Genomic DNA, 115,343 nt, shown 5'->3' with positions numbered 1-115,343 from the left:
TCACAACTTCAAAGCTGCCAGCGGCAACATAAGCAATCTGATCGTGAATCTCATGGAAGTGCGGCGTACCAATTGCACCTTTATCAAAGTGCACGTAAACCATCATCAGCTCATCGCTCCAGGTCATGATTTTACGCTTAATGCCACCGCCCAGTTCTTCCCATGGCGTTTCATCATCAATAAAATATCTTCTCATCATCATCTCTCCTCTAACGCTTTTATTGCCCATACCTTCTATTGCGTCAACAAACCGTGCACGACAATGAATGTATGGCTATGGATTGCGACATTTTAGCCACATCAGTACCAGAAGAAACATAAAATAAGCAAAACCATGACGGCCCTCAAGAAATAAATAAAACATTATTTCATTTTTATTGAATTCACATCCCATCCAAACTATCATCCCGCATAACAAGAAAGAACCGGGCATGTTGAGGAACAGGTGACGTTGTCACTGCCACGCGGCATCATCTGTTTCGCCCGGCGCTTTCGCCAGGAATGATGGATGATGGGACAAATGCAGGAAACCCGTCACATAGTGATAAAAAATGAGCAGGCGGTGATGTCACCGAGCTGGTCGATTCATTCCGGTGTTGGCACCAGACGCTACACCTTTATCTGGGGCATGGTTGGCGAGAATCAAGTTTTCGGTGACATGGATCACGTCAAGGTTAGCGAGTTACGTTAATCGCTTTCAACCGGAATTACCGGTGTTCCCTACAGTAACAGCTAACGACTAAGTATTGTCGCTTACAGAGAGATTACAGCTATGATTTTAAATTCTTTTGATTTGCAAGGTAAAGTTGCTCTTATCACAGGTTGTGATACGGGTCTGGGTCAGGGTATGGCTATCGGTCTGGCGCAAGCTGGTTGTGATATCGTCGGCGTCAACATCGTTGAACCGAAAGATACTATCGAAAAAGTCACTGCACTGGGACGCCGTTTCCTCAGCCTGACCGCTGACATGAGCAACGTGTCTGGTCATGCCGAGCTGGTAGAAAAAGCCGTTGCTGAATTTGGCCACGTTGACATTCTGGTCAACAACGCCGGTATCATCCGTCGTGAAGACGCGATCGATTTCAGCGAGAAAAACTGGGACGACGTCATGAACCTGAACATTAAGAGTGTTTTCTTTATGTCTCAGACCGTTGCGCGCCAGTTCATCAAACAAGGTAAAGGCGGCAAGATTATCAACATCGCGTCTATGCTGTCCTTCCAGGGCGGTATCCGCGTGCCTTCTTATACCGCATCAAAAAGCGCAGTAATGGGTGTAACCCGTCTGCTGGCTAACGAGTGGGCAAAACACGGCATCAACGTTAACGCCATCGCTCCAGGATACATGGCAACCAACAATACTCAGCAACTGCGCGCCGATGAAGACCGCAGCAAAGAGATTCTGGATCGTATCCCGGCTGGCCGTTGGGGTTTACCGCAGGACCTGATGGGCCCATCCGTCTTCCTGGCATCCAGCGCATCTGATTACATTAATGGCTACACAATTGCCGTTGATGGTGGTTGGCTGGCTCGCTAAGTGTAATTTTTCTTAGCGGCGTTTCGCCAATTTTCGATAAAAAGCACAATTTAGGTTGTGCTTTTTATTTATTTTTCAATTTCTTATTTCATTTTTCATCATTCTTTCTCCTGCCAAAATCCTTTCTTAAAAAAAATCAAAACAACGTTCCGACTTTGATCACACTTTCGAGATTGCGTGCATGACGACAAGGTTAATAGCGCAATATAATCAATCAAAACAGTGTTTCTATTTATAAGGAACTGTTCACACGGTTCCATAAGAAGGTACTCCATGAGTATTTTTGAAAACTTATACACCAGCAGGAAATCGCAGCTCGACGAATGGGTTGCAGCACTAGATAGCCATATAGCCTGCGTTCAGGAAAAAGGCCGCAGCCAAAGTAAACCAACGCAATTATTGGCTGATGGTTTTGATGTGGAAAATTATGCGCCAGCCGTATGGCAATTCCCAGATGGGCACAGCGCACCTATTTCTAATTTTGCCAGCCAGCAGAATTGGCTAAGAACACTGTGCGCCATGAGCGTCGTTACGGGTGATGATAGTTACCAACAGCACGCTATCGCACAAAGCGAATATTTCCTGGATCACTTCGTTGATGATAATAGCGGCCTGTTCTACTGGGGCGGTCACCGCTTTATTAATCTGGATACGCTGGAAGGCGAAGGGCCAGAATCCAAAGCTCAGGTGCATGAATTAAAACATCACCTACCCTATTACGCGCTGTTGCATCGTGTTAATGCGGAAAAGACGCTGAACTTCTTTCAGGGTTTCTGGAACGCGCACGTTGAAGACTGGGATTCTCTGGATCTGGGTCGTCATGGCGATTACAGCAAAAAACGCGATCCTAATGTTTTCCTGCATGCTCGCCATGATGTCGTCGATCCAGCACAGTGGCCCGTTCTGCCGTTAACAAAAGGACTGACGTTTGTTAATGCTGGCACAGACCTGATTTACGCCGCGTTCAAATATGCAGAGTACACGGGCGATAGCCATGCTGCAGCATGGGGTAAACACCTTTACCGCCAATACGTTCTGGCGCGCAACCCAGAAACCGGTATGCCGGTATATCAATTCAGTTCACCACAGCAGCGTCAACCGGTACCGGAAGACGATAACCAGACGCAGTCCTGGTTTGGCGATCGTGCTCAACGCCAGTTTGGTCCAGAGTTCGGTGAAATCGCGCGTGAAGCCAATGTGCTGTTCCGCGATATGCGTCCACTGCTGATTGATAACCCGCTGGCGATGCTGGATATCCTCCGCACGCAGCCTGATGCAGAAATGCTGAACTGGGTTATTTCAGGGTTAAAAAATTACTATCAGTACGCCTACGATGTCACCAGCAATACGTTGCGCCCGATGTGGAACAACGGCCAAGACATGACAGGCTACCGCTTTAAACGCGATGGCTATTACGGCAAAGCGGGAATGGAACTAAAACCGTTCGCATTAGAAGGTGATTATTTATTACCGCTGGTTCGCGCTTATCGTTTGAGTGGTGATGAAGATCTGTACGCACTGGTTAACACCATGCTGACACGGCTGAATAAAGAAGACATTCAGCACATCGCCAGTCCGCTGCTTTTGTTGACCGTTATCGAACTGGCCGATCACAAGCAATCAGAATCCTGGGCACATTACGCCGCGCAGCTGGCTGGCGTTCTGTTTGAACAACATTTCCATCGTGGCTTGTTTGTTCGCTCTGCACAGCATCGTTATGTTCGTCTGGATGATACTTATCCGCTGGCTTTACTGACTTTCGTTGCCGCTTGTCGCAACAAATTAAACGCTATTCCACCGTTCTTGACGCAAGGTGGATATGTTCACGGTGATTTTTGCGTTAACGGGGAAAATAGAATTGTTTATGACGTGGAGTTAATTTATCCAGAGTTATTAACGGCTTAATTTTATATTTTTTTAATGATTCACAATTACAAATAGGTAAGCATTATGAATGAAAACAGAATGCTGGGGTTAGCCTATATCTCCCCCTATATTATAGGGCTGATAGTTTTTACCGCTTTCCCCTTTGTTTCGTCATTTATCCTCAGTTTTACTGAGTATGATTTGATAAATCCACCTGAATTTACGGGGCTAGAAAACTATCACCGCATGTTCCTGGAGGATGATCTCTTTTGGAAATCAATGGGCGTCACCTTTGCCTATGTATTTCTGACCATTCCACTGAAATTAATCTTCGCGCTGTTAATTGCGTTTGTACTTAATTTCAAATTACGTGGTATCGGTTTCTTCCGTACTGCTTACTATGTGCCTTCTATTCTGGGCAGCAGCGTGGCAATCGCCGTTTTGTGGCGTGCACTGTTCGCCATCGATGGTTTGTTAAACAGCTTCCTCGGCGTGTTTGGCTTTGACGCCATCAACTGGCTGGGTGAACCTTCGCTGGCACTGATGTCGGTAACCCTGCTGCGCGTATGGCAGTTCGGTTCCGCGATGGTTATCTTCCTGGCTGCATTGCAGAACGTTCCGCAATCACAGTATGAAGCCGCCATGATCGACGGTGCATCCAAATGGCAAATGTTCCTGAAAGTAACAGTACCGCTAATTACACCCGTTATTTTCTTTAACTTTATCATGCAGACCACCCAGGCATTCCAGGAGTTTACGGCACCTTACGTCATTACCGGCGGCGGTCCAACGCACTACACCTACCTGTTCTCGCTCTATATCTATGATACGGCGTTCAAGTATTTCGATATGGGCTATGGTGCTGCGTTAGCATGGGTTCTGTTCCTGGTTGTTGCAGTATTTGCGTCGATCTCCTTTAAGTCGTCGAAATACTGGGTGTTCTACTCCGCTGATAAAGGAGGAAAAAATGGCTGACATGCATTCAAACCTGACTACAGCACAAGAAATTGCTGCTGCAGAAGTACGCCGCACGCTGCGTAAAGAAAAAATCAGTGCCGTTATCCGTTACGTGATACTGCTGTTCGTTGGTTTACTGATGCTTTACCCACTGGCGTGGATGTTCTCAGCCTCGTTCAAACCGAACAATGAGATCTTCACGACACTAGGCCTGTGGCCAGAACACGCCACATGGGACGGTTTCGTTAACGGTTGGAAAACCGGTACGGAATACAATTTCGGTCACTACATGATTAACACTTTCCAGTACGTGATTCCGAAAGTGGCTCTGACCGTTATTTCCTCGGTGATTGTGGCTTATGGCTTCGCTCGCTTTGACATTCCGTGGAAGGGCTTCTGGTTTGCGACACTGATCACCACCATGCTATTGCCAAGCACCGTACTGTTGATTCCGCAGTACCTCATGTTCCGCGAAATGGGCATGTTGAACAGCTATCTGCCACTGTACTTACCGCTGGCGTTTGCAACACAAGGGTTCTTTGTGTTCATGCTGATCCAGTTCCTGCGTGGTGTACCACGTGATATGGAAGAAGCGGCCCAGATCGATGGCTGTAACTCCTTCCAGGTACTGTGGTATGTGGTCGTACCGATTTTGAAACCAGCCATCATCTCTGTTGCGCTGTTCCAGTTCATGTGGTCAATGAACGACTTCATCGGTCCGCTGATTTATGTCTATAGCGTGGATAAATATCCGATTGCGCTGGCGCTGAAAATGTCTATCGACGTTACTGAAGGCGCTCCGTGGAATGAAATCCTGGCCATGTCCAGCATCTCCATTCTGCCATCCATTATTGTTTTCTTCCTGGCACAGCGTTACTTCGTACAAGGCGTGACCAGCAGCGGAATTAAAGGTTAATAGAGGATTTATCATGGCTGAAGTTATTTTCAATAAATTGGAAAAAGTATACTCCAACGGTTTCAAAGCCGTTCACGGCATCGACCTGACGATTAAAGACGGTGAATTCATGGTTATCGTCGGCCCGTCTGGCTGTGCGAAATCCACTACGCTGCGTATGCTGGCGGGTCTGGAAACCATCAGCGGCGGTGAAGTACGTATCGGTGAGCGCGTTGTTAACAATCTGGTGCCGAAAGATCGCGGGATTGCCATGGTGTTCCAGAACTACGCCCTCTACCCTCACATGACGGTAAAAGAGAACCTGGCGTTTGGTCTGAAACTGAGCAAAATGCCTAAAGAGCAAATTGAAGCGCAGGTCGCTGAAGCTTCCAAAATTCTGGAACTGGAAGACCTAATGGATCGTCTGCCACGCCAGCTGTCTGGTGGTCAGGCACAGCGTGTGGCCGTAGGGCGCGCCATCGTTAAAAAGCCGGATGTGTTCCTGTTTGACGAACCGTTATCTAACCTGGATGCCAAACTGCGTGCTTCCATGCGTATCCGTATTTCTGACCTGCATAAGCAGTTGAAGAAAAGCGGTAAAGCGGCAACGACGGTATATGTTACCCACGACCAGACTGAAGCCATGACCATGGGTGACCGTATCTGCGTGATGAAACTCGGTCACATCATGCAGGTCGATACGCCGGATAACCTGTACCACTTCCCAGTCAACATGTTCGTTGCTGGCTTCATTGGCTCACCAGAAATGAACATTAAGCCGTGCAAACTGGTCGAGAAAGACGGTCAGATTGGCGTTGTTGTGGGTAATAACGCGCTGGTATTGAACAGCGAGAAGCAAGACAAAGTCCGTAGCTATGTAGGACAAGACGTATTCTTCGGTGTTCGCCCAGACTATGTTTCCGTGTCAGATACGCCATTTGAAGGCAACCACTCACAGGGTGAACTGGTTCGCGTAGAAAACATGGGTCACGAATTCTTTATGTACATTAAAGTCGATGGCTTTGAATTAACCAGCCGCATTCCTTATGACGAAGGTCGGCTGATTATCGAGAAGGGACTGCATCGTCCGGTATATTTCCAGTTCGACATGGAAAAATGCCATATTTTTGATGCAAAAACAGAAAAAAATATCTCTCTTTAACAGGAGTAGTAACCGATGAAAAAAGCGATCCTACACACGTTAATAGCTTCATCTTTGGCATTAGTTGCAATGCCATCTCTGGCAGCCGATCAGGTTGAGTTGAGAATGTCCTGGTGGGGCGGCAACAGCCGTCACCAACAGACGCTCAAGGCAATTGAAGAGTTCCATAAGCAGCACCCAGACATCACAGTGAAAGCGGAATACACCGGGTGGGATGGTCACCTGTCTCGTCTGACAACACAGATTGCCGGTAACACTGAGCCAGATGTGATGCAGACCAACTGGAACTGGCTGCCGATTTTCTCCAAAAACGGCGATGGTTTTTACGATCTGAACAAGGTTAAAGATTCTCTGGATCTGACCCAGTTCGATGCAAAAGAACTGCAAAACACCACAGTTAACGGCAAACTGAATGGTATTCCAATCTCTGTTACCGCTCGCGTGTTCTATTTCAACACCGAAAGCTGGAAAAAAGCAGGTCTGGAATATCCTAAGACGTGGGACGAGTTGTTGACTGCCGGTAAAGTGTTCAAAGAAAAACTGGGCGACCAATACTACCCTATCGTGTTGGAGCATCAGGATTCTCTGGCACTGCTGAACTCTTACATGGTTCAGAAATACAACATTCCAGCTATTGATGTAAAAAGTCAGAAATTCGCCTATACCGATGCACAATGGGTTGAATTCTTTGGCATGTATAAGAAATTGATCGACAGCCATGTCATGCCTGATGCGAAATACTATGCGTCTTTCGGTAAGAGCAACATGTATGAAATGAAGCCATGGATCAATGGTGAATGGTCTGGTACTTACATGTGGAACTCCACTATTACCAAGTACTCTGACAACCTGCAACCACCAGCAAAACTGGAATTGGGTAACTACCCAATGCTGCCAGGCGCGAAAGACTCTGGTTTATTCTTCAAACCTGCACAGATGCTGTCTATTGGTAAGTCAACCAAGCATCCTAAAGAGTCTGCTCAGCTGATCAACTTCCTGCTGAACAGCAAAGAAGGTGCTCAGGCTCTGGGTCTGGAACGTGGTGTACCGTTGAGTAAAGCAGCAGTGGCTCAGTTGACTGCTGATGGCGTCATCAAAGATGATGCTCCAGCTGTTGCCGGGTTGAAGCTGGCGCTGTCTCTGCCACATGACGTTGCTGTTTCTCCTTATTTCGACGACCCACAAATCGTTTCTCTGTTTGGTGATACCATCCAGTCTATCGATTACGGTCAGAAATCGGTTGAAGACGCAGCGAAATATTTCCAGCGTCAATCAGAGCGTATTCTGAAACGTGCAATGAAATAATGTAGTACTCGATTTATCCTGTAATTCATCCCTGCCGCACTGCCGGCAGGGATTTTTCATTTAAATTAAAACACCCGCTATATTCAATTCGATCTCCCTCACAATTTGAAACCCCATTTTACTTTTTGTTACTCAAACCGATCTCGATCACAGAACGTAATTTAATAATAAATAGAATAGAACTTGTCCCAAAAAGCATAATGCGTGTTTTTTATTAAGCGACATCCTAACCAATAGGGAATATAACAATGAAATTTAAATTATTAGCTCTGGCTGTTACGTCATTAATTAGTGTAAATGCAATGGCCGTAACAATTGATTATCGTCATGAAATGCAAGACACTGTCAAAAACGACCATAAAGATCGTCTTTCAATGTCTCACCGTTTCGCTAATGGTTTCGGTTTATCTGCTGAAGCAAAATGGAAACAATCCGGTTCTGACAATACACCGAATAAGCCATTTAATGAAACCGTCAGCAATGGCACTGAAGTTGTCGCCAGCTATGTTTACAACTTCAACAAAACCTTCTCTCTGGAACCAGGTTTCTCTTTAGATTCAAGCTCTGATTCCAACAACTACCGCCCTTACCTGCGTGGTAAAGTAAATATTACTGACGATTTGTCAACTTCCCTTCGCTATCGTCCTTATTATTTAAGAAAAAGCGGGAATACGAATAAAACTGGAGCAAGCAACTATACCCAAGAAACGGGTTATAATTTAACAGCCGTTGTTAGCTACAAATTCCTGAAAGATTATCAGATTGATTACGAATTGGACTACAAAAAAGCCAACAAAGCAGGACCGAGCGGTTTTCAAGCAGACAAAGAAAACTGGAAGATCGAACACGATGTCAAACTGGCTTATAAGTTAGACAAAAACTGGAAGCCTTATATGGCAGTTGGTAACGTTGTCGGCGATAAGAATACCGACGAGCGTCAAACTCGTTACCGTGTTGGTGTGCAGTACAGCTTCTAATAATGGTCTTGTTATTTAAATAAGCGTTATTAGTTGGCAAAAGGGATGTTATTGTTAATCGATTTATTCAGTTTCATTTTTATCATTAACATCCCTTTATTATGATGTCCGTCGTAGGTTCAGCAGGTTAGTTACGTTTCTTTGTTATATCTGATTTAGCAACATGTGTTTTAGCAGTTGGAATTGCTGTGTCTGATTTACCCTCTTCGTGTATGAATGTTATTTCTTTATTAAGATTTGCGGTTCAGGGTGGTCATTTTTTCTCCGATGTGATGGCTACCCTATTTTTTACCACCGTCCAACGACTCCCTCCTCATTCCCTTTGTCAGGTGATCTATCATGATTGTTCGTTCTCTGCTTGTCGGGGCCATTATGATGTCTGTAAATGGATTAAGTTACGCCCAACCTGTTTTTCCTGTTTGGCCACACGGTGAAGCACCAGGTGCCTCTTCTTCAACCGCACAACCACAAGTGGTCGAACGGAGTAAAGATCCATCTCTTCCCGATCGAGCCGCAACGGGCATTAGAAGCCCTGAAATTACCGTTTATCAGGCAGAGAAACCTAATGGCATGGCATTGCTCATTACTCCAGGCGGTTCTTACCAACGCGTCGTGCTGGACAAAGAAGGCAGCGATCTAGCACCTTTCTTTAATCAACAGGGCTACACCCTTTTCGTGATGACTTATCGCATGCCCGGTGAAGGCCATAAAGAAGGCGCTGACGCCCCGCTAGCCGATGCCCAGCGCGCCATCAGAACCCTGAGAGCCAACGCCGAAAAGTGGCACATTAACCCACAGCGCATCGGTATCATGGGATTCTCTGCGGGTGGTCACGTTGCTGCCAGCCTTGGAACTCGATTCGCACAGTCCGTTTACCCCGCTATGGACACCGTTGATAGCGTCAGCGCACGCCCTGACTTTATGGTGCTGATGTACCCCGTTATTTCTATGCAGGCGGATATTGCGCACGCCGGTTCGCGCAAACAGTTAATCGGCGAGCAACCCGCGGAAGCACAAGTGGTGCGCTATTCTCCTGAGAAGCAGGTTACCGATCAGACGCCCCCCACGTTTTTGGTACATGCGGTTGACGATCCGTCAGTGTCAGTTGATAACAGCCTAGTGATGTTTAGCGCGCTGCGGGCAAAGCAGATTCCGGTAGAAATGCATCTCTTTGAGAAAGGTAAACACGGTTTTGGTCTACGCGGTACTAAGGGGCTTCCTGCCGCTGCTTGGCCTCAACTGTTGGATAACTGGCTGCGCGCGTTGCCTGCAAGCAACGAATCGCCGAAAGCCGCGCCATAAAAGGTATAGCGAACACCGTAACCGAAATAAATCGTTACGCCGTCACCGCTTCCGCAGGCAGGGATAATCTCTTATACTGTATAAAATAACAGTTTTATTTGAGAAGTTTCATGACTGCGGAAGGACACCTGCTGTTTTCTGTCGCCTGTGCGATTCTGGCTAAAAAAGTTGAGCTATCGCCAGCGCTGGCTGCCGGAGACTGGTGGCACATTATCCCCGGAGCACTCCTTACCGCGCTGCTGCCTGACATCGATCACCCAAAATCCGTTCTCGGACAACGCCTGAAGTGGCTTTCCGTGCCGATCGCCCGCCTCTTTGGACATCGAGGTTTTACCCACAGTTTTCTTGCTATCGCCGCGGGTATTTTTTTTATTCAGACGCGTCTGCCGCAAGATTGGCCGATTCCGACGGATGCCTACCATGCCATGATTGTCGGCTATCTAAGCCACATTCTCGCTGATATGTTGACCCCCTCCGGTGTCCCCCTGCTCTGGCCCTGCCGGTGGCGTTTCCGGTTGCCGATTTTAAACAGTCAAAAAGGTAACCAATTAGAACGCTTTCTGTGTATTGCCTGCATCGGCTTTTCACTGTATCAACCGCAAAAAAATTTGGATTGCTGCACCTACGAGCAATCATTTCGCTTTTTCCAGTCGGCACAAACGTACCTCTTTCAATACATGAAATAACAGCGTTGGTCGCCGTCAGACATATCTCTGTAACATGATGGCAAAAGAACTGTTATTCTGTGCGTCTTTGTTATTTTTTATCGCGAAAGATCGTGCTGTCGCTTACGGCACTGTGCGTTATTGCACACCCGTGGATAGTGTGACGCAAAGCGATTCACTGATAGGGAGCAAAGCCGGATGAATTTTCCGCTACTCATAAATATTCTGCTATTTGTCGCATTACTACTCGGATTAGGTTACGCCAGTCGCAACCCATCCTGGAGTCTGGCGAAAAAAGTGTTGTTAGGGTTGGTTGTTGGGGTGTTATTTGGTCTGGTGCTGCATCTGATTTATGGCGGTGACAACCCGGTTGTTAAGCAGTCAATCTCATGGTTTAACATCGTCGGTAATGGCTATGTGCAGCTATTACAAATGATCGTGATGCCGCTGGTATTTATTTCCATCCTTAATTCCGTTGCCAAACTGCATAATGCCTCATCATTGGGGAAAATCAGCGTCTTGACGCTGTCTACTCTGCTGATTACCACGCTGATCTCTGCGTTGGTCGGCGTTTTTGTCACCAACCTGTTTGGTTTGACGGCAACCGGACTCGTGCAGGGTGCGCAGGAAACCGCGAGATTAACGGCGATTGAAAGCAACTATGCCGGTAAAGTCGCCGACCTTAACGTTCCTCAGCTTATCCTGTCATTCATTCCTAAAAACCCGTTTGCGGAACTGACCGGTGCAAACCCAACGTCTATTATCAGTGTCGTCGTCTTCGCCGCTTTCCTTGGCGTTGCTGCGCTACAACTGCTGAAAGATGACGCAGTGAAAGGCGAACGTGTGTTAACCGCGATTGACACACTGCAATCCTGGGTGATGAAACTTGTTCGTCTGGTGATGAAGTTGACACCTTATGGTGTTATGGCGCTAATGACCAAAATGGTCGCCAGCTCTAACTTGCAAGATATCCTCAAGTTGGGCAGCTTCGTTGTCGCGTCCTATCTGGGACTGGCGATTATGTTCGGTGTCCATGCATTGATCCTGTCTTTCACGGGTATCAATCCAGCGCGTTTTTATCGCAAAGTATGGCCAGTACTGACATTCGCGTTTACCAGCCGCTCCAGCGCCGCAACGATCCCTCTCAGCATTGAGGCACAAACACGCCGTATTGGCGTACCGCAATCTATCGCCAGCTTTGCGGCTTCTTTCGGTACCACCATCGGTCAGAACGGGTGTGCAGGGCTTTACCCGGCGATGCTGGCTGTGATGGTCGCACCTACGGTGGGAATCAACCCGTTGGATCCTGTTTGGATCGCGACGCTGGTAGGTATCGTCACCATCAGTTCTGCCGGTGTGGCCGGTGTGGGCGGCGGCGCAACCTTTGCCGCGTTAATCGTCCTGCCCGCGATGGGGCTGCCAGTGACCCTCGTCGCGTTGCTGATCTCCATTGAACCGCTTATCGATATGGGCCGTACTGCGCTTAACGTTAGCGGCTCGATGACAGCCGGTACCGTCACCAGCCAGTTGATGAAGCAAACGGATAAAACGGTTTTCAACGCACAGGATGACGCGGAGTTGACACACCGCTAAGCCGCGCTTGCCGCATAAAAGAAAACGCCGACGGCTGGTGCTGTCGGCGTTTTTTTATTTATCACATATTCACATGCTCTTTTTGATGACAATTTCGAGCAATCAGGCTACTTAGCGCTGTGGATTTGTGTCATAAGCCTGGCAGGTCTGGAAACCTTTATTGAGAACATGTCCCGTGTCGTTGTAACTCACGAAATAGTTCTGCGCAGTCCCATCGCGGTTTTTCAGCAGATAATCACTACAGGTTCCCTTGGCATTCACCAGCCGTTTTTCCATTCCGCTGCCTGCGAGTTGATGCACCTGCTGCTTCGTCATTCCCACTTTCACATCTTTCACCACAGGCTCATTGACATAGCTTTCTGCTTTGTTATAAGCCGAACATCCCGCCAACATGACAGCACCTGCTGCCGCAATACACATCAGTAATCTGTTATTCTTCATCTCATCACCTCATTATTAATGGGTCACACTAAGGCTAGTCGGCTGCGACCACTTTTTCAAATCATAACACGGGTATGTAACATATTGGCCGATAGTCTAAAACGGGTTATCTATAGGGAAAACGACTACCTGACAGCTTGTCCTTTTTCTTCACGCCGATTCGTTTTACACTCAAGCAATCGTAATAATTCTTTTGCAGTATCAATAGGTTCAGGAGGGAGATGGCATGTCATTACAAAACGACATTATCACTGCGTTGGGTGTGAAAAGTAGCATCGATCCAGCACAGGAAATCCGTGTTAGCGTTGATTTTTTAAAGAATTATCTGAATGCTCACCCGTTCGTTACGTCGTTAGTTTTGGGCATCAGCGGCGGTCAGGATTCTACGTTGACAGGAAAGCTGTGCCAGACGGCTATCACGGAATTACGTAATGAAACCGGAAATTCTCGCTATCAGTTCATCGCCGTTCGACTGCCTTACGGCGTGCAGGCTGATGAAGCTGACTGCCAGGATGCCATCGCCTTTATCCAACCTGACCGCGTATTAACCGTAAATATCAAGCCCGCTATCGAGGCCAGTGAAGCCACCTTACGTGCCATTGGCGTGGAGCTTTCCGATTTTGTAAAAGGCAACGAGAAAGCCAGAGAACGCATGAAGGCGCAGTACAGCATCGCAGGCATGAATGCCGGGCTTGTTGTGGGTACCGACCATGCGGCGGAAGCGGTAACGGGTTTTTTCACCAAGTACGGTGATGGCGGTACCGATATCAATCCGATTTTCCGACTGAATAAGCGTCAGGGTAAAGCGCTGCTGCGCGAACTTGGCTGCCCTTCTCATCTTTATACCAAAGCCCCAACCGCAGATCTGGAAGAAGACCGCCCCTCGCTCCCCGATGAAGTCGCATTGGGCGTCACCTATGAAAAGATCGACGATTATCTGGAAGGCCAACAGATCGATGCTAATGATGCAGCCATTATCGAAAACTGGTATCGCAAAACCGAACACAAGCGTCACCCCCCCATTACTGTTTTTGATGACTTCTGGCAGTAAACCATCGCAATGAACATCACCGGACGCGGATAATGGCGTCCGGCTTGCTATTAATTCCTTCTGCGCACTCTTCATCGATCTCTTCATCATTCGAGTAGCAGAAAAACCAACGTACAGGCAACGTGAAGCATGACGGGTATAAACATGACGCCACAGCGCGCCACACTCACGGGCCTACTGGCTATCGTCCTATGGAGCACATCCGTTGGGCTTATTCGTAGCCTGACCGAAGTGCTAGGCCCTCTTGGCGGCGCAGCGATGATTTACTCCACCAGCACGTTGTGTCTCCTGATCTTTTATGGTCTACCACGCATTAAAACGTTACCCAGAATCTATTTGTTCGCGGGCGGCGCATTATTCGTTTGCTATGAAATATTTCTGTCCCTGTCCATCGGATTAGCCGATAGCCGTATGCAGGCGATGGAAATCGGAATGATTAACTATTTATGGCCCAGTTTGACCATACTCTTTTCTCTTTTTATCAATCAGCAGAAAAGCCGCTTTCTACTTTGGCCCGGCCTTGCGCTCTCGCTGGGCGGCATTGTGTGGATTATGAAAGGGGAAAGTGACTGGACGCCAGAGCTACTGTGGAACAACATTCTTGCTAACCCGTTAGCCTACAGCCTAGCGTTTTCTGCGGCCTTGACCTGGGCGCTATACTGCAATATCACCAAGCGTTACGGGCAAGGAAAAAGTGGTGTATCGCTGTTCTTTTTCATCGCTTCGCTCGTGTTATGGATTCAGTATTCCTTCAGTGCCGAAGGGCCAATTTCATTAACATTGCCAAGTTCGCTGGAATTGATCTTTATGGGTGCTTCAGCCGCATTGGCCTATTCAGCATGGAATGCCGGTATTCAATATGGCAATCTGACCTTGCTGGCAACCGCCTCTTACTTTACGCCCGTGCTTTCTACATTGCTGGCGGCAATCTGGCTCAACATCACGCCCGCCCTTTCATTCTGGCAAGGCGTCGCAATGGTCACAATAGGCTCACTGCTCTGCTGGTATGCGACACGGTCGTCCACACGCTGATCCGTTTTCGGCTGGGCTTCCCAGCCAATAAAAACCTTAATCTGCCCGCGGTCACATTCCTCTCGCTAACCTGTTATAGTCACCTTCACATTTCGTTACCTAAAAAGTCATACATGTTAAGGCGTTTCTTTTCTTACTATTCCCCTTACAAAGGGTTATTCGTCCTCGATTTTGGCTGCGCCATTATCGCTGGTCTGCTTGAACTAGGGTTTCCGATGGCGATTAAAGCGTTCATCGACAAACTGTTGCCAGCTCAGGATTGGTCTCTGATCCTGTTAGCGTCGGTGGCGCTATTGGCGGTCTATCTGCTAAATACCGCACTGATGGCCATCGTCAACTATTGGGGACATGCGCTGGGCGTGGGGATTGAAACCGACATGCGGCGACAGGCGTTTGAGCATCTGCAAAATTTGCCGTTCCGTTACTACGACAATATGAAGACCGGGCATATCATCACTCACGTTACCAAAGATCTGGAAGAAGTTGGTGAAATCGCCCACCACGGCCCAGAAGACCTCTTCCTCGCTATCATGACGTTTATTGGTGCATTCATTCTGATGGCAACGGTTCACCTGAACCTGGCGCTGTTGACGATTGTTATCGTGCCTTTCATGGGGTATCTCGTCAGCCGCTATGGCGCACGCATGACGGAAACCTGGCGCCAACTCTTCGGTCAAGTGGGTAACTTCAACGCCCGAATCGAAGAGAGCGTAGGCGGTATCCGCGTTGTTAAAGCGTTTGCCAATGAAGCCCATGAGAAGAAATTGTTCTCTCACGATAACGAAAACTACCGTCGTACTAAATTGCAAGCCTATCGCATCATGACAGCCAGCATGACGCTTAGCTACCTCAGTACGCGCCTGATACAGCTTATCGTGATGCTAGCCGGTATTTGGTATGTCATTCAGGGCGAACTCACCTATGGCGGTTTTATCGGCTTCCTGCTGCTGATTGAAGTATTCTTCCGCCCGGTCGCCAAAATTACCTCCGTGCTAGAGAGCTATCCCAAGGGCATTGCGGGATTCAAGCGCTTTACTCAGCTGATCGATACGGTTCCTGAAATTACCGATGCACCTAATGCGCGTGATGCCGGTCCGTTGAAAGGTGACATCCAGTTTAATCAGGTAAGCTTTGGCTACTCCGCCGATCGCCCGATTCTACGCAATATCGACCTGTCGATTCGCGCGGGGGAAACTGTGGCGTTTGTCGGCCCATCCGGTGCAGGCAAAACCACGCTTTGTTCTCTGCTACCCCGTTTCTACGATTTAACCCATGGTGCCATCACCATTGACGGCATGGATATCCGCCAGATGACGCAGGCATCGTTACGTAGCCAAATCGGTATCGTACAACAGGATGTCTTCCTGTTCGGCGGCACCATTAGGGAAAATATCGCTTACGGTAAACTCGGCGCCAACGACGGGGAAATCATGGAAGCCGCACGACGAGCCCGGTTAGATGAGTTGATCGAGAATTTACCTGAAGGGCTGGATACGGTGGTCGGCGAACGCGGCGTTAAGCTGTCCGGCGGGCAAAAACAGCGTTTGTCTATTGCGCGTATTTTCCTGAAAAACCCGCCGATATTGATTCTAGACGAGGCGACATCCGCACTGGATACAGCAACGGAGCAGGCGATACAGCAGTCGCTCAGTGAGCTTTCCACGGGCCGTACCACGTTAATCATCGCCCACAGACTCGCAACCATACAGAACGCGGGACGCATTGTGGTGGTGGATAACGGCAGTATCATTGAGCAAGGTAGCCATCAAACGCTGCTGGAACAAAGTGGTATCTATGCCAGATTGCATCAGGCACAGTTCGGTCAGGCCTGATTACCTACTTTCGGCGAGGGTCCACCTCGCCTTTTTCCTCTTCCTTTTAAACATATAAACATAGATGTGACTTCAGTGGTTTCCCTTGCAATAAATTGCATTTAAAATACACCTATTGTGATTTCATCAGGACATGACGAACATGGCGAGAAAACCCCTGGGAAAATATCGACAGCGGGAGATCCGTACCGTCGGATTGATGATCGATTTGTATGAAAAACATCACCCTGAAACCGGAGCGAGTGCACAGTATAAGGACTTATTCAGCTACGCCATCAAACGTCTGGAGCGTTGTCATTTCGGTGAAGATAAACCCGCGTGTAAGCATTGCCCTATTCACTGCTACCAACCCGCAAAACGCGAGGCGATCAAAGCGATTATGCGCTGGTCGGGACCACGGATGTTGCTACGTCACCCGATTCTGGCAATACGCCATTTAATTGACGATCATCGACCAGTGCCGGATTACCCCAAAAGAGAAACATCGCCAAAGATGGCAACCGAACGAACCGTTCGTTTAGCCGCGCGGCATGCTGCATCAGCAGACAATGACGCTGATAAAGTGAAAAGTGTATAGATAGGAAAAGGCCGCTTGCGCGGCCTTTTTGGGTGACACTGTTACTCTTTGGGAGAGGCGTTCTCTACCCTGCTTTTTAGCTTTTGCCCCGGACGGAACGTGACCACACGGCGCGCCGTAATCGGAATATCTTCGCCAGTTTTTGGGTTACGCCCCGGACGTTGGTTCTTGTCTCGCAAATCAAAATTGCCAAAACCTGACAACTTGACCTGCTCGCCATTTTCCAAAGCGCGACGAACTTCTTCAAAAAACAGCTCGACTAGCTCTTTGGCATCCCGTTTGCTCAGCCCGAGCTTCTCAAACAGGTATTCTGACATTTCAGCTTTAGTAAGCGCCATAGGTTCAATCCCTCAAGGATGCTTGGAATCGCTGTTTTAATGCTGCTACGCATTCTGCAACGGTAGCGGCAATTTCCTCTTCTGCCAGTGTACGCGTGGTATCTTGCAGGGTCAGGCTGATAGCCAGACTCTTATAACCTTCCGCTACGCCCTTCCCTCGGTACACGTCGAATAAGTTTACGCCAACTAACTGATTTGCGCCAACTTTCTTACACTCAGCCAAAATGTCGCCCGCAGGGACATTTTCAGCGACCACAACGGCAATATCGCGACGGTTCGCGGGGAAGCGGGAAATCTCGTTCGCATCAGGCAATACGCGGTCTGCGACCTTATCCCACAACAATTCGAACACCACGGTGCGCCCGTTAAGATCCAACTTGCGCTCCAGTTCTGGGTGAATAACGCCAATAAATCCAATGCGTTCTCCGCACAGATAAATAGCAGCACTTTGCCCTGGATGCAATGCCGGATTGTTTTCGGCCTTGAATTCAACCTCAGACAACTTACCCGTCAACGCGAGTACCGCCTCCAAATCGCCTTTTAAATCATAGAAGTCAACGGCCTGACGCGCCAGATCCCAATGCTCTTCATAACGCGTGCCAGTAATCACACCCGCCAGCATCAGATCTTGACGAATATCCAGGTCAGCACCCGCATCCGGTACAAACCGTAGACCGCTTTCAAACAGACGCAGGCGGCTTTGTTGACGGTTTTGGTTATACACTGCTGCGCTCAGCAAGCCGCTCCACAGCGATAAACGCATCACCGACATCTCTGCAGAAATCGGGCTCGGCAAGCTCAGCGACGCCTCATTCGGATGAATTAGCCCCTGAATTTTCGGGTCAACAAAACTGTAAGTAATTGCTTCTTGGTAGCCGTGATCGACTAATAATGTCTTCACGCGCTTCAATGACAGCGACGCTTCGCGATGCGAGGTCATGATCAATGGAGCCTGAGTCGGAATATTCGGAATGTTGTTGTAGCCGTAAATACGCGCGACTTCTTCAACCAAATCCTCTTCAATTTCCATATCGAAGCGCCAGCTTGGTGCAGTCGCCTGCCAACCCGCATCGGTTTTCACCACGTTACAGCCCAGACGTTGCAGGATATCGCTCACCTGCTCATCGGCAATAACATGGCCAATCAGACGATCCAGCTTCTCACGACGCAGCGTAATCGTTGCGCGCGTTGGCAAATCAGCGTCGCTGGTAACATCAACGACCGGACCTGCTTCGCCACCACAAATATCGATCAGCAGACGAGTGGCGCGTTCAATCGCTTTGTGTTGTAACGCCGGATCGACGCCACGCTCGTAACGGTGGGAAGCATCGGTGTGCAAACCTTGACGACGTGCGCGTCCGGTAATCGACAGCGGGTTAAAATAGGCACATTCCAACAGAACATTTTGCGTTTCTTCGTTGACGCCAGAATGCTCGCCGCCAAAGATGCCGCCCATTGCGAGCGCATTCTGTTGGTCAGCAATAACCAGCGTATCCGCATTCAGCGTCGCTTTGTTGCCATCCAGCAGCGTTAGCGTTTCACCTTCTTCTGCCATACGCACAATAATGCCGCCGTTGAGACGGTCAAGATCGAATGCGTGCATCGGCTGGCCGAGTTCCAACAAAACGTAGTTAGTCACGTCAACCACGGGATCGATAGAACGAATACCGCAACGACGCAGTTTTTCACGCATCCACAATGGCGTTGCCGCTTTAACGTTGATGCCTTTCACTACACGGCCTAAATAACGCGGACATGCCTGCGGTGCGTCGACCTGAATCGGGAAAGTATCCTGAATCGTCGCGGCAACGGGCTCAACAACCGGTTCATTCAGCGCCAGCTGATTCAACACAGCGACATCACGTGCCACGCCGATGATGCCTAAGCAATCCGCACGGTTTGGCGTCACGCTGATTTCAATCGCGTTGTCATCTAACTTCAGGTAGTCACGAATATCCGTGCCAATCGGTGCATCTGCTGGCAGTTCAATGATGCCATCGTGATCGTCGGAAATACCCAATTCGGAAAATGAGCACAGCATGCCTTCAGACGGTTCGCCACGAAGTTTGGCTGCTTTGATTTTGAAATCACCCGGCAACACGGCACCGACTGTCGCTACCGCCACTTTCAGGCCTTGGCGGCAGTTCGGCGCGCCACAGACGATGTCCAGCACGCGCTCGCCGCCTACATTGACTTTCGTCACACGCAGTTTATCTGCATTTGGGTGCTGCCCACATTCAACCACCTCACCGACAACCACACCGTGGAATGCGCCAGCAACGGGTTCAATTCCATCCACTTCCAGCCCGGCCATCGTGATTTGTTCGGATAGCGTTTCGCTGTCAACTGCCGGGTTTACCCACTCGCGTAGCCAGAGTTCACTGAATTTCATGATGTATACCCGCCTTACTTAAACTGTTTGAGGAAACGCAGATCGTTTTCGAAGAATGCACGCAGATCGGTCACGCCATAGCGCAGCATCGTCAGACGCTCCATACCCATACCGAACGCGAAACCGGAATACACTTCTGGGTCGATACCGACATTACGCAGGACATTCGGGTGCACCATGCCGCAACCCAATACTTCCAGCCATTTGCCGTTTTTACCCATGACATCCACTTCTGCGGATGGCTCGGTAAACGGGAAATAAGACGGACGGAAGCGAACCTGCAAATCTTCCTCAAAGAAATTACGCAGGAAATCATGAAGCGTGCCTTTCAGATTGGTGAAGCTGATGTCTTTATCGACGATCAATCCTTCCATCTGATGGAACATCGGCGTGTGGGTCTGATCGTAATCGTTACGATAAACGCGGCCCGGTGCGATGATACGAATAGGTGGCTGCTGCTTTTCCATGGTGCGGATCTGAACGCCAGAAGTCTGTGTACGCAGCAGGCGTTTAGCATCGAACCAGAATGTGTCATGGTCGGCACGTGCAGGGTGATGACCTGGAATATTTAACGCATCAAAGTTGTGGTAGTCGTCTTCGATTTCTGGCCCAGTTACTACGGAAAAACCCAGCTCGCCGAAAAAAGTCTCGATACGATCGATGGTACGCGTCACTGGGTGCAGGCCACCATTCTCAATGGTGCGTCCCGGCAAAGATACATCAATAGTTTCCTGCGCCAGACGCGCATTTAGCTCAGCGGATTCCAGCGTTTGCTTACGGGTATTCAGCGCGTCCTGAACGTCTTGCTTGGCCTGATTAATAACAGCGCCAGCGGCAGGGCGTTCTTCAGCCGGCAACTCGCGCAGCGAGGTCATCTGAAGGGTTAAGTGACCTTTTTTACCCAAGTATTCGACACGCACATTTTCCAGTGCGGCAACATCCTGGGCCTCTTCTATAGCTGTTCTGGCTTTGGCAACCAGCTCTGCGAGATGTGGCATTGTGTTCCTCTTTTTCTGCCTATGCGGCCAACGGTCATGATTGAAGAATGTCGTTTTACTAAAAACGATAGTAAAAACCGATAATTATAAACAAAAAAGCCTCCCTGAGGGAGGCTTAAGCGCTACTTTTCGTTTTTTTTCTTACGCGCAAAGCCCCCTGAGTTCAGGCGCTAAAGTAAAAAAAGAAACGGAAAATAGCAGCGTTCATACTTGCGTTACCTTGTCTTGTAAATAAAAAGTCTTGTGAATAACAAAAACTAGGGTACTTGACGATATGGTGCGTGACGAAAAGAGGGAGCCAAAGCTCCCTCTTTCAACTGACTTACGCCAGTGCCGCTTTCGCTTTTTCGACCAGAGCGCTGAACGCTAACTTGTCGAATACTGCGATATCAGCCAGGATCTTACGGTCAATTTCAACAGAGGCTTTTTTCAGGCCATTGATGAACTTGCTGTAAGACAAGCCATTTTGACGGGCTGCTGCATTGATACGTGCAATCCACAGCTGGCGGAATTGACGTTTACGTTGACGACGGTCGCGGTAAGCGTACTGACCAGCTTTGATTACTGCCTGGAAGGCAACACGATAAACGCGCGAACGGGCACCGTAGTAACCTTTCGCTTGTTTCAATATTTTCTTGTGACGTGCACGGGCAACTACACCACGTTTTACGCGAGCCATATGCTCTCTCCTAAAGTCTTATTCTGAATTAAAAAAAGGTTACTTATGCGTACGGCAGACATGCAATCACAAGGCCCAGATCCCCTTTGGAAACCATACCTTTAGGACGCAGATGACGTTTACGCTTAGTCGACTTTTTGGTCAGAATATGACGCAGGTTAGCATGCTTACGCTTGAAACCACCACCGGCGGTTTTTTTAAAGCGTTTAGCGGCGCCACGTACTGTTTTAATCTTTGGCATTGTTATTTCCACTTCGCATTGTTAATAAAACGAATCAGATAAGGCGAACAAAACCGCACAACACAAAGGCCGCACGGTATTGCTACTTGAATGCCTTACTGTTTCTTCTTCGGTGCTAACACCATGATCATCTGGCGGCCTTCGATCTTCGATGGGAAGGACTCGACAACTGCCAGTTCACTCAGATCGTCACGAACGCGGTTAAGCACTTCGATACCAATCTGTTGGTGTGCCATTTCACGACCGCGGAAACGCAGTGTGATTTTAGCTTTGTCACCATCTTCCAGAAAGCGAATCAGGTTGCGTAGTTTGACCTGATAGTCGCCATCATCGGTACCAGGTCGGAATTTGATTTCCTTGACCTGAATAACTTTTTGTTTTTTCTTCTGTTCCTTTGTAGCCTTACTCTTCTCATAAAGGAACTTGCCGTAATCCATAATTCGGCAAACCGGCGGCTCGGCGTTCGGACTGATTTCAACTAAATCAACACCTGCTTCTTCGGCTTTTTCTAATGCTTCATTTAGACTTACGATGCCCAGCTGTTCGCCTTCGACGCCAGTTAGGCGTACCTCATTTGCGCGAATCTCTCTGTTGATGCGATTAGGACGCGCCGGTTGAACTCGTTTTCCGCCTTTAATACCTATACCTCCAATTGATGAAGACTACGGCTGCGAATTTCTTGCTGCAGCTTACTGATAACTTCACTGACATCTAGGCTCCCCAGGTCTTTACCACGACGAGTGCGGACAGCAACTTTTCCTGCCTCGACCTCTTTGTCGCCACAAACCAGCATATAGGGAACGCGTCGTAAAGTATGTTCTCGGATTTTAAAGCCTATCTTCTCATTTCTCAAGTCTGCTTTTACACGAATGCCCGCTTCTTGCAGTTTTTGAGTCAATTCGTTGACATAATCAGACTGGCTATCGGTGATATTGATAATCACCACTTGAACCGGAGCTAACCAAGTTGGGAAGAAACCAGCGAACTCTTCGGTCAAAATACCGATGAAACGCTCCATTGATCCCAAAATAGCCCGGTGAATCATAACCGGTACCTGCCGCTCGTTGCTTTCGCCAACGTAAGACGCGCTCAGACGACCCGGTAATGAAAAGTCGAGCTGCACCGTACCACACTGCCACGCGCGATCCAAACAGTCGTGCAAGGTAAATTCAATTTTTGGGCCGTAGAACGCCCCTTCACCCGGCTGATAGTCGAATTCGATATTATTTTCAGTCAACGCTGCTGCCAAATCGGCTTCAGCGCGATCCCACATCTCATCGCTACCAATGCGTTTTTCAGGACGCGTAGACAGTTTCACCACGATTTTTTCAAAACCGAAGGTGCTGTACATGTCATACACCATCTTGATGCAGCTGTTCACTTCATCACGAACCTGCTCTTCCGTACAGAAGATGTGCGCGTCGTCCTGAGTGAAACCGCGCACACGCATTAAACCATGCAGAGAGCCTGACGGTTCATTACGGTGGCAGCTACCGAACTCAGCCATACGCAGCGGCAGATCGCGATAGGATTTCAATCCTTGATTGAAAATCTGTACGTGGCCTGGGCAGTTCATCGGCTTAATGCAGTACTCACGGTTCTCTGATGAAGTCGTGAACATCGCTTCTTTGTAGTTATCCCAGTGACCAGTCTTTTCCCACATTACACGATCCATCATGAATGGACCTTTTACTTCCTGATACTGGTACGACTTCAGCTTCATACGCACAAACGCTTCCAACTCGCGGAAGATCGTCCAACCGTCGTTGTGCCAGAACACCATACCCGGCGCTTCTTCCTGCATATGATACAGGTCAAGCTGTTTGCCTATCTTGCGGTGATCGCGCTTAGCCGCTTCTTCAAGACGTTGCAGGTAAGAAGCCAGCTGCTTTTTATCCGCCCATGCTGTGCCGTAGATACGTTGCAGCATTTTGTTTTTGCTGTCGCCACGCCAGTAAGCACCGGAGGTTTTCTGCAATTTGAAATGGTGGCAGAAACGCATATTCGGTACATGCGGACCACGGCACATATCGACGTATTCTTCATGGTGATACAGACCTGGACGATCGTCGTGGCTGATGTTCTCATCCAGAATCGCAATTTTGTAGGTCTCACCGCGTGCAGCGAACGCATCGCGCGCTTCCTGCCAACTGACTTTTTTCTTGATTACGTCATAGTCGGTGTCAGCAAGCTCGTGCATACGCTTTTCGAGCAGCTCGATGTCTTCCTGAGTCAGGGTACGGTCGATGTCAACGTCATAGTAAAAACCGTTGTCGATAACCGGGCCAATCGCCATTTTGGTATCTGGCCATAGTTGCTTGATCGCATGGCCCAGCAGGTGCGCACAGGAGTGACGAATAATTTCCAGACCTGCGTCATCTTTAGCGGTGATGATGGCTAACTGCGCATCGGTGTCGATCTTATCGCTGGCGTCAACCAGCTCGCCATTGACGCGTCCCGCGATGCAGGCTTTTGCCAGACCGGGACCGATATCAAGTGCAACATCCAGGGGAGAAACGGCGTGGTCGTAATGACGCTGACTTCCATCAGGAAGGGTGATAACTGGCATTATAATTCCCTTATTTACAGTGGTGAGCCACACGAAAGCCCACATGCAAAAAATCGCATATCAATTGAAAATCAAAAGTGTTAACCATGCTATTTCTCTGTACTCTGCGAAATATATACACATGATGCACACGACGATAGGCGCGCATTAGCGTGACATGGATAACGTCGAGGCAATAATACACCTTATAAGTTGTGTGTTAAAGCCGGATGGGTAGCCTGCTCACCTTTGCATCGTGACGAACAGGCCACAAGACGGCTTACTGCGTTTGAGTCGACTTCAGCGCAGCACTAGCATTATTTTTGCGGGAGAACCGGAAGCCAAGCCAAATGAGAGCAATCCAGAACGGAATTAACAATACCGAAATGCGAATCCCCGGCGACAACAGCATAATCACCAAAATCCCCGCCAGAAACGCCAGACACAGATAGTTACCCCACGGATACCAGAAGGCTTTAAACGCAGGCTCAATCCCCTTCTCTATCATTGCCTGACGAAAACGCAGGTGTGCAAAGCAGATCATGATCCAGTTAATTACCAGCGTTGACACCACCAGCGCCATCAACAGTTCAAAGGCTTTACCCGGCATCAGATAGTTAATCGCCACACCCAGTGAAGTCGCTAGCGCTGATAGCGCGATAGAACGGACGGGAACACCACGTGCATTGACCTTGGCGAGAGATTTCGGCGCATTGCCCTGTTTTGCCAAGCCGTACAGCATCCGACTATTGCAATATACACCGCTGTTATACACCGATAGCGCCGCCGTCAGCACCACAACGTTAAGTACGTTTGCCACTATGTTGCTGTTCAGTGCATGGAAAATCAGAACAAACGGGCTGCCGCCGCCAACCACATTTCCCCATGGATAGAGCGATAACAAAATCGATAGCGCGCCGATATAGAAAATCAGGATGCGATATACCACCTGATTGGTTGCCTGAGGAATAGAGCGTTTCGGATCGGCAGCTTCAGCAGCCGTGATCCCGACTAACTCCAAACCACCGAATGAAAACATGATCACTGCCATTGCCATGATCAATCCGCTTGCGCCATTCGGCATGAATCCGCCATGGATCCATAAGTTACGTACCGTTGCCGTTTCGCCGCCATTACCACTCAGCAACAGCCAACTGCCGAAGACAATCATCCCGACGATGGCAAGCACTTTGATAATAGCGAACCAGAATTCTGTTTCCCCAAACATCTTCACATTAACCAAATTGATAAGGTTAATCAGCACGAAGAATATCGCTGCGGACAGCCAGGTCGGCGTCTCAGGCCACCAATATTGGATGTAAATCCCTACGGCCGTCAGCTCAGCCATCCCGACCAGAATAAACATCGCCCAGTAGTTCCAGCCAGCCAGAAATCCTGCAAAGTCACCCCAGTATTTAAAAGCAAAATGGCTGAACGAACCCGCAACGGGCTCTTCCACCACCATCTCACCCAACTGTCTCATAATCAGAAACGCAATCATTCCGGCGATAGCGTAGCCCAATAAAACGGACGGCCCTGCCATTTGGATAGTCTGCGATATTCCTAGAAACAATCCAGTACCAATCGCACCACCCAGCGCAATCAGCTGAATATGTCGGTTTTTTAACCCTCGTTTTAAAACCAGTTCCTGTTGATCATCTGCTATGTTGTTTTGAGCATTTGCCATGTTATTTTTGAGCTTCCTGTAAAGCCTTCTTTCTTTTTATCTCAATACCTGTTCGCACCATCAGCATGAAAGATGGCGTAAACAGGCAAAGGCGCGACACAGTGACTGAGCCATTAACGTTCAGGGATGACACTTTTAAACGTTAGCTCTACATCATCACTATCGAGCTCGGCAGCAAGCGTTTCAGGCTCGCTTTTCTCTACATTCTGGGGCAGCAATTTTTTCAATAATGCTAACTGCTGACGTTGCTGCTCTACGATCTCTTGCAGCAATTTCACTTGCTCATTTGCTCTGACACTCGCCCGATTGACAAAAAACCAGACCAGCGCCGCCAACAGCACAACCAGCAAGACAAAAACCACTTCTAATATGTTCACAACGACTCCACTTATAACTACCTATGACAGTACCTGTCGGCTATCTTAACACCGTGGCATAGCCAAGTTCGATACCCAAACCCATCCGTTAACCGCATCATGTTGATGCACATCGCTATGGTACTGGTACAAAAATAAAAAAAAAGCCTGTCGATAAAGACAGGCTCAAGAATCGATAGGGAATATCAGAAAGGGTAATCGTGGTAGCCCATTTGCTCAGAGATATTTCTGGCTGCGGTGTGCAGCATGGCCACATATTCGTGTTTGTTGTCTTCCGAAAAACGAATCGTTGGGAAAGAAATACTGAGGCCAGCAATCACCACGCCAAAACGGTCGAATACTGGCACAGCGATACAACGCAGCCCTTCTTCCTGTTCTTCTTTATCTTCCCCGTAGCCTTGCTCGCGCACGACATCCAATTGATTGAGAAGATCTTCCGCAGTACACAGCGTGTGCGGCGTACTCCGCGTGAATTCGACAGTAGACAGAACCTCTTCCACTTCACCGCGATCGCGCCACGCCAACAGCACTTTACCAATTGCGGTACTGTGCAATGGATTACGGCGACCAATGCGCGAATACATGCGCAGGTTATACATAGAATCAATCTTGTGGATATAAACGATGCCGTCTTCATCCAACGCGCCAAGGTGGATCGTTTCCCGCGTCAGCACAGACAACTCGCGCATCTGTATATCCGCACTGCGGATTAAGTCTACGTTCTGCAATGCTTTTGCACCAAGTTCAAACAACTTGAGCGTCAGCGAATATTTCTCTGATTCACCTTCCTGCGCGACATAGCCCAGGGATTTCATCGTCTGCAAGAAGCGGTAAACGGTACTCTTAGACATCATGACTCGCTGAGAAAGCTCGGTAATACCAATTTCTCTCTCTTCACCTAATGCCTGCAAAATACCAAAAACCTTTAAAACGGACGACACGGAATCGGGTTGTTTATCTAAATCTGCAATAGCCATTTTTGTGGTTACCCTACTCAGGTTTTTTTGTTTTAAAAAAAATAGAACAATGGTTTTAGTATAAAGGGAACGCTTTGATTATGGCAATGGAGCAATAACGATAATCAAGTTAAGTTTGAGAAATAACCGCGTCAGAGACTTAATAAAATAATATGTAAGTAAATATTTTAAAATAATCCGCACCATGAAACGTGGCGCGGATTTATTAGTATTATTAGTTCCAGACTGAATCAGGAACCTTCGCCAGATACAGCGCTGGTTTTCCATCTACGTCAGAAGTAAACAGAACCTGTTTATTATCCGGCGTGAAAGATGGGTGCGGGTGAGTGACCTGACGGTCCCCTTCCAACACTTCCCAGGATGTATTGTGCTGCGCAATACGATGTTCTTTGCCCGTTTTCAGGTTGAAAACATACAGGAACGGATCGTTCTCAATTTTGTAGCCACCATCATCCTGCACGTCGACCGGTGCATCGGAACCATCACCGACCAACAGCGTGCCATCATAGTTACTCATCAAGTGAGAGCACGGCGGCATAACGCGCAGTTGGCGATCTTCCAGCGTAACGGGATCGATACTGCGAATATAGCGGTTGGTGTCGTCTTTAAGGTAAGAGACATAAATCATCGCTGAACCATCTGGCACCCAGAATTCGTGAGTGCAGCTTTCGCCTTCAGCATGCTCTTTCACTTTACGCATGTTGGTACCATCTTCGTTGATGAACCACATACGGGCATCAACCAAGTCATGCGGGCCTTCGTGACAGAAAGCAACCGTGTTGTCATCACCTGGACGGTAGATTGGGTGACCCAGCCATTGATTTTCCTGAAGGATAGTCTCTGCTTCGCCCGTTACCAAATCGACGCGAATCAGACGACAGCAAGGGTTAGTGAAGTAGAACTCCTGGAATTTTTTCCAATCGGTCAGTGGCTTCCAGTCTTCTTTCTTGATCTCAATACCGACCATTTTGGTGCAATCGGAGTTGGCAACCCAAGTACCGTAGCCGACCCAGTCGTCAGGCACCTGATAAATCGTTTTCTCTTCCAGCGTAGCCAAATCAACACGCATCAGATTGCGGGTATTTTTCACGTAATACAGCGCATCGTCGTTCGGAGACAGGAAACCACCAAAGGTGTTATCGCCTTTGCCTTCCGTCAACTGTGTGGCGTTCTGCTCTTTTAAATCCAGCAGATAGTAGTTCCATGGGCCATCAAATGCAGCGCCAAACAGCAGCTTGCTACCGTCATTGAAGAAACACTTCTGGTAGAAATAATTGCGGTGGCAGATAACATCGGGCGGGGTTAGACGCACAACTTCGGTGCCGGTTGCTGAATCCTGGTAGGTATGAAACGTTAGGGGGATCTTGTTACCTTTGGCCATCCGTAAATCCTTAGAACTTATCATGAAGAATTTGACGCCACACGCGCATACTCTCCGATAACCTGACATTCCTGATCGTCCGACGTATCGGTCACCCCGACAGCGGTTGTTCAAAAATCAGGCCACCAATCTCACGCGAGACGCCTGTTATATCGGCATTATAGAAACAATGTTTCATTTTTCCGTGATCGTGGTTTTATTTTATAAAACATTCTTCATATTTTCACCACCTGTTTCAGATCTAATGAAAACAGTCGGACGAAGAAAGTACAGGGTTGGTGAATCAGCAACCGCAGAAATAACAAAGGCCCGAATGGGCCTTTGGGAAGATAATAGCGTGAATTACTTCAAGTATTCGCCGGAGCGCAACGCTTCAATACGCTTATCCAACGGCGGGTGTGACATGAACAGTTCGCTGAAGGACTTCGATTTGCCGTTAATGCAGAAGGCCATCATGCTGCCTTCTTCCTGCGGCTCATAACTGGTCTTCAAGCGTTGTAGTGCAGCAATCATTTTCTCACGCCCCACCAGCTTGGCAGAACCGGCATCCGCATGGAATTCACGGTAGCGTGAGAACCACATGGTGATAATGCTGGCAAGAATACCGAACACCAGCTCAAGCACGGTTGCGACAGCAAAATAAACCAACGGATTACCGTTGCTGCTTTCACCTTCATCGCGGTTGCCAGAAAGAAAGCCGGAAACAACCTGAGCGATCAGACGAGAGATAAAGATAACGAAGGTGTTTACTATCCCCTGAACCAACGTCATCGTCACCATGTCGCCATTCGCGATGTGGCTGATTTCGTGCGCGATAACCGCTTCGGCCTCATCACGGCTCATGTTTTGCAGCAAACCGGTGCTTACTGCCACCAGCGATGCATCACGACGGGCTCCCGTTGCGAACGCATTGATGTCAGGTGCATGGTAGATTGCCACCTGTGGCATCGCGATCCCAGCCTGCTGTGACTGTGAACGCACGGTTTCCACCAGCCAACGTTCGGTTTCGTTACGTGGTTGTTCAATGACTTCACCGCCAACGGACCGTAACGCCATCCATTTAGACATCAGCAGTGAAACAAACGCACCGCCAAAGCCAAACAGCCCAGCCATAATCATTAAGCCCTGGACACTGCTGGACTGAATTCCCGTCAGGCTGAGTACCAGCCCGAAAACCAACATCACCGCCAGGTTGGTGATCAGGAAAAGCGCAATACGCATCATAAAAGTCTGATTTCCTCTCGCAGAAAGATAAAGTTTGCAACACCTACATCGTATGGGTTGCCGTGGCATTTTCAAGCATTCTTAACTTTTCAGTTACTAAATCCACATAACTTTACACTTTTCAAAAGGAAAGCGGCCCCCTGCCTACTGATAATCCTTATGCATCAGCGCGACAGCGTTGACCGAAAATCAATAAATGCTGCCGCGTGATCTACCTGAATTGCACCCACGCCAGCGCGAATTAATGCTCCCCATACCGCATCAGGATCGGCTAAGGCTCGCGTATCGTTATAATCGAGCGAATGCGCGCAATCCAGCGAGTTCACCCAAATTCGTACGCCAAGCCGTTGAAATTCAGCAGACGTCTCAACCAACGCCTCAATGTAGTCAAAATTAGCTTCCACCATGGCAACGCCGAAATCGTCAACCTGCCTCAGAATATCAACAGTTATCCCCCGCTGAAGGTGAATCAGCGGCATATACGGTATCTGGGTATCCTGAGACGGCGATAAGATAGGAAAACAGGCTGAAGAAAGATTAACCGGACTTTTCATGATTACGCCCGCGCTAAGTCCTTTATCACGAATATCGCGTGCGATCACACCAAATTCGCGATCGTGCTTCACATCGACATTGATGATCACACGCCCTCGCGCCTCTTCGAGAATCTCATATAACAGTGGGACCTTTTCGTTACTCAGCGGCCATGCCGAACCACCGTCACTCCCACGTAAGCGCGCCCGACGAATCTCCTCCAGCGTCATCTGGCCAATGCGACCGCTCATATCACTCGTGCGATCAAGCGTATCATCGTGAATCACGACAACGTGGCTATCTGCCGTTAATTGCGCATCGATCTCCACGATATCCACACCCAGATGAATAGCTTCTCGCAGCGCCGCCAGCGAATTTTCCGGCGCCGATGCCCAAACACCGCGATGTGCTACTGCCAGAACCGCCGTGTTTTGCGCTGTAATTAATTCCTGAGTTATACCTTTACCTTGCTTTGTCATCAGTCGAAAACTCCACATAAACGGGATATATCACGAATGACGGGACACCGACTGCGCAAAATGCTGCAACAGAAGATCACCGCGCGAAACCACATTATCCAGCGCCTGCTGGGGCGTTTCTTGTTCTGCCCAAACTTTCTCCAACTCTTCGTCCATGATGGTACGAATTTGCGGCATATTGCCTAATCGAAACCCGCGCGTATAAGGCAATGGTGGCTTATTGGTTATCTGTTTCATGGCAACATCACTGCCGGGGTATCTGGCATAAAACCCCTGCTCGCGCGTCAGATCGTAGGCTGGCTGCGTCACCGGCAAATAGCCTGTCATCTGATGCCATTCGGCAGCATTTTCCGGCAGCGTAAGGAAATGCAGGAATTCAGCAATCCCTTGATAATGAGAGGCCGTTTGGCCTTTCATAACCCAGAGGCTTGCCCCTCCGATGAACGTATTCTGCGGCGCGCCTTTAGCCTCTTCGCTGTAAGGCAGCATCCCTACACCGTAATGGAATTTGGCATAGTTCTGAATCTTGCGTAGCCCACCCGATGAGGTAGTCAATATGCCGCAATCACCGTTATAAAAGCGGGTAGTGCCCTCGTCATTGCGGCCGAAATAGCTGAATTCCTTCTTCTTCATCATCTCTGCAAGCTGAGCAATGTGTGCGACCTGCAACGGGCCGTTCACCAACAGATGCGCATCAACACCATCGAAACCATTGTTTTTCGTCGCAATCGGCAGCCCGTTCCACACGCTAAAAGCCTCCAATAATATCCACCCCTGCTGTCCTGCATTGGTATAGCCGCATGTCATCCCACTCTGACGCAGTCGTGCCGCATCGTACGCTAGCTCATTCCAGGTGCGTGGAGGCTTATCGGGATCGAGTCCCGCTTTGATGAACGCATCTTTGTTGTAGTAGAGAACAGGCGTTGAGCTATTAAACGGCTGGGAAATCAGATGTCCGGTCTGGCTGTCGCTGTAAAACAGCGCCACGGCGGGCAGAAAGGCTTTTTCGTCATTATCGATACCAACCTGTTTGAACAGGTCATACACTGGGACAATCGCTCCGCTGTGCATCATATTCGGCGTACCGACATCATAAACCTGCAAAATATCCGGCGCGTTACCGGTGCGATAGGCGGCAATGCCAGCGGCAAGCGTCTGCTCATAGCTGCCCTTATAGATAGGTTCAACGTGGTACGTCGTCTGAGATTCGTTAAACCGATTGACCAGCCGTATCAATTCCGTGTTCAGGTTGCTGTCCATGCCATGCCAAAATGTCAGTTCAACGGCCGCTCTGGCAGACAGCGGGACAAGTAAAACCATACTCAACAGCATCAAAAAAACAGATGTGAACCTAAACCGAATCATCATGGTGTTTTCTCCGGTTACTATTCTCATTTTCAAGGGACGTCATGTTTAAAGGACGTCATTTTTAAGATCGGTTGTTTTTAAGGAAGCCCGCTTCAGGGAAAAAACGTGCCGATAACGACGCTAGGGTTCGCCTGTGACACGTGTATGACTGGGAAAGTGATGAACTGTATCGCGATATTTCAGCAGATGAAGAGAAGGTGTTTTGAGGCAGGAAAGAGAAATAATCTCGCGCTGGGCAACATATGAGACCCAGCGCGATGTTCTGTTAACGTGGCGTTCTATCAGCTCTGTGCGTGTGCCATATCAGCACGCATTGAGGCAGCAACGGGCTGATGTTTAGGCGGTTTAATCCACAGGGTAATCAGCAGCGAGACAACAGACATAATGATGATTGCCATAAATGTCGCCTGGAATCCACCGAGTTGTGCGGCGATAAACGAGCCAGACAACGCGCCGATACCAAATCCCTGATAAATCACGCCATAATTTTTACTGTGATTTTTCAGGCCGAAGAAATCACCAACAATCGCTGGGAACACCGTGATGTTGCCGCCAAAGCAGAAGGCAATCGCGCTGACACAGGTAAAGAACAGAATTGGATTAAGCGGCAGGAACGTCATCACGGACACAGCCAGAATTGTCACAAACAGCGTAAAGGTGATGACCCGCATACGCCCGACATTATCGGAAAGCGCCCCAAGCACAATACGCCCAACGGTATTAAAAATCGCAATCGCAGACACGGCATTTGCCGCCGTCGCCATATCCATTCCGGCCATTTGCACGCCGATATCTTTCACAATACCGATCAAATACAGACCGCTCATGCACGCAGTGAAGAAGATAATAAACAGCAAATACGATTCTTTGGTTGCCAACATCTCAGCCAGCGAGAAATCACGCGCCTGTCCCTGAATCGCAGCTTGTTGTACCGGCACCGCAGCGGGCTCTTTCAGCAATGAACTCCCGACCAGAATCATCGCCATAACGATAATTCCCCAGTAGAAAAAGGTTTCTGATACACCCACTTCCGCAATCAAAAAGCTGTTTACATATTTAAACAACAGACTTCCGGTACCGAATGAGCCAACCGAAATACCCGCGATCAGCCCTTTGCGATTGGGGAACCATTTGATCAAATTGGACAGCGTCGTGATGTAAGCCGTGCCGTCAGCAAAACCGACAACCACCCCCACTAGCAGATAAATCAGCGTCAGCGACGGACTCACGGCACTCGCCATCAGACCGGCACCCAGCGCGATGCCAGCAATCATGGTCAAGCGGCGCAAGCCAATACGTTCCTGAAATTTACCAGCAAATAGCGTTGCAAATGCCAGACAGAAGCTGGTGATTGAAAACGTCGTTGCAACGGAACTCAACGTCCAGCCAAATTTGTCCACCAGCGGCTGGTTGAATAAACTCCAGGTGTAAATCGTGCCAAGTCCCATTTGGGTGATAATGGTACCGAGGACAATCAATCCCCGATTAACAGGTTTAGTATTCATGGGTTTTCCCCTACATCAAAAATTGGTCCGATTCACTCGGCACGCTAAAAAATATAAGCTGATGTGGAGAAGAGAAAAGCCATCAAAACACTGTCAGCTTATGGGCTGAGGCCAGTATACAAGCGGGCTGACAGTGATTGATCGAATGGGGAATGAGATGCCTGAAACGCGGAATGAAATGCCTTTAAAGACGCATCAATGACCTGAACTCCTTTATTTTGCTCCGGCTGACCGGGACTTCAAAATCCAGATCGTTCAATCGCAGGATATACGTATTGTTAAACCACGGCACAATTTCACGGATTTTCGTCAGGTTGACACAGTAAGAACGATGACAGCGGAAAAAATAGTCTTCCGGTAGGCGACTACAAAACTCCGTAATATTCATCGGCATGATGAATTCCTCACGGCGGGTATAAACCAGCGTGACCTTTTCCTGCGCGGCCGCGTAGTAGATATTGTTAATATCCGTGACGATAATCCGTTCGTCTTTCATCAAATTAATCGTTTGCTGTGCGCCTCTTGGTGCGCTCGAATGCGCGCCCGTTTCAACAGCGGGTGCAATTTGCCGCTGTTGCCAGGTCGCTTCCAGCTTACGCAACATCGTAATGATGCGAGATTCATGATACGGCTTGAGAATGTAATCGAAAGCCTCGACTTCAAATGCCTCGACCGCATGTTCTTTGTACGCCGTAATAAAAATGATGTAAGGCTTGTGCGCGAATTTGCTGATATTTTGCGCCAGCCAAACGCCGTCTAACGATGGAATATTGATATCCAAAAAGATCGCATCGACTTCGTTATGTTGCAGATACTTCAGGACATCCAACCCGTCATCAAATGTTGCCTCAATCGTAATATCACTGTGCTGCTTGATGAGATAACTCAGCTCTTGCTGCGCGAGGAACTCATCTTCAACAATAATGGCTTTCATGGGTTGCCTCCTGTTTGCTCAGCAGCATAGCTTGATGACGGCACTTGCACGGTATCCGGCAATGCCGACGGGGTTTTATCGTCTCGTGGGATGTAGAAATAAATCTCAGTTCCAGGTTCCAAACGGCGAATATGCAGGCCATCACCATAGAGCAGCCGGACCCGGTGATGAACATTCAGCAGGCCGATTTTATTCCCCGGCAATTCATTGCGCGCAACGCGATCCATCGTTTCCTGACTGATGCCGTGGCCCGTATCTTTTACCGCCACCAGCAACTTATCGCCCTGATCTTTCACGGACAGCACCACGGTTCCCTTCCCTTTGAAAGGCTGAATACCATGCACAATCGCATTTTCCACCAGCGGCTGAATTAATAAGCTAGGAATTTTGTACGCCACATCGTCGTCAATGTCGTAAATCACCGTCAACTTCGCGCCAAAGCGTGCCTGCTCAATCGCGATATAATCTTGAATTTGGTACAGCTCTTTTTTTATATCAATCAGCGCATCGTCGTTAAGTTCGAGGTTATAGCGCAAATAGCGAGACAGATTGATGACCAACTGGCGCGCCGTATCGGGATTAATACGAATGGACGAGGAAATCGCATTCAGAGCATTAAAAAGAAAGTGCGGATTGATTTTACTTTGCAGCGCTCTCAGTTCCGCCTTATTTGCCATATCACGCAGTTGTTCTGTACGGGAAACCTCAATTTGCGTTGACATGATTTGCGATAGGCCGACAGCCATCACGCGTAATGAATAAGTAATTTTATGGGCATGGCGATAATAGATTTTCAGCGTGCCAGTCACCTGCCCGTGTTCCCACAGCGGGATGACAATCATCGAATGAATTTCCGGCGTAAGATGCTGTTCATCATTATTTTTAATGATGATTTTACCGTCATGGATCGCCTGCTGAGTCATCGGGCTGATAATATCGTGGCCGATATTATATTTGTCTTCCCCAATCCCCACGTAAGCCTGAATGTGCTGCGTGTTCGTTATCGCCACTGCGTCCGCATTAATTTCAGTACGAATGATCCTACAAATAGCCGTCAGTGAATCGCTGTTAATGTTGCGGAAATACGGCAGTGTTTTGTGTGCGATATCCAGCGCGAGTTTGGCCTGCCTAGCGGCAATCACCTCTTTTTCATTCGCGACGCTCTGCACCAGCAGTACAATCAGGCCAATACAGATGGAGCCAAGAATCATCGGCACGGCAATTTTTGAAACAATATCCAGTCCTAACTCGATCGGCGTCGCCCATGCAACAACCAGCAGCATGGTTAATGACTCACACAGCATTCCGCCCAGAATCCCGATACTCCACTGCTGCTCTTTTTTGATTTTCTTATTGATGTAACCGGAAGTGATACCCGCGATGATGCTGGTAATCAGGCAAGGTACAGAGGTAATGCCATCAATATCAATTAAATAACGGTGTGCTCCCGCAATGATACCCGTCGCGATCCCCACCCAAGGGCCGAAGAGAATACCGCCAGACATCACGGCAATCACCCGCACGTTGACGAGCGATCCTTCAACATTAATTCCGGAATACGTACCGAACAGAGCAAACAGAGAAAAGATGGCCGTCACCGTCACTCGCTCTCTCGGTGAATGTTGCTCTTTTTGCAGCAATTGCCTGAACTGGCGCGTTCTAGTCAGGAAGAATAGGCAAATCAGCATCAGGGCAGCGCGGTCAAAGACCGCAAGGAGCATTTCAAATATTTCGTGCACGGGACATCCGGTACTGGGTTACAAGCCAGCACTATAGAAAAAATGTGATCCACATTCCACTTTTTAGTCTGTTAACCGCGTAGGAAGCGCAAAGTATAAAAGCCAGCAGACGCTGGCTTTTAGGGAAGATTGGCACAGTACGACCATTTACACGTCTATCGGCTTATTCAATTTCAGTAGCTGAGTGAATTCCTCCGCAGGCATCGGATGCCCAAACAGATATCCCTGCGCTTCCTCACACCCCTTGCCGCGTAGCCGCTCGCTCTGCTCTAATGTTTCCACACCCTCGGCAATCACGCCCAGGCCAAAACTTTTTCCAAGATACAAGATCGCCCTGACAATCGCCGCATCCGGCGGAGATTCGCACATGGTCCTGACAAAGGTTTGATCGATCTTCAATCGAGTCACTGGGTAGTTTTTAAGCATACTGAGAGAGGCATAGCCCGTTCCATAATCGTCAAATGCAATGCCGATTCCCGCTTCCCGCAGCGTCTTTAACGGTTGCATCATATTCTCGTCGTAACGCAGGATAATGTTTTCTGTAATCTCCAGTTCCAGCGAGCTGGGTTCCAACCCTGTTCGAGTGAGGGTATCCATAATTTTCTGCGCCAAAAGGCCGGTACGAAACTGCGCACTGAAAAGGTTAATGCTGATACGAAAATATTTGTCGCTAGCCTGACACCACTCTGCGGCCTGCTTACATGCTGTTTCTACGATCCAATCGCCGACTCGCTCCGCCCACGGGCCATTTTCCAGTGCGGTGAGGAATGCGGCCGGGCCAAGCAATCCTCTTTCAGGGTGACGCCAACGCAGCAGTGCTTCCGCACCAACAATCTCATTTGTCGCCAGTTTTACCTGTGGCTGATAGAACATTTCAAATTCATGCTGCTCGTAAGCCCGCACAAACTCGAGCTGAAAAGCATGCTTGGCCTGAAACACCTCAAGCAGCTCACGCGTGAAAAAACGGTAACAATTTCGACCTTCGGACTTCGCCTGATACAGCGCTAAATCGGCGCTGGTCAAGAGATCTTGCACCGTCAATCCATAGTCGGGATACAGCACTGCGCCAATGCTGGCGCTAATATTGATTTGGTGATCGTCAATAATCATCGCCTGAGAAATTTCATGAATAATTTGCTCGGCAATTTTTCCTGCGACTCTTTTATCATTCAGGCCAGGAAACAGCAGTGCGAACTCATCCCCGCCCATTCGCGCCACAACATCGCCGGAACGGACCGTCGCTTTTATTTTTTTAGCGACGTGCACCAGAATATCATCGCCGCTGGAATGCCCCAGACTGTCATTAACATCTTTAAATCCATCCAGATCGACCATCATGATACAGACGGCAGGTTCATTCTTTAGCGCGGTTTCGAGATTGGATGTTAATAATGTCCGGTTTGCCAACCCCGTAAGCGGATCCATGTGCGCTAACAAAAACAGTCGTTCTTCATTGCGGCGACGTTCTGTGATGTCACGCAATATCGCACCATAGCTAATATTGTCGTTGTCTTCCCACATAGAAACCGACAATTCAACCGGTACCAGACTGCCGCTTTTAGCTTGCACATTCAGTTCTAACGTCACACCTTTCATCAGCGAATCACGGTCGGTCACTAAATGGTTGAGCTGCACGATAAAGGCATCAGGAACAATGGTATTAATATTGAGACCAATAATGTCCTCGTCACTGTATCCCAGCATATTTTCCGCAGCGGTATTCCAGAAAGTAATCATCCCCTTCTCATTAACACACAAAATCGTATCCGGTGAGGTATTAGCGATATTTTCAAAACGAACCTGACTGGCTTTACGCGCGAGTTCAAGACGTCGCATTTCCAGCTTGTCCATGACCAATGAAGCCAGATCCTGCATATTATGCTCATCACGCTTGGTGAATGTCGCTCTGGGCTTCAAATCGATAATGCACAGTGTGCCAATAGCATGTCCGGACGGCGTAATTAATGGGATGCCCGCGTAAAAACGAATGTAGGGAATGCCTACAACCAGCGGGTTATTTTTGAAACGCGCATCATTGAGCGCATCAGGCACCACCATGATCTTTTTCTTTAGGATCGTGTGGGCACAAAAAGAGATATCTCGGGGCGTTTCACAAAACGGAACCCCGACGCTGGCGGCAAACAGTTGACGTTCAGCCTCTACCAACGATACCAAAACAATAGGCGCACTAAAGATGTTAGCGGCCAAGCTAATCAGGTTACTCAAACCTGGGTCAAATAATACGTTCTTAATGCCATACTCACGAAGAGCAGCAAGACGTTTGTCTTCATCTTTGCTTATTGGGGCACGGCTCATGGGTTCCCCCCTCCCATCGTATTAATGTTCAGATTAGACAAAATTTAGCTATAAATCCAAAATGTTGCAGCAATGAGCACGACAAGAGCAACAGGCCAGCATGAGTAAACCAACGCTCCCTCTCTTGCCAAGAGCCAAGACGCATGGTGGCTGAGTGTGAGTATGGCAAAAGATCCAGACTCTATCATCCCTTAGAATCATTAATAATAACAAATGGACGTATCAATTAAGATGATAGATGAAAAACGAAATAGAAAGCTACCGATGCACTCACAACGTTGAGCAATGTCGGCAGAAAAGAAAGGAGAAGGTTGGTATATTCAGAGACTCACTACCGGATAACGACAATAGATTATCAAGTTATTAACAGAATATAACCAACCAAGGGATTATCAGGCGGGAAAATAGGTTATCGAGTGTTCAGGTGTGTCATTTTTTGCTCGAATAACGACATCCCAAGTTCCTGTATAAGGCACGGTTAAATACACTTCACCTTCAGCATGACGGAAAATAGAATCCTGTGTAGCACTATTCTCTTCGGTCATCGATTCCTGTTCACCATTACTCATTTGTACTTCAAATGTATTAGCACACCGGACAATTACCGTATCACCGCCAAACAGACTTAAACACGTGCGAATTACAGACATACATCCTCCGCGACACGCAGTCATGCGCATGCTTAATGAAACGAATTTATTGGTTGTATTTCCCACAACGGGATTTCCATAAGAGCAAAATGCATACAGTCAGATTGTGATTTAGATCAAGCTACACACATGTTTAAGTCAAATCAGGAGATGGAATAAGACGATACTATGACAGCCTGACATTTATTAGAATTTTTGATAGTCAGGCGATAGCATTATTTTGATGCTGTCTCATACATCCGCACAGGTTTCACCTCGCGGAATAACAACTTAAATTGTTTTTATGGTTGTATTTATGATGACCTTCGCACACCAACGATACATAGCTTTGGTTTTTTTAAACAAGATTAATATCCACTTGATAAATTACAACCTAGGTTGTAAATTGAACGAATGAAAACGACACTTGCAGAACGATTAAAGACCGCCAGGACTGCACAAGGGCTTAGCCAAAAAGCACTTGGCGACATGATTGGTGTATCTCAGGCCGCCATACAGAAGATTGAGGTGGGGAAAGCGTCGCAGACAACCAAAATTGTTGAGCTTTCCAATGCACTACATATTCGACCTGAATGGTTGGCAAATGGCGAAGGCCCAATGCGTAGCGACAGGGTGGTTCGATCACTCCAGGAATCGAGCATTCCGCCAACATCAAAATGGGGCACCGTATCCGCTTGGGACAGCACGACAGAACTATCAGAGGACGAGGTGGAAGTGCCTTTTTTAAAGGATATTGAGTTTGCATGCGGCGACGGGCGCATTCAAAGTGAGGATTACAACGGCTTTAAGCTCCGTTTTTCCAAAGCCACGCTGCGTAAGGTCGGTGCAAATACTGACGGTTCAGGTGTTCTTTGTTTCCCGGCAGCGGGTGACAGTATGGAACCCATCATCCCGGATGGCACCACCGTTGCAGTTGATACTAACAACAAACGCATCATTGATGGAAAGCTCTACGCCATTGCTCAGGAAGGCAGTGGCAACGATAAGCTCAAGCGAATCAAACAACTTTACCGCAAGCCTGGCGGCCTCCTTGTCATCCATAGCTTTAACCGCGATGCTGACGAAGAAGCCTACGAATCCGAGGTCGAAATCATCGGCCGTGTGTTCTGGTATTCGGTACTGTTATAGCACGGCTTAGATAGTTCTTCGCTTACGTCGCTATCGCGTTTTTCCTCTAACCAAAGCCGGTGAGCCAATGCGGACACCAGCTTTGTTCCGTACTTCAAAAACGTTTACCCTCTCCCAGATAACCTTACCCACGCATAACAGTTTTATACAATCACCATGTTATGGTTTTATCACCCCTTGTTGATGTTGTGTTATTCCTCCTGTCTATGTGTTGCTTTCCCGCCCTATGGCGGGATTTTTTTTGCTGCTCGTTGGCCCCTTGTCTGCATATCGCGTTACTGCGCCCACTGCCATTAACAACCAAAAACAACTCGAATTAAAACTAAAGATGTTGACACAAAAACAACTATAGTTTTAAATGAACACATAACGCGATTGCTATCCCAGAGATAGCAATGAACAAATCCCCACATAAGCAGTAATTATTTTCTTTAAGGATAAGGTGATTTATGACTGAGCCACAATTTCGCAGTAAAGGCCCTGAGCTTCTGGTCGAACTTTCTCAACACGTTGCCGATACAGTCAAAAACGTCACTGAGTTGGATCCACAAACCGCCGAACTGGTCGGCAATGCCGTTGCCAAACATATGATGACCGTGTGGGGCGGACAAAATGTTTATTTCCCGATGGGGATTTCTTGGCGTGCCTCTCAGCGGGATCTCCAAATATATGAAGAATTCGATGGGCGCAATCATAGTGCTCTTGCGAAGAAATATAATGTCTCACTGCAATGGATTTATAAAATTGTCAGAACCATGAGAAAGGATGAGCTACAGGAAAAGCAAAAAAACCTAGCGTAATATAAAGAATAATAAATTATAATTTCGCACAGAAATTAAATAAAGAAATAAAAATACAGTTTAATAAAAAAACTTATAACCTCAATTAAAAATTAATTAAAAACTCAAGTTGCAGTGAATGCAACAAGACATTCTATTCGATGATTCAGGAAATGCACGGAATTTTAAATATAACAGATATATTCAACTATATTTTCACCAGGTAATTAATAGAATGGGTACGCTTGCGTGCCCATCATTTTTATATATCTAACACCCCGTTTTTTTTTCAGAAAAACCCCTCCAACACTATATTGAGTCATTCAATACATATGCAATGTCGCTCACGTTACTACCTATCTTCTTATACAAATCAAGCAGCTAAAAACCTCAAAAACATGCATTTGTAATGCACAAATCAATTTTTGACCGTTAAGAGCATGATAACGTTGCCCCACGATCCCTTCGGCGTGTTGAAAACGCCGAGTGAAAAAAAATAAATGGGGCAATTGAAAGCAATGAGCGAGAAAGTAAGAAAGCGGTGGCAACGCCGACCCGGAACCGTCGGCGGTAAACGTCCTTGGAACGACTGGCGTAACGCACTGACTTGGCGCAGAGCAACACAGATCCTGCTACTGACGGTCAATGTCTATATCGGCGTCACTTTCTATTTTTGGGTACGTTACTTTGAAACTGGCGGCACGACGCTTTATATGTCGAGGCCAGGCGGTATCGAAGGCTGGCTGCCAATTGCAGGATTGATGAACGTTAAGTTCACCTGGGAAACGGGTAATTTCCCCCCTATCCACCTTGCATCAATGCTATTACTTCTCGCATTTATTCTCACCAGCCTGTTGCTGAAAAAATCGTTCTGCTCCTGGCTGTGCCCTATCGGCACGATTTCCGAGTGGGTAGGTGCATTGGGGAAAAAAATGTTTGGCCGCCACTTCATTCTTCCAAGATGGCTGGACATTCTGCTACGTAGCCTAAAATATCTATTATTGAGTTTTTTCCTCTACATCGCCTTATCAATGCCAGCACAGGGCATTTATATGTTTCTGATGTCACCTTACGGTCTGATCGCTGACGTCAAAATGCTCGGTTTTTTCCGCAATATCGGCACCGTCACGCTGGTCTGTATTTTTCTCTTTATGCTTGCCAGCCTGTTTGTCCGTCATTTTTGGTGTCGCTACCTATGTCCTTATGGTGCGCTCTTGGGCGTATTTTCGCTGCTGTCACCCTTCAAGATCCGCCGAAATGCCACTAGCTGTATCGATTGCGGCAAGTGTGCAAAGGCCTGTCCCTCTAACATTCCGGTGGATAAGCTAATTCAGGTGAGAACCGCAGAATGCACAGCCTGCATGACCTGCGTCGAATCCTGTCCGGTGGCATCGACGCTCCATTTCTCACTGATTCAGCCTTCAGGATCGCAGGAAAAAGACAGTGACGCAGCCAAACCACTATGGCGACAAACCGCACTGTCAGGTATTGCGATGACTGTACTGGTGCTCGGCATCCTTTTCGGCATAATCGGTTTCGCAATGTATACGGGAGGCTGGGACAGCCCGATTCCAGAACAGATGTACTTCCAGCTCATCCCCGGTTCACAGGGCATTGGTCACCCGTAAAGAATAATTAGGTCAACGGCGATGAATACAAAATAGGATGGTTTTGGGGAAAGGAATCTGAGGGAAAAATTAAGGGGCCGAATCGGCCCCTGATAGTCATCTGCACTTAACTGCAGATTACATGTTATCGATGATGTCCTGCGCAAACTCGCTACATTTCCGCAGCGTAGCGCCTTCCATCAGACGTTCGAAATCGTAAGTCACGGTCTTGTTCTTGATCGCGCCTTCAACGCCTTTAACAATCAGGTCAGCCGCTTCGAACCATTGCAGGTGACGCAGCATCATTTCAGCAGACAGAATAACAGAACCTGGGTTCACTTTATCCTGACCAGCATATTTCGGTGCAGTACCGTGCGTGGCTTCAAACAGTGCACATTCGTCACCGATGTTTGCGCCCGGAGCAATACCGATACCGCCAACCTGTGCTGCCAGCGCATCAGAAATGTAGTCACCGTTCAGGTTCATACAGGCGATTACGTCATATTCAGCAGGACGCAGCAGGATTTGTTGCAGGAATGCATCGGCGATCACGTCTTTTACCACGATCTCTTTGCCCGTGTTCGGGTTCTTGATCTTCACCCACGGACCGCCATCGATCAGTTCACCGCCGAATTCTTCACGCGCTAACTGGTAACCCCAGTCTTTAAACGCGCCTTCGGTGAATTTCATGATGTTGCCTTTGTGTACCAGCGTGAGGGAATCACGGTCGTTGGTAATCGCGTATTCGATCGCAGCGCGAACCAGACGTTTGGTACCTTCTTCGGAGCACGGCTTCACGCCGATGCCACACTGCTCAGGGAAACGGATTTTGCTAACGCCCATTTCTTCACGCAGGAATTTGATCACTTTGTCTGCTTCAGCAGACCCCGCTTTCCACTCAATACCTGCATAGATGTCTTCGGCGTTTTCGCGGAAGATCACCATGTCAGTCAGTTCAGGCTGTTTAACTGGGCTAGGTGTACCTTCGTAGTAGCGTACCGGACGCAGGCAAACATACAGATCCAGCTGTTGGCGCAGTGCAACGTTCAGAGAACGAATGCCACCGCCGACTGGCGTTGTCAGCGGGCCCTTAATCGCCACACGATATTCACGGATCAGATCCAGCGTTTCATCTGGCAGCCAGACATCTTTACCGTAAACTTGCGTGGATTTCTCACCTGTGTAGATCTCCATCCAGGAAATCGCGCGCTTGCCCTGATAGGCTTTTTTCACGGCGGCGTCCACTACGTTGATCATGGCTGGCGTTACATCGATACCAATGCCGTCACCTTCGATAAACGGGATAACCGGATTGTTCGGAACAACCAGTTTGCCTTGAGCATCAACCGTGATTTTCTGACCTTCTGTCGGTACCACTACTTTGCTTTCCATTAACCTCTCCTTCGAGCGCAATTTTGTTAATGACTTGTAAGATGCGTGTCAATACTACTTGAATATTTAGCCCGCGCCAATCGCAAACCATTTCGAGTATAATGCTTTTGTTATCCGCGACTATAAAGATGATGAATAAATTCCCTGTTAAAAATCACAAAGTTAAACGATTCAGCTCACAGCCAGCAAGAAAAAGGCAGCCTGAGAATACGCCGCGCCGGATTGTTTTGTTCAACAAGCCCTTCGATGTCTTGCCGCAATTCACTGATGAAGCTGGGCGTAGCACGCTGAAAGATTACATTCCGATTAGCGGCATTTATGCCGCTGGGCGTCTGGATCGCGACAGCGAAGGCCTGATGATTCTCACCAATGACGGCAAGCTTCAGGCACGGCTAACTCAGCCGACGAAAAAAACGGCCAAAATCTACTATGTTCAAGTTGAAGGCATTCCTGATGAGGCCGCACTGACGCGCTTTCGTACCGGTTTGGAACTGAATGACGGTAAAACGCAGCCTGCAGGCGCGGAGATCGTGCCGGAACCTGACTGGCTGTGGCCGCGTAATCCTCCAATACGCGAACGTAAAAGCATTCCTGACTGCTGGCTAAAAATTACGCTGTATGAAGGTCGTAATCGGCAAGTCCGTCGTATGACGGCGAATATCGGGTATCCTACCCTGCGTCTGATTCGATACGGCATGGCCAATCAAACCGTAGAAAACCTGTTACCCGGAGAATGGAAGGAGATAGCGGATGTTTAAACCCCATGTAACGGTTGCCTGTGTGGTACAGGCCGAGAACTATTTTCTGGTCGTCGAAGAGTTAATTAACGACAAATTATTGTGGAACCAACCCGCGGGCCATCTGGAAGCCGACGAGACGCTGATTCAGGCGGCGAGCCGTGAGCTATGGGAAGAGACCGGCATTCAGGCAGCGCCACACAGTTTCTTGCGTCTGCATCAATGGATTGCCCCAGATAACACACCGTTTTTACGCTTTTGCTTCGCGCTCGATCTGCCTCAGCGGGTCGACACCCAACCGCACGACAGCGACATCGAATGCTGTCGCTGGGTGACCGCCGAAGAAATTCTGCATTCTCGCCAGCTTCGTTCACCACTGGTGGCCGAAAGTATTCGCTGCTATCAGCAGCCAGAACGCTATCCGTTAACCGTATTGGGCGCGTTTAACTGGCCTTTTTAGACATCTTGCCATTCCTGCCACGCGTGAGCTAACCACCACGCGGCAGGAATAGCGATGCAGCCCTCGGTTCAACATGCTAAAATATGCCGCTTGTTTTTCGCATCAATGCGCCAGTAAATTTCAGTTCGTGAGACTCCCATGTCAGATAACAGCCAGAAAAAAGTGATTGTCGGTATGTCCGGCGGTGTTGATTCCTCCGTTTCCGCTTACCTGTTACAGCAACAGGGCTATCATGTTGAAGGCCTGTTCATGAAGAACTGGGAAGAGGATGACGACACGGAATATTGCTCAGCGGCCACTGACCTTGCTGATGCACAGGCCGTTTGCGACAAACTGGGTATCGAATTACATACCGTCAATTTTGCCGCGGAATATTGGGATAACGTTTTTGAACTCTTCCTTGAAGAATATAAAGCGGGCCGCACCCCCAATCCCGATATCCTGTGCAATAAAGAAATCAAATTCAAAGCCTTCCTGGAGTTCGCTGCCGAGGATCTCGGGGCGGACTATATCGCGACAGGCCACTATGTCCGTCGTCACGACGTTGACGGCAAAAGCCGTTTGCTGCGCGGCATGGACGGCAACAAAGACCAGAGCTATTTTCTTTATACGCTGAGCCATGAACAAATTTCACAAAGTCTGTTCCCCGTCGGCGAACTGGAAAAGCCACAGGTGCGCAAGATCGCCGAAGAACTTGAACTGGCTACCGCGAAGAAGAAAGACTCTACGGGTATTTGCTTCATCGGCGAACGCAAATTCACCGATTTTCTGGCGCGTTACCTTCCCGCACAGCCCGGCCCGATTCTGTCCGTCGACGACAATAAACCGATGGGACAACATCAGGGGCTGATGTACCACACGCTGGGACAGCGCAAAGGACTGGGGATTGGCGGCGTCAAAGACGGCGGCGAAGATCCTTGGTACGTGGTGGATAAAGACGTCGCCAACAATATTCTGTATGTCGCGCAGGGTCACGAACACCCTCGTCTGATGTCGTACGGCTTAATCGCACAGCAGTTACACTGGGTCGATCGCCAGCCGCTGACCGCTGAATTACGCTGCACGGTGAAAACCCGTTACCGTCAGGCGGATATTCCCTGCACCGTCACCCCACTTGGCGACGATCGCATTACCGTGCGTTTTGATGAGCCCGTCGCTGCCGTAACTCCGGGCCAATCCGCTGTCTTTTACCTAGACGACGTTTGCCTTGGTGGCGGCATCATCGAAGAACGCTTACAGGAGTAACCGTGGCTAAGAATTATTATGAAATCACGCTGGCGCTCGCAGGCATTTGCCAATCAGCACATTTAGTCCAGCAGTTGGCCCACACGGGAAACTGTAATAATGATGTGCTGCATACCTCGCTGAACAGCGTGTTGAACCTCAATCCGGCATCTACGTTGGCCGTTTACGGCAATGACGAGCAAAACCTGAAGGTTGGGCTGGAAACGCTACTGGGTATTCTGAATACCAGCAGTAACAAAGGCGCGGGTGCAGAATTATCGCGCTATACCTTCAGTCTGATCGCGTTAGAACGCAAGCTGAATGCGAAATCTGCTGCGCTTGACGAATTAGGTAAGCGCATCGGGCAGTTGGAACGCCAACTGGAGCATTTTGAGCTACTTTCCGAAACGATCGTTAGCGCGCTCGCCGCGATTTACGTGGATGTCATCAGCACGCTGGGGCCACGTATTCAGGTTACTGGCTCACCAGAAGTGCTGAAAAACAGCCAGGTGCAAGCTAAAGTCCGTGCCGCGCTGCTGGCCGGAATCCGTTCTACGGTGCTCTGGCAACAGATTGGTGGTGGGCGCTTACAGTTGATGTTCTCACGCAGTCAACTGGTCAAAGAAGCGAAACAGATATTGGCGCGTTGCCCATCCGTTTGATGGTATTCTTGCCGTTATAGCTGACGCTGGTGTGATTAACGCCAGCGTTGCAATACTCGATTTTGTACTAAAACTGGCTGGTTCAAATCAGTCAGTTGTTGAAACTCGTTATTATCGAAACTACGTGTTTTTAAAGCCAAGTGTTCTTAAAAACTGCGTGTACTTAAAACCACGTGTTCTTAAAACCAATTGTTCTTGAAAATAATTGTTATTGAAACCAATCTCAGGAGTTGCTTGCGATGGAATTATCCTCACTGACCGCCGTTTCCCCTATTGATGGACGCTACGGCGATAAAGTCAGCACATTGCGCACCATTTTCAGCGAATTCGGTTTGCTGAAATTCCGTGTGCAGGTTGAAGTACGTTGGTTGCAAAAACTGGCAGCCTGTGCAGAGATCCAGGAAGTTCCTGCATTTGACGCTGACGCAAACGCTTTCCTTGATAAAATTGTCGCCGAATTTAGCGAAGAAGATGCGGCCCGCATTAAAACGATCGAGCGTACGACCAACCACGATGTGAAAGCCGTTGAGTATTTTCTGAAAGAGAAAGTCGCTGCTATTCCAGCACTGCATGCCGTTAACGAATTCATCCACTTCGCCTGTACCTCAGAAGACATCAACAACCTGTCTCACGCACTCATGCTTGATACCGCTCGCCGCGACGTCATTTTGCCGCACTGGCGCCAGATTATTGATGCGCTGAAAACGCTGGCACAGGAATACCGCGATATCCCGCTGCTTTCCCGTACACACGGTCAGCCAGCCACGCCATCCACCATCGGTAAAGAGTTCGCTAACGTGGCTTACCGTATGGAGCGCCAATATCGTCAGCTGCAACAGGTTGAGATTCTGGGCAAAATTAATGGTGCTGTCGGCAACTATAATGCCCATCTGGCAGCCTACCCGGAAGTGGACTGGCACCAGTTCAGCGAAAGCTTTGTCACCTCGCTGGGCATCAACTGGAACCCGTACACCACACAGATCGAACCGCACGATTACATCGCCGAGCTGTTCGACTGCATCGCGCGTTTCAACACCATTTTGATCGACTTTGACCGTGATATCTGGGGCTACATCGCACTGAATCACTTCAAACAAAAAACCATTGCGGGCGAAATCGGTTCCTCAACCATGCCGCACAAGGTTAACCCGATTGACTTCGAAAACTCGGAAGGCAATCTGGGGCTGTCGAACGCCGTACTGGCGCACCTGGCTAGCAAATTGCCGGTTTCTCGCTGGCAGCGCGACCTTACCGACTCTACCGTGCTGCGAAACTTAGGCGTGGGTGTGGGCTATGCACTGATTGCGTATCAGGCCACGATGAAAGGCATTAGCAAACTGGAAGTGAACCGCGATCGTCTGGCTGACGAACTGGATCACAACTGGGAAGTGTTGGCAGAGCCGATTCAAACCGTGATGCGCCGCTACGGGATTGAAAAACCGTACGAGAAACTGAAAGAACTGACACGCGGCAAACGTATTGATGCGACGGGTATTCAGGCATTTATCGATGGTCTGGAATTACCTGAAGCGGAAAAAACGCGTCTGAAAGCGATGACGCCAGCCAACTATATTGGCCGCGCTATCGCCATGGTCGATGACCTGAAATAAGCGTTCTCAAACAAAATTTCGTACTCCCTCTGGCGGGCGCCCTGCCCGCCAGTTTCCCTTAAGGCCAACCATTTCCAGCCTGTTTATACCCGGTTTACCCTTCCTGTGGATAATTTAACAAATAAAATAAATGACTTTCTCTGCGTATAATGCTGATACGCGGGAGTGACAGACGTGAAAGATAGGCTACATAAAAGCATTTCAATAAATATGATTCTATCTATTCGACAGAGGATATAACGATGCGGATTCTGGTCGTTGAAGATAATGTATTGCTACGCCATCATTTAACCGTTCAGATGAACGAAATGGGGCATCAGGTTGACGCAGCGTCTGACGCTAAAGAAGCAGATTATTTTCTGCATGAAAACATGCCGGATATTGCGATTGTCGATCTCGGATTGCCCGATGAAGATGGCATGAGCATGATTCGTCGCTGGCGCGCGCATCAGATCAAACTGCCTATTCTGGTGTTGACCGCCCGTGAAGGCTGGCAGGACAAAGTCGCCGTGCTGGAAGCGGGTGCGGACGATTACGTGACTAAACCGTTCCATATGGAAGAAGTGGTGGCACGTTTGCAGGCGCTGATGCGGCGCAACAGTGGTTTGGCATCACAAATTATCAGTCTGCCGCCCTTCGAGATCGATTTGTCGCGCCGCGAACTGATGATCCACAGCGCCCCAATCAAGCTGACTGCGTTTGAATACACGATTATCGAGACGCTGATTCGCAACAAGGGTAAAGTCGTCAGCAAAGAGTCGCTGATGCTACAGCTGTATCCCGATGCGGAACTGCGGGAAAGCCACACCATTGATGTACTGATGGGACGGTTACGCAAGAAAATTCAGCAGGCGGACGCGCAAGATGTAATTACTACCGTACGCGGACAAGGATATCGCTTTGATATTGATACGCCCTCAGGCCCAGTATGAGTGATAAGAAGCAGCCTTTCTCGCTTCGCATTCGTTTTCTACTCGCGACAGCGGCCATCGTGCTGGCGCTGTCGTTGGCCTATGGCGTCGTCGCTATTATCGGTTACAGCGTCAATTTTGATAAAACCTCATTCCGCCTGTTACGCGGCGAAAGTAACCTCTACTACAGCCTTGCACAGTGGCGCGATAACCAGTTGAATATCGTCACGCCTCCCGATGTTGACATCAATTTCCCCACGCTGGTGTTGATATACGATGAGAATGGCAACGTACTCTGGCGCGAAAAGCATGTTCCTGAGCTGGAAGCGCTGATAAAACCAGAGTGGCTGAACAAGACGGCCTATCACGAATTGGATACCGACACCGATACCAGCAGCGCGGTATTAACGGGCAACACCTTATTACTGAGCAGCCTGCGGGCGCTGAATGGCGCACATAGCAATGCGCTAACCCATTCCATCGCCGTGAACGTGTATCCCAAGACAGAGCATCTCCCCGCCATCACCATTGTCGTCGTCGACCGCATCCCGCAAGAGTTACAACAGGAAGACGTGGTGTGGGAATGGTTCAGCTATGTTTTGATTGCCAACCTTCTGCTGGTGCTTCCCCTGCTTTGGCTAGGCGCTCACTGGAGCCTGCGCCCTATTCAACATCTGGTAAAACAGATCGCTGAACTGGAAAAAGGCACACGCGATCAGTTGGATGAAAAGCCGCCGCGTGAGTTGTTCAGTTTGGTGAAAAACCTGAATATTCTGCTGAATAACGAACGCCAACGTTACCATAAATATCGTACGACGCTCACTGACCTCACCCACAGTCTGAAAACGCCGCTGGCGGTCTTGCAGACCACGTTACGCGCGCTGCGTACCGGCAAAGAAATCACTATCGATCAGGCTGAGCCGATCATGCTGGCACAGATCAGTCGCATCTCACAGCAGATTGGCTATTATCTGCATCGCGCCAGCGTGCGCTCCGAACACAATCTGCTGATACGTGAAGTACACTCGGTTCCAGCACTGCTGGATGGCCTGTGTTCTGCGTTAAATAAGGTGTATCAGCGCAAAGGCGTGGTATTGACGCTCGATATTCCACCCGAGCTGACCTTCGTGGGCGAGAAGAATGATTTTATGGAAGTACTGGGCAATATCCTTGATAACGCCTGTAAGTACTGCCTGGAATTTGTTGAAATCAGCGTGCAATATTCCGATCACAAGCTGCATCTGATTATCGATGACGACGGCCCCGGCATCCACGAAAGCAAGCGCGAAATGATCTTCCTGCGTGGGCAGCGAGCCGACCGCATGCGCCCCGGACAAGGTATCGGTCTCGCCGTTGCCGTCGAAATTATCGAACAGTATCAGGGTGAGATCCTCATCAGCGACAGCGCACTGGGTGGTGCCCGAGTCGAAGCTATTTTCTCCCGTCAGAACCTTAGTTCGAACGAAGGGTGAAAGACAGTACAGCGAGCAATGCTTCCGCTATACTCGTCATACTTCAAGTTGCATGTACGCTGGATTCGTTCTCTTGCCGCCTGCATGAAACTCGAATTATTTAGGGTATATACTTATTGTCAAAATGCGGATTGTTTTAAAATACGGATTACTTCAAGAAAAATCATGTCTTCAAGAACAGTCATTTCCTCAAAAAACGAATTTCTGGAAAACGGTATGGACTATCAACTTAATCTCGACTGGCAGGATTTTTTAGCGAACTACTGGCAAAAACGTCCGCTCCTGATTAAAGGCGGTTTTACCCATTTTATCGATCCGATTTCACCCGATGAACTTGCGGGTCTGGCATTGGAAAATGAGGTCGATAGCCGGCTAGTCAGCCATCAGAATGGGCGTTGGCAGGTGAGCCATGGTCCTTTCGAGAGCTACGACCATCTGGGTGAAAGCAATTGGTCGCTGTTAGTGCAGGCGGTCGATCACTGGCATGAGCCCTCTTCCGCCTTGATGCAGCCATTTAGACAACTGCCAGACTGGCGTACTGATGATTTGATGATTTCGTTTTCCGTTCCCGGTGGTGGTGTAGGGCCACATCTGGATCAGTATGATGTTTTCATTATTCAGGGAACGGGACGTCGCCGCTGGCGCGTCGGTGAAAAAATACCGATGAAGCAGCATTGCCCACATCCAGACCTGCTTCAGGTCGACCCGTTTGAAGCCATTATTGATGAAGAGCTGGAACCGGGCGATATCGTGTATATTCCACCGGGCTTCCCGCACGAAGGCTATTCGCTGGAGAATTCGCTCAACTACTCCGTGGGTTTCCGGGCGCCAAATGCTCGCGAACTGGTCAGCGGCTTTGCGGATTATGTGCTTTCCCGCGAACTCGGCAGCTATCGCTACAGCGATCCTAACATTCCATCCAGAGATCATATCGCCAGCGTATTGCCGCAAGAGCTGGATGCACTGCAAAAAATGATGCTGGAGCTAGTACAGCAACCGGAACATTTCCAAAATTGGTTTGGTGAGTTTATTTCCCAGTCTCGTCATGAGCTTGACCTCTCACCGCCGGAACCACCTTATCAGGCTGGCGAGGTGTATGAGTATCTGCAACAGGGTGAACCACTGCGTCGTCTAGGCGGTATGCGTGTTATCTGCGTTGGGGATGGCTGCTTCGTTAACGGGGAGAAAGTGAACAGTACACACAAGGAAGCGCTGTTTGCGTTGGCTGAGCACCCCGCCATCAATGCGGAACTGCTGGGTGATGCGCTGGAAGATCCTTCTTTCCTTGCCCAGCTCACGGTACTGATTAACAGCGGTTACTGGTATTTTGCGGATTAAAACCAAGATAATCGGTTACACAAGAATAAGGCGGGAATTTCCCGCCTTATTCGTTTCTGCAAAATGGTAATGCTTACGGCTTCGCACGCAGCGCAGTCAGCTCTGCAATGCGCATAATCACAGACACGGCCTTTTCCATCCCTTCCAGCGTGACAAACTCATGTTTGCCATGATAGTTGTAGCCACCGGTAAACAGATTTGGGCATGGTAACCCCTGGAATGACAGGTGTGCGCCGTCAGTACCACCGCGAATTGGCTTCATATTTGGCTCAATATCACAATCCCGCATCGCCTGCTGTGCCAGCGCGATAATGTGCGGATGCTGCTCAACCTGCTCACGCATGTTGTAGTAGGTATCGGTAATCGTGACTTCAATGTAGCAATCTCGGTGCAGCCCCGCGCCGACCTTTTCCGCAATATCCAGCATTGTCTGTTTACGCTGTTCAAAGCCGTTACGATCGAAATCCCGGACGATATAGTGCAAGTCTGCCCGCTCCACAGATCCTTTCATGCTGTGAAGATGGTAAAAACCCTGATAGCTTTCGGTCTGCTCCGGTGATTCACTCTCCGGCACATGCTGATGATAGCGAGAGGCCAGCGTCAGCGCGTTCACCATCACGCCTTTGGCGCTACCAGGATGTACATTGTTACCGACAATTTTCACCTGAACCGACGCGGCATTAAAGTTTTCATACTCCAGTTCGCCGACGCCACCGCCGTCTACAGTGTAAGCCCACTGCGCGTTAAACGCTTTGACATCAAAAAACTGTGCGCCCTTGCCAATTTCTTCATCAGGCGTAAAGGCAATACGAATATCCCCGTGCGGCAGTTGGTTCTTTCTCAGACGCACCAGTGCGGTAATAATTTCTGCGATCCCTGCTTTATCATCGGCTCCCAGCAGCGTTTTGCCGTCTGTCGTAATCAGCGTGTGCCCCAGTAGTTGGTGTAGCACTGGGAACATGACGGGCGACAGCACTTCATCCCCCATGCCCAAGGCAATGTCACCACCGCGATAGTTTTCTAGAATCTGCGGATTCACATTTTTGCCGCTAAAGTCTGGCGACGTATCCATATGTGAAATAAAGCCGATAGCAGGTACTGACCAGGCAACGTTCGCCGGAAGCGTCGCCATCAGGCAACCTTGTTTGCTAAGTACGATCTGCTCAAATCCCAGTTCGAGCAGTTCTTGCTGCAACGCACGCGCCAGTTTCAACTGGCCGTCGGTACTCGGCACCTGCCGAACACCGGATTTAGACTGTGTATCAAACGAAACGTAGTTTAAAAATCTGTCGAGTAATTTATCCATCTTATGCCCCCTGAACCCTGAAAGGCATTATGGATAGGGCTACCACGGCAGATATTGCGTCAGGTCAGTTTTTTTCCGATTTAACAAACCATAGGACTAGAATTCAGAGCAAAAAGCGGTAGCAGCGTCACGAAGTGTTCCCAAATCAGGTAACAATAAGGAAACATGCGTGCTAATTCATTGGCTGAATCACCGCCATTCACGTCTATAGTGGCAGGAAGTCGGGCCACACAAGTTGGCGTTAGGTAACGTTTCCCGTAAAATGCCGCCCTTAACCGCGCACGCTAGCTGAAAGGTGATAACCCTTGGCACGATCGCAACGGAGATGCCGTTGATCTGCCAAATCAGGAAATAGAGCTATACCTTAATGAAAGAAAACTCCCTGACTGTGCCAGTCGTTGAATTGCTCAACGTCCATAAAGGCTTTGATGGTAAAGACATCATTTCGCATTTTAATCTCACCATTAATAACGGTGAGTTCCTGACGATCCTCGGGCCATCCGGCTGCGGAAAAACCACCGTACTGCGTCTGATAGCGGGTCTGGAAACGGTCGATAGTGGCAGCATCATGCTGGAAAAGCAGGATATTACCCACCAGCCCGCTGAGCAGCGACACGTTAATACCGTATTTCAAAGTTACGCGCTATTCCCTCATCTCAGCGTGTTTGAGAACGTGGCATTTGGCCTGCGTATGCAGAAAACACCTGCCGCAGAAATAACGCCGCGCGTAATTGAAGCACTAAAAATGGTGCAGTTGGACGAGTTAGCACAGCGTCGCCCACACCAGTTATCCGGTGGCCAGCAACAGCGCGTTGCTATCGCCCGCGCCGTCGTCAACCAGCCGAAGGTTCTGCTGCTGGATGAATCTCTGTCCGCACTCGATTATAAGTTGCGCAAGCAGATGCAGAACGAGCTTAAGGCGCTGCAACGCAAGTTGGGCATCACCTTTATTTTCGTCACGCACGATCAGGAAGAAGCGCTGACCATGTCCGACCGCATCGTGGTGATGCGCGAGGGTTGCATCGAGCAAGACGGCACGCCGCGTGAAATCTACGAAGAGCCTAAAAATCTATTCGTCGCCAGTTTTATCGGCGAAATCAATATTTTTGATGCCATCGTACTAGAGCTATTGGATGAACAAAGAGTACGCGCTCAGGTCGAAGGCCACGAATGCGTGATCACCGTCAGTTTTCTGGTCAACGTCGGACAACACCTTAACGTGCTGCTGCGACCGGAGGATTTACGCGTTGAAGAACTGGGCGACGGCATGCAGGCTGAAGGGATGGTTGGCTACGTGCGCGAGCGCAACTATAAAGGCATGACGCTGGAATCCAACATCGAGTTGGAAAACGGCAAAATGGTCATGGTCAGCGAGTTCTTTAACGAAGACGATCCCGACTTCGATCATTCACTCAACCAGAAAGTGGACGTTACCTGGGTGGAAAGTTGGGAGGTAGTCCTGCACGATGAAGACGTCGCGTAAACGCTTTCAAAATATCATTATCACACTCATCGTTGCCTGGCTGGTGCTGTTTGTTTTCCTGCCCAATCTGATGATCATCGGAACCAGTTTTCTGACGCGCGATGACACGCATTTCGTCAGTCTGGTCTTTACGCTGGAAAACTATACGCGTCTGGTCGACCCGCTTTATGCTTCAGTGCTACTGCATTCGCTGAACATGGCCGCTATCGCTACGCTCTGCTGTTTACTGCTGGGCTATCCGTTTGCCTTTATTCTGGCGCATTTACCGAAAAAAATTCAGCCACTGATGCTGTTTCTGCTGATTGTGCCGTTTTGGACTAACTCACTGATCCGTATTTACGGGCTGAAAATTTTCCTCAGCACGCGTGGGCATCTGAATGAATTTTTGCTCTGGACCGGCCTAATCGATACGCCGCTGCGGATTATGTACACGTCTGAAGCGGTGATTCTCGGCCTGATTTACATCCTGCTGCCGTTCATGGTGCTACCGCTCTACTCCAGTATTGAAAAACTTGATAAAGCCTACCTTGAAGCCGCCCGCGATCTAGGGGCTAATAAATGGCAAACCTTCATTCGTGTGGTGATCCCGCTGACTATGCCGGGAATTATCGCTGGATGCTTGCTGGTGTTGCTGCCCGCCATGGGGTTGTTCTTCGTGGCCGACCTGATGGGTGGCGCAAAGAATTTGCTAATCGGTAACGTCATTAAAAGCCAGTTCCTTAATATCCGTGATTGGCCGTTTGGTGCTGCCACCAGCATCTGCCTGACGTTAGTCATGGGCGTACTGCTGTTTATCTACTACCGCACGGCTCGACTGCTGAATAAAAAGGGAGAGCTGGAATGACTGGACGCTTAATCCGCGGTGGATTTATGTCCATCATTTACGCTTATCTGTACATTCCGATCATTATTCTGATCGTGAACTCATTTAATCAGGCACGTTTCGGCATCAACTGGCAGGGATTTACGCTGGATTGGTATCGGCTGCTGATGAACAACGACAGCCTGCTTCAGGCCGCACAGCACTCGCTGACGATGGCGGTGTTTTCCGCGACGTTTGCCACGCTGATTGGCTCTCTGACAGCCGTTGCGCTGTATCGCTACCGTTTTCGCGGCAAGCCTTTTGTCGGCGGCATGCTGTTCGTGGTAATGATGTCGCCGGATATCGTGATGGCAATTTCGCTACTGGTGCTTTTCATGTTGTTGGGCATCTCACTCGGGTTCTGGTCGCTGCTGTTTTCCCACATCACATTCTGCCTGCCATTCGTGGTGGTGACCGTCTACTCGCGTCTGAAAGGGTTTGATGTACGGATGCTGGAAGCCGCGCGCGATTTGGGCGCCAGCGAAGTGATTATTCTACGTAAGATCATTCTGCCACTGGCGATGCCAGCGGTAGCGGCCAGTTGGTTGCTCGGTTTTACCTTGTCGATGGATGACGTGGTGGTTTCTTCGTTTGTCACCGGGCCCGCATATGAAATTCTGCCCTTGAAGATTTACTCGATGGTAAAGGTCGGCGTATCCCCGGAAGTCAATGCGCTGGCGACGATCCTGCTGATTCTGTCGCTCGTGCTGGTGCTCAGTAGCCAACTAATTTTACGCGACCGCACTGGAAAGTAAGATGGTAGTTCGCGCGATAAATACCTTTATTTTCATATCTGCTGATATAAGCAGGTATTTTCTTTGGGACTAATAAGGAGGTAAACATAATGAAAAAATGGCCACACCTACTGGCAGCGTGCGCGATGGCGTTCGGCATCAGCACCGCCAATGCCAACGACGGCAAAACGCTCTATTTCTATAACTGGACCGAATACGTGCCGCCGGGTCTGTTGGAACAGTTCACTAAAGAAACGGGAATCAAGGTGATTTACTCCACCTATGAATCCAACGAGAGCATGTACGCTAAGCTGAAAACCTATAAAGACAGTGCCTACGATTTGGTCGTGCCGTCGACCTATTTCATCTCCAAGATGAGTAAAGAAGGCATGCTGCAAAAGATTGATACCCGCAAGCTCAGCAACTTCCATAATCTCGATCCAAACTTGCTACATAAATCTTTCGATCCAAACAACGATTACTCTATTCCCTATATCTGGGGCGCAACGGCGATTGGTATTAATCATGAAGTGATTGACCCTGCCAGCGTCACCGGTTGGGCCGATCTGTGGGATACGAAGTACAAAAATAGCCTGCTGCTGACGGACGATGCACGTGAAGTGTTCCAAATCGCCCTGCGTAAGCTGGGTTATTCCGCAAACACCACTGACCCCAAAGAGATTGAAGCAGCCTATAAAGCGCTGCAAGCCCTAATGCCGAACGTGCTGACGTTCAACTCAGACAACCCCGGTAACCCGTTCATTGAAGGTGAGGTTAATCTGGGTATGGTATGGAACGGTTCTGCCTATGTGGCGCGTCAAGCTGGCACACCGCTGGATGTCATCTGGCCCAAAGAAGGCGGTATCTTCTGGATGGACAGCCTGGCAATTCCGGCCAACGCCAAGAACGTCGACGGTGCGATGAAACTAATCGACTTCCTACTGCGTCCGGAAGTGGCGGCTCAAGTTGCTGAGACTATCGGCTATCCAACGCCAAATCTGGCGGCAAAGAAACTACTCCCACCTGAAGTTTCAGGTGACAAAACACTGTACCCAGATGATGAAACCATCGCCAAAGGCGAATGGCAGAACGACGTTGGCAGCGCCAGCACGCTGTATGAAACTTATTTCCAGCAGCTAAAAGCCGGTCGTTAATCGCGAGATATCGTGTCACACGATAGCAATGTTATTTCTTTATCCGGATCGGGTAGAGACGATCATTATCATAAAGCCGTCCCTTTGATAGGGACGCTCATATTCCCGGTGTTAACCCCTTCCAGTTCAAGTAGCTGAATTTTTTTTGCGATACCGCCAGCATACCCCGTCAAGCTGTTATTGGTGCCAATAACCCGGTGGCAGGGAATGATAATAGATATTGGGTTGTGGCCAACCGCCCCACCGGTAGCCTGCGCTGACATACTGGTTTTACCCATAACAGCCGCAACATCTCTGGCTACGGTTCCGTATGTAACATATTCGCCATACGGGATCTGACATAACCGTTGCCAAACAGCCAGTCGAAAATCACTGCCACTTGGTGCCAATGGCAGTGCATCGAGGGAGGGATTATGGCCGGAGAAATAAGCATCTAACCATCGTTTAATGGCAGAAAAAAGCGGAAGTTCGGGGCTTATCGACGGTTCTACTTGAAAGGACTGCGCATAATATTTTTGACCTACAAACCAGAGCCCAGTCAAGTTTTCCCCATCGATTGCTATCGTAATTTTCCCCATTGGAGAATCATACTGGCTGAAAAACATATTGTGCCCCTTTTGTTGGGTGAGATGCATTAACAAACATCTGAAGTAGTGGCTATGTGTTGCTTTAGGTAGAAACAACACAGAGACGTACTGTGATGAAACGGTGACAGATCTAACAACACTGATGCACTCACCCGTCATGCCAAAGCGAATCACGCTTACGATCAATGGCTTATAAATATCAAGACAGATTATTCAGCGGCAGCGATTTTGATTTTTTGCGCGAATCCGGCATCAATAAAGTCGCGAGCCCAAGTAACGGAAGATAACCACAGGCATCATAGACCGACACAATTCCATAGATATCTGCCAATTTACCTAAACTGGCGGCAGCAATTCCGCCCACACCAAACATGGTGCCAAACATAATTCCAGCAACCATACCCGTTCTTCCTGGCACAACCTCTTGTGCATATACCACAAGTGCAGCAAACGCAGAAGACAGTACAAAACCAATGATGAGTGTTAACGTGACGGTCCAGAAAAAATTCGCATGCGGCAGGATCGGAGCGAACGGAATAACCCCTAAAAATGATATCCAGATCACTGCTTTGCGACCAATACGATCGCCAACCGGCCCGCCCGCAAACGTTCCAATCGCGACGGCTGCAAGGAAAGCAAACAGGCAGAACTGTGCGTCACGTAAGGTAATATCAAAACGTTGAATCAGGTAAAATGTATAGTAATTGCTGATGGAGGCTATGTAGGTGAACTTCGTCAGCATCAAAATACTGACAATGGCAACGGCAAGAATAACTTTGTCTCGGGGTAACTTTTCACCACTGAGGCTATCGTGTTTTTTGCTCTGCGCATGTCCGTGAGCGATAGTCCACTGGCTTATGCGGGTCAAAATAACAATGGCAATGAACGCGATGATCATTAACCACGCCACTGACATTTGCCCGTGAGGAAGTATCAAAAGTGCGGCAATCAAAGGACCGAATGCGGTGCCAGCATTTCCCCCGACCTGAAAAACTGACTGAGCGGTGCCAAACTTTCCGCCGGAAGCCATGCGGGCCACCCGTGAAGCCTCAGGGTGAAATGTGGACGACCCCACACCAACTAATGCCGCAGAGACGAGCAACAAGGTAAAGCTGTCAGCTATTGCCAACAAACCGATACCCAGAAACGTAACGACCATCCCTGCGGGTAAAAGATAGGGTTTAGGACGTTTGTCGGTATACAAACCGACCCAGGGTTGAAGAAGGGAGGCCGTGATTTGGTAAACCAGCGCAATCATACCGATTTGTGCGTACGACAGCGTGAAATTTTCTTTCAGCATCGGGTAAATTGATGGCAGCGTCGCCTGAATAACATCATTGCATGCGTGAGTTAACGCCACTGCACCGACGATGTTAACCAAAAATTTCCCCGTGTCATTCCCAACATGTGACTGTGTTGGTGTTGGTTCGCTTACTTCAGTAGAAGACATATTCTAGTTTCTCATTGGCAGGTGAGAAACAACATTATCTGCATGCCAGTTTTCACCATAAATCCTTGCTGGCCGGTACCTGACACCGAATATTCCACAGAAAAAATGTCGTTTCATTCGTACAGACTTGCGAAAAAAACTATGATAACGACATCTACTGAATTTGATACGCCAATCGATACAGATGAAATGACAATAGAAATGAACAATGCCGACTGGGGATATCTCGCCCGATCATACGAACGAGGAGAATTGAATCCGTCACACAAGCATAAACGGGGGCAACTGCTTTATGCGGTAAAAGGTGTGATGTTGGTTCAAACAGGTAGCCGGCAGTGGGTCGTCCCCCCTCAACGATCACTTTGGCTACCAGCGGAACAATGGCATTCCTTCACCTTGCTTTCTCATACTGAATTAAGAACGTTGTACTTCACTCCTTCGTTTGTGGCAGAAGCCTGCGGTATGAAAACGCTGGATCACATTCATATCATCGGCATGACGCCTTTCGCACAACACCTGATATCCAGTTTGTTTGAGCAATCTTTCAACCACTTGACACAAAAGTTGATCGCCCAATTATTGCTCAGAGTAGTGAATGAAACCGAAGCGCTTCCTGTCGATCTGGTGATGCCATGTGACGATAAACTACATAAAGTGGCTCAAGATATGCTCGTCAACGATAGATGGAACATTTCCCTCAGTGAATTCGCGGGACGGGTTGCAATGTCTGAACGCACGTTTTCACGCTATTTCACCGAGGATACCGGATGCAGTTTTCGGATCTGGAAGCAACGGGCGCGGATCTTTGTGTCTATGGACCTGCTTTCTAACGGTATGCCGGTCAAACATGTGGCCTATAAACTGGGTTTTTCATGCCCCTCTTCTTTCGTTGCCGCATTTCGCACAGTGACAGGTCAAACTCCTGCATGTTTTTCAGGACTGTCTGACATTCATAGTGATGAGTGACGTAGTTCATGAGCTAACACTTGTTGGTGGCTTGAACGCTCGTTTAGTGTATCAGAATCACCACTCGACGGTTTTTTTCAGCCCCCAGCGTCCCTATCTGACGTCATTTCTTTAACATCATTTGGCAAGTTTTCGCACCTAAAGCCATCATATTGACAGCTAAAAGCATTATCCTGACGGCATTAGGAAAATAATTACGCACGGATTCTTCTATAATGATTCAACACTCATAAGGATCACGATAGGAGCACCACCATGCTACAACTCTCCAGTCACAGTTTTCAGGACGGCGAAAATATCCCGGGCGAATTTGCCTTTGCCGTTCCAGATGCAAACAACCACATTGCGCTGTCTTCTAATCACAATCCCCACCTTGCCTGGCACGGCGCTCCTGAAGGGACCCAGTCTTTCGTGTTGATCTGTCACGACCCGGATGTACCCAGCCGTGGTGACGATGTGAATCAGGAAGGCCGCGAGGTTAGTGCCTCCCTGCCACGTGTTGATTTCTATCATTGGCTGTTGCTGGATATTCCCGCCAGCATCAGCGAAATTGCCGCCGCTTCGCATTCCAGCAGCATTACTCCGCGCGGAAAAGCAGGCCCAGATGCCCCAACAGGACTCAAACACGGCATCAATGACTACACTGTTTGGTTCGCCACCGACGAACAGATGAAAGGCACTTACTATGGCTATGATGGCCCGTGCCCGCCGTGGAACGATGCGCTTGTCCACCATTACATCTTCACACTGTACGCGCTCGCAACACCTGCCTTAGCGATAGAGGGTGAGATTAACGGGGCGAATGTCCGAGCAGCACTGGCTAACGCGCCAGTATTGGCAGAAGCGAAACTTACCGGACTGTATACGCTGAATCCTCAATTGTTATGAGTGTGACCGCTTTACATCCTGCTTCTCCGTCTCTCATTGAAGAGGCGGACTGGCGTTTGCCATCAGGCCAGCCGCTACAGCGGTATGGTCTGTGCGCATTAGCACAGCCTCATCTGCGCACACCACAGCAAACAACGCGTTTTCATTTTTATGAGGCCACGCTTCTGCTGGTTCTTTCTGGCCAATTGACCCTTATCGAACAGAATAAAATAACGACTGTCGACACACCGTCTCAGCTTTGTCTGATTACACCTGATGCAAGTGCCAATGTGACGAAAACGCCCGGTGGCCATGACTCCGTTTTTCGGTCAATCTTCCTGACATTTTCCCCCTCGCTTCTGGCGCGTTTTTATCTCCGCTATCCTGATGAATGTGCATCTGCGCATCATCTTCATTCCTTCACTACCCTCACGCTGGATAACGATCTCACCAACACATTGCAGTATTTGGTTGAAGGGATTACAGGCAACGAGCTCAATGAATCGCGTCTCGAACTTCGGCTGATGGATATGCTGCTGGTGCTGTCAGAACGAGGGTATCACTTTGGCGTACCGCCACAGCCCGGCGTTTCCACCCAACTACGTGCGCTCATCAGTGAGGCGCCGGATCGCCACTGGACCGCGCAGTCTGCAGGCCGTTTGCTGGCAATGAGCGAAGCCACGCTACGCCGAAGGTTATCCGCCGAGCAGACGCGTTTTGAAGTACTGTTATTAGAGACGCGGATGCAGCACGCGATGATGTTGGTACAGACGACGTCATGGAGTATGCAACGTCTGGCTGAGGCTTGTGGGTATAAATCCTCAGCTCGTTTTTCCGAAAGGTTTAAAAACCGTTTTGGCTGTTCACCAACCAAGATTCGTTAATCCACTATTGGCGGAGTAGCGCCACCATCCTGCAATATCTATACCCGTCATCTTTCAAGCTGCAGGTGTGTTGGCTTCCCTTACTCACCCCAGTCACTTACTGGAGTAAGTTCCTGGGGATTCCTGCGGTTGCCGCCTTCCTGCGACTCGAAATCTATTGGGTATAAAACAAAGCGCCCTGTCAGATAAACCAACAGGGCGCTTGGGACGGTCAAAAGATGATCAGAACAACGTTGGCGTATTACTCTTTCTGGTCTTGCGCCAAATCGTTAGCGATTTTCACCGTTTCATCCAGATAAGGATCGGGAGCCTGATAATCTTTCGGCAGATCTTCCAGCGATTTGAGCGGTTTCTTGCCTTCTCTCGCCAGTCGGTCGTTAATCCGATTCAGACGCATCGCTTCATCATCGTCATTCTCTTTCTCACGCTGAGCAAGATTGAGCGACACGAGGTTGCGCTTATCCTTCATCCCGTTGTAGCGGGCAATATCCTGCGCAACAAACTGGAACTCAGGATCTTTGGCGATACGCTCCTGATGATGCTCATTCAGTTTGCTAATCAGCGCCTTCAGATCGCCGCTCTTGATGTAGTTGGCCGCTTTGATGCTGTCCCAAGGTAACGCGTTATCTTCAAACTTCTCGCCGGTATCTACCGTCTCGGTGCCCGTTGGCATCATCACGTCAGGCGTCACGCCTTTCATCTGAGTACTGCCGCCGTCAATACGATAGAATTTCTGAATCGTGTATTGCACGGAACCCAGCGCAGGCCAGTCAGGGCGCAACATCTGATCGTAAATCCGATTCAGCGAGCGATACTGCTGTACGGTGCCTTTACCAAACGTCGGTTCACCCACGATCAGTGCACGACCATAATCCTGCATCGCCGCCGCGAAGATCTCAGAAGCGGAAGCACTGAAGCGGTCTACCAGCACCACCAGCGGGCCTTTGTAATACACAATGCCATCGGTGTCGCTGTCTTCACGCACTTTGCCATTATTATCGCGTACTTGAACCACAGGGCCGCTTGGGATAAACAGACCGGAAAGCCCTACAGCTTCCGTCAGCGCACCGCCGCCGTTAGTCCGCAGGTCAATCACGATGCTGCTGACGTTCTGTTTTTCCAGTTTCTGGAGCTGAACTTTTACGTCATCCGTCAGGCCGACATAGAAGCCGGGGATATCCAGCACGCCGACTTTATCTTTGCCGACCGTCTTGACGGACATTTTAACCGCGCGGTCTTCAAGACGAATACGTTCGCGCGTCAGCGTGACAATACGGGTTTTCGTCCCTTTGCCTGCCGGCAAAATTTCCAAGCGTACCTTACTGCCTTTCGGCCCTTTGATCAGCGCGACCACATCATCCAGACGCCAGCCGATAACATCCACCATCGGCTTACCGCTTTGGCTTACGCCAACCACACGGTCACCGACAGTAATGTTTTTGCTCTTCGCTGCTGGACCGCCTGGCACCATGGAATTAATCATGGTGTAGTCATCATCCATCTGTAACACCGCACCAATCCCTTCGAGCGACAAGCTCATTTCGGTATTGAATTGCTCGGTATTACGTGGTGACAGGTAGCTGGTATGCGGGTCAATTTCACGCGCAAAGGCGTTCATGACGAGTTGGAAGACATCTTCGCTGTTGCTCTGCGCCAAACGGCGAATCGCAAACTGGTAACGCTTGGTCAGCGTCTCTTTGATGTCTTTATCATCTTTACCGGTCAGCTTTAGGCTGAGCCAGTCATATTTTACCTTGGCGTCCCACAGGCGGTTAAGTTCACCCGCGTTCTGCGGCCAAGGGGCTTTGCTGCGATCGAGTTCAAACGTGTCATTGCCCGTCAAATCTACCGGCTTATCCAGCAGCGACAGTGCATATTGAAAACGCTCAAACCGACGTTTCTGCGCCAAATTGTACAACGCGTACGGAATATCCAGTTGACCAGATTTCAGCGCGTCACCCAACTGGGCTTTTTGCCCGGAAAATTGCGCCACATCAGAGGCCAACAGCACGTTGTGGCTGTAGTCCAGCATGTTGAGGTAGCGGTTAAAAATTTTCTCAGAGAACTGCGCATCCAACATAAACTGACGATAATGCGAACGCAGGAAACGTGAGGCCACCCTGTCGCTAACGGTAGCATGTTGAGGTTCCTGATGTAGCTGAGGGATCTGCTCAACACGCGTAATGTTTTCATTTGCAAAACTAGAGCCCGCCAGCAGTAAGCCTGCAATGGCGGTTATTCTGATTAAGTTGTTCATGCCCAGGTTGGCCTCCGTATCAGAACTGCAAGTGTTCTGCGCGTACAATCATTGCCAGTCCAGAAGCCAATTGTACTCTGACTTCGCCTTTGGCAATTTCAAGCACGGTGGCATCCATGGCGTCTTTGCCGGCTCTGACTTTGATTTCCTGACCGATTTGCAGTTTGGAAACATCCGTAACCGCAACCCGCTGACGTTCATTGCTGACAGGCTTCGCCTGACGCGGTTGAGCGTTCGCTGGTTGCTGAGAAGAGGACTGCGATTGGCCGGAAGAAGGTTTACGCGATGTATTGCTTCGAGATGCATGGTTTCGAGATGCATGGTTTCGAGATGCATCGTTTGAACCATCGCGGCGCGGCGCACGCTTCTGAGCAGGACGAGGAGTACGTGCCGCTTCTGCCGTTTCTCCGGCTGCTTCACGTTTTTTCGCCTGTTGCTCAGCACGCTGAGCCTGAACTCGCGCTTTCGCTTCTTCCAATTGCTTGCGGGCATGATCGACATGCTGCTGTTCCAACTCACCGCACGGGTTACCGTCCAGATCCACACGTTGGGCACCCAATTTCACACCGTACAGATATCGCCAGCTTGAGGTATAAAGGCGCAGCGCAGAGCGCAATTGCGTCTTACTGACGTTATCAGACTCCGGTACACGTTCAACAAGATCTTGAAAAATACCGATCTTTAACGGACGAGTTTCACCTTCAGTGGTGAAACAAAGCGGGAACCGCTCTGCCAAAAAGGCAATGACTTCTTTACTACTGTTCAACTTAGGTTGATTTTCCATGAAATTTCCTGATTACAACGGGTTTGCCAACCGGCGCAGGCATGAACAGGCGTCATTATAATGACGCCATCGGCAATTGCCACGTTAACCTTGTCTCAACGTGAGAGAATTGATGAATGTCATCACATCGCTCGCTTCCAGTTGAGCACAAAGTACGCTCACCACGGCCTTCAGCCCTTCTTCATCATCCGCGTCAAAACGCTGATAAAGGGTACTGTCAATATCCAGAACGCCAATCAACTGCCCGTTAACGACAAGCGGTAGCACAATTTCAGCATTACTCGCGGCATCACAGGCAATATGACCAGGGAACGCATGAACATCATCCACGCGCTGAATGCGATTTTCAGCAATTGCCGCACCGCATACGCCTTTGCCAACCGGAATACGTACACAGGCAACCTTGCCCTGAAACGGTCCCAGGAAAAGCGTGTCGTTATCCAACAGGTAAAACCCTGCCCAGTTAACCCCATCCAAACGTTCAAACAGCAGCGCACTACTGTTTGATAAAATCGTAATAAAACGGTTTTCATCCGCAATAAGCGATGACATATCGCGGATGAGATCCTGATAAAATTCTTGTTTATTCATACTTGTTTATTCATAAAGTATATCGTTGTCTTTTCAAAACGGTGCGGAAAGATCCCACACAGACTGCATAAGCATCTATTACAGAATGCCATAAGATTAACGCCTTCGCGCGAAGAATCATTCGCTTTACTGTATCGTTGTCGTGCATATAGTGCTATTCCCAGCAGCAAAATAACATCGGTCAGAGATCATATCCTTTTATGAATTGATCATTCAGTTACACTGAGTCGCAGTGAATACGTTATCCATCGGGAATAACGGGGTTCGACACCTTCTACCGGATCGCAGGAAAGATGAAAATACATAATATAGCCAGCCCTGCGCCGTTTTCTTCTCCCCGACCACCGCTAACCGGTGGTGCGAAAAGCACCGTGTCTACTCTAGATCGCTACCATCGCTGCCCGGAATGTGATGCTTTTTTTGCGCTGCCACAGCTGAAGCGAAACCAGACAGCAAGCTGCCCACGCTGCGATGCCACAGTCAGTTCAGGCAGAGACTGGACCATTTCCCGGCTTGCTGCAATGGCCGTCGCCATGCTAGTGCTCATGCCGTTTGCCTTTACCGAACCGTTGATCAGCATTCGTTTGCTGGGTGTCACCATCAATGCCAGCCTGTTCGAAGGCATTTGGCAAATCACCCGTCAGGGGCACCCGCTCACGGCAAGTATGGTTGCCTTTTGTACCGTTGGCGCGCCGCTAACATTAGTTTTTTCGCTGCTATATCTGTTTTTTGCTCCCCGAATCGGCATGAACCTGCGCCCCATCCTGCTCATGTTGCAACGGCTAAGAGAATGGATGATGTTGGATATCTATCTGGTTGGTATGGCCGTCGCCGCGATCAAAGTCCGTGAATTCGCGGATGTTCAGGTGGGTATCGGGCTGGTCGCCTTTCTGGCATTGATGATCTTAAGCCTGTTGACGCTGATTCACTTAAATACCGACCAGCTTTGGCAGCGGTTTTACCCACGGCTGAGGCCATTGATTTCACCAGAACGCTACCGAATCTGTCTTTCCTGTCATTTCACCAGCTCACCTGACAATCAGGGACGCTGCCCACGTTGCCACATTCCGCTCCGCTTGCGTCAGCGGCAAAGTCTGCAAAAATCTTGGGCAGCGCTCATTGCCTCTATAATTTTACTGTTCCCCGCTAACCTGTTGCCCATATCGATTATTTATGTCAACGGCGCACGCACGGAGGACACCATTTTTTCCGGCATCCTTTCACTCGCATCAGGCAATGTTCCGGTCGCGCTGGTGGTCTTTATCGCCAGTATTCTGGTGCCGTTTACTAAAGTTATTGTGCTGTTTGGGCTACTGATAAGTATTCATATCCGCTCAGAAATCAGCATAATGATGCGCATGAAAATGCTGCGTGTTATCCGTTGGATCGGTCGCTGGTCTATGCTCGATTTATTTGTGATTGCTTTGACGATGTCGCTCGTCAACCGCGATCAACTACTCGCTTTTACCATGGGGCCTGCTGCCTTTTATTTTGGCGCAGCGGTGATTCTCACTATCCTTGCAGTCGAATGGCTGGATAGCCGGCTGATGTGGGATAACACTGATGTGGAATAACAATGCAAGATAATACGTCCGGGACACCAACCGAAGCTGCTGTAAAAAACAAGCGTCGCCTGTCGCCATTTTGGCTGCTGCCGCTCATTGCACTGATGATTGCCGGCTGGCTGATTTACACCAATCAGCAGGAACGCGGGGCGACGGTCACCATTGATTTTGTTTCCGCCGACGGTATTGTCGCCGGACGTACGCCCGTGCGCTACCAAGGGGTAGAAGTAGGCACCGTACAAAATATCAAGCTAAGCGACGACCTACGCACGATAGAGGTTGAAGCCAGTATCAAAAGCGATATGAAGGAAGCGTTGCGCAGCGGTACGCAGTTCTGGTTGGTTACACCGAAAGCCTCTCTCGCCGGCGTTTCAGGATTAGATGCGCTGGTGGGCGGCAACTACATCGGTATGATGCCTGGTTCCGGCGAGGCGCAAGAACACTTCTCCGCGTTGGATACGCAGCCCAAATATCGCGTTAACACTGGGGAATTACTGATTCATCTCCACGCGGACGATCTGGGTTCGCTGAATACCGGCTCGCTGGTTTACTACCGTAAAATTCCGGTGGGGAAAGTCTACGACTATACCGTTTCTCAGGATCGCAGCGGTGTGATGATTGACGTGCTGGTTGAACGCCGTTTCACCCATTTGGTGAAGAAAAATAGTCGCTTCTGGAATGTGTCTGGTTTTAATGCCGACATCAGCGTCAGCGGTGCAAAAATTGAGATGGAAAATCTGGCGGCGCTGGTGAACGGTGCCGTTGCATTCGATTCACCGGAAGAGAGCGAAGACGCCGGTGCCGAGCAATCCTATCGCCTCTATCCCGATCTGGCACAAAGCCAGCGCGGGGTGAAAATCACGCTAGATTTACCTTCGGGCGACAGCTTATCCGAAGGCCGTACGCCGCTGATGTATCAAGGATTGGAAGTCGGGACACTCAATAAAATCACGTTAAATCCAGGTGACGGTAAGGTCAGCGGAGAGTTGATCATCGATCCTTCCGTAATTTCGCTGATGCGGGAAGGGACGCGTATCGAACTCAGCAAACCTCAACTTTCACTTAGCGACCTGAATGTGTCACGCCTTCTGAGCGGCCCAACACTAACCTTACTACCCGGCGAAGGCGAGCCACGCCAGCACTTTGAGGTATTGGATAGCGGGCAACAGCAGCTCACCCAACCCGGCGCGCTCTCCATTCAGCTTACCGCGGCACAAAGTTACGGCATTGATAGCGGCCAGCCCGTTTTGCTGCACGGCGTGCAGATTGGTCAGGTGGTGAAACGTACGTTGGACGAGCAAGGCGTCAGCTTCATTTTGGTGATCGAGCCGCGATATCGTCAGCTATTACATCGCGACAGCAAATTCATCGTTAACAGCCGCCTGAATGTAAAGATGGGGCTGGATGGGATTCAAGTGTTGGGTGCCAGCGCACAAGAGTGGATCAGCGGCGGTATTCAGGTTCTACCGGGCAACAAAGGTGACGTTCAGGCACGCTACCCGCTGTTCAGCGATCTCGAAAAAGCCGAGGAAGGCATTCGTGGTTCCACCCCCTCGCCTACCCTCACCTTGGTGACCGATAGCTTGCCAGATATTCAGGACGGATCCATCGTGCTGTACCGTAAATTCCAGGTGGGCGAAATCATGCGGGTGCGCCCCAAAGCGGATACCTTTGAGGTCGAGGTGTATATCCGCCCTGAACACCGCAAACTGTTGACAGAAAACAGCGTATTCTGGGCAGAAGGTGGTGCCCGTGTGCAGTTGAACACCTCAGGTCTGACCGTGCAGGCTTCGCCGTTGAATCGTGCGCTTAAAGGTGCGATCAGTTTTGATAATTTGGAAGGTGCTCCGGAAATTAAAGGCGGTAAGCGCGTTCTGTATAATAACGAAACCGCCGCGCGCGCCGTAGGGAGCCGCATCATTCTGCGTACCTACGATGCCAGCAAACTCGCACCGGGTATGCCGATCCGCTATTTGGGCATCGATATCGGCCAGTTGGATTCGTTGAAGCTGTCCGAACAGCGCAACGAAGTGCTGGTGCAGGCGGTACTCTATCCTGAATATGTGCGTAATTTCGCCCGTTCTGGGACACGTTTTTCCGTCGTCACTCCAGAAATTTCCGCAGCGGGAGTGAATCATCTCGAAACGCTATTCCAGCCTTATATCAACGTCGAACCGGGCAATGGCAGCGTAACCCGCAACTTTGAACTGCAACAGGCTACCATCTCTGATTCCCGCTATCAGGACGGTCTGAATATCAGCGTTGATGCGCCGGAAGCGGGAGCATTACAGGTTGGCACTCCGGTTCTGTTCCGCGGTATCGAGGTGGGTACAGTAACCGGACTGTCGCTGGGCAATTTGTCGGATCGCATCGCAGTATCACTACGCATCAGCAAACGCTATCAACATCTGGTACGCGATAATTCCGTCTTCTGGCAGGCTTCGGGCTACAATCTGGAATTTGGGCTGGTTGGCGGCGTCATTAAAAGCGGAACCTTCCAGCAGTTTATTCGCGGTGGTATCGCTTTTGCCACTCCACCCAGCACGCCACTCGCCCCTAAAGCACAGGAAGGAAAGCATTTCCTGCTAAGGAACGAAGAGCCTAAAGAGTGGCGGCAATGGGGTACGGCGATCCCCAATATTCCAGAGAATTAACGTTCATCACCTATCAGGGCGGCGATTGCCGCCCTGTCGTTTTCACGCTATCGATAAAAGATCCGTGCTACACTTCGCCGCTTCTTCTTCTTCTCGTTTGACTGAATAACCTGTACGGAACCACGCCGTGGCAAAATTTACCCCAGCCAGCCTGCCTGCTGAATTTCTCGACACTATGCGGGACATCATGCCTTCATCCCTTTCGATGGAGGATTTTATTGCCGCCTGCCAGCGCCCGTTGCGCCGGAGCATCCGCGTCAATACGTTAAAAATCAGCGTCGATGACTTTCTACAGTTGGTGCAGCCTTATGGTTGGCAGCTTGAGCCGATTCCTTGGTGCCAGGAAGGTTTCTGGTTGCTTAATGTGGAAGAGGAAAACACGCGACTAGGCAATACATTGGAGCACCTGAGCGGGCTATTCTACATTCAGGAAGCCAGCTCCATGCTACCCGTCAGCGCCCTGTTCCATCGTAACACTGCGCTGGGCACGATTCTGGACGTCGCGGCCGCACCGGGTTCCAAAACAACGCAGATCGCGGCACGACTGAATAATGAAGGGGCAATCATCGCCAACGAATATTCAGCCAGCCGGGTAAAAGTGCTGCATGCCAACATCAGCCGCTGCGGCGTCAGCAATACCGCGATTACACACTTCGATGGGCGGGTTTTCGGTGCCGCACTGCCGGAATGCTTTGATGCAATTTTGCTGGATGCCCCATGCTCGGGCGAAGGCGTGGTACGTAAGGATCCGGCGGCGATGAGCCACTGGTCGCAAGCGAGCATTACTGACATTGCCGCTACGCAGCGCGATCTGATTCTGAGCGCGTTCCATGCACTGAAACCGGGTGGCGTAATGATTTACTCCACCTGTACGCTGAATAGGCAGGAAAACCAGCAGGTCTGCCGTTGGCTACAGGCACAGTTCCCTGATGCATGTGAATTTGAATCGTTAGACGATCTCTTCACCGACGCTGAACTCGCCACAACGGAAGAAGGCTTCTTGCACGTCTTCCCACAGATTTATGACAGTGAAGGCTTCTTTGTTGCCCGTTTGCGTAAAACGGCCAGCGTGCCGCCGCTACCACGCCCTGGTTATAAAGTCGGTAAATTCCCGTTCTCTCCGGTCGCACACAAAGATCGTGCGTTACTCACAGAAGCTGCACGTAAACAAGGTATTCGCTGGGATGAGGAGTTACTTCAGCTGTGGCAGCGCGATAGTGAGATTTGGCTCTTCCCTGCGGCACTGACCTCTGCTTTCGGTAATATTAAATTCTCACGCATTGGTATTAAACTCGCAGAACGCTTCCCCAAGGGTTTCCGCTGGCAGCATGAAGCGATTGTCGCGTTGGCCGACCCGAACGCAAGCAATGCCTATGCACTGAACGATAGCATCGCCTGCGAGTGGTTTCAGGGCAAAGACAGCTATCCAGAGCCGCTTCCTACTGCGGATGAATTGATTTTAACCTACCAGAACACGCCCGTTGGCTTGGCAAAACGCATCAGCAGCCGGATAAAAAACAGTCTGCCGCGCGATTTAGTTCGAGATGGCGCGTCCTCCGCACTGCCTCTTTCTAAAGAATAATTGCGGTTTCTGCATCAGGTGGCGAGAAAACCACCTGATGAACAGCCGTTCTCCCTTTCCTCACTGATTTTCATCTACAATTATTTCGATAGCGAGAAAGCATCGCGGCAATAGTAATGTCTGGAGAACAGCATGGTTGCATTAGTGATATTTGTTTGTTATCTCGGGCATGGCTGTGACGATTTGGTCGTCGGCGCCTACAACACCGAAGCGCAATGTCTGCAAGCGATGGATGAACAGCGCCTGCGCCGTGCTGGCTGCTTCCCTATCGAAGAGTATATTGATGGTTTCTGGATCCCAGCGCAGGAGTACGCTGATTTTTAATCCTTTCCTGTATATGCCTACCGACACAGGCCAAAACCGCGCATGCCAAAGTGAAAATGATTAGCATGTGCAGCGTTATATTCCGGCCCCAACGCGTTACCGAAAAAACGACAGCTTTCCTCAAACGTATTGCGTAAATAGCGCCCACGATCGTCCGTATCCGACCACTGATTCAGCACGCTAACCTGCCGTCCGTCAGACAGGCGAAAAGCGGCGATATCCCACGCATCTGCCGTTGCATGCTCACTCAAACGCCCTTCTGGTCGATGATAGACATTTCGACAGGCATAGCTGCCCATATGATCGATACGCGTCAGCGACGTACCAAGAGACTCCGCCTGCGGCACTGCAACCTGCGCCACAAACATCGTGCTACTCAGCGCCAATGAACAACTGGCAAGAAAGCTGGAACTGAGCGTGACCGCGCCAAAACCTTGAACCCGAACAGGTGACGCTACCGGACATTGCCCACTGATATCATTGGCCTTGGAGAATCGCAGCCACCCATTTTCCTGCGCCTGCTTTAGCACCTCCAGACAGGCTTCGGGATCGTTGGCGACAGACTTCATTTTCAGTCGGGTAATAAATGTAGGCGGGTCAACGACGGACAACGGAGAGAAAGGATCGTAACCGGGCGGAAGCTGGCGCTGAATCCAGGGTGCAAGAGCCACTAACACCCCCAGTATCACCGCAAATATCACCCATCCTCGCATCAGCGTCGTCTCCTGATTATTTTCTTCTCCTGAGTAATATTATGCTATTAACGCAAACTCGGCCGGATTCATCCCCAACGATACACCCGCCTCAACGATTTTCTGCCACTCCTGATCGGACAGATAAATACCGTCAGCCATGCATTTTTCCTGCGAGCGCAACAAAAAAGAACAATATTTTTGAAAAAGAATAACAAATCTCTCTGATATTCATTGCCACCTTATGCCGTTATCATTTCTCACATCAAGGCAAATCGCCTAATTAACACAATAAAACGTGAAGGAATAAACCATGAAAACCATCAAAAATTTTATCGCTGTTATCGCTCTTTCTACTTTGTCTTTCGGCGCTTTTGCTGCGCAGGAAATCGCAACGGTCTCCGTTAGTGGTGCAAAAACGTTAGACGCTTTTGAAGCGCAGGTCGCTCAAAAAGCCCAAAAAGCTGGCGCGTCATCATACCGCATCGTTTCCGCTACCGGTCGCGATCAGTTACACGGCACTGCAGTTCTGTATAAATAAATCAAGCCAGACGTCAGGGAGCCTCGGGGCTCCTCTGTCGTATTTTGCTCAACAATTTCCCTGCTCCAACTCTCCCGCACACCACACCATCGTGAATAAAATACAAACAAATCCAGCGATATACCAATCAATGCAATTGCTGTAACCATCTGGTGAAAAATAAACTTCAGCAGTACCATCCCCGACGTTGTAAGGCGTACATATAAACGGCTATATAAAGAGCTGACGTACATAGGGTTGCCTGTTCATCAGGTATAAATAATATGGATTTTATTTAAATGAAAAAGACATCGCGTTTTCTTCTGGCGCTTGCCGGATTATTGGTTTCCGTTACTGCGTATTCAGCAACGCCGCCCTCACCTCATGCAGAGGAAACCCGGATACCGGCTATTAAACTGATCAATACGCCGGACAATCACTCAGCCTTCGTAACAGGTAGTGTTCCCGCTCTGGAAAAAATCACCGCACAAAAATTTTGGCTCAGTAACTCTACTGAAGCGTGGGAGATGAACGTTCACGCAGCCCCGCGCAAACAATATGTCATCACGCTGAAGGGCACATTAAAATTTCGAGTCAGCGATGGTTCCACTTTCCTGCTTTCTCCCGGAACAGTTTTAATTGCTGCCGATACGCAGGGCGAAGGACATAGCTGGGATATGGTTGAAGGCACCGAGTGGGTTAGAGTTTATATTCCGATTATGGAAGATAATGATTATTTCACTCCCAACTCATCAGTTACTGCGGCGGTCAAAGCACACTAATTTTTCACAGAACGTTGGCGGCAGAGGCTTGTCGCCAGCATATTAATCCTTATTGGCATCAAACGGATCTTCGACATCATCTTTGCTGTCATCACGCTTACGAGGAATTTCTCCCTGATCTTTCGGCGCATCTTTTGCAGGATGATCGTCTTTATCCTTATGTTTGGTACCCGTATTTTTATCAGTCATCGTTTCCTCCCATCATTTCGTGTTCTATAAATTTAGTCGATAGTTTCTATTACCGAGAGATAAATTCATCAATCACGTTAAAAAACCGTAAAGAAGCACAATGTGACGAACGACGGCACATAGAAAAGCTTAATTTTCAGACAGCATCAATGTCGTAGTTATCACAACCCCTCCGCTGATAATGAAGAATTATTAATAATTATGTCCTATCAAGAATGATAGGCTTCTCTTATACAATTATTTCATGGATGTATCGATGAAACGAAAACTCTTCATTATTCTATTATCTACTGCATTCTCTTTTACTGCCCAGGCGGAATCGTCCTATCAATATCGTCATGATGGTGATAGCCGAAGAGCGGAAAAAATAAAAGCACAAGATCGAAAACAAAAAGAAAATCGCTTTGTTTGTGACGGCAGGCAGTATTGTAGCCAGATGAACTCGAGAGAAGAGGCTTATTTTTTCATTCAAAACTGCCCTAATACCAAAATGGATGGCGACCATGATGGGGTACCTTGCGAACGCGACTCACGTTTTCCTCCACTTAGAGCCGATCGATATTAACTATCTCATAGGCATATAGTGCATTATGGATATAAAAAATCATGCACGATTGAGATGATAGCCCAGTGATTCTGGTGAACCCTAAGTATAAAAATTCCATTAAAATTCGCTAGATACATAAACAAAAAACCCCAGCTTTACGCTAGGGTTTTTTTACTATTCTTCTTGGCTGCTCCGGTTTACACCATCATCGCTATCGCAAGAGAAATATTAATTCAATTACAGCGCAACAACGTTGCCAGCTGATGGGCCTTTCTGGCCATTTTCAATAGTGAACTCAACCTTTTGGCCTTCGTCCAGAGTTTTGAAATCATTGCTCTGAATAGCAGAGAAATGTACGAATACATCTTTGCTACCGTTGTCAGGAGTAATGAAACCGAAACCTTTACCAGCGTCAAACCATTTTACTAAACCAGTCATTTTATTAGACATAGAAATTACCTTAATTTTTTTATAGCGCCTTCCGGCGAATAGGGCCTGTGCACAGAATTTAATTAGCAACAATAAGGAGGCTCAAAGAAGGGATATCTATGGATAACACTTTGAAATGAGAACTGCTTTACTAAACTGCTTTTTAGGTCTGCGAATCAAACCGACGAGCTATTAACGCATGTATGAAAATCTTTAGCAAGCATTTATTCTTAAAAGCCTTTAAAAGCCGGACAGAGAAGAAATTCCTCTCGCCCCACTCGTTCATTGGTGATGGTTTACCAACCGATACATCAAAAAAAAGACCGAACACGATTCCTGTATTCGGTCTAGGGAAATGGCTCTTGGGAGAGCCGTGCGCTAAAAGTTGGCATTTATACAAGCTGTACTAGCCCTGTACCTTAAGCGTAGCCAACTCCCCCGCGTTTTCCAGCATCAGTCCGCTCGCAATTATCACAAATGGAACAGGTTTCACACTTTGCATTAACCATAAAGAAGTAAATAATTAACATTAATAATCAAATCAATCACTTCATGGTTTAGCATCTGGCTGGCACAGTTGCTCTGCACGCTCGATAAATGGCTGAAGACTTTTTTTCTGTCCAGGCTGTTTAGGATCGTCTAGCCAGATGACGTCTATCGGCTGCGCACTCACTTGCCCAGATTTCATCTGCTCAATGGCGACATCATTCAGCGGATATTGCATCAGCGTACCGGTATGTAAGGCGTATAGCGCATTGCCAGGGCGACAAATCAGTTGAACTTCTTCACGCGTGAAAGCCCAGCGATCGCCATATTCCAGTCGGCTGATATTGGCCAACTTGGCGACAGTAAAAGCATTCGCAGAAAGTGAGGTAAGCACGATAGATAGCAACAATTTCTTCATCATGGTATTCCCGACATGCGTATTCAGACGATGATGTGTGTGAGGATTGCAGCTTTATCCGAATCAGAAAAAGACAGCATCAAACCTTATAAAACATAACGTTGTGTATCACTACTAACGCGATCATAGCGACAGAGGAAGATGAAGTCGAGTGCGAAACCAAGAATAAAACTTACAGCGAGGTATAAGGTGACAAGTCGTTCGAGAGAAGAAATAACGCGGGATAACGAGAACATTATCCCGCGTTATTCAAATGCGTATTAACCGACAGAGGTGCCGGTTGTCGTTAGGCTGACGGTGCTGCCGTAGACATTTTTTTCAGGTCCTGATCGATGAAGAATAGGCCACCTTCGCTAGCATTAACCAACGCCAGTTTGTCCAGAATAGAACGGAACAGTTTTTCTTCTTCGTGCTGTTCGGCAACGTACCATTGTAGGAAATTAAATGTAGAGTAGTCCTGCTGCGCCATCGCCGCATGTGCCAACTCATTAATTTTTGCTGTAATCAGCTGTTCGTGTTCATAGGTCAGTTTGAAGACATCAGCCAGTGAATCGAAATCAATCGGCGGAGCCGCAATCGCGCCTAACACAGGCAAGCTTCCCGTGTCATCCAGATAGTCAAACAGGCGCTGCATGTGTTGCATTTCTTCCTGAGAATGCGTCTTCAGGAAACTAGATGCGCCTTCAAAACCTTTATCACCGCACCATGCACTCATTTGTAGATACAAATTCGCAGAATAAAACTCCAGATTAAGTTGCTCATTGAGCTTCTGAATCATTTCTTTTTTTAACATAGTAACTCCCTATTTTCTCGGCAGGTGAAATTATCCTGGGCATTATGCCTGAAAAAATAAAATAAAAAACACTTTATTAACATCAATATAATCGCATTAAAATAACCATAAAAAACAGCAACTTAAATTTATTGTTATTGATATTTATTATCACTTAAGAGTGATTTTTACTATATTATTGCGAATCGTTTTTATTATCAAAAATAACAACTTCGATCTATATTTTTTATGATGTGCAGATATTAAAAATGATTCCCACTTCGTAATGAGAAGAATAAACATTCATATGATAAGTCGAACACTTGCCATTTTCCCGTCGCTACTTTACCGTGGCACACATCAGTCTGTGGCCAATAGGCAGGAGAAAGTAGTATGGGACATAATCTGGCAGAATTATCCAAAGAGGATATGGATAAGGTTAACGTAGACTTGGCAGCGTCAGGTGTTGCCTTCAAAGAACGTTACAATATGCCGGTCATTCCAGAGGTCGTTGAGAGAGAACAACCCGAGCACCTGCGTAACTACTTTCGTGAGCGTGTAATGTTTTATCGCCAGCGTTCACTACAATTCTCTCGTTTACCCTACGAACCGAAGTCTAAATAGCGATTCCCCTCATTCCAATCTAAGACGGCGTTACCGTGGAAAACATCCCTTTCCACGGGTTACATTCTTACACAGCAAAAACAATTTTCTGCTTGCATATCGACCCGCACAGGAGGTTAATGGAGTGGCAACCTTACCTTTTATCAAGCGAGGCAAGATATGAGTAAAGGACTGGATAGTAAAAAGAACAGTAAGAAAAAGCCCCTGAAAACGGCAGCCGAAAAACGTGCCGATAAAAAGGCGAAGAAGCCGCAAGCTGATATCACCTGAGTGCTGGTATTACCGAAGTAATGTCCCATGCCGATCGGGTAAACCCGAAAACGGGTTTACCTTCATAACCGCAGCTGTTAGCTCTTATTCCTGACTTTACGCAGCCTTTTCAAGCACCATCAACAGGAAAGCATACTCCAGCGCAATATCATCATAGCGTTTGAAGCGACCAGACTTTCCACCGTGCCCAGCTTCCATATCGGTGTACAACAGCACCAGACGATCGTCTGTTTTGACTTCCCGCAATTTCGCCACCCACTTTGCAGGCTCCCAATACTGAACCTGAGAATCGTGTAATCCGGTCGTCACCAACAAATGCGGATAGCGCTGTGCGGTAACACCGTCATAGGGACTGTACTGCTTGATGTAGTCATAGTAGGTTTGTTCATTCGGATCGCCCCACTCGTCATACTCTCCAGTCGTCAGTGGAATAGACTCATCCAACATTGTCGTCAACACATCAACGAACGGAACCTGAGCGACAACGCCTTTAAATAGGTCAGGGGCGATATTCACGACCGCGCCCATCAGCAAACCTCCCGCACTGCCCCCCATGGCAAACATGTTTTTCCTATCGCCATAGCCTTTTTCTATCAGTGCCTGAGACACATCGATGAAATCCGTGAAGGAATGCATCTTATTGAGTAACCGGCCATCGTCATACCACTGTTGACCCAGTTCACCGCCACCGCGAATGTGCGTTAAGGCAAAAACAAATCCTCGGTCTAGTAGGCTCAGACGGCTAACGCTGAAGTCAGGATCCATGCTATTCCCATAAGCACCGTAGCCATAGACCAGTATCGGATTCTTACCAGGGCTGAAATGGTCGCGATGGTAAACCAAAGAAACGGGCACATCGACGCCATCTCGGGCCGTGATCCACAAACGTTCGCTCCGATAGCTATCTGGGGAGAAATCTTTCACTTCGGCTTGTTTAAGTAACTGCTGTTCGCCCGTGTCCAAATTCAGTTCATACAGCGAGCTGGGGGTTGTCATTGATGAATAGCCATATCGCATCAATGCCGTTTCTGGCGTAGGGTTGTACGACAACCATGTCACATAACTCGCATCATTGAAGGTGATCGCTTTCTCTTCCTGCGTATGCCAGTGAATCTGACGTAAGCTGGTCAAACCGCGCTCTCTTTCTTCCACCACCAGCCAATCACGGAAAAGTTCAAAACTCTCCAGCACGCAGTGCTCACGTGGAGCAATCAGTGTTTCCAGTGCGTGTTCATCAGGCTTATCCGAACGATAAAGACCGAAGTTTTTTCCGTCTCGATTGGAACGCAAATAAAACCGGTCCTGATAGTGATCGATGCCATATTCATGATCTTTTCGACGTGGAATGCATACCTGCGGCACGGCATCTGGGATCATCGCATCAAGCAATAGCACCTCGGTCGTCGTGGTGCTGCTGAGATAAATGGTGATGTAATGCTCTGATGTCGTTTTACTCAGACTGACATAATACGTATCGTCTTTCTCTTCATACACCAGCTCATCCTGCGCCGGATCGCTGCCTAAGCGATGACGGTAGACCTGATACGGTAACAGCGTTTTGTCATGTTTGCGCACGTAGTACAGCACCGTTGAATCTGCCGACCATTCCGCACCTGCGGTCACATTTTCGATCACATCCGGTAACCATTCGTCTCGGTTAAGGTCACGAAAACGAATCGTGTACTGCCGACGAGATAAGAAATCCTCCGAGAGTGCTAACAGCGAATTGCTAGGACTAATCTCAAGCGCGCCGAGACTATAAAACTCATGCCCCTTCGCACGTTGATTTCCGTCCAACAGCGTGTCCCACGCATCTGTTGCCTGCTCAGGTTGGCGCAGATAAATGGCGTACTCTTTACCTTGCTCATAGCGACTTTGGTAGCGATACCCCTTCCTGACATACGGCACAGACATATCCGTCGACGGGATACGGTTAACCATTTCGTCATACAGCGACCGCTTCCGTGCCTCGTGAGGGGCCATGATCGCTTCACTGTAGGCATTTTCCTGTTCCAGATAGGCCAACACCTGCGGATCGGCGCGCTCGTCATCACGCAGCCAGTAATAGTTGTCGATACGCGTATCGCCATGTGTACTTATCGCGTGGGGTCTTTTTTCAGCTTGCGGTATCTTCATCGCGTCGGATCTCGTTGTCTTGACATAAAATTTTCACTCTGCAAGAAGAGTGGCACGATTGCCCAGCAATGCCAAGCCACGTCCTTGTCTCTTGATGCGCTTTTGCGTAACGCATTCCAGGGCGTCCCCTCTTTAATGCGCACGCAAACGTTTTCGTTTATACTGCGGCCATTTTTCACAACCCGATCAGGTATAAGGTTATGTTAACGATTGGAACCGCCCTGCGTGCGGATGCCACACGAGTGATGCTGCTTGGCTCCGGTGAATTAGGCAAAGAAGTGGCGATTGAATGTCAGCGCCTTGGAATCGAAGTGATCGCAGTCGATCGCTATGCCGATGCACCCGCGATGCAAGTTGCACATCGCAGCCACGTCATCAATATGTTGGATGGCGACGCATTAAAAGCGTTGGTTGAAGCCGAACGCCCTGATTACATCGTGCCGGAAATTGAGGCTATCGCGACCGACATGCTGGTGGCGCTGGAAAAACAGGGTCACCACGTTGTCCCTTGTGCTGAAGCGACACGCCTGACAATGAACCGTGAAGGCATCCGTCGTCTGGCTGCCGAAACACTCGGCGTTCCGACATCCACCTACTGTTTTGCCGACAGCGAAGAAAGCTTTCGTCAAGCAGTAGATGCGATTGGTTATCCCTGCATTGTTAAACCGGTCATGAGTTCATCCGGCAAAGGACAAAGCCTGATTCGTTCCGCTGAGCAGTTAGAGCAGGCATGGCGCTATGCCCAACAGGGTGGACGGGCGGGTGGTGGACGCGTCATCGTTGAAGGATTGGTTAATTTTGATTTTGAGATCACCCTGCTGACCATCCATGCCGTTGACGGCATTCATTTCTGTGCGCCAATCGGTCATCGACAAGAAGACGGCGATTATCGCGAATCCTGGCAGCCGCAGCAGATGAGTGCACTGGCGCTGGAACGCGCACAGAAGATGGCTAGCGATGTCGTGAAAGCGCTCGGCGGTTATGGTCTGTTCGGCGTTGAGCTGTTCGTCTGCGGTGATGAGGTTATTTTCAGCGAGGTCTCCCCTCGCCCGCACGATACTGGCATGGTGACGATGATTTCTCAGGATCTGTCTGAGTTTGCCCTGCACGTTCGCGCTTTCCTGGGGCTACCAATTGGATCCGTTCGTCAATACGGTGCATCGGCTTCCGCGGTAATTTTACCGGAACTCGATAGCAACAACGTACGTTATCAGGGACTGGAAAACGCGCTCCTCCCTCATACGCAAATTCGCCTGTTTGGTAAACCGGATATCAGCGGGAAACGCCGTATGGGCGTTGCGTTAGCCAGTGCAGAAACGACAGACGATGCTGTCGACATCGCAAAGCGTGTCGCAGCAGGCGTAAAAGTCAGCGGCTGATGCATTGCAACAACCCAGAGGGTAGCAGGCAGGGATAGCCTGTTGAAAAAAATAAGGAACGTTTTTCAACGTCGCTTGCGACGGCTCGCAGGGTGACGGACAAGGATGTCCGTCATAAAAAAGGCCACTCTCAGTGAGTGGCCTTCGTCATTCAGTAACCAGCGAACTTAGGCTTTTGCGCCCGCAACAGCTTCACGTGCCAGCTCAGTAATTCGCGCGTAATCGCCGCTTTCCAACGCGTCGTTCGGCACCAACCAAGAACCGCCTACGCACAGCACGCTTTTCAGCGCCAGATAATCACGGTAGTTGTTCGGCGTAATGCCACCAGTCGGGCAGAAACGAATATGAGCAAACGGCCCACCAATCGCCTGGAGCGCTTTCACGCCGCCGTTAGCTTCTGCTGGGAAGAATTTGAACTCACGCAGGCCGTAATCCATACCCAGCATCAATTCAGACACGGTGCTGATACCTGGAATCAACGGGATGTTGCCTTCCGTCGCAGCTTTCAACAGCGGCTCGGTCAGACCGGGGCTGATGGCAAACTGCGCACCCGCTTCAACAACCGCAGCCAGTTGCTGAGGATTTGTCACCGTACCTGCACCCACGATAGCTTCCGGTACTTCTTTCGCAATCGCACGGATCGCGTCAATGGCACAGTCGGTACGCAATGTCAGTTCCAGAACGCGAACGCCGCCCGCGACTAACGCTTTTGCCATCGGCACCGCGTGTTCCAGTTTGTTGACCACAATCACAGGAACAACGGGACCCGTTGTCAAAATCTGTTCCGCGCTCGTTTTCCAGTTTTTCATCAAAAGTTATCTCCAGTCATGCCCGAAGGCATCATTAATTATATAGCGCGCCCCTGCCACAGGGATCTGCGTCGCCGCAGATGTCCGACCGCACCGTTAGCCATACATTAAAACGATGGAATGCCGAATAACCTCCGCATTCCCGTTACTGACGTATTATCAAAAAATTACTCAAACTCATTCCAGGAACGGCCATCGCGAGTAATCATCGCGACAGATGCTACCGGTCCCCAGCTTCCTGCCTGATACGGTTTCGGCGCATCGTTGTCCATGGCCCACGCATCCATGATGGAATCCACCCATTTCCAGGCTTCTTCAACTTCATCACGACGAACGAACAACGCCTGGATCCCACGCATGGTTTCCAGCAACAGGCGCTCATAGGCATCCGCCAGGTGCTGCTGGTTAAAGGTTTCCGAGAAGCTCAGATCCAGCTTCACCGTTTGCAGGCGATGCTTGTGCTCTAACCCTGGAATTTTATTCAGAATCTGGATTTCCACGCCTTCATCCGGCTGCAAGCGGATGATCAGCTTGTTCTGCGGTAACTGCTGGTAAGAATCATGGAACAGGTTCAGTGCCGGATTTTTAAAGTACACCACCACTTCTGAACATTTCGTTGGCAGACGTTTTCCGGTGCGCAGGTAGAACGGCACACCAGACCAGCGCCAGTCATCGATGTCGACACGAATGGCGACAAACGTTTCCGTGCTGCTGCTTTTGTTCGCACCCTCTTCTTCCAGATAGCCCGGCACTTTATGTCCCTGAACAAAACCAGAAGAATATTGGCCGCGCACCGTTGTTTCATGCACATTAGAACGATTGATACGACGCAGCGAACGCAACACTTTTACTTTTTCATCACGGATGCGGTCGGTCGTCAAATCAGACGGCGGCGACATCGCAATCATCGTCAGAATCTGTAACAGGTGGTTCTGGATCATGTCACGCATCTGACCGGCTTTATCAAAATAGCCCCAGCGCCCTTCAATCCCCACTTCTTCGGCTACCGTGATCTGCACATGATCGATCGTCCGGTTATCCCAATTTGAGGAGAACAACGAGTTGGCAAAACGCAGCGCCAGCAGGTTCAGAACCGTTTCTTTACCCAGATAGTGGTCGATACGGTAAACCTGGCACTCGTTGAAGAATTCCGCGACCTGATCGTTAATCACGCGAGAAGATGCCAGGTCGGTACCCAGCGGTTTTTCCATCACCACGCGCGCAGGTTCTTTATTCAGCCCTGCGGTTCCCAACCCTTTGCAGATCGCCCCAAATGTGCTGGGTGGCATCGCAAAATAGTTGATCGTGGTGCGATTTTTCTGGTCAAGCATCTTGCCCAGCTTGTTGAAGGCTTTCGTGTCTTCCACATCAAGATTGCAGAAATCCAGCCGACTACTTAGCGTTTCCCACAACTTATCGTCGATGGCTTCTTTCATAAAGGTGTCAAGCGCTTCGCGCACGACGCGGGTATACTCCGCTTTATCCCAATCCGCACGGCCTACGCCAATAATTTTGGTGTCCGCATGGATGTGACCTGCTTTTTCCAACTGGTACAGGGAAGGCAGCAATTTACGGCGCGCCAGATCGCCCTTGGCACCGAAAATAACCAGATCGCACGCTTGGGCTGTTGAAGTTACCGCCATGTTCATCTCCTCGTTGCAGGATGCTGTAATTTTATTACAGCGATAATGTACTCTTTTTGACTACAGCCAGTAAACCCATCATAAAAATGCTAAATAATGATCAGTATTGACTGAAAACCTGCATAAATCGGTCTGTGCAGTGGCTGAAGTCACTTATGCGTTCGCCCTAAAACGAAATTTTTCGTCGTTTCTGACAGTCGATTACTTTTCTGAAAGTTAGACACATGTCATGTTCTGGCAAAAAAAGGCGTCAACTTAGCGCGTTGCCCTCTGCCAACCACCACAGGTCGTAGTATATTTTCACGACGTGCATTTTTTCACGTAATGCATGCCAGTTGTACCTTTAGTTGAAATCGGAAAAAACTTACATGGCCCTTGTCGTATGAATATGCTGGAAAAAATCCAGAGTCACTTAGAACTCTTGAGCAAATCAGAAAGAAAAGTGGCTGAAGTGATCCTGAGCACTCCGCAGACGGCTATTCACTCCAGCATCGCGACGCTGGCCAAAATGGCCGACGTCAGTGAGCCAACGGTTAATCGTTTCTGCCGTCGACTTGAAACTAAAGGTTTTCCCGATTTTAAACTACATCTGGCGCAAAGTCTGGCGAACGGTACGCCGTATGTGAACCGTAACGTTGAAGAAGATGACAGCGTTGACGCCTATACCAGTAAAATCTTTGAATCCGCGATGGCCGGCTTAGAGCAGGTGAAATCGAGCCTGGATGTTACCGCCGTCAACCGCGCCGTAGATTTGCTGACGCAGGCGAAGAAAATTTCTTTTTTTGGTCTGGGCGCTTCCGCCGCAGTCGCACACGATGCGATGAACAAATTTTTCCGCTTCAACATCCCCGTGGTTTATTTTGATGACATCGTTATGCAGCGCATGAGCTGCATGAATTCCAGCGACGGCGACGTCGTGGTGTTGATCTCCCATACTGGTAGAACCAAAAGTCTGGTCGAAATGGCGCAACTGGCACGTGAGAACGATGCGACAGTGATCGCCATCACGTCGGATGGCACGCCGCTGGCGCGTGAAGCCTCGCTGGCCTTACGGCTTGACGTGCCTGAAGATACCGATGTCTATATGCCGATGGTATCCCGCATCGCTCAGTTGACGCTGATCGACGTTCTGGCGACGGGATTCACACTGCGTCGCGGGGAAAAATTTCGAGATAACCTGAAACGGGTCAAAGAAGCCTTGCGTGAATCGCGCTTTGATAAAGACGAACGATTGATTAACCCTTTCAGGTGATAGGTAAGTTTTACGTTGTGCTTTGCTTTTAGTTATATCCTATACCCTAAATAATTCGAGTTTCAGGAAGGCGGCAAGCGAAGGAGTCCCGATGAGCTTACTCAAGTAAGTGATTCGGGTGAGTAAGCGAAGCCAACGCACATGCAACTTGAAGTATGACGGGTAATAAAAATGAGCGGTATCATCTACCCGCCTCATCTTGATGTAGCCACAAACGGCGGTTATGGAAAGATGGCGAGCATTACCTGTACAGTATGATAATCAGACTCAACACGATGTTCGGATAACGCAGGTGAAATAGTTTTGTTGTAAAGTGACATTTTGCACCGTTATTCGACGCTTAATCGCAACACTACAGCTTCACAAGTGAACGGAGTTATACATGTCCAGACGGCTCAGAAGAACCAAAATTGTTACCACCCTGGGGCCCGCTACCGACCGCGATAATAATCTTGAAAAGATTATCAATGCGGGCGCTAACGTAGTACGCATGAATTTTTCTCACGGCACAGCAGAAGATCATCAATTACGTGCCAACAAAGTTCGTGAAATTGCGGCTAAATTAGGCCGCCACGTTGCCATTCTTGGCGATCTACAGGGTCCAAAAATTCGTGTTTCTACCTTCAAAGAAGGTAAAATCTTCCTGAATATCGGCGACAAATTCTTGCTGGATGCCAACTTAGCGAAAGGCGAAGGCGATAAAGAAAAAGTCGGGATCGATTACAAAGGCTTGCCGAGCGACGTAGTGCCTGGCGACATTCTGTTACTGGATGACGGTCGCGTACAGCTGAAAGTCCTCCAGGTTGAAGGTCTGAAAGTTTACACCGAAGTCACCGTTGGTGGCCCGCTGTCTAACAATAAAGGCATCAACAAACTCGGTGGCGGTCTGTCTGCCGAAGCCCTGACGGAAAAAGATAAAGCCGACATTATTACTGCCGCAAAAATTGGCGTCGACTATCTGGCTGTCTCTTTCCCACGTACCGGTGAAGATCTCAACTATGCACGCCGCCTCGCACGCGACGCTGGCTGTAACGCCAAGATCGTATCAAAAGTTGAACGTGCTGAAGCCGTCTGTTCAGATGCCGCAATGGATGACATTATTTTGGCTTCCGACGTGGTTATGGTCGCGAGGGGCGATCTGGGCGTTGAAATCGGCGATCCAGAGCTGGTAGGGATTCAGAAGAAGTTGATTCGTCGTGCCCGTCAGTTGAATCGTGCGGTCATTACCGCCACGCAGATGATGGAATCGATGATCACTAACCCGATGCCAACGCGTGCTGAGGTAATGGACGTCGCCAACGCCGTGCTGGATGGCACCGATGCCGTGATGCTGTCAGCAGAAACTGCTGCGGGTCAATATCCGGCTGAAACCGTCGCTGCTATGGCGAAAGTCTGTCTAGGCGCGGAGAAAATTCCAAGCATCAACGTCTCCAAACACCGCCTTGACGTACAGTTTGATAACACGGAAGAATCCATCGCGATGTCTTCTATGTATGCGGCTAACCACCTGAAAGGGGTGACGGCACTGATCGCTATGACAGAATCTGGCCGTACCGCCCTGATGATGTCCCGTATCAGTTCTGGCCTACCGATTTTCGCCATGTCCCGTCATGAGCACACGCTGAACCTGACCGCACTGTATCGTGGTGTTACACCGGTGCATTTCGACAGCTACACTGACGGCGTTGCTGCTGCCAATGATGCTGTGATCTTGCTGCGTGATAAAGGGTTCCTGATGTCTGGGGATCTGGTTATCGTCACACAGGGCGATATCATGGGCACCGTAGGCACAACCAACACCATCCGCATCCTGCGCGTGGAATAATCATTGTAATAACTGACCCGCAGCTGAGTTGGCGGACGGTATTATGATAGTAAAAAGCCGGACGATTTCTCGTCCGGCTTTTTTATCCATACGTCTATACGCGACTCATCTCACTTCTTGTTGCGGTATAGCTCATCGCGGCAATATGGCTCAATCTCACCCGGCTTGCGGGTTTTCAGCAATTTAAGAATCCAGGTGTATTGCTCAGGGTTCGGTCTGACCAGAATTTCAACTTCTTCATTCATGCGCCGCGCAATATAAGCATCATCCGCTTCCGCCAAATCGTCCATCGGCGGACGAATAAATACATCAAGGCAACCGTCTTTGGCGTTATATACCGGGAACAACGGCACAATATCAGCTCGGCACACTTTCATCAGCCGTCCGACAGCAGGCAGCGTTGCTTTATAGGTCGCAAAGAAATCAACGAATTCGCTGTGCTCGGGGCCGTGATCCTGATCGGGCAAGTAATAACCCCAGCACCCAGAGCGTACGGAGCTAATAAACGGCTTAATGCCGTCGTTACGAGCATGGATGCGGCCACCAAAGCGACGACGTAACCGATTCCACCAATAATCCACCAGTGCATTCTTCTGATTGTGGAACATGGCCGCCATGCGCTGCCCGCGAGAGGTCAGCAACATCGCAGGGATATCAACTCCCCAACCGTGCGGAACCAGAAAAATCACGTTCTTCTCTTGTGCTTTGATGCGTTCCAGAATGTCTTCGCCATGCCAGCGAACATATTTTTCGATTTTCTTTGGGTTACGAATTCCCACTTCTACCATCATGATCATCGACTGAGGTGCCGTCGCAAACATGTCATCGATGATAGTTTCGCGCTGCGCTTCCGTTAACTCCGGCATGCAGTACAGCAAGTTAATGCGGGCACGGCGGCGTGCGCCTTTTGATATTCTCCCGACAAAACGCCCTAACCCACCCAGAACCGGGTTTCTTAACCGCGCGGGAATATAGGCAGCAAGTGCCATCGCGCCAACGCCTAACCAAACGCCCCAATAGCGCGGATGAAAAAAGGCGCGTTGAAACTGGGGAACAAATTCAGCGTTCGATTTTTTTTCTTTTTCCATGCCTAAACTCTTCAGATCAATCAATAAACATAATCATAATTGCCGCTCAGCGTTTAGCAACACCCGCTGACAATTACGCAAAAACACACCTGCTCGACAACAAAACACCAGGAGCCAGTGCGCAATAAGGTGTTCTATAAATGAAAATGCCGGCAGCAAGCCACCGGCACAACATGCAGTAAATATCTATCCTAAATAATTCAAGTTGCATGAAGGCGGCAACCGCATGAATCCCCAGGAGCTTACACAAGTAAGTGACTGGGGTGAGTAAGGGCAGCCAACGCACAAGCAGCTTGAAGTATGACGGATATGGTTAATCAAACTTAAGCTGCGGCACCACTTCCTTCACCTGCGCCAGATAATCACGACGCTCTTTACCCGCCAGCCCTTCAGAACGCGGCAGTTGAGCCGTTAGTGGGTTTACTGCCTGCTGGTTAACCCAGAGTTCATAGTGCAGGTGTGGGCCAGTGGAACGACCGGTATTACCAGACAACCCGATACGATCGCCACGTTTCACTTTCTGCCCAGGTTTAACCAATATGCGATTTAGGTGCATAAATCGTGTCGTATACTGGCGACCATGACGAATCACTACATAGTTGCCCGCTGCACCGCTGCGTTTCGCAATCACGACTTCGCCATCCCCGACGGCCAGAACTGGCGAACCTACCGGCATGGCAAAATCGACACCTTTATGCGGTGCAACGCGCCCCGTTACCGGGTTCAAACGACGTGGATTGAAATTGGAGGAAATACGGAATTGTTTCATGGTCGGGAAACGCATAAAGCCACGCGTCAAACCGGAACCTTCGCGATCGTAGAATTTACCGTCTTCTGCACGGATAGCGTAATAGTCTTTACCGCCGGTATTCAGACGAACGCCGACCAGTTCGCTCTGTTCACTTTTGCCATCGAGCATTTCGCGGGACATCAGCACAGAGAACGTGTCGTCTTTACGTAACTTACGGAAATCCAACTGCCATTGCAGCGCTTTGATTACGTCCCGCACTTCTGTACTGGTTAAACCGGCGCTTTTCGCGCTGCTGACAAAGCTGCCACTAACCCGACCATTCAGAACGCTGTTGCGCCACTCGCCTTTCAGCGTCTCAATGCGCTCTTTGAAATCGGCACCTACACGCTCATAAATCCGTGTTTCGCGACGAGACATCTGCCAGGTCAAACTTTGCAGATCGCCATTTTCTGCCAGAGCCCACGATATTTGCTGACCAATTTTCAGGTTACGCAAATCTTTATTTTGCTCTGCGAGCTGGGTGACATCCGCGATATCGATACCGTACTGCGTCAAAATGCTGCTTAAAGTATCACCCGTAGAGACCACATACTCATGTACGCCAGCTTCATCGGCAACTTTATCATCGAGCTCATCTTGCGGAATGTCGTCATCTGGCGAGGGTTGGTCTATCGGTTCACTGGCTTCAGGCGTCAGCGTACGCAGTTGGCTGGTTTCCAGGTCGATATCTTTCACGATGACGGGCGCATCATCGACATGGGGATAAACAAAAGGCCGCCAAACAGCAACGGCCAATGTCACAACGGTAAGCGACCCCAGCATGACGCGATGGGGCCGAGGTAAACTGTTATACGCCAGAGCGATAGTTCGGACTATCTGCTGCACTTATTCGTATCCTCATAATTTTTCCTCCAGACAGCTCACATACTGGTTCGATAGCTGCAACAAGAAATCGGCATAGCTATCTCTACCCAGTGCAATATTGCTTCCCAATGGGTCGAGCACACCCGAGCGCACGTCGGTTCCCTTGGCAACAGCATTAATAACGGCTGGTCTGAATTGTGGTTCAGCAAAAACGCATACGGCTTTGTGCTCAACCAACTGTGTTCGTATTTGATGTAAACGCTGTGCACCGGGCTGAATTTCGGGGTTAACCGTAAAGTAACCCAAGGGACTTAACCCATAGTGTTTCTCAAAGTAGCCATAGGCATCATGAAACACGAAATAGCCTCTACCCTGCACAGGCGCTAGCATCTTAACAATTTTTTCATCTGCTTGCGCAATTTTATCCGTGAAATAAAGCAGATTCGCGTCTAGTTTGTCCTTATTCTGAGGCATAAGTTCCAATAATTTTGCATGAATGGCGACAGCTGCCTGTATTGTCATCTCCGGCGATAGCCAAATATGCATATTGTACTCACCATGATGGTGACCATCGTCGTCGTCATCATGGGCGGCATTGCTGTGATCGTGGCCTTTTTCATGCTCATCATGTGCCTGCTCATGCCCATCTTCATGGTCATGCCCAGCCTCTTTTTTCAGCTCAGATTTAATGGCTGGCAGCGCAGAAAGCGCGATCTGCTTTGCTGGCGAAATTTTCGCTAACGGTTTCCCGAGGAAGGCTTCCATTTCCGGCCCGACCCAAATCACCAGATCGGCGGACTGTAAACGCTGGACATCAGACGGGCGCAAGGCATAATCGTGGGGCGACGCGCCATCAGGTAACAACACCTCGGTTGGCGTCACGCCATCGGCAATCGCCGACGCAATGAATCCCAAAGGACGAATTGAAGTAATGACCGCAGCGGATGCCGCGCTGATTGACATTCCGCTTGCGAGTAGCGCACCGGCAACAAACACACTTTTTAACCATTTTCTTTGCTGAATAGATTGCTGCATGAAGATCGATCCCATCGATTTTTATTGTGTTGTTTGTTATATTATAACGTTACATGGGTTATGCAAGCCGAATTATATGTCCACATTGGTATCACTTAATAATATTTCAGTGACATTTGGCAGCCGAAAGATCCTGTCAGATATCTCTCTGACCTTGCAGGCAGGTCGAATTCTGACGCTGCTGGGGCCGAATGGCGCAGGGAAATCGACGCTAGTCCGCGTGGTATTGGGGCTACTTTCTCCTACTTCCGGTTCTCTGGTACGGGATCCTGCACTGCGTATCGGTTACGTTCCGCAGAAACTGCATCTGGATACCACCCTGCCCTTGACCGTCAGCCGCTTTATGCAACTGCGCCCCGGTGTGAAAAAGCAGGATATCTTACCTGCCCTTAAACGTGTTCAGGCTGCACATCTGCTGGAACAACCGATGCAGAAACTCTCCGGTGGCGAAACCCAGCGCGTGCTATTGGCTCGTGCACTGCTCAATCAGCCTCAACTGCTGGTTCTGGATGAGCCGACACAGGGTGTTGACGTCAATGGGCAACTGGCGCTGTACGATCTGATTAACCAACTGCGGCAGGAATTCAACTGCGGCGTGCTGATGGTGTCGCACGATCTACATTTGGTGATGGCAAAAACCGATGAAGTTCTCTGCCTTAATCAACATGTCTGCTGCTCCGGCACGCCTGAAGTCGTTTCTCTTCACCCCGAATTTTTAGCGATGTTTGGCCACCGCGGCGCGGAGCAATTGGCAATTTATCGCCACCATCATAATCATCGTCATGACCTACAAGGACGTATCATTCTGAAAAGACAAGGTGGAAACGACGCATGATAGAGCTGTTATTTCCCGGTTGGCTGGCAGGGATTTTGCTGGCGATTGCGGCAGGCCCGCTCGGTTCGTTCGTCGTCTGGCGGCGGATGTCTTATTTTGGCGATACACTGGCGCACGCCTCCTTACTTGGCGTCGCCTTCGGCCTGTTGCTGAACATTAACCTGTTTTCTGCCGTTATTGCCGTGACGCTCATTCTGGCGCTTGGCCTCGTCTGGCTGGAACGACGTCCCTATCTGGCCGTCGATACATTACTCGGCATCATGGCTCACAGCGCCCTGTCGCTTGGGTTGGTTGTTGTCAGCCTGATGAACAATGTGCGTGTAGATTTAATGGCCTACCTATTTGGCGATTTACTTTCCGTCACAACAGAGGATTTGTGGGTGATCGGTGCGGGTGTGATCGTCGTTATTGCTGTTATGCGTTGGCAATGGCGGGCGTTACTTTCAATGACGATTAGCCCAGAATTGGCACACGTCGACGGCGTGAAATTACAGCGCACCAAGCTGCTTTTAATGCTGACCACCGCATTAACGATTGGTATTGCCATGAAATTTGTTGGCGCATTGATCATTACGTCACTGTTGATTATTCCCGCCGCCAGCGCCAGACGTTTCGCACGGACGCCGGAACAAATGGCAAGCATCGCTATTATTGTTGGAATGATTGCCGTGACAGGCGGCTTGGCCTTCTCGGCTGGCTACAATACGCCAGCGGGGCCGTCGGTGGTGCTGTGTGCATCTCTGCTATTTATTGTCAGTCTGCTTAAGCCACAACCCGCCTAACCCGCAGTAAACCGCTAAAAAAAAAGCCCTTCCGAATACACATTTCAGAAGGGCTTTATACTTTGAAAATCAGTAAGTTCACGCGAACAGCGTTTATTTCCGGTTAGCCATATCTGGAATGATTAAATCACCCCGTAAGACATACGACTCCAGAACATCCTGCGTTTTTTCATTGAGCCATGACACGATTCTGGCTGCCACCGCATCCATCGAATACTCAATTGCAGGAATCGCCGGAATACCAGGAATATCGAGAGAACCGGCAAGACTGAATACCATAATGTCCTGTGGCACGGATTTATTAAACGCCTGAAGCTGTGCGATGACTCGTTTTGCTTCTTGCTCATCCGCCACTAGGAGCGCATTGAAATTCAGCGTCGTGCTGTTATTGAGCAACACTTGCAGCGCTACCGACGACGAGGAAGACGCATCCATAAAAATCAGGTTGCGGTTAAACGGCAAGAAGTTATTTTCCAGCGCCCGCTTATATCCCAAAAGCACCTGATCCGCAGAACTGCTGGCGGCAGGATTGATCAGCGCGATTTGCCTACGCCCTTGTCGGATCAGGTAATTACATGCCGTTTCTGTGGCGAAGGCGTGATCGAATTGCAGGCTGTTAGTGGTATCAGCCTCCATACAATCGATCAGGATGATGCTCTTATCGGCCAGATTCAGCGGGAAGCGCGCACCGATGATTAAAATATCATCACATAGACCGCTGGTTAGCTCATCTAGCACATTCATGACTTCTGCTTTGCTGCTGGCAAACCGCAACAAGAGATGTTTTTGATGTCGACTAAAGTGTTTTTCCAACGCATAAAGATAGCCGGTCGTCTGGTTGATATTGTCCTGAGCGCAAATGACACCAATACATCCGGTTGACTGGCTTAACAGCGATTGGGCGATGACGTTGGGTCGGTATTTAAGCTCATCAACCGCTTTTAACACTGCAAGGCGGCTGGCTTCCTTTACGCCGCGTGAACCACTCAACACCCGGGAGACTGTGGCTTTGGAGACCCCAGCTAAACGCGATACATCGTTGATTGTAGACATCATTTGCCCCTGGAAAAACGCTAAACTCGACTCGAAACCTTTAACACCAACAGCGCATTGTATTGCTTTGCAGTATAACCGTTTCCATTCAGCATGGAAACCGATTATCCATTTAACATCCAATAGACACTCTTTCCGATAAGATGTGATGCAAATCTAATTAATACGGCCAGAAATCATCACACCTTGACGGTCATCACACTTCTCTTTTCTTTGCATGGAAAACGGTTTCCATATGATATCCAATCATCTTAGCAATAAGTTTTTACATTGTGCTTGGCGGAAAATGCGGTCCGTCGCGGAAGAAAAATAACGGATATAGGCTCACTTTCACAAAAGGCTGCCACACACGATTTATCTATCCGGCCCGTTAAGACAACGGGTTACGGTATGCACCGTGGCGATACGTACTTGATGATGAACTGTCGCCTTCGCGGTGGCATACGAAAAGGTGTTCACATGAGTTCCTTATATCAATCAATGATTGCTTCTATCGAACAATCGATTACCCCGCTGGCCGGGCGTTTAGGGCAACAAAAGTATGTGATCGCTATCCGCGATGGTTTTACTGCCGCACTCCCCTTTATGATCATTGGCTCATTTATGTTGGTGTTTATTTTCCCTCCCTTCTCTGCCGATACCACTGTCGGGTTTGCCCGCACCTGGCTAGATTTTTCCATCACCTATCGCGACCAACTGATGCTGCCTTTCGAGCTGAGTATGGGCGTGATGACCTTCTTCATTTCCGTTGGCGTCGGGGCCAGTCTGGGGCGACAGTTTGATCTCGATTCTGTGATGTCCGGTCTGCTGGCATTTATGGCTTTTCTGCTCGTCGCCGCGCCTTACGCCGATGACAAAATTTCTACGGAGTATCTGTCAGGGCAAGGGATATTCACCGCTTTACTCACCTCTATCTATTCCACCCGTGTTTATGCCGCGCTGAAACAACACAACATTACCATTCGCTTACCGAAAGAAGTGCCAACAGGGGTCGCTCGCTCATTTGAAATTCTCATTCCCGTGTTGGTTATTGTCGCGACACTGCACCCACTCAACCTCTTCGTTGAGGCGCAAACGGGCATGATCATTCCCGAAGCAATTATGCATCTGCTGGCACCACTGGTTTCTGCCTCAGACTCGCTGCCCGCCATTCTGCTATCTGTGCTGCTATGCCAGCTTTTCTGGTTTTCGGGTATCCACGGTTCACTGATTGTCACGGGTATTATGAATCCATTTTGGATGACTAACCTGGCCGTGAATCAGGCAGCGCTGGCAGCAGGTGAAGTACTACCGCATATCTATTTACAGGGATTTTGGGATCACTATCTGTTAATTGGTGGCGTCGGCTCAACGCTGCCCTTAGCTTTCCTGCTGTTACGCAGCAAAGTGACTCACCTGCGTACCATCGGCAGAATGGGCGTCGTACCGAGCTTCTTTAACATCAACGAGCCGATCATGTTCGGTGCGCCCATTATCATGAACCCGATGCTGTTTCTGCCTTTTGTCTTCGTCCCCATGATCAATGCCGTACTGGCTTACACGGCAACCAAAATGGGATGGCTGGCACAGGTCGTATCGCTAACGCCTTGGACGACACCCGCTCCCATTGGTGCATCGTGGGCCGCAAACTGGAGTTTCAGTCCGTTTATCATGTGCCTGCTATGCATGATCTTTTCCGCACTGATGTATTTACCGTTCCTGCGCGCTTATGAACGTACGCTGATGAAGACCGAGGAGCAAAAAATGCAGAGCGGCCTGTCGATGGCAAAAACGGCAGGTAGTAATTAATGGGGTAAATAAAGAATTGGTTAAACGTATTAAATAGAATAAATAAAATAACGCGTTCAGTGACGGAATATTTTCATCATCTATGATATTCCGCCCTGAATAGCATTCAAGAATGCGGCATAGGGAATAAACCATTGCCGCTGGCATTCGGTCATATAAAAAATAGGTCATATCATGATTACATTAGAAGATGCAGTAATGGATATTATTGTTAATGCGGGGCAATCACGCAGCCTGTGTTTCGAGGCTCTGCACGCTGCGCGCAAAGGTAACATTGATGAAGCCAAAGATTTGCTGAAGGAAGCCGATGGCTATGCGCGCAAGGCACACCATATGCAGACCCAGCTAATCGAACAGGATGCGGGTGAAGCCAGACAGCCGATGACATTAATTATGGTTCATGCTCAAGATCATTTAATGACATCACTACTTGCCCGCGAATTATCAGAAGAAATTATTCATCTTTATCAGCGGTAATATTACCTCTTAAAGGGAGGGTCGATTACGTCAGTTATTTAATTACCTTGCACTATTAGGAAAATAACAATCACCTTGTTCTGAGCGCCGTGCCATTATTCACGTCAATCAGAACCGGATGGTTATTGTCTGAAAATAACTTACCGAATTGAGATGACTATGAAAAATTGCAAAAAACTTCCAGTTACGCTGGCGGTGCTGGCCGCCCTTTGCTCCGGTTCCGCACTCGCACAAGAAATCATTACTCAGGAACAATTAGATCGTATCGTTGCTCAAGCCGTGGAAAAAGCGCTGGCGGAACGCCAGGCTAAGTTAGATGCGATTGCCAGCAAACAGGTCGATCCCCTGACGACACCGGATGCCCCGAAGACGCCTGACATGGCGATACCTTATGGTGTCGAATTCACTGGCTATGCGCGTTACGGCGCGCAATTCCAGGGCGGTGACCAGAAATATGTTGGGGTTGACGGTTCCTATAACGGAGCTTCCGCATTAGGCCGTCTGGGCAACGAAGGTAATGGCGGTGAATTTCAGCTTTCCAAAGCTTTCAAAAGTGATAATGGCGCTATCTGGGATATCGTCGTGATGATCGACCACTGGGGCGACGAAGTTAACCTGAAAAAAGCCTATGCCGGCGTCACTAATCTTTTCGCCTCTCAGCCAAACGCCTATCTCTGGGCGGGACGAGATTTCCACCAGCGCCCACAGCAAAGTATCAACGACTACTTCTGGATGAACCATGACGGTCAGGGTGCGGGGATAAAGAATTTTGAACTCGGCGGTATTCAATTCGATGTGGCGGCCGTCGGTGCCGTGGAATCCTGTAATCCCCAAGTGTTAGCCAATAATGCGAACCCCTCACGCATCAGCTGTACCGGTGGCTCCGGCACGGGCGATAAAGGCAATTACGCCCTGACCTCCAAAGTGCATGGCATCAAGCTGGGGCCGTTGGATCTTGCGCTGTACGCTAACTATGGTTTTGACTCAAAAGCGGTGAATAACAATGAGCGGATGAAAGCCTGGCAAGGCGGCGCCGTCCTGAGCCACACGGGAAAAGATAGCCTCAATCAGTTCATCACCCGCTATTCAGACAATGCGGATAACAGCGTTTACAACAAAACGAACAACCTGAAAACCTTCTATGCCAGCTTCGAAGGTAACTACAAATTCACACCACAAACGCAGGTCGCATACCTGTTAGCCTACCACGACTACTCGAATGACTCTGCGAGTCAGGACGACCGTCGTAACTACAATGCCATCGTTCGCCCTATGTATTTCTGGAATGACGTGCATTCGACCTGGCTTGAAGCTGGCTATCAGCATGTAGATTACGGCCAGGGCGGTGACAATAAGGGGTGGAAACTGACGCTTTCCCAGAATGTCTCAATCGCGATGGGACCGGAGTTCAGACCGATGCTGCGCTTCTATGTCACTGGCGGGGAAGTAGATAACAAACACACCGCGCGGACAACGACTGGGGTCAACACGCAGCTAGACTCGTTCAACGTTGGGGCAATGTGGGAAGCCTGGTTCTAATCACATAAATTTAGGGAGACCGTCTGGTCTCCCTAAATATGAAAAAGCATTCAGGTAATACTATTCTTCACGTGTTAAGCCAAAATGCCGATAGGCATGCTGCGTCGCCATTCGACCACGCGGCGTACGCTGGATGAATCCTTGCTGAATCAGAAACGGCTCTAGTACGTCTTCAATGGTTTCGCGCTCTTCGCCAATCGCCGCGGCTAAATTGTCCAACCCGACGGGGCCGCCCATGAATTTATCGATGATTGCCAACAGCAGCTTGCGATCCATGTAGTCAAAACCTTCGGTATCTACCGCCAGCATATCCAGCGCCTGTGTCGCCACATCTCCAGTAATCGCGCCTTCCGATTTAACCTCGGAGAAATCGCGCACCCGGCGCAATAATCGGTTGGCGATACGCGGCGTACCACGCGCACGGCGTGCCACTTCAAGGGAACCCTCTGGCGTTAAATCCAGTCCTAAACACTGTGCGCTGCGGCCAACGATATACTGCAAATCCGCCACATTATAAAACTCCAAGCGCTGCACAATACCAAAGCGGTCGCGCAGCGGCGAGGTTAACGACCCCGCACGCGTCGTTGCGCCAATCAGTGTGAAAGGAGGCAGATCGAGTTTAATTGAGCGGGCAGCAGGCCCTTCACCGATCATGATATCCAACTGATAATCTTCCATCGCGGGGTACAGCACTTCTTCCACAACAGGCGACAGACGATGGATTTCATCGATGAATAACACATCATGCGGTTCGAGATTGGTCAGCAGCGCGGCAAGGTCACCGGCTTTTTCCAACACGGGGCCTGACGTTGTGCGCATATTCACGCCCATCTCATTGGCAACAATATTCGCCAACGTCGTTTTGCCCAAACCGGGAGGCCCAAAAATCAGCAGATGATCCAGCGCATCCCCACGTTTACGCGCAGCCTGGATAAAAATTTCCATCTGCTCACGCACCTGCGGCTGGCCTACATATTCGGTCAACAGCTTAGGTCGCATCGCGCGGTCGAGAAATTCTTCTTCAGGAACGGCGTCAGCGGAAATCAAACGGTCGGCTTCTATCATTAATACCTCACAGCGCCGCGCGCAGTGCATCCCTGATCAGGGTTTCACAGTCCGCATCAGGACGCGCGATTTTGGAAATCATGCGGCTAGCTTCCTGCGGTTTGTAGCCCAGTGCCACCAGTGCCGCGGCAGCTTCCGCTTCAGGTTCGCCAACGCGACTGTCTGCGGTAGCGGGTGACGCCAACGGAATATCGCTGACCGGATTAAACAGATCGCCACTCAAGCCTTTGAAGCGATCTTTCATTTCAACAACCAGCCTTTCCGCCGTTTTCTTACCTACGCCGGGAAGTTTAATCAATGCACCAATTTCTTCGCGCTCAACCGCGCTGACAAACTGCGTTGCGGACATCCCAGAGAGAATCGCCAGCGCCAATTTAGGTCCAACGCCATTCACTTTGATCAGCTCACGGAACAGCGCCCTTTCCTGTTTGTCATTAAAACCGAACAGCAGTTGCGCATCTTCACGGACAACAAAATGGGTAAAAATAATCGCTTCCTGATTAAGTTCAGGGAGTTCGTAAAAGCACGTCATCGGCATATGGACTTCGTAACCCACGCCGTTAGCTTCTATCAGCACCTGCGGCGGCTGTTTTTCCAGGATAATGCCTCTGAGACGACCTATCACGTTGCGCTTCCTTTTACATAGGGAATGAATGGCTTGAAGTATGACGAGTATATAACATAAAAAAGGCTGGATGAATATCCAGCCTCCTGTTTCAGCGCAGTCTTCCTGCCAGCGGATTTACTTTCGCCGCTGCCGTACGCAGCAGGCTCTGGTTAAAGTGGCAGTGAGTAATGGCAATCGCCAGCGCATCGGCAGCATCCGCCTGCGGGCTGGCAGACAGTTTCAGCAATGACCGAACCATATGCTGTACCTGCTTTTTATCTGCCGCGCCAGTTCCCACCACCGTTTGCTTAACCAAACGCGCGGCGTATTCAAACACCGGTAGATCCTGATTCACACCAGCGACGATGGCTACACCACGCGCCTGCCCCAGCTTCAATGCTGAATCTGGGTTTTTCGCCATGAAAACCTGCTCAATCGCCATACAGTCTGGGCGAAATTGCGTAATGATCTCACTGACGCCCGCGTAAATTAGCTTAAGCCGCGTGGGCATGTCATCGACTATGGTGCGAATACAACCGCTACCGAGATAGGTCAGATGCCGCCCCTGCTGACGGATAATGCCATAACCTGTCACGCGCGAACCGGGGTCGATGCCTACTATGATTGTCATGATGCTACGATTGTCATCGTGCCGCTCCGCCGATTCGCCCGTGTGGATAGCCGTTTTTATTTTGCATCACCGACTGGTTATTCCAGCAGCTCAGCCACCTCATCGGAGATCTCACCGTTATGGTAAACCTCCTGCACATCGTCGCAGTCTTCCAGCATATCGATTAAACGGATCAGCTTCGGTGCCGTTTCTGCATCCATATCCGCTTTCGTGGACGGAATCATGGAGACTTCGGCGGCTTCAGCTTTCAGGCCTGCCGCATCCAAGGCATCCTTCACTTCACCGAATGTTTCCCACGGCGTGAAGACGTCGATCGCACCGTCATCATACGTGACGACATCATCGGCACCCGCTTCCAGCGCGGCGTTCATCACGGTATCTTCATCCAGACCTGGCGCGTAAGAAATGACGCCCTTCTTGGTGAAGAGGTACGAAACGGACCCATCAGTGCCCAGATTACCGCCCGTTTTGGTAAACGCGTGGCGCACTTCGGAAACGGTACGGTTGCGGTTGTCACTCAAGCATTCCACCATGACAGCAGTGCCACCCGGGCCGTAGCCTTCATAAATGATGGTTTCCATGTTGGTATCATCATCACCGCCAACGCCACGGGCAATCGCGCGGTTCAGAGTATCGCGCGTCATGTTGTTGGACAGTGCTTTATCGATCGCTGCGCGCAGACGTGGGTTAGACCCTGGATCGCCACCACCCAAACGGGCTGCGGTGACCAGTTCGCGGATAATCTTGGTAAAGATTTTACCGCGTTTGGAGTCCTGTGCTGCTTTACGATGCTTTGTGTTCGCCCACTTACTATGACCTGCCATAAAAATCTCCGAAAAAAGCCTGTTCAGGCCGGATAAATAACAAATTCCTCAATCGCCTGCCGGTTGCTCCAGGACTTGGTCAACTGTGCCGCATGGGGCACATCCAGCCACTGGTAAGCAAGATGCTCGGATAATTGCACCTCGCGCTCAGCAGGTAACGCCAAACAATACCAATGCTCGGTATTGTGCGTCACCCCCGGCGCATAGCGACGTCTCAAATGAGTAAATAGCTCAAACTCAATACAGCGCTGACAGTCAAAGAGTGATAACGCTTCTGCGGATATATCAATGTTAACTTCTTCTTTGACTTCACGCTGTGCGGCATACGGCGCGCTTTCTCCTTCCTCTATACTGCCAGTCACCGACTGCCAGAATTCAGGATCGTCACGCCGCTGCAACATCAGCACCCGCCCGGTATCACGGGCATAGATCACCACCAGAACCGAAACGGGTCGCTTGTATACCATCTTATTCGTTCTCGGATTTTCCATCCTGAGCCGCTTTCCCTTTCACGACAACCGCAATGGCGAGCTCTTCCAGCGAAGCTGGGTTGGCGAAACTTGGCGCTTCCGTCATCAGACACGCTGCTGCCGTCGTTTTCGGGAAGGCAATAACGTCACGAATGTTATCGGTGCCCGTCAGTAACATCACCAGACGGTCAAGGCCAAATGCCAGACCTGCATGCGGCGGTGTACCATATTTCAGCGCGTCCAGCAGGAAGCCAAATTTCTCACGCTGCTCTTGCTCAGTAATGCCCAGAATGCGGAATACAGTTTGCTGCATCTCGCCGCTGTGAATACGAACGGAACCACCGCCCACTTCATAACCGTTAATGACCATGTCATAGGCGTTAGCGATCGCCGAAACGGGGTTAGCCGCCAGTTCAGAAGGCAACATGTCGCGCGGTGCGGTAAACGGATGGTGCATCGCTGACAACCCGCCTTCGCCATCTTCTTCAAACATTGGGAAATCAACTACCCACAGCGGTTCCCAGCTGTTGTCTTTCGTCAGGCTCAGATCGCGGCCCAGCTTAAGACGCAGCGCACCCAGCGCGTCGGTCACCACTTTCGCACTGTCAGCACCGAAGAACAGGATGTCGCCATCTTGCGCCGCGGTACGATCCAACACGGCAGACAGAACATCTTCACTCAGGAACTTCGCTACCGGGCTTTGAACACCTTCCAGCCCCTTGGCACGCTCGTTGACCTTGATATAAGCCAACCCTTTCGCGCCATAGATTTCAATAAATTTGGCGTATTCATCAATCTGCTTGCGGCTCAGCTGTGCGCCGCCCGGTACGCGGATAGCGGCAACGCGGCCTTTGGCATCATTTGCCGGGCCGGAGAACACTTTGAATTCGATATCTTTCAGCAGATCGGCAACATCGACCAGTTCCAGCGGGTTACGCAAATCTGGCTTGTCGGAACCGAAACGACGCATCGCTTCCGCGAACGTCATGATCGGGAAATCACCCAGATCGACGCCTTTTACGTCCAGCCACAGTTCACGCACCAATTTCTCCATCACTTCACGCACTTGTGGCGCGGTCATGAAAGAGGTTTCCACATCGATTTGGGTAAATTCAGGCTGTCTGTCGGCACGCAAGTCTTCGTCACGGAAGCATTTGACGATCTGGTAGTAGCGGTCAAACCCGGACATCATCAGCAGCTGTTTGAACAGCTGTGGGGACTGTGGCAACGCATAAAATTTGCCTTTATGTACGCGGCTTGGCACCAGATAGTCGCGCGCGCCTTCTGGCGTCGCTTTCGTCAACATCGGCGTTTCGATGTCCATGAAGCCGTGGTCGTCCATAAAACGGCGTACGAAACTGGTGATACGTGCACGCGTTTTCAGGCGCTGCGCCATTTCAGGACGGCGCAAATCCAGATAGCGGTATTTGAGACGCGCTTCTTCGGTATTGGTTTGGTTGGAATCCAACGGCAGCGCTTCAGAACGGTTAACGATCGTCAGGGCGTTGGCAAAAATTTCGACTTCACCCGTCGCCATATCTTTGTTGATTTGGCTTTCTGGACGGGCACGGACTACACCGGTAAGTTGGATGCAGAACTCGTTACGCAACTCGGATGCCAGTTTAAATGCATCCTGACGGTCAGGGTCAAAAAACACCTGAACCAGCCCTTCGCGGTCACGCATATCAATAAAAATCAAACCACCCAGATCGCGGCGGCGGTTAACCCAACCGCACAATGTCACTTCCTGGCCCACATGGGACGAATTCAACTGCCCGCAATAATTAGTACGCATCACGATGTCCTTTTACTCATCCGTCAACTCACACGTTTTCGCGGCAGATTACTCTTCACGGTAGATCACAACGCAAAAACAGTGGCATTTTCGCTGCACGGCATGGTTTTTCTGGGTTACTGTCTGATGAAAAAAGGCGGCTATTATAAAGGATATTCGCCCGAACGATAAGCATGAAGGTAACGCTCTGCGACGCAGTCGCCTACTCTTTTTACGAAATTCCCTTTTCAGTTAACGGAATGTTCATTAACCGAGGCAAAATTGTTGCAAAACTGAACACCAGAGGAAAACGGAGTCACCAACATGCAGTGATCCGAAAATCGTCAGAAAAGCGGCATTCCAAATGGCTAATTTTCTTAAGTGTCATCGGCCCAAAGACATAGGGCATGCCGATGCACACAGCATGATGATTTGTGGAAACTGACCTTCCCTTTTAATAAAATCTGCTAAAATTACCAAGTAACTGCTTATTTTTATAAAAATTTTAATAAAAAGCGCTTTTCCATTATTGGCTAATGCGTATGGTTTACATGGAGAACAAGTATGTATTCATTTGTTGCCCGTCAACCCATTTTAAATCAACACCTCCAAACCGTTGCTTACGAGTTACTTTTTCGCATGGACGTCACCAATAAATTCCCCGACGTCAGCCCTGAATTTGCGACTGCGCAGCTTATTTCCGATCAGTTCTTAACCAATCCATTGACAAAATCCGTGGTCGAACAACCTTACTATATTAACTTCCCCCATCAGATGTTGATCAACGGTCAGGCTGAAGTATTGCCACAGGAAAAGGTCGTTATAGAAATTCTTGAAAATGCGATACCCGATAACGATTTATTTGCTGCCGTAAAAAAGCTAAAAAGAAAGGGCTTCAAAATTGCGCTTGATGACTTTTCGATGGGTTCAGAATGGGATCGTTTTTTGCCTTACATTGATATCATCAAATTCGATTTAACCCTGTCGGATTTTGGCGACATTGAAAATTTCATCAAAAGAACTTCACAGCGTAAGTTAATTTATCTGGCAGAAAAAGTAGAAACGTATGAGCAGTACGTGCAAAGCAAAAAGCTAGGTATTTCACTGTTTCAGGGGTATTTTTTCAGTCGTCCTGAAATGATTAAATCGAGAAAATTGGTCAATAACTCCAGTAATACCATCAGGTTGTTGAGAGAGGTTAATAAACCTGAAATCAACTATGCTACGATCGAAGAATTGGTCTGTGCTGATTTGTCGCTTTATTATAAATTGATGCGCCACATCACCAATATCAAATACAACACGCGTTTCGGTATCACTGCAACCACGATGTCATTCCGTGCCATGGCGATGCTGCTTGGGCAACGAGAACTTAAACGCTTTGTGTCATTAATTAGTATTACCAATAGTAATGAAAATAAACCTAGCGAGCTTTATCGCACCAGCTTAATTCGCGCCAGATTTTTCGAGTTACTGTATGCCTCTTTTAATGTGAAAGCGGATACCACCGAGGCGTTTCTCTGCGGGTTATTATCGCTGCTTGACGCTGTATTAGACTCACCGATGCCGCTACTGCTTTCACAAATCGCACTATCGGAAAAAATTAATCAAAGTTTATTAGAAAACACCGGCGAACTTGCCGTTTATCTGACGCTAATCGCTAAATACGAGCAGCAAGAGTGGGAAGAGCTTGAACGCCTCTTAATCCAGTTGGGTATCGATGAAGAAAACTTCTTTACCATGATAATGGAGGCAACACAGTGGGCGGATGAGATTTTATAAACGATTTATCTCGGCTCACTCGCACTGCTCTTACAATTACGCGATAATAGTCGCCATCCTGTTGAGGCTCAATGAAATTATGGTGCGATGATGTATATCGGATTACCGCAATGGCAGCACCCTGCATGGAGTCGGTTGGGGTTAAACGATCTTGCCGACTACAGCCGCTACTTTAGCTGCGTCGAAGGTAACACGACCTTTTATGCGTTGCCTTCACGCGAGGTTGTCGAACGCTGGCGTGATATGACGCATGATGAGTTTCGCTTTTGTTTCAAGTTTCCCTCAACGATCAGCCACAAAGCCGCCTTGCAGAACTGCGATAGCGATGTCAGCCTTTTTTATCAATGTCTTGAACCAATTGAACACCGTATCGGGCAGCTATGGTTGCAACTCCCCGCGACTTTCGGGCCAGCACAGTTGCCCGTTCTGTGGCGCTTTCTTGATGCCTTACCGCAGGGGTTTAGCTACGGTGTAGAAGTGCGTCACCCGCTATTTTTTGCTAAAGGTGATGAGGAGCGTGCGCTGAATCAGGGACTACAACAGCGCGGCATCAATCGCGTGATTCTCGACAGTCGTCCGGTTCATCACGCCGCACCAGACAGCGTTGCCATGCGTGAAGCCCAGCGGAAGAAGCCCCGCGTGCCAGTACACGCCGTGCTGACCGCTACACAGCCGCTGATCCGCTTCATCGGGAGTGAAACGCTGGAAGAAAATCTGCGCTGGTTCGAGTCATGGCGTAACAAACTGCCGCAGTGGCCTGAAGCGAATCCCTTCTTCTTTATTCACACACCGGATATCGGTGATGCCCCACCGTTAGCGCAACAGCTTTGGCCGTTACTCGCCGAGATCGATCCGACACTGCCGCCCCAGCCGGATTGGCCGCAGCAGGCGACGCTCTTTTGAACCACAGGATTCGGGTATGTTAGTTCATTTAGTTATAAACACTTTCATAACGTAACCCATTTCCGCTAAAAAAATCAGCCTTTACAGGCGACAGTTACGTTAGGTAAAGCTATTATTCTGCAAGCCGTTTTCGGTTAGGTCACGGAGTAAAAAATGGTAAGTGCGCTCTATATCGTGCTCGGCGCAATCTTGTTGATAAAGCTGTCTATTGATGTTGTAAAACTGAGAATGCAGTATCGCGTGGCCTACGGCGACGGCGGATTTTATGAATTGCAAACGGCGATCCGGGTACATGGTAACGCGGTGGAATATATTCCCATTGCGGCAATTTTGCTGGTACTGATGGAGATGAACGGCGCCCTTATCATCATGATCCATTTTTGCGGCATTCTATTGATTACTGGGCGTTTAGTTCACTACTACGGTCTTCGGCATCGCGAATTCCGCTGGCGGCGTTCAGGTATGTCGGCAACCTATGCCTCACTCATCCTGATGATTGCAGCAAACCTCTATTACCTCCCCTGGGATCTGGTTTTCACGCTGTATTGATGGCGTGAGACAAAAACGATATCCGCCTCTCTCGGGCGCACAAGTATGATGCGCCCGGGAACCAAACGCCACGCCCACACAATGTATTCGGTGAGTAAGCGAAGCCAACGCTCATGCAACTTGCAGTATGACGGGTACGGCGTATTCTGCTAGAATACGCGCCTCTTTATTACTCTCAGTGCACTTTCCGCCATGCCAAACCGCGATATGCTTTTTTCTGTGCCAATTGCCAATTTAGGTGACTGGACATTCGACGAACGCGTTGCCGACGTATTTCCCGATATGATCCAACGTTCCGTACCCGGCTATTCCAACATCATCTCAATGATTGGCATGCTGGCAGAACGGTTCGCCCGTCCGGATAGTCTCGTCTACGATCTAGGATGTTCGCTGGGCGCAGCCACGCTGTCTGTGCGACGCAATATCCATGTGCCGAACTGCAAAATTATCGCGGTAGACAACTCTCCGGCGATGGTGAAACGCTGCCGTAGCCACATTGACGCTTTCCGTTCCGATACGCCCGTCGAGATTATAGAAGCAGATATTTTGGACATTGATATCAAGAATGCTTCCATGGTGGTGCTGAACTTTACTCTTCAGTTTCTGGAGCCTTCTCAACGCAAGGTGCTTATTGAGCGTATTTATCAGGGATTGAATCCCGGCGGCGTGCTGGTGCTCTCTGAGAAATTCAATTTTGCGGACAAAGACGTCGGCGAATTGCTGTTCAACATGCACCTCGATTTCAAACGGGCAAATGGCTACAGCGAACTGGAAATCAGTCAGAAGCGCAGCATGCTGGAAAATGTCATGCTGACCGACTCGGTAGAAACTCATAAGGCTCGACTGGCAGATGCGGGTTTTGAGCACAGCGAGATCTGGTTTCAGTGTTTTAATTTTGGTTCGTTATTAGCCGTGAAAGCAGAGGAAAAGGCGTGATCGATTTCGGCAATTTTTATCAGCAAATCGCAAAGGGCCCGCTCAGCCACTGGCTTAATACACTGCCTTCTCAGCTCAGCAGTTGGCAGCAAGAATCCTTGCACGGTAAGTTCAAACTCTGGTTTAACTCGCTGGAGCATCTCCCGTCACTGACGCCAACTTCTTTGGATTTGAACGACAGCGTCACGACACGTATGGAGCCCGATATTTCCATCGGCCAACGTGAAGGGATTGAAAAACTGCTGCGTAATTTGATGCCCTGGCGTAAAGGCCCTTTTTCGCTTTACGGTGTGGATATCAACACGGAATGGCGTTCAGACTGGAAGTGGCAACGCGTTCTGCCACATATCAGCCCGCTGAAAAATCGTCTGATACTCGATGTAGGCTGTGGCAGCGGCTATCACCTGTGGCGGATGGTCGGTGAAGGCGCAACGATGGCGGTTGGCATCGACCCCATGCAGCTATTCTTATGTCAGTTTGAAGCCGTGCGTAAGCTACTCGGCGGCGACCAGCGAGCACACGTTCTGCCGCTTGGCATTGAGCAACTCCCCGAACTGGCTGCGTTCGATACCGTGTTTTCCATGGGCGTGTTGTACCATCGCCGTTCCCCGCTCGATCACCTGTGGCAATTAAAAAATCAGCTGGTGGCAGGAGGTGAGTTGGTGCTCGAAACGCTGGTCATTGACGGTGATGAAAATCAGGTGCTGGTGCCGGGAGAACGCTACGCGCAAATGCGCAATGTCTACTTCATCCCGTCTGCTGCGGCTTTAACGGCATGGCTTGAGAAATGCGGATTCGTTGATGTCCGCGTCGTCGATATCTGCACCACCACAACGCAGGAACAGCGCCGGACAGACTGGATGATCACCGAGTCGCTGGCTGAATTCCTCGATCCTGAGGATCCAACGAAAACGGTAGAAGGTTATCCCGCACCGGTACGAGCGGTATTGGTTGCACGTAAACCCGGCGTTGAACAATAACCCTCTCCGTCACTATAGCGGTCGATAAACGTACTGGTGATGACAACGCCACAGGAACATGCTGCGGCGTTGTCAGGAAAAAACCAGACGACTATGCCTTTCTAGTGCTCAAGCCTTGACCATGCATTGGCCTTTATCTACATCACTTTTCCACAGCAGCGACGGCGACAGCGTAGCTGTCTTCCAGCATGCGAAAACCTACGATCCTGCCATCACGGATCGTCAGTACAAAGGCAAACGGTGACTCGATAAGACGACCAGTACGCTTGACTCGCGACGCCAGTTCACCAAGCGCGACTGCAACGTCGTCATCGGCCACAATCCGCCACACCTCGAATCTCTCCGGTATGATTTGCTCAGCCAGCTCACGGAAAAATGAAGCCACCTCTTTACGATTTCGACGCGGGCCGATCCACGGCACGACCTGCACATGTCCTGGAATATCCCACTCCACTTCCTCTGCAAACAGCTCCACAATCGCTTTCAGAGTTTGTGGATCGTCAGACTTCGCCCAGAACGCCGCAACGCTCTCAAAGTAACGCGCGGCGATCTCACGTGGCGTTGCCGTGAGCATCTTTCCACGATACAGGTCAACACGTCTGCGGTCTTCACTCGTAAAGTCGGGATCAACATAGATAGACATCCGGCTAATCCGTTTGCCGTTGAACTCGAAAACATTTGCAAAACGGCCTTGCGATGCACAGCCGTCAGGCCACGTGCGTCCATCACGCGTGACGCCCCATTCCCTGCCTTCGACTGCGATCCGCTCGCCGTCTACGGTAAAAACCAGATCATCAATGTTGTGGGTAAGCCGAGCCGCGTCCATCGCGATCCGTTCAGCAAATTGCGCCACTGCATCCTTGCCGCGTACCTGGCCAAATTTTGGAAAGAAGAATGCAACATCGTCGGTGAACAAGTCGAGAAATGAAGGATCGTTGGCATCCACTTTACGAAAATAATCGCGAATGGTTGCAATACGTGAATCATGGTTGTCTGACATCGTTGACTCCTTTGACATAAAGACAGAAGCGCTGCTAACTGCGCCTACGAGCAAGTTCTACCGAGAAAGCGCTCCACTTAATAATGGAATGATCATTACAAATATAGCTAAATAAAAAGGGCCAGAAGCCCAGCACGATGAAACAACTTAAAGTTGGGCCAAAATACCCTCCATCACATCGTCAAGGAATGTGCGATCTGGCACCGCCCGCCCCAGTACGCGCAAACCGTAATAGCTGCTCAGAAAAGCTCGCGCCAACAGTAATGCCGGTTGAGCTGAAGATACATCTCCGTTGCGCTGCCCGACTGCAAATAGGTGGCATAACACCTGTTCCAGTCGGTTTACATAGACTCTACCGATCTGCACGACGACCGGATCTTTACCCGAACGCTCTAACGCAGCAAATACTCCCATGCAGCCTCGGCACTTGACCGGATCGAGATCGCCTTCGATGCCCCACACCATCAGCGCTCGCAGTCTCTCTTTGAGAGTGCCAGAACCGTTGAGGATCTGCGACTGAGCCTGAATACCAAGCTCTTGATAGCGAATCAGCGCTTCATGGTAAAGCTTCTGCTTGCTGCCAAAAGCGTTATAGAGGCTGCCACGCCCCAGCCCCGTACGCTCGACCAGTTCCTGTGCCGATGTCGCCTCGTAGCCGTTCGACCAGAACACGTCCATCGCAGCCTCTATGACAGCATCATCATCGAATTCCCGAGGTCTTCCACTCATCGCATTACATGCCTTCGTTATATGTCTGACTGTTTATTATTCAGGTCAGCATCATAGATCATAATTGAATGATCAGTACAATATTAATTATAGATATATTAAGCACCGGACGTCGGTCAGCGGTTTGACCGATGCGCTACCTCATACATCATGGTTTGGAAGTTCACCTTCAGCATGGAAGTAAAGGAGGAAGGAAATAACCATAAGCCAAAAAAAGCCCCAGCAACACGCTGGGGCTTGGTACTTGCCATGCAGACCTAGCGGTATGCAGCGCGGCAAAACTGAAGAATGACGATGTGGTGTCTATAGCAATCCAGTCTATCAACCGCTACACCATGAAACACCTTACATTACGATACGTACTGCATTTCACGATCCGGGCTGACCGCCCGTTTCATTGCTTCCACCACATCACCATCCACGCAATACTGGCTAAATTCATCTAATTCCGTATCTGCACACATCGACACGCCGATTTTGCGATAACGCATAGGGGATGACGTCCACTGGCCTGCTGAACTATGCAGCTCTCGGATACCGGCTTGCTGAAATTTGTGCACGTTAGTCAATCGTACGCCAGAACCTGCCATAATAATTGGACCGCGACTCGCCTGTGTTAGTTCACGTAATAACCGTAACCCATTCTCCGCCGTCTGCTGTTGCCCAGAGGTTAATATGCGCGATACGCCAAGGTCGGTGAGTTGTCCCAGCGCAATGTAAGGGTTCAGGCACATATCAAACGCGCGATGAAAGGTCACCGCCATTCCTTGAGCCACCACCATGATTTCGCGCATTTTGGGCAAATCAATGTGCCCTTCCTCATTCAGCACACCGACAACAACACCGGGAAACCCCATCTCACGAATCTGCTCAATATCGTATTTGATGGCAGCAAACTCCGCCGCACTGTAGCAAAAATCACCCCCTCGCGGACGCACAATCGGGTGAACAGGAATCGCGACCTTTTCACGCGCACCGCGCAGCGCACCGTAGGATGGCGTTAACCCCCCCTCTCGCTGTCCTGCACAGAGTTCAATCCTGTCAGCCCCAGACTGCGCTGCCGTTATCGCACAATCAACGCTATAACAGCATACTTCCAGTTTCGTCATCGCCGCTCCTCCATATAAACTCCCAGACTACTTTTCTTAATTATCAAAAAATCGACGAATCATCACGTCGACTAAAGTAATAACTATGGCATTCGCATTCATATCGTGAGGAGACGGGAGTCACAACGAACGCGATACACTGCCGAAATAAACATGACATAAACCACAGTTTTATTAATCTGTTCTACCGCAAAAGAAAATGGCATGAATAACGTGATACGCCATTTTACCGTTTAGCCAATGACACCCTTCTGATTACTTTACACACTCAGCTATTTTCATAACGACGGCATTTCGCTCGCGACAACATCTCGAATATCAAATGGATGAAATTTTATTGTCACTTTTCCATTGGTCACCGCTAACGTCGGATTAGGAATTCGTTCTTTTTCGCCTTGCGGAGAACTAAATTTAAGCTTGATGCCCGGCGTACGTAGTGCATCATCAGACAAGCAGGTCAAAGCACGCTGGTGCAGTGTTTCCGTATCACCGGAAAGCACCAGTTCCACATGCTCCCATCCCTCATGGGGATAATGCTTTTTCCCCGGCCACGGTAATTCGATACAATCAATCTGCCAGGGGCCGACAGATATTGCATTATCCAGTATAAACAGACAGATTGGACGGTCATTGATTTGGTTTTCAGACAGCAAGCTGCCAGCCTTCAGCAACGCCGCTTTCCATGATTCAGCCGTCGTGTTCTGATGACAACGCAGCGAGATATGGTCAGCATGAAACGCGCCCAAATCCAGCTGTAGCACACCCGCTAATTCCTGTAAGTCTCGCTCAAAACGCGCTAAATCCATTATCAAATCATTGGGTAACATATCGGGTAAAACTCCTCGCGGCATATCACATTATCAATAACCATTTTCGATAGTGAGAATATCATAGCCATAGTACATTCTAATTAAATTCTACTTTTCTCCATGCACATTTATTTACACCTTCGTTACGTGAAACGCATCAAATGCAAAGAAAAGGTAAGCATGCTGTTTGATTAATAAACGGAAACGCTTTTTACCCGATGTTAATCTGCGATACTTCTCGCAATCTATTCTGGGATGAATCTTAAATAAGATCTGCCCCATTGAACGCCGAAAAAAAAACGTATAAATTAAGAAAACAAATAATAACGCAGAGATATCATCATGGTTTTACTCATTATATCCATCGCGCTTATCGCTATTGCGGCATACGCTATTTTTCGTCATTTTAAAACCAGAGACTCGCATAAGATTGGTGTAAATAGTCGGTCAAGAAAACGTTAAGATCGCGATTTGATTTATTTTTATTCTACCTAAAACTACTTTTATTCTTTGCCATGCCCCCCTTATCCATTTTTTTCATATCACAACGCCTTTTTTATCTCCCGTCCTGCGGGTATTTTTTCGCCTGAATATCCTTTTGCCTCCCCCCGTCTGCTGACGAGGAAAGGCAAATATGGTATAAGCAAGGCTTAATTTTTTATTTAAGGTAAACCGGTGAATATTCAGGCTCTTCTCTCCGAAAAAGTCAGCCAGGCGTTAACCGCCGCGGGCGCGCCAGCAGACAGCGAAGCTCAGGTTCGTCAGTCGGCAAAAGCACAGTTTGGTGATTATCAGGCTAATGGCGTCATGGCCGTGGCGAAAAAACTGGGCATGCCACCGCGACAATTGGCTGAAAATGTCGTCCAACTTTTAGCGCTGGAAGGCATTGCGGAAAAAACAGAAATCGCAGGCCCGGGATTCATTAATATTTTTCTCGATAAGCAGTGGGTTGCGAGCCAGGTTGAGAATGCCCTGAATGCACCAAAACTGGGTTTAACACCGGTTGAACCACAAACGATCGTGATTGACTACTCCGCCCCTAACGTCGCAAAGGAAATGCACGTCGGCCACCTGCGTTCAACCATTATTGGTGATGCCGCAGCCCGTACGCTGGAGTTTTTAGGCCACAACATCATCCGCGCTAACCACGTTGGCGATTGGGGTACGCAGTTCGGCATGCTGATTGCTTACCTTGAAAAAATGCAAAATGAAAACGCCAACGAGATGGACCTGTCCGATCTTGAAGCGTTTTATCGTGAAGCAAAGAAACACTACGACGAAGATGCCGATTTCGCTGAGCGCGCACGCGGTTACGTGGTGAAATTACAGGGTGGCGATGAATATTGCCGTCAGATGTGGCGCAAGCTCGTCGATATCACCATGACGCAGAACCAGATCAACTATGAACGCCTTAATGTCACGCTGACCAAACAGGATGTGATGGGTGAAAGCCTGTATAACAGCATGCTGCCGAACATCGTTGCCGATCTGAAAGCAAAAGGTCTGGCCGTTGAAAGCGAAGGGGCTACGGTCGTTTTCCTTGATGAGTATAAAAACAAGGAAGGCGAACCGATGGGCGTCATCATCCAGAAAAAGGATGGTGGCTACCTCTACACCACAACGGATATCGCCTGCGCCAAATATCGTTATGAAACCCTGAATGCCGATCGCGTGCTTTACTACATCGACTCTCGTCAGCATCAGCATTTGATGCAGGCTTGGACCATCGTGCGCAAAGCGGGTTACGTGCCGGATTCTGTCAGCCTGGAACACCACATGTTCGGCATGATGCTGGGCAAAGACGGTAAACCATTCAAAACACGTGCAGGCGGAACGATCAAGCTGTCTGAACTATTGGATGAAGCCTACGATCGTGCACTGAAACTCATCGCGGAAAAAAATCCACAGATGGAAAGCGACGAGTTGGCAACGTTAGCAAAAGTGGTTTCTATCGGTGCGATTAAATACGCAGACCTGTCGAAGAGCCGTACCACAGACTACATTTTTGATTGGGATAACATGCTGGCGTTTGAAGGCAACACTGCGCCGTATATGCAATATGCCTATACGCGCGTCGCGTCCATTTTCAAGCGTGCGGGAATACAGGAAGACACCTTAACGCAGCCGATTACGCTGGGTGATGAGCGCGAATTTGCGCTTGCCACGCGCCTGCTGCAATTTGAAGAAACCATCACCTCCGTCGCCCGCGAAGGCACGCCGCATGTGATGTGTAGCTACCTGTACGATCTGGCTGGCCTGTTCTCTGGTTTCTACGAGCACTGTCCAATACTGAATGCCGAAAATGATGATATGCGTCAGAGCCGTCTAAGACTAGCGCTGCTCACGGCGAAAACGTTGAAGCAGGGGCTGGATACACTGGGTATCGAAACCGTCGATAAGATGTAATTCTCCATCGACTAAAAACGTATCCATCAACGTAAAACAGAAACGCCATCGGTGGCAGCACCAATGGCGTTTTTTTATGACGGACATCCTTGTCCGTCACCCTACGAGCCGTTGCTACGCAACGTTGAAAAACGTTCCAGACGTTTTTTTATTCAACAATGTTGCTACACGCTGCGGCGGGCGAAATCTCGGGGACGGAATCCCAACAGTGCCAGCGTGGCAAAATAGGAGCCAGCGCCCACGACGACGACCAGCAGCAAACGCAGGATTCGTATTGTCATATTGCCGTCATCCCATGCTGGCATCCACCACAGCATGCCCAGTAAAACCAGCGACATCACGATAACGGCGGCCAATAGACGAATCAAAAATCCCTTCCAACCAGGCAGTGGTTGGAAAATATCCTGCTTACGCAGTTGCCAATACAGCAGCGCGGCATTCAGGCAGGAGGCCAGACCGATGGACAACGCCAGACCCGCGTGTTGCAATGGGCCGATAAAGATCAGGTTCATAACTTGCGTCAGAATCAGCGTCACTATCGCTATTTTTACCGGCGTCTTGATATCCTGCCGGGAATAGAAGCCAGGCACTAACACTTTGACGACAATCAATCCCATCAGCCCAACTGAGTAGGCCACCAGCGCGCGTTGGGTCATCAGCGCGTCAAAGGCGCTAAATTTACCGTATTGGAACAGCGACACGGTTAAGGGCTTGGCTAAAATGCCTAATGCTACCGCGCTCGGTAGCGCCAGCAGGAAACAGAGGCGAAGCCCCCAATCCATCAGGCGGGAATATTCATCGTGATTGCCACTGGCAAAACTTTTCGCCAGCGACGGAAGTAAGATCGTCCCTAACGCC

The 115,343-nt window shown here is 49.2% G+C and carries 105 protein-coding genes, 3 pseudogenes and 1 other annotated feature (2 of these 109 cut by a window edge); of the genes and pseudogenes, 55 read left to right on the top strand and 53 right to left on the bottom strand.

Going from position 1 to position 115,343, the window contains the following annotated elements; genetic code table 11:
- Positions 1-196, bottom strand: the 5' portion of a protein-coding gene (locus A0G03_RS00770) for a cupin domain-containing protein (protein WP_048260592.1). It extends 137 nt beyond the left edge of the window; the window shows 196 of its 333 coding nt (coding positions 1-196); the start codon lies at positions 194-196; its stop codon lies beyond the left edge, outside the window.
- 312 nt (positions 197-508) lie between these two features.
- On the opposite strand from A0G03_RS00770, the pseudogene A0G03_RS00765 reads away from it, so the two are divergent.
- From A0G03_RS00765 to A0G03_RS00715, 11 genes and pseudogenes are all read left to right on the top strand, one after another.
- Positions 509-691: pseudogene (locus tag A0G03_RS00765) on the top strand (5-deoxy-glucuronate isomerase); the annotation flags it as partial.
- 81 nt (positions 692-772) lie between these two features.
- Positions 773-1,534, top strand: a complete 762-nt coding sequence (gene kduD, locus A0G03_RS00760) for a 2-dehydro-3-deoxy-D-gluconate 5-dehydrogenase KduD (protein WP_048260318.1) — start codon at positions 773-775, stop codon at positions 1,532-1,534.
- A gap of 273 nt (positions 1,535-1,807) precedes the next feature.
- Positions 1,808-3,439, top strand: coding sequence for a pectate disaccharide-lyase PelW (gene pelW / locus A0G03_RS00755; RefSeq protein ID WP_048260320.1), 1,632 nt, complete (start codon positions 1,808-1,810; stop codon positions 3,437-3,439).
- A 45-nt stretch (positions 3,440-3,484) separates the two neighbouring features.
- The gene (locus A0G03_RS00750; RefSeq protein WP_005968854.1) at positions 3,485-4,375 is read left to right on the top strand and encodes a carbohydrate ABC transporter permease; all 891 of its coding nucleotides are present in this window, start codon (positions 3,485-3,487) and stop codon (positions 4,373-4,375) included.
- Positions 4,368-5,273, top strand: a complete 906-nt coding sequence (locus A0G03_RS00745; RefSeq protein WP_048260323.1) for a carbohydrate ABC transporter permease — start codon at positions 4,368-4,370, stop codon at positions 5,271-5,273. The genes A0G03_RS00750 and A0G03_RS00745 overlap by 8 nt, the downstream gene beginning before the upstream one ends.
- 13 nt (positions 5,274-5,286) lie before the next feature.
- Positions 5,287-6,414, top strand: a complete 1,128-nt coding sequence (locus tag A0G03_RS00740; protein WP_048260325.1) for an ABC transporter ATP-binding protein — start codon at positions 5,287-5,289, stop codon at positions 6,412-6,414.
- A gap of 15 nt (positions 6,415-6,429) precedes the next feature.
- Positions 6,430-7,719: an ABC transporter substrate-binding protein gene (locus A0G03_RS00735; RefSeq protein ID WP_048260327.1), complete on the top strand. Its 1,290-nt coding sequence runs from the start codon at positions 6,430-6,432 to the stop codon at positions 7,717-7,719.
- 248 nt (positions 7,720-7,967) lie between these two features.
- On the top strand, positions 7,968-8,696 hold the full coding sequence (locus A0G03_RS00730; RefSeq protein WP_039472925.1) for an oligogalacturonate-specific porin KdgM family protein: 729 nt from the start codon (positions 7,968-7,970) through the stop codon (positions 8,694-8,696).
- A gap of 339 nt (positions 8,697-9,035) precedes the next feature.
- The gene (paeX, locus tag A0G03_RS00725; RefSeq protein WP_048260330.1) at positions 9,036-9,998 is read left to right on the top strand and encodes a pectin acetylesterase PaeX; all 963 of its coding nucleotides are present in this window, start codon (positions 9,036-9,038) and stop codon (positions 9,996-9,998) included.
- Positions 9,999-10,108: 110 nt separating this feature from the next.
- Entirely contained in the window at positions 10,109-10,684 is a 576-nt protein-coding gene (locus A0G03_RS00720; protein WP_048260332.1) for a metal-dependent hydrolase, read from the top strand.
- Positions 10,685-10,861: 177 nt separating this feature from the next.
- Positions 10,862-12,256, top strand: a complete 1,395-nt coding sequence (locus tag A0G03_RS00715; protein ID WP_048260334.1) for an L-cystine transporter — start codon at positions 10,862-10,864, stop codon at positions 12,254-12,256.
- 111 nt (positions 12,257-12,367) lie between these two features.
- Here A0G03_RS00715 and osmE read toward each other — a convergent pair whose 3' ends face one another.
- Positions 12,368-12,697, bottom strand: coding sequence for an osmotically-inducible lipoprotein OsmE (gene osmE / locus A0G03_RS00710; RefSeq protein ID WP_048260337.1), 330 nt, complete (start codon positions 12,695-12,697; stop codon positions 12,368-12,370).
- A gap of 226 nt (positions 12,698-12,923) precedes the next feature.
- Between osmE and nadE the strand changes: the two genes are divergently transcribed.
- The 4 genes from nadE (at position 12,924) to A0G03_RS00690 (ending at position 17,189) form a co-directional block, all read left to right on the top strand.
- Positions 12,924-13,748, top strand: a complete 825-nt coding sequence (nadE, locus tag A0G03_RS00705) for an ammonia-dependent NAD(+) synthetase (protein ID WP_048260339.1) — start codon at positions 12,924-12,926, stop codon at positions 13,746-13,748.
- 144 nt (positions 13,749-13,892) lie between these two features.
- Positions 13,893-14,780 (top strand): aromatic amino acid DMT transporter YddG, encoded by an 888-nt coding sequence (gene yddG / locus A0G03_RS00700; RefSeq protein ID WP_048260595.1) that lies wholly within the window; start codon positions 13,893-13,895, stop codon positions 14,778-14,780.
- Positions 14,781-14,893: 113 nt separating this feature from the next.
- Positions 14,894-16,612: an ABC transporter ATP-binding protein gene (locus A0G03_RS00695; protein WP_048260341.1), complete on the top strand. Its 1,719-nt coding sequence runs from the start codon at positions 14,894-14,896 to the stop codon at positions 16,610-16,612.
- A gap of 142 nt (positions 16,613-16,754) precedes the next feature.
- Positions 16,755-17,189, top strand: a complete 435-nt coding sequence (locus A0G03_RS00690) for a nitrous oxide-stimulated promoter family protein (RefSeq protein ID WP_072062032.1) — start codon at positions 16,755-16,757, stop codon at positions 17,187-17,189.
- Between the two features lie 41 nt (positions 17,190-17,230).
- On the opposite strand, the gene ihfA is transcribed toward A0G03_RS00690, so the two are convergent.
- The 21 genes and pseudogenes from ihfA to A0G03_RS00590 form a co-directional block, all read right to left on the bottom strand.
- Positions 17,231-17,527: an integration host factor subunit alpha gene (gene ihfA / locus A0G03_RS00685; protein ID WP_009112984.1), complete on the bottom strand. Its 297-nt coding sequence runs from the start codon at positions 17,525-17,527 to the stop codon at positions 17,231-17,233.
- A 4-nt stretch (positions 17,528-17,531) separates the two neighbouring features.
- A complete protein-coding gene (gene pheT, locus A0G03_RS00680) occupies positions 17,532-19,919 on the bottom strand; it encodes a phenylalanine--tRNA ligase subunit beta (protein WP_048260343.1) in 2,388 nt (795 codons plus the stop codon).
- Between the two features lie 14 nt (positions 19,920-19,933).
- Positions 19,934-20,917, bottom strand: a complete 984-nt coding sequence (pheS, locus tag A0G03_RS00675) for a phenylalanine--tRNA ligase subunit alpha (RefSeq protein ID WP_048260345.1) — start codon at positions 20,915-20,917, stop codon at positions 19,934-19,936.
- An 89-nt stretch (positions 20,918-21,006) separates the two neighbouring features.
- Positions 21,007-21,130 (bottom strand) — a sequence feature (Phe leader region).
- Positions 21,081-21,125: a pheST operon leader peptide PheM gene (gene pheM / locus A0G03_RS21715; RefSeq protein WP_106120997.1), complete on the bottom strand. Its 45-nt coding sequence runs from the start codon at positions 21,123-21,125 to the stop codon at positions 21,081-21,083. It overlaps the preceding feature by 45 nt.
- 109 nt (positions 21,131-21,239) lie before the next feature.
- A complete protein-coding gene (rplT, locus tag A0G03_RS00665; protein WP_005968887.1) occupies positions 21,240-21,596 on the bottom strand; it encodes a 50S ribosomal protein L20 in 357 nt (118 codons plus the stop codon).
- Between the two features lie 43 nt (positions 21,597-21,639).
- Complete coding sequence (rpmI, locus tag A0G03_RS00660; RefSeq protein ID WP_005968897.1) at positions 21,640-21,837, bottom strand: 50S ribosomal protein L35; 198 nt, start codon at positions 21,835-21,837, stop codon at positions 21,640-21,642.
- A gap of 95 nt (positions 21,838-21,932) precedes the next feature.
- Positions 21,933-22,475 carry a translation initiation factor IF-3 gene (gene infC / locus A0G03_RS00655; protein ID WP_011093973.1) on the bottom strand — a complete coding sequence of 181 codons (543 nt, stop codon included), beginning with the start codon at positions 22,473-22,475 and terminating at the stop codon, positions 21,933-21,935.
- Positions 22,476-22,477: 2 nt separating this feature from the next.
- On the bottom strand, positions 22,478-24,406 hold the full coding sequence (gene thrS, locus A0G03_RS00650) for a threonine--tRNA ligase (protein WP_048260347.1): 1,929 nt from the start codon (positions 24,404-24,406) through the stop codon (positions 22,478-22,480).
- A 259-nt stretch (positions 24,407-24,665) separates the two neighbouring features.
- Positions 24,666-26,072 (bottom strand): amino acid permease, encoded by a 1,407-nt coding sequence (locus A0G03_RS00645; RefSeq protein ID WP_048260348.1) that lies wholly within the window; start codon positions 26,070-26,072, stop codon positions 24,666-24,668.
- Between the two features lie 113 nt (positions 26,073-26,185).
- Positions 26,186-26,449, bottom strand: coding sequence for a YebO family protein (locus A0G03_RS00640; RefSeq protein ID WP_048260351.1), 264 nt, complete (start codon positions 26,447-26,449; stop codon positions 26,186-26,188).
- Positions 26,450-26,634: 185 nt separating this feature from the next.
- Entirely contained in the window at positions 26,635-27,426 is a 792-nt protein-coding gene (kdgR, locus tag A0G03_RS00635; protein ID WP_048260353.1) for a DNA-binding transcriptional regulator KdgR, read from the bottom strand.
- A 214-nt stretch (positions 27,427-27,640) separates the two neighbouring features.
- Positions 27,641-28,807, bottom strand: coding sequence for an oligogalacturonate lyase (ogl, locus tag A0G03_RS00630; protein ID WP_039322626.1), 1,167 nt, complete (start codon positions 28,805-28,807; stop codon positions 27,641-27,643).
- Positions 28,808-29,149: 342 nt separating this feature from the next.
- The gene (gene htpX / locus A0G03_RS00625; protein ID WP_048260355.1) at positions 29,150-30,031 is read right to left on the bottom strand and encodes a protease HtpX; all 882 of its coding nucleotides are present in this window, start codon (positions 30,029-30,031) and stop codon (positions 29,150-29,152) included.
- A 164-nt stretch (positions 30,032-30,195) separates the two neighbouring features.
- The gene (locus tag A0G03_RS00620) at positions 30,196-31,044 is read right to left on the bottom strand and encodes a glycerophosphodiester phosphodiesterase family protein (protein ID WP_048260357.1); all 849 of its coding nucleotides are present in this window, start codon (positions 31,042-31,044) and stop codon (positions 30,196-30,198) included.
- 30 nt (positions 31,045-31,074) lie between these two features.
- Positions 31,075-32,412 carry a sn-glycerol-3-phosphate ABC transporter substrate-binding protein UgpB gene (gene ugpB, locus A0G03_RS00615; RefSeq protein WP_080965242.1) on the bottom strand — a complete coding sequence of 446 codons (1,338 nt, stop codon included), beginning with the start codon at positions 32,410-32,412 and terminating at the stop codon, positions 31,075-31,077.
- A 281-nt stretch (positions 32,413-32,693) separates the two neighbouring features.
- Positions 32,694-33,917 (bottom strand): L-lactate MFS transporter, encoded by a 1,224-nt coding sequence (locus A0G03_RS00610; protein WP_048260359.1) that lies wholly within the window; start codon positions 33,915-33,917, stop codon positions 32,694-32,696.
- 184 nt (positions 33,918-34,101) lie between these two features.
- A pseudogene (locus A0G03_RS22085) lies at positions 34,102-34,389 on the bottom strand (LytTR family DNA-binding domain-containing protein); the annotation flags it as partial.
- 107 nt (positions 34,390-34,496) lie between these two features.
- Positions 34,497-34,851: pseudogene (locus A0G03_RS22080) on the bottom strand (response regulator); the annotation flags it as partial.
- Complete coding sequence (locus A0G03_RS00600) at positions 34,848-36,590, bottom strand: sensor histidine kinase (RefSeq protein ID WP_048260363.1); 1,743 nt, start codon at positions 36,588-36,590, stop codon at positions 34,848-34,850. The gene A0G03_RS00600 and the pseudogene A0G03_RS22080, both read right to left, overlap by 4 nt.
- 147 nt (positions 36,591-36,737) lie before the next feature.
- Positions 36,738-38,906, bottom strand: a complete 2,169-nt coding sequence (locus A0G03_RS00595) for a sensor domain-containing phosphodiesterase (protein ID WP_048260366.1) — start codon at positions 38,904-38,906, stop codon at positions 36,738-36,740.
- 392 nt (positions 38,907-39,298) lie between these two features.
- A complete protein-coding gene (locus A0G03_RS00590; RefSeq protein WP_048260367.1) occupies positions 39,299-39,556 on the bottom strand; it encodes a hypothetical protein in 258 nt (85 codons plus the stop codon).
- Between the two features lie 393 nt (positions 39,557-39,949).
- Here A0G03_RS00590 and A0G03_RS00585 point away from each other — a divergent pair, with 393 nt between their 5' ends.
- The 3 genes from A0G03_RS00585 (at position 39,950) to A0G03_RS00575 (ending at position 43,091) form a co-directional block, all read left to right on the top strand.
- A complete protein-coding gene (locus tag A0G03_RS00585) occupies positions 39,950-40,684 on the top strand; it encodes an XRE family transcriptional regulator (protein ID WP_048260370.1) in 735 nt (244 codons plus the stop codon).
- Between the two features lie 449 nt (positions 40,685-41,133).
- The gene (locus A0G03_RS00580; protein ID WP_048260372.1) at positions 41,134-41,484 is read left to right on the top strand and encodes a Mor transcription activator family protein; all 351 of its coding nucleotides are present in this window, start codon (positions 41,134-41,136) and stop codon (positions 41,482-41,484) included.
- Positions 41,485-41,981: 497 nt separating this feature from the next.
- The gene (locus A0G03_RS00575; RefSeq protein ID WP_048260374.1) at positions 41,982-43,091 is read left to right on the top strand and encodes a 4Fe-4S binding protein; all 1,110 of its coding nucleotides are present in this window, start codon (positions 41,982-41,984) and stop codon (positions 43,089-43,091) included.
- Positions 43,092-43,208: 117 nt separating this feature from the next.
- Here the strand turns inward: A0G03_RS00575 and icd are convergent, their stop codons facing one another.
- The gene (gene icd, locus A0G03_RS00570) at positions 43,209-44,462 is read right to left on the bottom strand and encodes an NADP-dependent isocitrate dehydrogenase (protein WP_039295696.1); all 1,254 of its coding nucleotides are present in this window, start codon (positions 44,460-44,462) and stop codon (positions 43,209-43,211) included.
- Positions 44,463-44,563: 101 nt separating this feature from the next.
- Here icd and rluE point away from each other — a divergent pair, with 101 nt between their 5' ends.
- The 8 genes from rluE (at position 44,564) to A0G03_RS00530 (ending at position 52,876) form a co-directional block, all read left to right on the top strand.
- Positions 44,564-45,220, top strand: a complete 657-nt coding sequence (gene rluE, locus A0G03_RS00565; protein ID WP_048260376.1) for a 23S rRNA pseudouridine(2457) synthase RluE — start codon at positions 44,564-44,566, stop codon at positions 45,218-45,220.
- Entirely contained in the window at positions 45,213-45,659 is a 447-nt protein-coding gene (locus A0G03_RS00560) for an NUDIX domain-containing protein (protein WP_048260379.1), read from the top strand. Before rluE ends, A0G03_RS00560 begins: the two co-directional genes overlap by 8 nt.
- Before the next feature lie 138 nt (positions 45,660-45,797).
- Positions 45,798-46,904 (top strand): tRNA 2-thiouridine(34) synthase MnmA, encoded by a 1,107-nt coding sequence (gene mnmA, locus A0G03_RS00555; RefSeq protein WP_048260382.1) that lies wholly within the window; start codon positions 45,798-45,800, stop codon positions 46,902-46,904.
- Positions 46,905-46,906: 2 nt separating this feature from the next.
- On the top strand, positions 46,907-47,545 hold the full coding sequence (gene hflD / locus A0G03_RS00550; protein ID WP_011093994.1) for a high frequency lysogenization protein HflD: 639 nt from the start codon (positions 46,907-46,909) through the stop codon (positions 47,543-47,545).
- A 239-nt stretch (positions 47,546-47,784) separates the two neighbouring features.
- Positions 47,785-49,155, top strand: a complete 1,371-nt coding sequence (purB, locus tag A0G03_RS00545; protein ID WP_048260383.1) for an adenylosuccinate lyase — start codon at positions 47,785-47,787, stop codon at positions 49,153-49,155.
- A gap of 242 nt (positions 49,156-49,397) precedes the next feature.
- Positions 49,398-50,087, top strand: coding sequence for a two-component system response regulator PhoP (gene phoP, locus A0G03_RS00540; RefSeq protein WP_048260385.1), 690 nt, complete (start codon positions 49,398-49,400; stop codon positions 50,085-50,087).
- Entirely contained in the window at positions 50,084-51,538 is a 1,455-nt protein-coding gene (gene phoQ / locus A0G03_RS00535; protein ID WP_048260386.1) for a two-component system sensor histidine kinase PhoQ, read from the top strand. The genes phoP and phoQ overlap by 4 nt, the downstream gene beginning before the upstream one ends.
- Before the next feature lie 216 nt (positions 51,539-51,754).
- Entirely contained in the window at positions 51,755-52,876 is a 1,122-nt protein-coding gene (locus A0G03_RS00530) for a ribosomal protein uL16 3-hydroxylase (protein WP_048260602.1), read from the top strand.
- A gap of 73 nt (positions 52,877-52,949) precedes the next feature.
- Here the strand turns inward: A0G03_RS00530 and pepT are convergent, their stop codons facing one another.
- The gene (gene pepT, locus A0G03_RS00525; protein WP_048260387.1) at positions 52,950-54,182 is read right to left on the bottom strand and encodes a peptidase T; all 1,233 of its coding nucleotides are present in this window, start codon (positions 54,180-54,182) and stop codon (positions 52,950-52,952) included.
- Between the two features lie 367 nt (positions 54,183-54,549).
- On the opposite strand from pepT, the gene potA reads away from it, so the two are divergent.
- The 4 genes from potA (at position 54,550) to potD (ending at position 58,415) form a co-directional block, all read left to right on the top strand.
- Positions 54,550-55,665 (top strand): spermidine/putrescine ABC transporter ATP-binding protein PotA, encoded by a 1,116-nt coding sequence (potA, locus tag A0G03_RS00520; RefSeq protein WP_048260389.1) that lies wholly within the window; start codon positions 54,550-54,552, stop codon positions 55,663-55,665.
- On the top strand, positions 55,649-56,509 hold the full coding sequence (gene potB, locus A0G03_RS00515) for a spermidine/putrescine ABC transporter permease PotB (RefSeq protein ID WP_048260391.1): 861 nt from the start codon (positions 55,649-55,651) through the stop codon (positions 56,507-56,509). Before potA ends, potB begins: the two co-directional genes overlap by 17 nt.
- Positions 56,506-57,282: a spermidine/putrescine ABC transporter permease PotC gene (gene potC, locus A0G03_RS00510; protein WP_048260393.1), complete on the top strand. Its 777-nt coding sequence runs from the start codon at positions 56,506-56,508 to the stop codon at positions 57,280-57,282. The genes potB and potC overlap by 4 nt, the downstream gene beginning before the upstream one ends.
- Positions 57,283-57,371: 89 nt before the next feature.
- Positions 57,372-58,415 carry a spermidine/putrescine ABC transporter substrate-binding protein PotD gene (potD, locus tag A0G03_RS00505; RefSeq protein WP_048260395.1) on the top strand — a complete coding sequence of 348 codons (1,044 nt, stop codon included), beginning with the start codon at positions 57,372-57,374 and terminating at the stop codon, positions 58,413-58,415.
- Positions 58,416-58,483: 68 nt separating this feature from the next.
- Here the strand turns inward: potD and A0G03_RS00500 are convergent, their stop codons facing one another.
- A complete protein-coding gene (locus tag A0G03_RS00500) occupies positions 58,484-59,020 on the bottom strand; it encodes a methylated-DNA--[protein]-cysteine S-methyltransferase (RefSeq protein ID WP_048260396.1) in 537 nt (178 codons plus the stop codon).
- A gap of 181 nt (positions 59,021-59,201) precedes the next feature.
- On the bottom strand, positions 59,202-60,452 hold the full coding sequence (locus A0G03_RS00495) for an MFS transporter (RefSeq protein ID WP_048260397.1): 1,251 nt from the start codon (positions 60,450-60,452) through the stop codon (positions 59,202-59,204).
- A 141-nt stretch (positions 60,453-60,593) separates the two neighbouring features.
- On the opposite strand from A0G03_RS00495, the gene A0G03_RS00490 reads away from it, so the two are divergent.
- The 3 genes from A0G03_RS00490 to A0G03_RS00480 all read left to right on the top strand — a co-directional run bounded on the left by A0G03_RS00490 (position 60,594) and on the right by A0G03_RS00480 (position 63,169).
- A complete protein-coding gene (locus A0G03_RS00490; protein ID WP_223250518.1) occupies positions 60,594-61,418 on the top strand; it encodes an AraC family transcriptional regulator in 825 nt (274 codons plus the stop codon).
- A gap of 255 nt (positions 61,419-61,673) precedes the next feature.
- On the top strand, positions 61,674-62,306 hold the full coding sequence (locus A0G03_RS00485; RefSeq protein WP_048260398.1) for a YbhB/YbcL family Raf kinase inhibitor-like protein: 633 nt from the start codon (positions 61,674-61,676) through the stop codon (positions 62,304-62,306).
- A complete protein-coding gene (locus tag A0G03_RS00480; RefSeq protein WP_048260400.1) occupies positions 62,303-63,169 on the top strand; it encodes a helix-turn-helix transcriptional regulator in 867 nt (288 codons plus the stop codon). The genes A0G03_RS00485 and A0G03_RS00480 overlap by 4 nt, the downstream gene beginning before the upstream one ends.
- A 241-nt stretch (positions 63,170-63,410) precedes the next feature.
- On the opposite strand, the gene prc is transcribed toward A0G03_RS00480, so the two are convergent.
- The 3 genes from prc to A0G03_RS00465 form a co-directional block, all read right to left on the bottom strand.
- Positions 63,411-65,426, bottom strand: a complete 2,016-nt coding sequence (gene prc, locus A0G03_RS00475; RefSeq protein WP_048260401.1) for a carboxy terminal-processing peptidase — start codon at positions 65,424-65,426, stop codon at positions 63,411-63,413.
- A gap of 19 nt (positions 65,427-65,445) precedes the next feature.
- Entirely contained in the window at positions 65,446-66,210 is a 765-nt protein-coding gene (gene proQ / locus A0G03_RS00470) for an RNA chaperone ProQ (protein WP_048260403.1), read from the bottom strand.
- Between the two features lie 84 nt (positions 66,211-66,294).
- Complete coding sequence (locus tag A0G03_RS00465) at positions 66,295-66,801, bottom strand: GAF domain-containing protein (RefSeq protein WP_048260404.1); 507 nt, start codon at positions 66,799-66,801, stop codon at positions 66,295-66,297.
- Between the two features lie 293 nt (positions 66,802-67,094).
- Here A0G03_RS00465 and yebS point away from each other — a divergent pair, with 293 nt between their 5' ends.
- The 4 genes from yebS (at position 67,095) to A0G03_RS00445 (ending at position 72,926) form a co-directional block, all read left to right on the top strand.
- A complete protein-coding gene (gene yebS / locus A0G03_RS00460) occupies positions 67,095-68,375 on the top strand; it encodes a membrane integrity lipid transport subunit YebS (protein WP_048260405.1) in 1,281 nt (426 codons plus the stop codon).
- Between the two features lie 2 nt (positions 68,376-68,377).
- Complete coding sequence (locus A0G03_RS00455; protein ID WP_048260406.1) at positions 68,378-71,020, top strand: PqiB family protein; 2,643 nt, start codon at positions 68,378-68,380, stop codon at positions 71,018-71,020.
- 127 nt (positions 71,021-71,147) lie between these two features.
- On the top strand, positions 71,148-72,602 hold the full coding sequence (gene rsmF, locus A0G03_RS00450) for a 16S rRNA (cytosine(1407)-C(5))-methyltransferase RsmF (protein ID WP_048260407.1): 1,455 nt from the start codon (positions 71,148-71,150) through the stop codon (positions 72,600-72,602).
- 132 nt (positions 72,603-72,734) lie between these two features.
- The gene (locus tag A0G03_RS00445; protein ID WP_048260408.1) at positions 72,735-72,926 is read left to right on the top strand and encodes a YdfD/YebW family protein; all 192 of its coding nucleotides are present in this window, start codon (positions 72,735-72,737) and stop codon (positions 72,924-72,926) included.
- Between the two features lie 17 nt (positions 72,927-72,943).
- Here A0G03_RS00445 and A0G03_RS00440 read toward each other — a convergent pair whose 3' ends face one another.
- Positions 72,944-73,639, bottom strand: a complete 696-nt coding sequence (locus tag A0G03_RS00440; RefSeq protein ID WP_048260410.1) for an extensin-like domain-containing protein — start codon at positions 73,637-73,639, stop codon at positions 72,944-72,946.
- 292 nt (positions 73,640-73,931) lie between these two features.
- Here A0G03_RS00440 and A0G03_RS00430 point away from each other — a divergent pair, with 292 nt between their 5' ends.
- Both A0G03_RS00430 and A0G03_RS00425 read left to right on the top strand, forming a co-directional pair.
- Complete coding sequence (locus tag A0G03_RS00430; RefSeq protein ID WP_048260412.1) at positions 73,932-74,159, top strand: YdgH/BhsA/McbA-like domain containing protein; 228 nt, start codon at positions 73,932-73,934, stop codon at positions 74,157-74,159.
- Positions 74,160-74,437: 278 nt separating this feature from the next.
- Positions 74,438-74,920, top strand: a complete 483-nt coding sequence (locus tag A0G03_RS00425; protein WP_048260413.1) for a cupin domain-containing protein — start codon at positions 74,438-74,440, stop codon at positions 74,918-74,920.
- A 42-nt stretch (positions 74,921-74,962) separates the two neighbouring features.
- On the opposite strand, the gene A0G03_RS21820 is transcribed toward A0G03_RS00425, so the two are convergent.
- Positions 74,963-75,109 (bottom strand): hypothetical protein, encoded by a 147-nt coding sequence (locus tag A0G03_RS21820; RefSeq protein ID WP_167389286.1) that lies wholly within the window; start codon positions 75,107-75,109, stop codon positions 74,963-74,965.
- A gap of 256 nt (positions 75,110-75,365) precedes the next feature.
- Between A0G03_RS21820 and A0G03_RS00420 the strand changes: the two genes are divergently transcribed.
- Positions 75,366-75,674: an excalibur calcium-binding domain-containing protein gene (locus A0G03_RS00420; protein ID WP_072062034.1), complete on the top strand. Its 309-nt coding sequence runs from the start codon at positions 75,366-75,368 to the stop codon at positions 75,672-75,674.
- 219 nt (positions 75,675-75,893) lie between these two features.
- Here the strand turns inward: A0G03_RS00420 and cspE are convergent, their stop codons facing one another.
- The 3 genes from cspE to ftnA all read right to left on the bottom strand — a co-directional run bounded on the left by cspE (position 75,894) and on the right by ftnA (position 77,782).
- Positions 75,894-76,106, bottom strand: a complete 213-nt coding sequence (gene cspE / locus A0G03_RS00415; protein ID WP_005967874.1) for a transcription antiterminator/RNA stability regulator CspE — start codon at positions 76,104-76,106, stop codon at positions 75,894-75,896.
- A gap of 529 nt (positions 76,107-76,635) precedes the next feature.
- Positions 76,636-76,992 carry a YebY family protein gene (locus tag A0G03_RS00410; RefSeq protein ID WP_080965243.1) on the bottom strand — a complete coding sequence of 119 codons (357 nt, stop codon included), beginning with the start codon at positions 76,990-76,992 and terminating at the stop codon, positions 76,636-76,638.
- 283 nt (positions 76,993-77,275) lie between these two features.
- The gene (ftnA, locus tag A0G03_RS00405) at positions 77,276-77,782 is read right to left on the bottom strand and encodes a non-heme ferritin (protein ID WP_048260416.1); all 507 of its coding nucleotides are present in this window, start codon (positions 77,780-77,782) and stop codon (positions 77,276-77,278) included.
- Between the two features lie 372 nt (positions 77,783-78,154).
- Between ftnA and A0G03_RS00400 the strand changes: the two genes are divergently transcribed.
- Entirely contained in the window at positions 78,155-78,385 is a 231-nt protein-coding gene (locus A0G03_RS00400; RefSeq protein WP_014699768.1) for a DNA polymerase III subunit theta, read from the top strand.
- Positions 78,386-78,751: 366 nt separating this feature from the next.
- Here A0G03_RS00400 and A0G03_RS00395 read toward each other — a convergent pair whose 3' ends face one another.
- Entirely contained in the window at positions 78,752-80,791 is a 2,040-nt protein-coding gene (locus A0G03_RS00395) for a S9 family peptidase (protein ID WP_048260418.1), read from the bottom strand.
- 200 nt (positions 80,792-80,991) lie between these two features.
- Here A0G03_RS00395 and purT point away from each other — a divergent pair, with 200 nt between their 5' ends.
- On the top strand, positions 80,992-82,170 hold the full coding sequence (purT, locus tag A0G03_RS00390) for a formate-dependent phosphoribosylglycinamide formyltransferase (protein ID WP_048260420.1): 1,179 nt from the start codon (positions 80,992-80,994) through the stop codon (positions 82,168-82,170).
- Between the two features lie 167 nt (positions 82,171-82,337).
- Here purT and A0G03_RS00385 read toward each other — a convergent pair whose 3' ends face one another.
- A complete protein-coding gene (locus A0G03_RS00385) occupies positions 82,338-82,979 on the bottom strand; it encodes a bifunctional 4-hydroxy-2-oxoglutarate aldolase/2-dehydro-3-deoxy-phosphogluconate aldolase (protein ID WP_048260422.1) in 642 nt (213 codons plus the stop codon).
- A gap of 167 nt (positions 82,980-83,146) precedes the next feature.
- Entirely contained in the window at positions 83,147-84,622 is a 1,476-nt protein-coding gene (gene zwf / locus A0G03_RS00380) for a glucose-6-phosphate dehydrogenase (protein ID WP_048260423.1), read from the bottom strand.
- A gap of 382 nt (positions 84,623-85,004) precedes the next feature.
- On the opposite strand from zwf, the gene A0G03_RS00375 reads away from it, so the two are divergent.
- Positions 85,005-85,874 (top strand): MurR/RpiR family transcriptional regulator, encoded by an 870-nt coding sequence (locus tag A0G03_RS00375; RefSeq protein WP_010275858.1) that lies wholly within the window; start codon positions 85,005-85,007, stop codon positions 85,872-85,874.
- A 382-nt stretch (positions 85,875-86,256) separates the two neighbouring features.
- On the top strand, positions 86,257-87,699 hold the full coding sequence (gene pyk / locus A0G03_RS00370) for a pyruvate kinase (protein WP_011094029.1): 1,443 nt from the start codon (positions 86,257-86,259) through the stop codon (positions 87,697-87,699).
- A gap of 110 nt (positions 87,700-87,809) precedes the next feature.
- Here pyk and lpxM read toward each other — a convergent pair whose 3' ends face one another.
- The 3 genes from lpxM to znuA form a co-directional block, all read right to left on the bottom strand.
- Positions 87,810-88,787 carry a lauroyl-Kdo(2)-lipid IV(A) myristoyltransferase gene (gene lpxM, locus A0G03_RS00365; protein ID WP_048260424.1) on the bottom strand — a complete coding sequence of 326 codons (978 nt, stop codon included), beginning with the start codon at positions 88,785-88,787 and terminating at the stop codon, positions 87,810-87,812.
- A 313-nt stretch (positions 88,788-89,100) separates the two neighbouring features.
- Positions 89,101-90,423, bottom strand: a complete 1,323-nt coding sequence (mepM, locus tag A0G03_RS00360; protein ID WP_048260425.1) for a murein DD-endopeptidase MepM — start codon at positions 90,421-90,423, stop codon at positions 89,101-89,103.
- A 12-nt stretch (positions 90,424-90,435) separates the two neighbouring features.
- Positions 90,436-91,437 (bottom strand): zinc ABC transporter substrate-binding protein ZnuA, encoded by a 1,002-nt coding sequence (gene znuA, locus A0G03_RS00355; RefSeq protein WP_048260427.1) that lies wholly within the window; start codon positions 91,435-91,437, stop codon positions 90,436-90,438.
- A gap of 76 nt (positions 91,438-91,513) precedes the next feature.
- On the opposite strand from znuA, the gene znuC reads away from it, so the two are divergent.
- Both znuC and znuB read left to right on the top strand, forming a co-directional pair.
- Positions 91,514-92,272, top strand: a complete 759-nt coding sequence (znuC, locus tag A0G03_RS00350) for a zinc ABC transporter ATP-binding protein ZnuC (protein WP_048260608.1) — start codon at positions 91,514-91,516, stop codon at positions 92,270-92,272.
- The gene (gene znuB, locus A0G03_RS00345; protein WP_048260428.1) at positions 92,269-93,054 is read left to right on the top strand and encodes a zinc ABC transporter permease subunit ZnuB; all 786 of its coding nucleotides are present in this window, start codon (positions 92,269-92,271) and stop codon (positions 93,052-93,054) included. Before znuC ends, znuB begins: the two co-directional genes overlap by 4 nt.
- 93 nt (positions 93,055-93,147) lie before the next feature.
- Here the strand turns inward: znuB and A0G03_RS00340 are convergent, their stop codons facing one another.
- Entirely contained in the window at positions 93,148-94,107 is a 960-nt protein-coding gene (locus A0G03_RS00340; RefSeq protein ID WP_048260430.1) for a LacI family DNA-binding transcriptional regulator, read from the bottom strand.
- 459 nt (positions 94,108-94,566) lie between these two features.
- Between A0G03_RS00340 and A0G03_RS00335 the strand changes: the two genes are divergently transcribed.
- From A0G03_RS00335 to A0G03_RS00325, 3 genes are all read left to right on the top strand, one after another.
- Entirely contained in the window at positions 94,567-95,895 is a 1,329-nt protein-coding gene (locus tag A0G03_RS00335; RefSeq protein ID WP_048260432.1) for a PTS sugar transporter subunit IIC, read from the top strand.
- Positions 95,896-96,069: 174 nt separating this feature from the next.
- Positions 96,070-96,372: a PTS lactose/cellobiose transporter subunit IIA gene (locus tag A0G03_RS00330; RefSeq protein ID WP_143485664.1), complete on the top strand. Its 303-nt coding sequence runs from the start codon at positions 96,070-96,072 to the stop codon at positions 96,370-96,372.
- A 159-nt stretch (positions 96,373-96,531) separates the two neighbouring features.
- Positions 96,532-97,911 (top strand): carbohydrate porin, encoded by a 1,380-nt coding sequence (locus tag A0G03_RS00325; RefSeq protein WP_048260436.1) that lies wholly within the window; start codon positions 96,532-96,534, stop codon positions 97,909-97,911.
- A 60-nt stretch (positions 97,912-97,971) separates the two neighbouring features.
- Here the strand turns inward: A0G03_RS00325 and ruvB are convergent, their stop codons facing one another.
- From ruvB to aspS, 6 genes are all read right to left on the bottom strand, one after another.
- The gene (ruvB, locus tag A0G03_RS00320; protein ID WP_048260438.1) at positions 97,972-98,976 is read right to left on the bottom strand and encodes a Holliday junction branch migration DNA helicase RuvB; all 1,005 of its coding nucleotides are present in this window, start codon (positions 98,974-98,976) and stop codon (positions 97,972-97,974) included.
- Between the two features lie 7 nt (positions 98,977-98,983).
- Positions 98,984-99,601 carry a Holliday junction branch migration protein RuvA gene (gene ruvA, locus A0G03_RS00315; protein WP_048260440.1) on the bottom strand — a complete coding sequence of 206 codons (618 nt, stop codon included), beginning with the start codon at positions 99,599-99,601 and terminating at the stop codon, positions 98,984-98,986.
- Positions 99,602-99,692: 91 nt separating this feature from the next.
- Positions 99,693-100,214, bottom strand: coding sequence for a crossover junction endodeoxyribonuclease RuvC (ruvC, locus tag A0G03_RS00310; RefSeq protein WP_048260442.1), 522 nt, complete (start codon positions 100,212-100,214; stop codon positions 99,693-99,695).
- 77 nt (positions 100,215-100,291) lie between these two features.
- Positions 100,292-101,038: a YebC/PmpR family DNA-binding transcriptional regulator gene (locus A0G03_RS00305; protein ID WP_048260444.1), complete on the bottom strand. Its 747-nt coding sequence runs from the start codon at positions 101,036-101,038 to the stop codon at positions 100,292-100,294.
- 23 nt (positions 101,039-101,061) lie between these two features.
- Positions 101,062-101,505 (bottom strand): dihydroneopterin triphosphate diphosphatase, encoded by a 444-nt coding sequence (gene nudB / locus A0G03_RS00300; RefSeq protein ID WP_048260446.1) that lies wholly within the window; start codon positions 101,503-101,505, stop codon positions 101,062-101,064.
- A gap of 1 nt (position 101,506) precedes the next feature.
- A complete protein-coding gene (aspS, locus tag A0G03_RS00295) occupies positions 101,507-103,303 on the bottom strand; it encodes an aspartate--tRNA ligase (protein ID WP_048260448.1) in 1,797 nt (598 codons plus the stop codon).
- 543 nt (positions 103,304-103,846) lie between these two features.
- On the opposite strand from aspS, the gene A0G03_RS00290 reads away from it, so the two are divergent.
- From A0G03_RS00290 to cmoB, 5 genes are all read left to right on the top strand, one after another.
- Positions 103,847-105,064 (top strand): EAL and HDOD domain-containing protein, encoded by a 1,218-nt coding sequence (locus A0G03_RS00290; protein WP_048260450.1) that lies wholly within the window; start codon positions 103,847-103,849, stop codon positions 105,062-105,064.
- 90 nt (positions 105,065-105,154) lie between these two features.
- The gene (locus A0G03_RS00285; protein WP_080965245.1) at positions 105,155-105,967 is read left to right on the top strand and encodes a DUF72 domain-containing protein; all 813 of its coding nucleotides are present in this window, start codon (positions 105,155-105,157) and stop codon (positions 105,965-105,967) included.
- A 153-nt stretch (positions 105,968-106,120) separates the two neighbouring features.
- Complete coding sequence (locus A0G03_RS00280; RefSeq protein ID WP_048260454.1) at positions 106,121-106,516, top strand: MAPEG family protein; 396 nt, start codon at positions 106,121-106,123, stop codon at positions 106,514-106,516.
- Positions 106,517-106,708: 192 nt separating this feature from the next.
- Complete coding sequence (gene cmoA / locus A0G03_RS00275; protein WP_048260456.1) at positions 106,709-107,452, top strand: carboxy-S-adenosyl-L-methionine synthase CmoA; 744 nt, start codon at positions 106,709-106,711, stop codon at positions 107,450-107,452.
- Complete coding sequence (gene cmoB, locus A0G03_RS00270) at positions 107,449-108,432, top strand: tRNA 5-methoxyuridine(34)/uridine 5-oxyacetic acid(34) synthase CmoB (RefSeq protein WP_048260457.1); 984 nt, start codon at positions 107,449-107,451, stop codon at positions 108,430-108,432. The genes cmoA and cmoB overlap by 4 nt, the downstream gene beginning before the upstream one ends.
- A gap of 142 nt (positions 108,433-108,574) precedes the next feature.
- On the opposite strand, the gene A0G03_RS00265 is transcribed toward cmoB, so the two are convergent.
- From A0G03_RS00265 to A0G03_RS00250, 4 genes are all read right to left on the bottom strand, one after another.
- Complete coding sequence (locus tag A0G03_RS00265; protein ID WP_048260459.1) at positions 108,575-109,432, bottom strand: nuclear transport factor 2 family protein; 858 nt, start codon at positions 109,430-109,432, stop codon at positions 108,575-108,577.
- 147 nt (positions 109,433-109,579) lie between these two features.
- Positions 109,580-110,161 (bottom strand): TetR/AcrR family transcriptional regulator, encoded by a 582-nt coding sequence (locus tag A0G03_RS00260; protein WP_048260461.1) that lies wholly within the window; start codon positions 110,159-110,161, stop codon positions 109,580-109,582.
- Positions 110,162-110,511: 350 nt separating this feature from the next.
- Positions 110,512-111,270 (bottom strand): copper homeostasis protein CutC, encoded by a 759-nt coding sequence (gene cutC / locus A0G03_RS00255; protein ID WP_048260463.1) that lies wholly within the window; start codon positions 111,268-111,270, stop codon positions 110,512-110,514.
- Between the two features lie 278 nt (positions 111,271-111,548).
- Positions 111,549-112,097 (bottom strand): VOC family protein, encoded by a 549-nt coding sequence (locus A0G03_RS00250; protein ID WP_048260466.1) that lies wholly within the window; start codon positions 112,095-112,097, stop codon positions 111,549-111,551.
- A 657-nt stretch (positions 112,098-112,754) separates the two neighbouring features.
- Here A0G03_RS00250 and argS point away from each other — a divergent pair.
- Positions 112,755-114,485, top strand: a complete 1,731-nt coding sequence (gene argS / locus A0G03_RS00245; RefSeq protein WP_048260468.1) for an arginine--tRNA ligase — start codon at positions 112,755-112,757, stop codon at positions 114,483-114,485.
- Between the two features lie 164 nt (positions 114,486-114,649).
- Here the strand turns inward: argS and murJ are convergent, their stop codons facing one another.
- Positions 114,650-115,343: the 3' end of a murein biosynthesis integral membrane protein MurJ gene (gene murJ / locus A0G03_RS00240; RefSeq protein ID WP_048260470.1), read on the bottom strand. 842 nt of this gene lie beyond the right edge of the window; only the last 694 of its 1,536 coding nucleotides appear in the window; its start codon lies beyond the right edge, outside the window; the stop codon is at positions 114,650-114,652.

It is taken from the genome of Pectobacterium peruviense (assembly GCF_002847345.1).
Classification (GTDB): Bacteria; Pseudomonadota; Gammaproteobacteria; order Enterobacterales; family Enterobacteriaceae; genus Pectobacterium; species Pectobacterium peruviense.
The sequence above is the reverse complement of the archived record's forward strand: the minus strand, read 5'-3'. Positions and strand labels throughout refer to the sequence as shown.

Excerpts from the sequence above, each read along its gene's own strand:
- A0G03_RS00735 (WP_048260327.1), top strand. The coding sequence starts at position 6,430 with ATGAAAAAAGCGATCCTACACACGTTAATAGCTTCATCTTTGGCATTA.
- A0G03_RS00290 (WP_048260450.1), top strand. The coding sequence starts at position 103,847 with ATGTATTCATTTGTTGCCCGTCAACCCATTTTAAATCAACACCTCCAA.
- rplT (WP_005968887.1), bottom strand. The coding sequence starts at position 21,596 with ATGGCTCGCGTAAAACGTGGTGTAGTTGCCCGTGCACGTCACAAGAAA.
- A0G03_RS00750 (WP_005968854.1), top strand. The coding sequence starts at position 3,485 with ATGAATGAAAACAGAATGCTGGGGTTAGCCTATATCTCCCCCTATATT.
- A0G03_RS00485 (WP_048260398.1), top strand. The coding sequence starts at position 61,674 with ATGCTACAACTCTCCAGTCACAGTTTTCAGGACGGCGAAAATATCCCG.
- A0G03_RS00335 (WP_048260432.1), top strand. The coding sequence starts at position 94,567 with ATGAGTTCCTTATATCAATCAATGATTGCTTCTATCGAACAATCGATT.
- A0G03_RS00430 (WP_048260412.1), top strand. The coding sequence starts at position 73,932 with ATGAAAACCATCAAAAATTTTATCGCTGTTATCGCTCTTTCTACTTTG.
- phoQ (WP_048260386.1), top strand. The coding sequence starts at position 50,084 with ATGAGTGATAAGAAGCAGCCTTTCTCGCTTCGCATTCGTTTTCTACTC.
- yddG (WP_048260595.1), top strand. The coding sequence starts at position 13,893 with ATGACGCCACAGCGCGCCACACTCACGGGCCTACTGGCTATCGTCCTA.
- ftnA (WP_048260416.1), bottom strand. The coding sequence starts at position 77,782 with ATGTTAAAAAAAGAAATGATTCAGAAGCTCAATGAGCAACTTAATCTG.
- cspE (WP_005967874.1), bottom strand. The coding sequence starts at position 76,106 with ATGTCTAATAAAATGACTGGTTTAGTAAAATGGTTTGACGCTGGTAAA.
- pyk (WP_011094029.1), top strand. The coding sequence starts at position 86,257 with ATGTCCAGACGGCTCAGAAGAACCAAAATTGTTACCACCCTGGGGCCC.
- pelW (WP_048260320.1), top strand. The coding sequence starts at position 1,808 with ATGAGTATTTTTGAAAACTTATACACCAGCAGGAAATCGCAGCTCGAC.
- A0G03_RS00560 (WP_048260379.1), top strand. The coding sequence starts at position 45,213 with ATGTTTAAACCCCATGTAACGGTTGCCTGTGTGGTACAGGCCGAGAAC.
- A0G03_RS00610 (WP_048260359.1), bottom strand. The coding sequence starts at position 33,917 with ATGAATACTAAACCTGTTAATCGGGGATTGATTGTCCTCGGTACCATT.
- yebS (WP_048260405.1), top strand. The coding sequence starts at position 67,095 with ATGAAAATACATAATATAGCCAGCCCTGCGCCGTTTTCTTCTCCCCGA.
- potA (WP_048260389.1), top strand. The coding sequence starts at position 54,550 with ATGAAAGAAAACTCCCTGACTGTGCCAGTCGTTGAATTGCTCAACGTC.
- osmE (WP_048260337.1), bottom strand. The coding sequence starts at position 12,697 with ATGAAGAATAACAGATTACTGATGTGTATTGCGGCAGCAGGTGCTGTC.
- A0G03_RS00645 (WP_048260348.1), bottom strand. The coding sequence starts at position 26,072 with ATGGCAAATGCTCAAAACAACATAGCAGATGATCAACAGGAACTGGTT.
- A0G03_RS00595 (WP_048260366.1), bottom strand. The coding sequence starts at position 38,906 with ATGAGCCGTGCCCCAATAAGCAAAGATGAAGACAAACGTCTTGCTGCT.
- A0G03_RS00720 (WP_048260332.1), top strand. The coding sequence starts at position 10,109 with ATGACTGCGGAAGGACACCTGCTGTTTTCTGTCGCCTGTGCGATTCTG.
- zwf (WP_048260423.1), bottom strand. The coding sequence starts at position 84,622 with ATGGCGGTAACTTCAACAGCCCAAGCGTGCGATCTGGTTATTTTCGGT.
- proQ (WP_048260403.1), bottom strand. The coding sequence starts at position 66,210 with ATGGAAAATCAACCTAAGTTGAACAGTAGTAAAGAAGTCATTGCCTTT.
- icd (WP_039295696.1), bottom strand. The coding sequence starts at position 44,462 with ATGGAAAGCAAAGTAGTGGTACCGACAGAAGGTCAGAAAATCACGGTT.
- htpX (WP_048260355.1), bottom strand. The coding sequence starts at position 30,031 with ATGATGCGTATTGCGCTTTTCCTGATCACCAACCTGGCGGTGATGTTG.
- A0G03_RS00400 (WP_014699768.1), top strand. The coding sequence starts at position 78,155 with ATGGGACATAATCTGGCAGAATTATCCAAAGAGGATATGGATAAGGTT.
- A0G03_RS00340 (WP_048260430.1), bottom strand. The coding sequence starts at position 94,107 with ATGTCTACAATCAACGATGTATCGCGTTTAGCTGGGGTCTCCAAAGCC.
- A0G03_RS00420 (WP_072062034.1), top strand. The coding sequence starts at position 75,366 with ATGAAACGAAAACTCTTCATTATTCTATTATCTACTGCATTCTCTTTT.
- A0G03_RS00285 (WP_080965245.1), top strand. The coding sequence starts at position 105,155 with ATGTATATCGGATTACCGCAATGGCAGCACCCTGCATGGAGTCGGTTG.
- ogl (WP_039322626.1), bottom strand. The coding sequence starts at position 28,807 with ATGGCCAAAGGTAACAAGATCCCCCTAACGTTTCATACCTACCAGGAT.
- znuB (WP_048260428.1), top strand. The coding sequence starts at position 92,269 with ATGATAGAGCTGTTATTTCCCGGTTGGCTGGCAGGGATTTTGCTGGCG.
- A0G03_RS00305 (WP_048260444.1), bottom strand. The coding sequence starts at position 101,038 with ATGGCAGGTCATAGTAAGTGGGCGAACACAAAGCATCGTAAAGCAGCA.
- A0G03_RS00445 (WP_048260408.1), top strand. The coding sequence starts at position 72,735 with ATGGTTGCATTAGTGATATTTGTTTGTTATCTCGGGCATGGCTGTGAC.
- A0G03_RS00695 (WP_048260341.1), top strand. The coding sequence starts at position 14,894 with ATGTTAAGGCGTTTCTTTTCTTACTATTCCCCTTACAAAGGGTTATTC.
- nadE (WP_048260339.1), top strand. The coding sequence starts at position 12,924 with ATGTCATTACAAAACGACATTATCACTGCGTTGGGTGTGAAAAGTAGC.
- A0G03_RS00490 (WP_223250518.1), top strand. The coding sequence starts at position 60,594 with ATGATAACGACATCTACTGAATTTGATACGCCAATCGATACAGATGAA.
- A0G03_RS00620 (WP_048260357.1), bottom strand. The coding sequence starts at position 31,044 with ATGACAAAGCAAGGTAAAGGTATAACTCAGGAATTAATTACAGCGCAA.
- A0G03_RS00715 (WP_048260334.1), top strand. The coding sequence starts at position 10,862 with ATGAATTTTCCGCTACTCATAAATATTCTGCTATTTGTCGCATTACTA.
- A0G03_RS00500 (WP_048260396.1), bottom strand. The coding sequence starts at position 59,020 with ATGTTTTTCAGCCAGTATGATTCTCCAATGGGGAAAATTACGATAGCA.
- A0G03_RS00495 (WP_048260397.1), bottom strand. The coding sequence starts at position 60,452 with ATGTCTTCTACTGAAGTAAGCGAACCAACACCAACACAGTCACATGTT.
- ugpB (WP_080965242.1), bottom strand. The coding sequence starts at position 32,412 with ATGATGATTCGGTTTAGGTTCACATCTGTTTTTTTGATGCTGTTGAGT.
- aspS (WP_048260448.1), bottom strand. The coding sequence starts at position 103,303 with ATGCGTACTAATTATTGCGGGCAGTTGAATTCGTCCCATGTGGGCCAG.
- A0G03_RS00530 (WP_048260602.1), top strand. The coding sequence starts at position 51,755 with ATGGACTATCAACTTAATCTCGACTGGCAGGATTTTTTAGCGAACTAC.
- A0G03_RS00425 (WP_048260413.1), top strand. The coding sequence starts at position 74,438 with ATGAAAAAGACATCGCGTTTTCTTCTGGCGCTTGCCGGATTATTGGTT.
- A0G03_RS00580 (WP_048260372.1), top strand. The coding sequence starts at position 41,134 with ATGACTGAGCCACAATTTCGCAGTAAAGGCCCTGAGCTTCTGGTCGAA.
- ihfA (WP_009112984.1), bottom strand. The coding sequence starts at position 17,527 with ATGGCGCTTACTAAAGCTGAAATGTCAGAATACCTGTTTGAGAAGCTC.
- pepT (WP_048260387.1), bottom strand. The coding sequence starts at position 54,182 with ATGGATAAATTACTCGACAGATTTTTAAACTACGTTTCGTTTGATACA.
- paeX (WP_048260330.1), top strand. The coding sequence starts at position 9,036 with ATGATTGTTCGTTCTCTGCTTGTCGGGGCCATTATGATGTCTGTAAAT.
- A0G03_RS00730 (WP_039472925.1), top strand. The coding sequence starts at position 7,968 with ATGAAATTTAAATTATTAGCTCTGGCTGTTACGTCATTAATTAGTGTA.
- ruvB (WP_048260438.1), bottom strand. The coding sequence starts at position 98,976 with ATGATAGAAGCCGACCGTTTGATTTCCGCTGACGCCGTTCCTGAAGAA.
- A0G03_RS00260 (WP_048260461.1), bottom strand. The coding sequence starts at position 110,161 with ATGAGTGGAAGACCTCGGGAATTCGATGATGATGCTGTCATAGAGGCT.
- znuC (WP_048260608.1), top strand. The coding sequence starts at position 91,514 with ATGTCCACATTGGTATCACTTAATAATATTTCAGTGACATTTGGCAGC.
- A0G03_RS00745 (WP_048260323.1), top strand. The coding sequence starts at position 4,368 with ATGGCTGACATGCATTCAAACCTGACTACAGCACAAGAAATTGCTGCT.
- znuA (WP_048260427.1), bottom strand. The coding sequence starts at position 91,437 with ATGCAGCAATCTATTCAGCAAAGAAAATGGTTAAAAAGTGTGTTTGTT.
- cutC (WP_048260463.1), bottom strand. The coding sequence starts at position 111,270 with ATGACGAAACTGGAAGTATGCTGTTATAGCGTTGATTGTGCGATAACG.
- pheS (WP_048260345.1), bottom strand. The coding sequence starts at position 20,917 with ATGCCACATCTCGCAGAGCTGGTTGCCAAAGCCAGAACAGCTATAGAA.
- kdgR (WP_048260353.1), bottom strand. The coding sequence starts at position 27,426 with ATGGCTATTGCAGATTTAGATAAACAACCCGATTCCGTGTCGTCCGTT.
- ruvC (WP_048260442.1), bottom strand. The coding sequence starts at position 100,214 with ATGACAATCATAGTAGGCATCGACCCCGGTTCGCGCGTGACAGGTTAT.
- A0G03_RS00575 (WP_048260374.1), top strand. The coding sequence starts at position 41,982 with ATGAGCGAGAAAGTAAGAAAGCGGTGGCAACGCCGACCCGGAACCGTC.
- pheT (WP_048260343.1), bottom strand. The coding sequence starts at position 19,919 with ATGAAATTCAGTGAACTCTGGCTACGCGAGTGGGTAAACCCGGCAGTT.
- potB (WP_048260391.1), top strand. The coding sequence starts at position 55,649 with ATGAAGACGTCGCGTAAACGCTTTCAAAATATCATTATCACACTCATC.
- A0G03_RS00590 (WP_048260367.1), bottom strand. The coding sequence starts at position 39,556 with ATGTCTGTAATTCGCACGTGTTTAAGTCTGTTTGGCGGTGATACGGTA.
- potC (WP_048260393.1), top strand. The coding sequence starts at position 56,506 with ATGACTGGACGCTTAATCCGCGGTGGATTTATGTCCATCATTTACGCT.
- A0G03_RS00385 (WP_048260422.1), bottom strand. The coding sequence starts at position 82,979 with ATGAAAAACTGGAAAACGAGCGCGGAACAGATTTTGACAACGGGTCCC.
- mnmA (WP_048260382.1), top strand. The coding sequence starts at position 45,798 with ATGTCAGATAACAGCCAGAAAAAAGTGATTGTCGGTATGTCCGGCGGT.
- A0G03_RS00690 (WP_072062032.1), top strand. The coding sequence starts at position 16,755 with ATGGCGAGAAAACCCCTGGGAAAATATCGACAGCGGGAGATCCGTACC.
- A0G03_RS00250 (WP_048260466.1), bottom strand. The coding sequence starts at position 112,097 with ATGTTACCCAATGATTTGATAATGGATTTAGCGCGTTTTGAGCGAGAC.
- A0G03_RS00265 (WP_048260459.1), bottom strand. The coding sequence starts at position 109,432 with ATGTCAGACAACCATGATTCACGTATTGCAACCATTCGCGATTATTTT.
- purT (WP_048260420.1), top strand. The coding sequence starts at position 80,992 with ATGTTAACGATTGGAACCGCCCTGCGTGCGGATGCCACACGAGTGATG.
- nudB (WP_048260446.1), bottom strand. The coding sequence starts at position 101,505 with ATGGTATACAAGCGACCCGTTTCGGTTCTGGTGGTGATCTATGCCCGT.
- potD (WP_048260395.1), top strand. The coding sequence starts at position 57,372 with ATGAAAAAATGGCCACACCTACTGGCAGCGTGCGCGATGGCGTTCGGC.
- phoP (WP_048260385.1), top strand. The coding sequence starts at position 49,398 with ATGCGGATTCTGGTCGTTGAAGATAATGTATTGCTACGCCATCATTTA.
- A0G03_RS00480 (WP_048260400.1), top strand. The coding sequence starts at position 62,303 with ATGAGTGTGACCGCTTTACATCCTGCTTCTCCGTCTCTCATTGAAGAG.
- A0G03_RS00395 (WP_048260418.1), bottom strand. The coding sequence starts at position 80,791 with ATGAAGATACCGCAAGCTGAAAAAAGACCCCACGCGATAAGTACACAT.
- prc (WP_048260401.1), bottom strand. The coding sequence starts at position 65,426 with ATGAACAACTTAATCAGAATAACCGCCATTGCAGGCTTACTGCTGGCG.
- A0G03_RS00440 (WP_048260410.1), bottom strand. The coding sequence starts at position 73,639 with ATGCGAGGATGGGTGATATTTGCGGTGATACTGGGGGTGTTAGTGGCT.
- A0G03_RS00280 (WP_048260454.1), top strand. The coding sequence starts at position 106,121 with ATGGTAAGTGCGCTCTATATCGTGCTCGGCGCAATCTTGTTGATAAAG.
- A0G03_RS00585 (WP_048260370.1), top strand. The coding sequence starts at position 39,950 with ATGAAAACGACACTTGCAGAACGATTAAAGACCGCCAGGACTGCACAA.
- A0G03_RS00455 (WP_048260406.1), top strand. The coding sequence starts at position 68,378 with ATGCAAGATAATACGTCCGGGACACCAACCGAAGCTGCTGTAAAAAAC.
- rpmI (WP_005968897.1), bottom strand. The coding sequence starts at position 21,837 with ATGCCAAAGATTAAAACAGTACGTGGCGCCGCTAAACGCTTTAAAAAA.
- purB (WP_048260383.1), top strand. The coding sequence starts at position 47,785 with ATGGAATTATCCTCACTGACCGCCGTTTCCCCTATTGATGGACGCTAC.
- A0G03_RS00410 (WP_080965243.1), bottom strand. The coding sequence starts at position 76,992 with ATGATGAAGAAATTGTTGCTATCTATCGTGCTTACCTCACTTTCTGCG.
- rluE (WP_048260376.1), top strand. The coding sequence starts at position 44,564 with ATGCTTTTGTTATCCGCGACTATAAAGATGATGAATAAATTCCCTGTT.
- A0G03_RS00330 (WP_143485664.1), top strand. The coding sequence starts at position 96,070 with ATGATTACATTAGAAGATGCAGTAATGGATATTATTGTTAATGCGGGG.
- lpxM (WP_048260424.1), bottom strand. The coding sequence starts at position 88,787 with ATGGAAAAAGAAAAAAAATCGAACGCTGAATTTGTTCCCCAGTTTCAA.
- A0G03_RS00465 (WP_048260404.1), bottom strand. The coding sequence starts at position 66,801 with ATGAATAAACAAGAATTTTATCAGGATCTCATCCGCGATATGTCATCG.
- A0G03_RS21820 (WP_167389286.1), bottom strand. The coding sequence starts at position 75,109 with ATGACTGATAAAAATACGGGTACCAAACATAAGGATAAAGACGATCAT.
- kduD (WP_048260318.1), top strand. The coding sequence starts at position 773 with ATGATTTTAAATTCTTTTGATTTGCAAGGTAAAGTTGCTCTTATCACA.
- A0G03_RS00325 (WP_048260436.1), top strand. The coding sequence starts at position 96,532 with ATGAAAAATTGCAAAAAACTTCCAGTTACGCTGGCGGTGCTGGCCGCC.
- thrS (WP_048260347.1), bottom strand. The coding sequence starts at position 24,406 with ATGCCAGTTATCACCCTTCCTGATGGAAGTCAGCGTCATTACGACCAC.
- A0G03_RS00375 (WP_010275858.1), top strand. The coding sequence starts at position 85,005 with ATGAATATGCTGGAAAAAATCCAGAGTCACTTAGAACTCTTGAGCAAA.
- cmoA (WP_048260456.1), top strand. The coding sequence starts at position 106,709 with ATGCCAAACCGCGATATGCTTTTTTCTGTGCCAATTGCCAATTTAGGT.
- A0G03_RS00740 (WP_048260325.1), top strand. The coding sequence starts at position 5,287 with ATGGCTGAAGTTATTTTCAATAAATTGGAAAAAGTATACTCCAACGGT.